The 114170-nt window shown below is 58.9% G+C and carries 108 protein-coding genes and 1 pseudogene (1 of these 109 running past the window's edge); 69 read left to right on the forward strand and 40 right to left on the reverse strand.

Going from position 1 to position 114170, the window contains the following annotated elements:
• Positions 1–17: 17 nt before the first annotated feature.
• From minE to minC, 3 genes are all read right to left on the reverse strand, one after another.
• Positions 18–272 (reverse strand): cell division topological specificity factor MinE, encoded by a 255-nt coding sequence (gene minE, locus RG836_RS20320; protein ID WP_150712658.1) that lies wholly within the window; start codon positions 270–272, stop codon positions 18–20.
• Complete coding sequence (gene minD / locus RG836_RS20325) at positions 272–1084, reverse strand: septum site-determining protein MinD (protein ID WP_310848891.1); 813 nt, start codon at positions 1082–1084, stop codon at positions 272–274. Before minD ends, minE begins: the two co-directional genes overlap by 1 nt.
• Before the next feature lie 200 nt (positions 1085–1284).
• Positions 1285–2022 carry a septum site-determining protein MinC gene (gene minC, locus RG836_RS20330; RefSeq protein WP_310848894.1) on the reverse strand — a complete coding sequence of 246 codons (738 nt, stop codon included), beginning with the start codon at positions 2020–2022 and terminating at the stop codon, positions 1285–1287.
• A gap of 118 nt (positions 2023–2140) precedes the next feature.
• On the opposite strand from minC, the gene RG836_RS20335 reads away from it, so the two are divergent.
• Both RG836_RS20335 and RG836_RS20340 read left to right on the forward strand, forming a co-directional pair.
• Positions 2141–3073, forward strand: coding sequence for a lipid A biosynthesis lauroyl acyltransferase (locus RG836_RS20335; RefSeq protein WP_310848897.1), 933 nt, complete (start codon positions 2141–2143; stop codon positions 3071–3073).
• A 48-nt stretch (positions 3074–3121) separates the two neighbouring features.
• A complete protein-coding gene (locus RG836_RS20340) occupies positions 3122–4294 on the forward strand; it encodes a patatin-like phospholipase family protein (RefSeq protein WP_310848900.1) in 1173 nt (390 codons plus the stop codon).
• A gap of 95 nt (positions 4295–4389) precedes the next feature.
• Here the strand turns inward: RG836_RS20340 and RG836_RS20345 are convergent, their stop codons facing one another.
• The 7 genes from RG836_RS20345 to puuE form a co-directional block, all read right to left on the reverse strand.
• The gene (locus tag RG836_RS20345; RefSeq protein WP_310848903.1) at positions 4390–5175 is read right to left on the reverse strand and encodes an outer membrane protein OmpK; all 786 of its coding nucleotides are present in this window, start codon (positions 5173–5175) and stop codon (positions 4390–4392) included.
• A 465-nt stretch (positions 5176–5640) separates the two neighbouring features.
• On the reverse strand, positions 5641–6999 hold the full coding sequence (locus tag RG836_RS20350) for a nucleobase:cation symporter-2 family protein (RefSeq protein ID WP_310848906.1): 1359 nt from the start codon (positions 6997–6999) through the stop codon (positions 5641–5643).
• Between the two features lie 168 nt (positions 7000–7167).
• Positions 7168–8469, reverse strand: a complete 1302-nt coding sequence (locus RG836_RS20355) for a urate hydroxylase PuuD (protein WP_310848910.1) — start codon at positions 8467–8469, stop codon at positions 7168–7170.
• 50 nt (positions 8470–8519) lie between these two features.
• Complete coding sequence (locus RG836_RS20360; protein WP_310849330.1) at positions 8520–9023, reverse strand: ureidoglycolate lyase; 504 nt, start codon at positions 9021–9023, stop codon at positions 8520–8522.
• A 122-nt stretch (positions 9024–9145) separates the two neighbouring features.
• Positions 9146–10141, reverse strand: a complete 996-nt coding sequence (gene alc / locus RG836_RS20365; protein WP_310848913.1) for an allantoicase — start codon at positions 10139–10141, stop codon at positions 9146–9148.
• A gap of 85 nt (positions 10142–10226) precedes the next feature.
• Positions 10227–10742, reverse strand: a complete 516-nt coding sequence (uraD, locus tag RG836_RS20370) for a 2-oxo-4-hydroxy-4-carboxy-5-ureidoimidazoline decarboxylase (protein WP_310848916.1) — start codon at positions 10740–10742, stop codon at positions 10227–10229.
• Positions 10739–11665, reverse strand: a complete 927-nt coding sequence (gene puuE, locus RG836_RS20375; RefSeq protein WP_310848918.1) for an allantoinase PuuE — start codon at positions 11663–11665, stop codon at positions 10739–10741. Before puuE ends, uraD begins: the two co-directional genes overlap by 4 nt.
• Before the next feature lie 421 nt (positions 11666–12086).
• Here puuE and uraH point away from each other — a divergent pair, with 421 nt between their 5' ends.
• Complete coding sequence (uraH, locus tag RG836_RS20380; protein ID WP_310848920.1) at positions 12087–12440, forward strand: hydroxyisourate hydrolase; 354 nt, start codon at positions 12087–12089, stop codon at positions 12438–12440.
• A gap of 113 nt (positions 12441–12553) precedes the next feature.
• On the opposite strand, the gene RG836_RS20385 is transcribed toward uraH, so the two are convergent.
• The 3 genes from RG836_RS20385 to RG836_RS20395 all read right to left on the reverse strand — a co-directional run bounded on the left by RG836_RS20385 (position 12554) and on the right by RG836_RS20395 (position 15359).
• A complete protein-coding gene (locus RG836_RS20385; protein ID WP_310848922.1) occupies positions 12554–13180 on the reverse strand; it encodes a LysE family translocator in 627 nt (208 codons plus the stop codon).
• Between the two features lie 67 nt (positions 13181–13247).
• Positions 13248–14597 (reverse strand): NCS2 family permease, encoded by a 1350-nt coding sequence (locus RG836_RS20390; protein WP_310848924.1) that lies wholly within the window; start codon positions 14595–14597, stop codon positions 13248–13250.
• A gap of 327 nt (positions 14598–14924) precedes the next feature.
• Positions 14925–15359, reverse strand: coding sequence for a MarR family winged helix-turn-helix transcriptional regulator (locus tag RG836_RS20395; RefSeq protein WP_310848926.1), 435 nt, complete (start codon positions 15357–15359; stop codon positions 14925–14927).
• Between the two features lie 82 nt (positions 15360–15441).
• Between RG836_RS20395 and RG836_RS20400 the strand changes: the two genes are divergently transcribed.
• Complete coding sequence (locus RG836_RS20400; RefSeq protein ID WP_310848929.1) at positions 15442–16608, forward strand: aminotransferase-like domain-containing protein; 1167 nt, start codon at positions 15442–15444, stop codon at positions 16606–16608.
• 21 nt (positions 16609–16629) lie between these two features.
• Here RG836_RS20400 and RG836_RS20405 read toward each other — a convergent pair whose 3' ends face one another.
• Positions 16630–17523, reverse strand: coding sequence for a LysR family transcriptional regulator (locus RG836_RS20405; RefSeq protein ID WP_310848932.1), 894 nt, complete (start codon positions 17521–17523; stop codon positions 16630–16632).
• Between the two features lie 150 nt (positions 17524–17673).
• Here RG836_RS20405 and RG836_RS20410 point away from each other — a divergent pair, with 150 nt between their 5' ends.
• The 3 genes from RG836_RS20410 to RG836_RS20420 are packed head-to-tail and all read left to right on the forward strand — an operon-like array spanning position 17674 to position 20628.
• On the forward strand, positions 17674–18966 hold the full coding sequence (locus RG836_RS20410; RefSeq protein ID WP_310848934.1) for a CitMHS family transporter: 1293 nt from the start codon (positions 17674–17676) through the stop codon (positions 18964–18966).
• A gap of 1 nt (position 18967) precedes the next feature.
• A complete protein-coding gene (locus RG836_RS20415) occupies positions 18968–20308 on the forward strand; it encodes an acyclic terpene utilization AtuA family protein (protein ID WP_310848935.1) in 1341 nt (446 codons plus the stop codon).
• 5 nt (positions 20309–20313) lie between these two features.
• Entirely contained in the window at positions 20314–20628 is a 315-nt protein-coding gene (locus RG836_RS20420; RefSeq protein WP_310849332.1) for an AtuA-related protein, read from the forward strand.
• Positions 20629–20640: 12 nt separating this feature from the next.
• On the opposite strand, the gene RG836_RS20425 is transcribed toward RG836_RS20420, so the two are convergent.
• From RG836_RS20425 to RG836_RS20445, 5 genes are all read right to left on the reverse strand, one after another.
• Complete coding sequence (locus tag RG836_RS20425) at positions 20641–21012, reverse strand: glutathione S-transferase N-terminal domain-containing protein (RefSeq protein WP_310848937.1); 372 nt, start codon at positions 21010–21012, stop codon at positions 20641–20643.
• A gap of 102 nt (positions 21013–21114) precedes the next feature.
• Positions 21115–21660 (reverse strand): GTP cyclohydrolase I FolE, encoded by a 546-nt coding sequence (folE, locus tag RG836_RS20430; RefSeq protein WP_123328321.1) that lies wholly within the window; start codon positions 21658–21660, stop codon positions 21115–21117.
• 78 nt (positions 21661–21738) lie between these two features.
• Positions 21739–22296, reverse strand: coding sequence for a Smr/MutS family protein (locus RG836_RS20435; RefSeq protein WP_310848940.1), 558 nt, complete (start codon positions 22294–22296; stop codon positions 21739–21741).
• Positions 22297–22383: 87 nt separating this feature from the next.
• On the reverse strand, positions 22384–22704 hold the full coding sequence (locus RG836_RS20440; RefSeq protein WP_310848942.1) for a hypothetical protein: 321 nt from the start codon (positions 22702–22704) through the stop codon (positions 22384–22386).
• A gap of 130 nt (positions 22705–22834) precedes the next feature.
• Positions 22835–23425, reverse strand: coding sequence for a cysteine hydrolase family protein (locus RG836_RS20445; protein ID WP_310848946.1), 591 nt, complete (start codon positions 23423–23425; stop codon positions 22835–22837).
• A 239-nt stretch (positions 23426–23664) separates the two neighbouring features.
• Here RG836_RS20445 and prmB point away from each other — a divergent pair, with 239 nt between their 5' ends.
• Complete coding sequence (prmB, locus tag RG836_RS20450) at positions 23665–24573, forward strand: 50S ribosomal protein L3 N(5)-glutamine methyltransferase (protein WP_310848949.1); 909 nt, start codon at positions 23665–23667, stop codon at positions 24571–24573.
• A 216-nt stretch (positions 24574–24789) separates the two neighbouring features.
• On the opposite strand, the gene RG836_RS20455 is transcribed toward prmB, so the two are convergent.
• Positions 24790–25581, reverse strand: coding sequence for a hypothetical protein (locus RG836_RS20455; protein WP_310848952.1), 792 nt, complete (start codon positions 25579–25581; stop codon positions 24790–24792).
• A gap of 99 nt (positions 25582–25680) precedes the next feature.
• A complete protein-coding gene (locus tag RG836_RS20460) occupies positions 25681–26679 on the reverse strand; it encodes an alpha/beta hydrolase (RefSeq protein ID WP_310848955.1) in 999 nt (332 codons plus the stop codon).
• A gap of 81 nt (positions 26680–26760) precedes the next feature.
• Between RG836_RS20460 and aroC the strand changes: the two genes are divergently transcribed.
• The 5 genes from aroC to mtnC all read left to right on the forward strand — a co-directional run bounded on the left by aroC (position 26761) and on the right by mtnC (position 31000).
• Positions 26761–27852, forward strand: a complete 1092-nt coding sequence (gene aroC / locus RG836_RS20465) for a chorismate synthase (protein WP_310848958.1) — start codon at positions 26761–26763, stop codon at positions 27850–27852.
• A 34-nt stretch (positions 27853–27886) separates the two neighbouring features.
• On the forward strand, positions 27887–29032 hold the full coding sequence (locus RG836_RS20470) for an MFS transporter (protein ID WP_310848960.1): 1146 nt from the start codon (positions 27887–27889) through the stop codon (positions 29030–29032).
• A complete protein-coding gene (locus RG836_RS20475) occupies positions 29029–29649 on the forward strand; it encodes a methylthioribulose 1-phosphate dehydratase (RefSeq protein ID WP_310848963.1) in 621 nt (206 codons plus the stop codon). Before RG836_RS20470 ends, RG836_RS20475 begins: the two co-directional genes overlap by 4 nt.
• A 117-nt stretch (positions 29650–29766) precedes the next feature.
• Positions 29767–30312 (forward strand): 1,2-dihydroxy-3-keto-5-methylthiopentene dioxygenase, encoded by a 546-nt coding sequence (locus tag RG836_RS20480; protein ID WP_310848964.1) that lies wholly within the window; start codon positions 29767–29769, stop codon positions 30310–30312.
• Positions 30313–30316: 4 nt separating this feature from the next.
• The gene (gene mtnC, locus RG836_RS20485) at positions 30317–31000 is read left to right on the forward strand and encodes an acireductone synthase (RefSeq protein WP_310848966.1); all 684 of its coding nucleotides are present in this window, start codon (positions 30317–30319) and stop codon (positions 30998–31000) included.
• Between the two features lie 80 nt (positions 31001–31080).
• On the opposite strand, the gene RG836_RS20490 is transcribed toward mtnC, so the two are convergent.
• Positions 31081–31359 carry a DUF3509 domain-containing protein gene (locus RG836_RS20490; RefSeq protein WP_310848969.1) on the reverse strand — a complete coding sequence of 93 codons (279 nt, stop codon included), beginning with the start codon at positions 31357–31359 and terminating at the stop codon, positions 31081–31083.
• Positions 31360–31745: 386 nt separating this feature from the next.
• On the opposite strand from RG836_RS20490, the gene RG836_RS20495 reads away from it, so the two are divergent.
• The 6 genes from RG836_RS20495 to RG836_RS20520 all read left to right on the forward strand — a co-directional run bounded on the left by RG836_RS20495 (position 31746) and on the right by RG836_RS20520 (position 38801).
• Positions 31746–33584, forward strand: a complete 1839-nt coding sequence (locus tag RG836_RS20495; protein ID WP_310848971.1) for a long-chain-acyl-CoA synthetase — start codon at positions 31746–31748, stop codon at positions 33582–33584.
• A 96-nt stretch (positions 33585–33680) separates the two neighbouring features.
• Entirely contained in the window at positions 33681–34199 is a 519-nt protein-coding gene (locus tag RG836_RS20500) for an ankyrin repeat domain-containing protein (RefSeq protein WP_310848973.1), read from the forward strand.
• Between the two features lie 327 nt (positions 34200–34526).
• Positions 34527–35057 (forward strand): hypothetical protein, encoded by a 531-nt coding sequence (locus RG836_RS20505; protein WP_310848975.1) that lies wholly within the window; start codon positions 34527–34529, stop codon positions 35055–35057.
• An 88-nt stretch (positions 35058–35145) separates the two neighbouring features.
• Positions 35146–35337: a PLDc N-terminal domain-containing protein gene (locus tag RG836_RS20510; protein ID WP_310848978.1), complete on the forward strand. Its 192-nt coding sequence runs from the start codon at positions 35146–35148 to the stop codon at positions 35335–35337.
• A gap of 247 nt (positions 35338–35584) precedes the next feature.
• A complete protein-coding gene (speE, locus tag RG836_RS20515; protein WP_310848980.1) occupies positions 35585–36460 on the forward strand; it encodes a polyamine aminopropyltransferase in 876 nt (291 codons plus the stop codon).
• Positions 36461–36707: 247 nt separating this feature from the next.
• Positions 36708–38801, forward strand: a complete 2094-nt coding sequence (locus tag RG836_RS20520) for an LTA synthase family protein (RefSeq protein ID WP_310848983.1) — start codon at positions 36708–36710, stop codon at positions 38799–38801.
• A gap of 64 nt (positions 38802–38865) precedes the next feature.
• On the opposite strand, the gene RG836_RS20525 is transcribed toward RG836_RS20520, so the two are convergent.
• Positions 38866–39024: a DUF3309 family protein gene (locus RG836_RS20525; protein ID WP_169432680.1), complete on the reverse strand. Its 159-nt coding sequence runs from the start codon at positions 39022–39024 to the stop codon at positions 38866–38868.
• A 312-nt stretch (positions 39025–39336) separates the two neighbouring features.
• Between RG836_RS20525 and RG836_RS20530 the strand changes: the two genes are divergently transcribed.
• The 3 genes from RG836_RS20530 (at position 39337) to csrA (ending at position 40916) form a co-directional block, all read left to right on the forward strand.
• Positions 39337–40152: an SDR family oxidoreductase gene (locus tag RG836_RS20530; protein WP_310848985.1), complete on the forward strand. Its 816-nt coding sequence runs from the start codon at positions 39337–39339 to the stop codon at positions 40150–40152.
• A gap of 66 nt (positions 40153–40218) precedes the next feature.
• On the forward strand, positions 40219–40551 hold the full coding sequence (locus RG836_RS20535) for a YnfA family protein (RefSeq protein WP_310848987.1): 333 nt from the start codon (positions 40219–40221) through the stop codon (positions 40549–40551).
• 149 nt (positions 40552–40700) lie between these two features.
• Positions 40701–40916, forward strand: coding sequence for a carbon storage regulator CsrA (gene csrA, locus RG836_RS20540; RefSeq protein ID WP_310848988.1), 216 nt, complete (start codon positions 40701–40703; stop codon positions 40914–40916).
• A gap of 6 nt (positions 40917–40922) precedes the next feature.
• Here the strand turns inward: csrA and RG836_RS20545 are convergent, their stop codons facing one another.
• From RG836_RS20545 to mnmC, 5 genes are all read right to left on the reverse strand, one after another.
• Positions 40923–41150: a YheU family protein gene (locus RG836_RS20545; protein ID WP_010461751.1), complete on the reverse strand. Its 228-nt coding sequence runs from the start codon at positions 41148–41150 to the stop codon at positions 40923–40925.
• Positions 41151–41333: 183 nt separating this feature from the next.
• Positions 41334–42524: an osmoprotectant NAGGN system M42 family peptidase gene (locus RG836_RS20550; RefSeq protein ID WP_310848993.1), complete on the reverse strand. Its 1191-nt coding sequence runs from the start codon at positions 42522–42524 to the stop codon at positions 41334–41336.
• A 111-nt stretch (positions 42525–42635) separates the two neighbouring features.
• A complete protein-coding gene (gene ngg, locus RG836_RS20555) occupies positions 42636–44381 on the reverse strand; it encodes an N-acetylglutaminylglutamine synthetase (protein WP_310848995.1) in 1746 nt (581 codons plus the stop codon).
• A gap of 3 nt (positions 44382–44384) precedes the next feature.
• The gene (locus tag RG836_RS20560) at positions 44385–46157 is read right to left on the reverse strand and encodes an N-acetylglutaminylglutamine amidotransferase (RefSeq protein ID WP_310848997.1); all 1773 of its coding nucleotides are present in this window, start codon (positions 46155–46157) and stop codon (positions 44385–44387) included.
• A gap of 184 nt (positions 46158–46341) precedes the next feature.
• Positions 46342–48324: a bifunctional tRNA (5-methylaminomethyl-2-thiouridine)(34)-methyltransferase MnmC2/FAD-dependent 5-carboxymethylaminomethyl-2-thiouridine(34) oxidoreductase MnmC1 gene (gene mnmC, locus RG836_RS20565; protein ID WP_310848999.1), complete on the reverse strand. Its 1983-nt coding sequence runs from the start codon at positions 48322–48324 to the stop codon at positions 46342–46344.
• Positions 48325–48507: 183 nt separating this feature from the next.
• Here mnmC and pap point away from each other — a divergent pair, with 183 nt between their 5' ends.
• Both pap and RG836_RS20575 read left to right on the forward strand, forming a co-directional pair.
• On the forward strand, positions 48508–50022 hold the full coding sequence (gene pap, locus RG836_RS20570; protein ID WP_310849001.1) for a polyphosphate:AMP phosphotransferase: 1515 nt from the start codon (positions 48508–48510) through the stop codon (positions 50020–50022).
• Positions 50023–50132: 110 nt separating this feature from the next.
• Entirely contained in the window at positions 50133–51317 is a 1185-nt protein-coding gene (locus tag RG836_RS20575) for a thiolase family protein (RefSeq protein ID WP_310849003.1), read from the forward strand.
• A 188-nt stretch (positions 51318–51505) separates the two neighbouring features.
• Here the strand turns inward: RG836_RS20575 and RG836_RS20580 are convergent, their stop codons facing one another.
• Positions 51506–51709: a DUF6316 family protein gene (locus RG836_RS20580; RefSeq protein WP_310849004.1), complete on the reverse strand. Its 204-nt coding sequence runs from the start codon at positions 51707–51709 to the stop codon at positions 51506–51508.
• A 199-nt stretch (positions 51710–51908) separates the two neighbouring features.
• Here RG836_RS20580 and RG836_RS20585 point away from each other — a divergent pair, with 199 nt between their 5' ends.
• The gene (locus RG836_RS20585) at positions 51909–52868 is read left to right on the forward strand and encodes a DMT family transporter (RefSeq protein WP_310849006.1); all 960 of its coding nucleotides are present in this window, start codon (positions 51909–51911) and stop codon (positions 52866–52868) included.
• Between the two features lie 115 nt (positions 52869–52983).
• Here RG836_RS20585 and RG836_RS20590 read toward each other — a convergent pair whose 3' ends face one another.
• Entirely contained in the window at positions 52984–54378 is a 1395-nt protein-coding gene (locus RG836_RS20590) for a class II fumarate hydratase (protein WP_310849008.1), read from the reverse strand.
• 202 nt (positions 54379–54580) lie between these two features.
• Between RG836_RS20590 and RG836_RS20595 the strand changes: the two genes are divergently transcribed.
• From RG836_RS20595 to RG836_RS20625, 7 genes are all read left to right on the forward strand, one after another.
• On the forward strand, positions 54581–55105 hold the full coding sequence (locus RG836_RS20595) for a DUF2059 domain-containing protein (protein WP_054593477.1): 525 nt from the start codon (positions 54581–54583) through the stop codon (positions 55103–55105).
• A gap of 12 nt (positions 55106–55117) precedes the next feature.
• Positions 55118–55417: a BolA family protein gene (locus RG836_RS20600; protein WP_310849012.1), complete on the forward strand. Its 300-nt coding sequence runs from the start codon at positions 55118–55120 to the stop codon at positions 55415–55417.
• A 103-nt stretch (positions 55418–55520) separates the two neighbouring features.
• A complete protein-coding gene (gene trhO / locus RG836_RS20605; RefSeq protein ID WP_310849014.1) occupies positions 55521–56462 on the forward strand; it encodes an oxygen-dependent tRNA uridine(34) hydroxylase TrhO in 942 nt (313 codons plus the stop codon).
• A gap of 3 nt (positions 56463–56465) precedes the next feature.
• Complete coding sequence (locus RG836_RS20610; protein WP_310849015.1) at positions 56466–57101, forward strand: DsbA family protein; 636 nt, start codon at positions 56466–56468, stop codon at positions 57099–57101.
• Positions 57085–58902, forward strand: a complete 1818-nt coding sequence (locus tag RG836_RS20615; RefSeq protein WP_310849017.1) for an ABC transporter ATP-binding protein — start codon at positions 57085–57087, stop codon at positions 58900–58902. The genes RG836_RS20610 and RG836_RS20615 overlap by 17 nt, the downstream gene beginning before the upstream one ends.
• Positions 58903–59095: 193 nt before the next feature.
• Complete coding sequence (locus tag RG836_RS20620) at positions 59096–61558, forward strand: EAL domain-containing protein (protein WP_310849018.1); 2463 nt, start codon at positions 59096–59098, stop codon at positions 61556–61558.
• Positions 61559–61634: 76 nt separating this feature from the next.
• A complete protein-coding gene (locus tag RG836_RS20625) occupies positions 61635–62396 on the forward strand; it encodes a TenA family transcriptional regulator (RefSeq protein ID WP_409078099.1) in 762 nt (253 codons plus the stop codon).
• Between the two features lie 140 nt (positions 62397–62536).
• Here the strand turns inward: RG836_RS20625 and RG836_RS20630 are convergent, their stop codons facing one another.
• From RG836_RS20630 to RG836_RS20650, 5 genes are all read right to left on the reverse strand, one after another.
• Positions 62537–63463, reverse strand: a complete 927-nt coding sequence (locus RG836_RS20630; RefSeq protein WP_310849022.1) for a GGDEF domain-containing protein — start codon at positions 63461–63463, stop codon at positions 62537–62539.
• A 344-nt stretch (positions 63464–63807) separates the two neighbouring features.
• Complete coding sequence (locus tag RG836_RS20635) at positions 63808–64548, reverse strand: YciK family oxidoreductase (RefSeq protein ID WP_310849024.1); 741 nt, start codon at positions 64546–64548, stop codon at positions 63808–63810.
• A gap of 177 nt (positions 64549–64725) precedes the next feature.
• Positions 64726–65397, reverse strand: coding sequence for an N-acetylmuramic acid 6-phosphate phosphatase MupP (gene mupP / locus RG836_RS20640; RefSeq protein WP_310849026.1), 672 nt, complete (start codon positions 65395–65397; stop codon positions 64726–64728).
• A 4-nt stretch (positions 65398–65401) separates the two neighbouring features.
• The gene (gene ubiG / locus RG836_RS20645) at positions 65402–66100 is read right to left on the reverse strand and encodes a bifunctional 2-polyprenyl-6-hydroxyphenol methylase/3-demethylubiquinol 3-O-methyltransferase UbiG (protein ID WP_310849028.1); all 699 of its coding nucleotides are present in this window, start codon (positions 66098–66100) and stop codon (positions 65402–65404) included.
• Positions 66101–66158: 58 nt separating this feature from the next.
• The gene (locus RG836_RS20650) at positions 66159–67493 is read right to left on the reverse strand and encodes a TRZ/ATZ family hydrolase (protein ID WP_310849031.1); all 1335 of its coding nucleotides are present in this window, start codon (positions 67491–67493) and stop codon (positions 66159–66161) included.
• Between the two features lie 107 nt (positions 67494–67600).
• On the opposite strand from RG836_RS20650, the gene mtnA reads away from it, so the two are divergent.
• The 27 genes from mtnA to RG836_RS20785 all read left to right on the forward strand — a co-directional run bounded on the left by mtnA (position 67601) and on the right by RG836_RS20785 (position 99093).
• Positions 67601–68677 (forward strand): S-methyl-5-thioribose-1-phosphate isomerase, encoded by a 1077-nt coding sequence (gene mtnA / locus RG836_RS20655; protein ID WP_310849033.1) that lies wholly within the window; start codon positions 67601–67603, stop codon positions 68675–68677.
• A 423-nt stretch (positions 68678–69100) separates the two neighbouring features.
• The gene (gene gyrA / locus RG836_RS20660) at positions 69101–71758 is read left to right on the forward strand and encodes a DNA gyrase subunit A (RefSeq protein ID WP_310849034.1); all 2658 of its coding nucleotides are present in this window, start codon (positions 69101–69103) and stop codon (positions 71756–71758) included.
• Between the two features lie 254 nt (positions 71759–72012).
• Positions 72013–73098 carry a 3-phosphoserine/phosphohydroxythreonine transaminase gene (gene serC / locus RG836_RS20665; RefSeq protein ID WP_310849036.1) on the forward strand — a complete coding sequence of 362 codons (1086 nt, stop codon included), beginning with the start codon at positions 72013–72015 and terminating at the stop codon, positions 73096–73098.
• Positions 73098–74192, forward strand: coding sequence for a prephenate dehydratase (gene pheA / locus RG836_RS20670; protein ID WP_310849039.1), 1095 nt, complete (start codon positions 73098–73100; stop codon positions 74190–74192). Before serC ends, pheA begins: the two co-directional genes overlap by 1 nt.
• 9 nt (positions 74193–74201) lie before the next feature.
• Positions 74202–75314, forward strand: coding sequence for a histidinol-phosphate transaminase (gene hisC, locus RG836_RS20675; protein WP_310849042.1), 1113 nt, complete (start codon positions 74202–74204; stop codon positions 75312–75314).
• Complete coding sequence (locus RG836_RS20680) at positions 75307–77550, forward strand: bifunctional prephenate dehydrogenase/3-phosphoshikimate 1-carboxyvinyltransferase (RefSeq protein ID WP_310849044.1); 2244 nt, start codon at positions 75307–75309, stop codon at positions 77548–77550. The genes hisC and RG836_RS20680 overlap by 8 nt, the downstream gene beginning before the upstream one ends.
• A complete protein-coding gene (cmk, locus tag RG836_RS20685) occupies positions 77547–78236 on the forward strand; it encodes a (d)CMP kinase (RefSeq protein ID WP_310849045.1) in 690 nt (229 codons plus the stop codon). The genes RG836_RS20680 and cmk overlap by 4 nt, the downstream gene beginning before the upstream one ends.
• 119 nt (positions 78237–78355) lie before the next feature.
• On the forward strand, positions 78356–80050 hold the full coding sequence (gene rpsA / locus RG836_RS20690) for a 30S ribosomal protein S1 (RefSeq protein ID WP_310849337.1): 1695 nt from the start codon (positions 78356–78358) through the stop codon (positions 80048–80050).
• A gap of 202 nt (positions 80051–80252) precedes the next feature.
• Positions 80253–80531 (forward strand): hypothetical protein, encoded by a 279-nt coding sequence (locus RG836_RS20695; RefSeq protein ID WP_310849048.1) that lies wholly within the window; start codon positions 80253–80255, stop codon positions 80529–80531.
• A 155-nt stretch (positions 80532–80686) separates the two neighbouring features.
• Entirely contained in the window at positions 80687–80983 is a 297-nt protein-coding gene (gene ihfB / locus RG836_RS20700; protein WP_310849050.1) for an integration host factor subunit beta, read from the forward strand.
• A 24-nt stretch (positions 80984–81007) separates the two neighbouring features.
• Positions 81008–81247, forward strand: a complete 240-nt coding sequence (locus tag RG836_RS20705; protein ID WP_310849052.1) for a LapA family protein — start codon at positions 81008–81010, stop codon at positions 81245–81247.
• Between the two features lie 229 nt (positions 81248–81476).
• Entirely contained in the window at positions 81477–82553 is a 1077-nt protein-coding gene (gene rfbB, locus RG836_RS20710; protein WP_310849054.1) for a dTDP-glucose 4,6-dehydratase, read from the forward strand.
• Positions 82550–83443, forward strand: a complete 894-nt coding sequence (gene rfbD, locus RG836_RS20715) for a dTDP-4-dehydrorhamnose reductase (RefSeq protein WP_310849055.1) — start codon at positions 82550–82552, stop codon at positions 83441–83443. The genes rfbB and rfbD overlap by 4 nt, the downstream gene beginning before the upstream one ends.
• Positions 83440–84333, forward strand: a complete 894-nt coding sequence (gene rfbA, locus RG836_RS20720) for a glucose-1-phosphate thymidylyltransferase RfbA (protein ID WP_310849057.1) — start codon at positions 83440–83442, stop codon at positions 84331–84333. The genes rfbD and rfbA overlap by 4 nt, the downstream gene beginning before the upstream one ends.
• Positions 84330–85310: a WxcM-like domain-containing protein gene (locus RG836_RS20725; protein ID WP_310849059.1), complete on the forward strand. Its 981-nt coding sequence runs from the start codon at positions 84330–84332 to the stop codon at positions 85308–85310. Before rfbA ends, RG836_RS20725 begins: the two co-directional genes overlap by 4 nt.
• Entirely contained in the window at positions 85297–85971 is a 675-nt protein-coding gene (locus RG836_RS20730) for an acetyltransferase (RefSeq protein WP_310849061.1), read from the forward strand. The genes RG836_RS20725 and RG836_RS20730 overlap by 14 nt, the downstream gene beginning before the upstream one ends.
• Positions 85972–85982: 11 nt before the next feature.
• A complete protein-coding gene (locus tag RG836_RS20735) occupies positions 85983–86900 on the forward strand; it encodes a glycoside hydrolase family protein (protein ID WP_310849063.1) in 918 nt (305 codons plus the stop codon).
• Positions 86894–87835 carry a GNAT family N-acetyltransferase gene (locus RG836_RS20740; protein WP_310849065.1) on the forward strand — a complete coding sequence of 314 codons (942 nt, stop codon included), beginning with the start codon at positions 86894–86896 and terminating at the stop codon, positions 87833–87835. Before RG836_RS20735 ends, RG836_RS20740 begins: the two co-directional genes overlap by 7 nt.
• Entirely contained in the window at positions 87828–88928 is a 1101-nt protein-coding gene (locus tag RG836_RS20745; RefSeq protein ID WP_310849066.1) for a DegT/DnrJ/EryC1/StrS family aminotransferase, read from the forward strand. Before RG836_RS20740 ends, RG836_RS20745 begins: the two co-directional genes overlap by 8 nt.
• 76 nt (positions 88929–89004) lie before the next feature.
• Positions 89005–90270 carry an O-antigen translocase gene (locus RG836_RS20750; protein ID WP_310849068.1) on the forward strand — a complete coding sequence of 422 codons (1266 nt, stop codon included), beginning with the start codon at positions 89005–89007 and terminating at the stop codon, positions 90268–90270.
• 194 nt (positions 90271–90464) lie between these two features.
• Positions 90465–91358 (forward strand): glycosyltransferase, encoded by an 894-nt coding sequence (locus RG836_RS20755; protein WP_310849070.1) that lies wholly within the window; start codon positions 90465–90467, stop codon positions 91356–91358.
• 208 nt (positions 91359–91566) lie between these two features.
• The gene (locus RG836_RS20760; protein WP_310849071.1) at positions 91567–92607 is read left to right on the forward strand and encodes an MraY family glycosyltransferase; all 1041 of its coding nucleotides are present in this window, start codon (positions 91567–91569) and stop codon (positions 92605–92607) included.
• 206 nt (positions 92608–92813) lie between these two features.
• Entirely contained in the window at positions 92814–93701 is an 888-nt protein-coding gene (locus RG836_RS20765; RefSeq protein ID WP_310849072.1) for a glycosyltransferase, read from the forward strand.
• 22 nt (positions 93702–93723) lie between these two features.
• Positions 93724–94845, forward strand: coding sequence for a hypothetical protein (locus RG836_RS20770; protein WP_310849074.1), 1122 nt, complete (start codon positions 93724–93726; stop codon positions 94843–94845).
• Between the two features lie 96 nt (positions 94846–94941).
• On the forward strand, positions 94942–95739 hold the full coding sequence (locus RG836_RS20775) for a Wzz/FepE/Etk N-terminal domain-containing protein (RefSeq protein ID WP_310849075.1): 798 nt from the start codon (positions 94942–94944) through the stop codon (positions 95737–95739).
• Between the two features lie 49 nt (positions 95740–95788).
• A complete protein-coding gene (locus RG836_RS20780) occupies positions 95789–96727 on the forward strand; it encodes an NAD-dependent epimerase/dehydratase family protein (RefSeq protein ID WP_310849077.1) in 939 nt (312 codons plus the stop codon).
• Positions 96728–97098: 371 nt separating this feature from the next.
• On the forward strand, positions 97099–99093 hold the full coding sequence (locus tag RG836_RS20785) for a polysaccharide biosynthesis protein (protein WP_310849339.1): 1995 nt from the start codon (positions 97099–97101) through the stop codon (positions 99091–99093).
• A gap of 136 nt (positions 99094–99229) precedes the next feature.
• Here RG836_RS20785 and RG836_RS20790 read toward each other — a convergent pair whose 3' ends face one another.
• The 3 genes from RG836_RS20790 to RG836_RS20800 are packed head-to-tail and all read right to left on the reverse strand — an operon-like array spanning position 99230 to position 101994.
• Positions 99230–99610, reverse strand: coding sequence for a GtrA family protein (locus RG836_RS20790; RefSeq protein WP_310849079.1), 381 nt, complete (start codon positions 99608–99610; stop codon positions 99230–99232).
• The gene (locus tag RG836_RS20795; protein ID WP_310849081.1) at positions 99582–100508 is read right to left on the reverse strand and encodes a glycosyltransferase family 2 protein; all 927 of its coding nucleotides are present in this window, start codon (positions 100506–100508) and stop codon (positions 99582–99584) included. The genes RG836_RS20790 and RG836_RS20795 overlap by 29 nt, the downstream gene beginning before the upstream one ends.
• Positions 100509–100512: 4 nt before the next feature.
• Positions 100513–101994, reverse strand: a complete 1482-nt coding sequence (locus RG836_RS20800) for a hypothetical protein (RefSeq protein ID WP_310849082.1) — start codon at positions 101992–101994, stop codon at positions 100513–100515.
• Between the two features lie 575 nt (positions 101995–102569).
• Here RG836_RS20800 and RG836_RS20805 point away from each other — a divergent pair.
• The 5 genes and pseudogenes from RG836_RS20805 (at position 102570) to RG836_RS20825 (ending at position 106786) form a co-directional block, all read left to right on the forward strand.
• Complete coding sequence (locus tag RG836_RS20805; RefSeq protein WP_310849084.1) at positions 102570–102905, forward strand: ComEA family DNA-binding protein; 336 nt, start codon at positions 102570–102572, stop codon at positions 102903–102905.
• A gap of 216 nt (positions 102906–103121) precedes the next feature.
• Complete coding sequence (locus tag RG836_RS20810) at positions 103122–103916, forward strand: SDR family NAD(P)-dependent oxidoreductase (RefSeq protein ID WP_310849085.1); 795 nt, start codon at positions 103122–103124, stop codon at positions 103914–103916.
• Between the two features lie 27 nt (positions 103917–103943).
• Positions 103944–105218: a beta-ketoacyl-ACP synthase II gene (gene fabF, locus RG836_RS20815; RefSeq protein ID WP_310849087.1), complete on the forward strand. Its 1275-nt coding sequence runs from the start codon at positions 103944–103946 to the stop codon at positions 105216–105218.
• Between the two features lie 48 nt (positions 105219–105266).
• A pseudogene (locus tag RG836_RS20820) lies at positions 105267–105919 on the forward strand (GntR family transcriptional regulator).
• A gap of 15 nt (positions 105920–105934) precedes the next feature.
• Positions 105935–106786, forward strand: coding sequence for an urea carboxylase-associated family protein (locus RG836_RS20825; RefSeq protein ID WP_310849088.1), 852 nt, complete (start codon positions 105935–105937; stop codon positions 106784–106786).
• 257 nt (positions 106787–107043) lie between these two features.
• Here RG836_RS20825 and RG836_RS20830 read toward each other — a convergent pair whose 3' ends face one another.
• Together RG836_RS20830 and eat are read right to left on the reverse strand one after the other, a co-directional pair.
• Complete coding sequence (locus RG836_RS20830; RefSeq protein ID WP_080963123.1) at positions 107044–107211, reverse strand: DUF2897 family protein; 168 nt, start codon at positions 107209–107211, stop codon at positions 107044–107046.
• A 126-nt stretch (positions 107212–107337) separates the two neighbouring features.
• Complete coding sequence (eat, locus tag RG836_RS20835; protein ID WP_310849090.1) at positions 107338–108702, reverse strand: ethanolamine permease; 1365 nt, start codon at positions 108700–108702, stop codon at positions 107338–107340.
• Between the two features lie 414 nt (positions 108703–109116).
• On the opposite strand from eat, the gene kdpF reads away from it, so the two are divergent.
• From kdpF to RG836_RS20860, 5 genes are all read left to right on the forward strand, one after another.
• Positions 109117–109206 (forward strand): K(+)-transporting ATPase subunit F, encoded by a 90-nt coding sequence (gene kdpF, locus RG836_RS20840; RefSeq protein WP_007899818.1) that lies wholly within the window; start codon positions 109117–109119, stop codon positions 109204–109206.
• 8 nt (positions 109207–109214) lie between these two features.
• Positions 109215–110909, forward strand: a complete 1695-nt coding sequence (gene kdpA, locus RG836_RS20845) for a potassium-transporting ATPase subunit KdpA (protein ID WP_310849112.1) — start codon at positions 109215–109217, stop codon at positions 110907–110909.
• 10 nt (positions 110910–110919) lie between these two features.
• Positions 110920–112977 (forward strand): potassium-transporting ATPase subunit KdpB, encoded by a 2058-nt coding sequence (kdpB, locus tag RG836_RS20850; RefSeq protein WP_310849114.1) that lies wholly within the window; start codon positions 110920–110922, stop codon positions 112975–112977.
• A gap of 219 nt (positions 112978–113196) precedes the next feature.
• The gene (gene kdpC, locus RG836_RS20855) at positions 113197–113742 is read left to right on the forward strand and encodes a potassium-transporting ATPase subunit KdpC (protein ID WP_310849116.1); all 546 of its coding nucleotides are present in this window, start codon (positions 113197–113199) and stop codon (positions 113740–113742) included.
• Positions 113743–113874: 132 nt separating this feature from the next.
• Positions 113875–114170 carry the 5' portion of a sensor histidine kinase KdpD gene (locus RG836_RS20860; protein ID WP_310849118.1) on the forward strand. 2356 nt of this gene lie beyond the right edge of the window, so 296 of the gene's 2652 nt are visible here — the first part of the coding sequence; its start codon is at positions 113875–113877; its stop codon lies off the right edge, out of view.

Raw genomic sequence — 114170 nt, forward strand, 5'->3', positions numbered from 1 at the left:
GCTCCCGCCGGATCGACTCAGCGATCTGGCAGGGTGATATTGAGTTCCAGAATCGAGCAACTGCCCTGGTTTTCCAGAGCCACATGCACGTCATCGGACCCGATATTGACGTATTTGCGAATCACCTCGACCAGTTCCTTCTGCAAGGCTGGCAGGTAGTCCGGCGTAGTGCGCTGGCCGCGTTCGTGCGCCACGATGATCTGTAGACGCTCTTTCGCAACCGAGGCAGTACTTGGCTTCTTGTTGGCACGAAAGAAGTCAAAAATATTCATTACCTACCTCCAAACAGGCGCTCGAAGAAGCCCTTCTTCGTGACATCGAGGAAACGATGCTCGACGGTTTTGCCCAGCAGGCGATCGACAGCATCGCTGTACGCCTGGCCGGCGTCGCTCTGGTCGTCGAGAATCACCGGCACGCCGGAGTTGGAAGCCTTGAGCACCGCTTGGGATTCCGGGATCACGCCCAGCAGGGTCACGGCGAGGATTTCCTTGACGTCTTCCACGCCCAGCATCTCGCCGTCGCTGACGCGCTGAGGGTTGTAACGGGTCAGCAGCAGGTGTTCCTTGATCGGGTCTTCGCCCAGTTCGGCGCGGCGCGATTTGCTGGCCAGCAGGCCGAGCATGCGGTCCGAGTCACGTACCGAGGAGACTTCCGGGTTGGTCACGACGATCGCTTCATCCGCGAAGTACATGGCCAGGTGGGCGCCTTTCTCAATGCCGGCCGGGGAGTCGCAGACCACGAACTCAAATTGTTCCTTGAGCTCCATCAGGACTTTTTCCACGCCTTCCTGAGTCAGTGCGTCTTTGTCGCGGGTCTGGCTGGCCGCCAGTACGTAGAGATTTTCCAGGCGCTTGTCTTTGATCAGCGCCTGTTGCAGGTTGGCTTCGCCGTTGACCACGTTGACGAAGTCATACACCACGCGACGCTCGCAGCCCATGATCAGGTCGAGGTTACGCAAACCGACGTCGAAGTCGACGATTACTGTTTTGTGGCCGCGCAGAGCGAGACCGGTACCGATAGCGGCGCTGGTGGTGGTCTTACCCACACCACCCTTGCCGGATGTAACCACGAGAATCTTGGCCAAGGTGTTTCACCCCTAAGGAAAAAGGACATTGAGCCCCTGAAAAACATCTCTTGAAAAACTACTGCAGTCGGACAGCCTTGGCTGGAATCGGACCTGGGCGGAGTTACCGGCGGTAAACACTGCCTGCGGTCTTTTTTCCTACTTCGTTTGAGCCGTTTTCGCTACGTTTTAGAGATGCTTGGAAAATGCGGCAGTATCCGTTAAAGCCGAATGATGTTCAACACGTCGCCTGACAGGCTGACCTGTACGCCGGAGCCCCACAGCGGGTCGCGGCGAAGGTCTTCGGAAACCTTGTAATGGCCTGCGATGGAGAGCAATTCAGCGCTCATTTGCTGGCAGAAAATCCGTGCCTTGCTGTCGCCCTTGACCCCGGCGAGCGCACGACCGCGCATCGGTCCGTATACATGGATGTTTCCATCGGCGAGAAGTTCCGCCCCCGGACTGACCGAGGAGACCACCACCAGATCGCCACCCTGGGCATAAATCTGCTGCCCGCCGCGTACCGGCGAAGTGATCACACGGGTCGGTTTGATGGTCGGTTCGGCGGGTTTTTCGACTTTCTTTTTGACCTCGCCTTCCTGCGGATCCAGGGGCCGTTCGCGGGCACCGGACGGCGGCAACACCGGAATGTCCACGGCAATCGCCGCGGCGATGTCTTCGATGCGGCTGGCGCGGATCGCCAGCGTGCGCAAACCATGCTGCCGGCATACGCGCATCAGCCCGGGCAAATCCACCGCGCCTTCGCCGGCCGGGAGCTTGTCCAGGGCCAGGACCAGTGGTGCATTACTGAAGAAGTTCGGTGCCTGGGCGACCTTGGCGGCCAATTGCCGGTCCAGGCCCTCGAGGTCATTGCGGGCCAGCTCCAGCACCGTAATGGCGAGCATGCTGCCCTTCAACTGGAACACGGGATCTTGGTCTAGCGGTTCGGTTCGGCTCATGGTCGGCATACAACGGCTTGTCACTAAAAGTGCCGAGACTTATAACGAGAACGCCCGCAGGCCGCAAGCCGGGTCGAACGATGTAGAATGCGCGGCCCTTGTCTTTCCGGAAGCTGTAATGGATCGCCCGCGTTTGAAAGCTGCCTTTTTTATGCCGCGTTTCTGGCCCCTGTGGTTGGGACTGGGCCTGCTGTGGCTGGTCGTTCAATTGCCATACCCGATGCTGCTGGCGATCGGCCGCGCCTTGGGTGCCCTGATGTATCGCCTGGCAGGCGACCGACGGCGCATCGCCAAGCGCAATCTGGAGCTGTGCTTCCCGGAAAAATCCGCCGCCGAGCGCAAACGCCTGCTCAAGGAAAACTTCGCCTCCACCGGCATCGCGTTCTTTGAAATGGCCATGAGCTGGTGGTGGTCGCGAGCGCGTCTGGCGAAACTGGCGCACGTCGTAGGCCTGGAGCATTTGCAGCAGGCGCAGCGTGATGGCAAGGGCGTGATCCTGATGGCGCTGCATTTCACCACCCTGGAAATCGGCGCGGCGCTGCTCGGTCAGCAGCACACCATCGACGGCATGTACCGCGAGCACAAGAACCCGCTGTTCGACTTCATTCAGCGTCGCGGCCGTGAGCGGCATAACCTCGATTCGCTGGCGGTGGAGCGCGACGACGTGCGCGGGATGCTCAAGCTGCTGCGCGCCGGTCGGGCGATCTGGTACGCACCGGATCAGGACTACGGCGCCAAGCAAAGCATCTTCGTGCCGCTGTTCGGCATCCAGGCGGCGACAGTGACCGCCACCAGTAAATTCGCGCGCTTGGGCAAGGCCTTGGTGGTGCCGTTCACTCAGGAGCGCCTGGCGGACGGCAGCGGCTATCGGCTGGTGATCCACGCGCCGTTGCCAGGCTTCCCCGGTGAAACCGAAGAACAAGACTGCATCCGCATCAACCAGTGGGTCGAAGCCTCACTGCGTGATTGCCCCGAACAATACCTGTGGGCTCACCGGCGCTTCAAAAGCCGTCCACCCGGCGAGCCGAAGCTGTACGCCAAACGTGGCTGAGGCCGTCAGCCACTTTCTTTTCCGCAGTCAGCACAACGGAGTGTTGCGATGAGCCCAGCGAAACCGGTCACAGGTCTGATTCTTTCCGGTGGCGGGGCTCGTGCGGCCTATCAAGTGGGTGTGCTGGCGGCAATCGCCGAGTTGCTGCCAGAAGGCGCGGACAATCCGTTCCCGGTGATCGTCGGCACCTCGGCGGGGGCGATCAATGCCGTGACCCTGGCCAGCGGCGCCATGGATTTCAGAGCCGCGATTCAGCGTCTGACTGCGTTTTGGCAAGGCTTTCGCAGTCACTTGGTGTTGCGTAGCGACTGGCCCGGCGTCATACGCCAGGCCAGTCGTTTTGTGATCCACAGCCTGCTGGGGATCGGCGCCAAAGTGCCGGTGGCACTGCTCAACAGTTCGCCGCTGCGTGAGTTGCTCAATGACAAACTCAACCTCGATGGCATCGACCACGCCATTGCCCAGCGGCAATTGCAGGCAGTGGCGGTGACGGCCTTCGGCTACGAATCCGGGCAAGCCGTAACGTTTTATCAGGGGGGCGGCACCATCGATGCCTGGCTGCGCCATCGGCGGATCGGCGTGCCAACCGAACTGAGCGTCGAGCACCTGTTGGCCAGTTCAGCGATCCCGCTGCTGTTCGCCCCGGTGAAAATTGGCGACGAGTATTTCGGCGACGGCGCGGTGCGCCAATCGGCACCGATCAGCCCGGCGTTGCACTTGGGCGCGAATCGAGTGCTGGTGGTGGGTGTCAGTGGCAACCCTCGTGGCGTCGAGGCCAATCAGCCGCTGCCGCGCGCCTTCACCGGTCAGCAGCCGAGCCTGGCGCAGATCGGCGGGCACCTGCTCAACAGCACCTTCATTGACAGCCTGGAAAGCGACATCGAATTGCTCCAGCGTTTGAACCAGTTCAGCCAGTGGCTGCCCGACGGCACGCCGGCCCGTGCCCTGGGGGTGGCGCCGGTGGAGGTGCTGGTGATTTCGCCGAGCCAGCCGATCGACGAAATCGCCGCGCGGCATCGTCAGGATTTACCGGCGGCCTTGCGCCTGTTTCTGCGCGGGCCGGGCGCGACCAAAACCAGTGGCGCAGGGGTGCTCAGTTACCTGCTGTTCGAGGCGGGGTATTGCAGCGAGTTGATTGAGCTGGGACGGCGCGATGCGTTGGCCCAGCGCCGGGAGTTGTGTCGGTTTTTGGGGTTGGAGGAACCAGTGGTCCCGGCTTGATTGCGGTGTTTCGGCGATTCGCGAGCAGGCTCGCTCCCACAAGGGACAGCATGTCAGAGTGAGAGCGAGCTTGCTTCGGGCGGATGCGGTGCCGATCAGAAGTGGAACTTCACCAGGAAGCTGGTGGTGCTCTGGTCGGTCTTGAAGTATTGGTTGTCCTTGATCCCGTATTTGTCCGACCAGTAGTCGTACTCGACACCGACGTACAACTGCTTCTCGCCCAGGCTCAGCGCCTTGCCCAAGTCATATTTGACCTGTGGGTTGAAGTGCAGGTTGGCGTGGTAGTCGCCTTTGGAATTGGAGTCGTTGTCGACCACCCAGTCCATGAAGCCGTCGATCAGGATGTTCGAGTTGCCGACTGGAATCGTGTAGGACCACACCGGCGTGATCTGCCAGACGTTGTCCCCGGCCCGCGCGCCATCGGTGTGGCGCTGGTAGAAGTTGATCTGGAAGTAGTCGAAGCCAGGGATCGCCAGGTCGAAGCCCGGACCGATCAGGTAAGACTCGGTATCGCCTTCACCGAACTCGTACGTCATCGCCAGCAGCACGTCCTTGACCGGACCGAACTCGAGCTTCTGGTCGAAGATCTTGCCGAACGACAGCCGTGGGCTGAACTCGCCGTAATAGGTGTTCGAACCGACGCCGCCATCGTCCTTGCCGTTATAGAAGATCTTGTCAAAGAAGAAAAAGTTGTCGCCGTACTTCCACGCATCGGCGTGCTCGAAAGTCACTGTCTGCTGAATGCGCGGGTTGACCTGGAAGTCCTTGCCGTAGAGGTAGGTCAGGCTGTTGTTCTGCCACTGCAGCAAGTCGCCCGCCATGGCTTGGCCGCCGGCCAATAAGGAACCTGCCAGCATCAGGCTGTTGCACGTACGTTTCATTCGGTTGCTCCCAAAAAGTAGGTGGTGCTGCGATATTTTTTTAAGGTGGGCGCTCTGGTGTGGCGCCTTGTTCTGTTGCTGTAATAAATCATCCGATCGGTCAGCTTCTGTGCTGATAGCAAGAGCTGGGCCAAGGCATTTAAAAAGCCAAAAAACGCCCAGTCGGCTGTTGTAAAACAGTCGATTGCGCGTGGTATTCGGGTGCCTTGAAACTGACCGGGGCCGGGATAAGTTGGCCTTTTGGTCAGGAAATAAGTTCGGGCTTTTTTTTACCCTGGACGCTGGCGGCCGCGGAGAATACTGAGTCCTTGGCCCGCTCTCAAGTGCCCTGCAACAGGGCGCCGACGACGGGTGTGGGGCACGGGTGTGAATCATCTATTGCTCCCTCTGTTGTTTTTGTTTGAGGCGCAGGCAACCGCTGACCGCAGGCGGTGATGCCGCCAGCAGTCGGGTGTATTCAGTGGATCAGTGCGGGTGGGCGTGGCAGTCGTTGATCGCCGCGCGCTCGCGACCGCCGAGGATGTTGAACAGCAGGTTCAGCGCCAGGGCACTGAGGGTGGCCATGGCGATGCCGCTGTGGGTAATCGGGCTCATCCACAATGGCAAGTGGGCGAAGAACTCCGGCCGCACCACCGGGATCAGCCCCATGCCGATGCTCACTGCCACCAGCAACTGGTTGCGGCGGTCACCGATGTCGGCTTCCTGGAGGATCTTGATCCCAGTGGCGGCGACCATGCCGAACATTGCAATCGCCGCGCCACCGAGTACCGCCGGCGGAATCGACGCCACCAGGAACGCGGCTTTGGGTAGCAGGCTCAACAGGATCAGCAAGCCGCCGGCAACGATGGTGACCGAGCGGCAGCGCACGCCGGTCATTTGCACCAGGCCGATGTTTTGCGCGAACGAGGAGTGGGTGAAGGTGTTGAAGAACCCGGCGAAAAACGACGCGCCGGCATCGCACAGCAAGCCACGCCGGAGCATCCGAGGGCAGACGTCCTGGCCGGTGATTTTGCCCAGTGCCAGGAACATCCCGGTGGACTCGACGAAGATGATGACGACCACCAGACACATCGACAGGATCGGCGCCAGTTCAAATGTGGGCATGCCGAAATGCAGCGGCGTGACCACTTGCAGCCATGGCGCCTGGGCCATGCCGCTGAGGTCGACCATGCCCAGTACACCGCATAGCGCATAGCCCAGGCACATGCCGATCAGCACGGAGATATTGACCCAGAAACCGCGCATGAAGCGGTGAATCAGCAGGATGGTTGCCAGCACCAGTGCGGCGATGGCCAGGTAGATCGGCGAGCCGAATTGCACTGCAGTGCTGCCGCCACCGGCCCAATTCACGGCGACGGGGAACAGCGACAGACCGATTGAGGTGATGACGGTGCCAGTCACCAGCGGCGGGAAGAAACGAACGACTTTCGACATGAACGGCGCGATCAGCATGCCGAAGAAGCCGGCGGCGATGGTCGCGCCAAAGATCCCTTGCAGGCCGATGCCGGGCATGCCGGCCATGGCCACCATGCTGCCGACCGCCGCGAAACTGGCGCCCATCATCACCGGCATGCGAATGCCCATCGGCCCGATGCCCAGCGATTGCACGATGGTGGCGATGCCGGCGACCAGCAGGTCGGCGTTGATCAGGAAGGCGATTTCTTCACGACTCAGGCCGGCGGCCTGTCCGATGATCAAGGGCACCGCGATGGCACCACCGTACATCAGCAGAACATGTTGCAGACCGACCAGGATCAGTTGCAAAAGGGGCAAACGCTGAATAGCGGGTGCGTCGGGGATGCGTGCTTCGGACAGCTCGGACATGCAACACCTCGGATCTTTTTTATTCTTGTGATTAACAGCTGTTGGGTTGCTCACAGCTGTTTCTTTGCATCAGGTAAACCGCGTTGCGGCTAATCGCTGGCAAGCCAGCTCCCACACAGGCAGTGCAAAACCCTGTGGGAGCTGGCTTGCCAGCGATGCTTTTAACGATTAGTTGGTCTGGGCTCCCTGCGCGATCCACGCCCCAATCAGATCACGTTCCTGCTGAGTCATCTGGGTGATGTTGCCCAGTGGCATGATCTGGCTGGCGACGGCTTGCGCCTGGATGCGCGGGGCGTTTTGGCGGATCTGTTCCGGGGTGTCGAACATCACGCCGCCGGGTGCGGCGCTGAACAATGGGCTGGTGGGCTTGGCCGAGTGGCAGACCGAGCAGCGCTCCTGAATCACACTGTGCACCTTGTCGAACGCCGGGCCGGCATTCGACGCCTGGGCCGGTGCGGCAGCCGGCGCGGCGGCGGCTGCTTCAGCGGGTTTGGCACCGCCCCCCAGGGCCGTTTCCGGCAAGGGCTGATACTCGATGGTGCCCGGTGCCTTGGCCACGTCAGGGGTGGTGGGCATCGGTTTCGGACCGGACACGTACGCCAGGCAAATCATGCCAACCGCTGCCACCGGCAGGGTCCAGGCATATTTGTGGCTGTCGTGCCGAGTGTTGAAGTAATGCCGCACCAACACCGCCAGCACCGCGATCCCGGCCAGGATCAGCCAGTTGTATTGGCTGCCGTAAGTGCTCGGGAAGTGGTTGCTGATCATGATGAACAGCACCGGCAGGGTGAAGTAGTTGTTGTGCCGCGAACGCAGCAGACCTTTGGCCGGCAGGGCCGGGTCCGGCGTGCGGTTCTCGGCGATCGCCGCCACCAGCGCCCGCTGTGCCGGCATGATGATGCGGAACACGTTACCGACCATGATGGTGCCGATGATCGCGCCAACGTGCAGGTACGCACCGCGGCCGCTGAACACTTTGCTGAAGCCATAGGCCGCGCCAATGATCAGCACAAACAGAATGAAACCGAGCAGGGCAGGGCGTTTGCCCAGGGCCGAGTCACAGAGGAAGGAGTAGACGAACCAGCCGATGAACAGCGAGCCGATACCGATGGCCACGCCTTCGGGGCCGCTCAGGGTACTGCCGGGTGCCAGCAGGTAGAGCGTAGGGTTGGAGTAGAACACCACGCACAGCAGCGCGATGCCGGACAGCCAGGTGAAATAGGCTTCCCATTTGAACCAGTGCAGGTTGTCCGGCATGGTCGGGGGAGCCAGTTTGTATTTTTCCAGGTGGTAGATGCCGCCGCCGTGGATCGCCCACAGGTCACCGGCCAGACCGTTTTTCGGGTTGACCCGATTGAGGTTGTTCTCCAGCCAGACGAAATAGAACGACGCGCCGATCCAGGCCACGCCAGTGATCATGTGAACCCAGCGCACGCTGAGGTTCAGCCATTCCAACAGATGTGCTTCCACAGTCTTTACCTCTCGCCTGTCACTCTGTCGTCGAGTGATCAGACCTTCTCTTATTGGTGGGGGGCGAGGATCAACCGCTCATCCTCTTTGAAAAAATGCTCATCGCAGTTATTGCCTGTGCCACTGCGATCAACCACCAGGAAGTCATCCCGCTTTTCGATCGTCAGCACCGGGTGGTGCCAAACGCCGCGATGGTAATTAATGCCCTGCCTGCCGTTGGTGACGAAGGCGCGGACCAAGCCTGATACAGGTTCATCGCCAAGTGGCGCGACCACGATCAGAAAGGGGTTGCCGAGCAGCGGAATAAAAGCCTGGCTGCCCAGCGGGTGACGCTCCAGCATGCATACGGTCAGCGGCATGTCCTGCGCGTCGGCGCGGAAAATGCTGATGATCGCGTTGTCCTCTGGCGTGGCGGTCTCTACCGTCGCCAGTTTGTGAAAGCGCATGGTCGAACCGTTGTTGATCATGAAGTGATCGCTGCCGTCGGTTTCAATCACGTCACCGAAAGGGGCGAAGTCTTCTTTGGTCAGCGGTTCAATCGTCAGTGTGCGCATGCTGTTTTTATCCGAATTCTGTGTTGTTAGAACTATCGCCATCGCTGGCAAGCCAGCTCCCACAGTGGAATGTGGCGTTCACAAAACTTGTGGGAGCTGGCTTGCCAGCGATGGGTTCAACCTTATTTAGCGACCTTGCCCAAAACGCGCAGGCGGCTCACGCCACCATCCGGGAACACATTGAGGCGGATGTGGGTGATCGGACCCAGTGCCTTGATCTGCTCGGCAAAGGTGTGTTCGGCGTGCATTTCCAGTTTTTGCGCCGGCAGCAGTTCGCGCCAGAACAGCGATTGGGTTTCGATCTGGCTGTCGGTGCCGCCCTTGACGAACGCGCCCTGGATCGAGCAAGTGTCCGGGTAGTTGCCCTTGAAGTGCAGGGTGTCGACGATGATTTTCTCGATCTCGCCTGGATGTCCCAGGGCGACGATCACCCAGTCATTGCCCGGCGTGCGGCGGCGGGCGGTTTCCCAGCCGTCGCCCATGTTGATGCCACGGCCCGGGTTGAGGATGTTGCTCATGCGCCCGAAGTGTTCATCGGAGCAGGCGAGGGCGCGGCCACCATTGAGGGCTGCGGCCAGATCGACTTGTTCGTTGTCGCCAACGGCGGACCAGTCGCGGAACGGGATACCGTAGACGCGCAGACGCGCCACGCCACCATCCGGGTAAATGTTGAAGCGCAAGTGGCTGAAGGCCTGGTCGTTGCTGATTTCGTGATAGTGGTGGCTATTGCCTTGCAGCTCGACGGCGGACAGCACTTCCGTCCACTGGGTGTTGGCGTCCGGTTCGCCCGAGGCCAGGAAGCAGGCCTCCAGGGAAGCCGACGGCGGGTAGTTGCCGGTGAAGAATGAAGTGTCGATGTCCACGCCTTTGATCGAACCCGGCACGCCGAGGCGGATCACTGCGCTGTCGTAGCCTTCAAAGCGCTTGCGGCGCGACTCCCAGCCGTCCATCCACTTGCCGTTGTCATCGAACACGCCCTCCTTCCACACGGCCGGGGTCGGCTGGAACAGACGATTGGCGTCGGCGAACCAGTCATCGGTGACCGAGATAATTTTGGTGCCCAGACGGGCGTCGGCCAGGTTGACGAACTTCTCGAAGGGTACGGCGTAAGCTTTCATTCTTCTTGTCTGCCTTTAATAAGTTGGCTTGGGATGCTTGCAGTGCCCTGGGTGTATTGGCGTTCAAACACTCGGGCAAAGCTTGCTAGAGAGTCAGTAATCGGAACAGGGCGATCTTGTTGATCTCGGCCAGCGCACATTTGAATTCGGTGTCCACCGAGTTATGAATGCGCGTTTCGAACGCCGCGAGGATCTGATGCCGGTTGCTGCCTTTTACCGCCATGATGAAGGGAAACTTGAACTTGGCTTTATAGGCGTCGTTCAGCTCGGTGAAGCGCTGGAACTCTTCGGCCGTGCATTGGTGAATCCCGGCGCCAGCCTGTTCATTTGTGCTGGCTTCGGTGAGTTGTCCCTGGACGGCGGCTTTGCCGGCCAGGTCCGGGTGAGCGTTGATCAGCGCCAGTTGCCTGGCGTGATCGGCGCTCAACAGGATGTCGCTCATGCGCTGGTGCAGGGTTTCGATCTCGTCGATCGACGGGTCCTGGCCCAGGTCGAAGGCCTTCTCGGCCACCCATGGCGAATGTTCGTAGATGTCGGCGAAGGCTGTGACGAAAGCATCACGGCGCAGGTTCGACGGTTGCAGGGTTTGAAAGCGGCTCATTCGGCGGCCTCCTGGTACGGGTGGGTCGCGTGCCAGTGACGCGCGATGTCGACGCGACGGCTGAACCACACCTGTTCATGACTTTTAGCGTATTCGAGAAAACGCTTGAGCGAAGCCAGGCGCGCCGGGCGGCCGATCAAGCGGCAGTGCAAGCCGATCGACAGCATCTTCGGCGCTTCGGCGCCCTCGGCGTACAGCACGTCGAACGCATCCTTGAGGTATTCGAAGAAATCGTCGCCCTTGTTGAAACCCTGGACCTGGGTGAAGCGCATGTCGTTGGTGTCCAGGGTGTAGGGGATCACCAAGTGCGGCTTGCCGGTCGGGTTGTTTGGCTCCCAATAGGGCAAATCGTCGTCGTAAGTGTCGCAGTCGTAGAGGAAACCGCCTTCCTCCATCACCAGCCTCCGGGTGTTTGGCCCGGTGCGGCCGGTGTACCAACCCAGCGGGCGCTCACCGGTGAGCTCGGTGAGGATGCGGATCGCTTCAAGCATGTGCTCGCGTTCCTGGGCTTCGTCCATGTATTGGTAGTCGATCCAGCGGTAGCCGTGGCTGCAGATCTCATGGCCAGCCGCGACCATCGCGCGGATCACATCCGGATGACGCTGGGCAGCCATGGCCACGGCGAAGATGGTCAGCGGAATGTCGAATGCCTTGAACAGTTTCAGAATCCGCCACACGCCGGCACGGCTGCCATACTCATAGAGAGATTCCATGCTCATGTTGCGCACGCCTTGCAGCGGCTGAGCCGAGACCATTTCCGACAGGAAGGCTTCGGACTCCTTATCGCCATGCAGGATATTGCGCTCGCCGCCCTCTTCGTAATTGAGCACGAAGGACAGAGCAATGCGGGCATTGCCCGGCCAGTGGGGGTGAGGAGGGTTACTGCCGTAACCGATCAGGTCGCGTGGGTAGTCAGCGCTCACTGCAGTCTTCCTTCTTGTTCGTGTGGGCAATGTGTGTGGCGGCCTAGCGATGGTGGGCGGGCTGGCGTCACAGCGATGAGCTGATTGTATACAACTTTATATTCACTTTGTAAGCCTGAATTTTCGCATTTTTTACCGATGGCCCCCTTGCGGGAGTCTTGCAAGAAACCTGCCTGACTGGTCAGCTCCTGAATATAGGGCCTTTGCTGGCTATGCCTGTCAGGGCAATGGGTAGTAAACGCGGGGGATACCAGGTGAATCGGAAAAATGTGATTTTTATTGTGTACAATTTTTTTTAAAAGTGTCTTAATCAGTCGCTCGCCGTGCTGTTTGGTGCTCCGAAACGGTGCGGCCTCCTTTTCATCTGACTCCGGGAGGCGCGAAGTCTGGCTGCTGTACAGCGGGCAGGCGCGCAGAATCAATGGGACGTTTGACTACTCACGTTTTGGACGCAGCACACGGTTGCCCGGGCAGCTCGATCAAGGTCGAGCTGTATCGCGTTGAAGGTTCACAACTGGAATTGGTTGCCACGGCTGTCACCAACAGCGATGGCCGGGTCGATGCACCTCTGCTGCAAGGGGATGACTACCGTTCCGGGGTCTATCAAGTGCAATTCCATGCCGGCGATTACTACCGTGCTCGCGGCGTGCAGCTGCCGGATCCGGCGTTCCTCGATGTGGTGGTGCTGCGTTTTGGCATCTGCGCCGAGCAGGACCATTACCACGTCCCGCTGCTGATTTCGCCCTACAGCTATTCGACGTATCGAGGCAGCTGATCCCCCAAGTAGCTGCCTCCACCGGGAAGCGACTGCGCATATAGCTTCTTTGGTCTTTCGCCCGCTCACACTGCGGGCTTTTTTTCGCCCGTACACATGTGCCAGCGATGCTGTTAACGGCTCAGCAGGGAAGCCGCCCCCGCGCCACTGAACAACCCGGCGCTGATACGGTTGAACCAGCTCTGCCCCTTGCCGGTGCGCAGGTACCGCGCCGCGCCATGCGCGCCGAGCCCATACGCCAACTTGCAGAGCAGATCGAGCACGGTCCAGGTCGCGATCATCACCAGCAATTGCGGGAGGAACGGCAACTCGGCGCTGAGGAACTGCGGCAGGAATGCGGCGAAGAACAGAATGTCTTTCGGGTTGCTCGCACCCAGCACAAACGCGCGACCGAACAGCGCGCGGAACCGTGGGACCGGCGCGGCCTGCGGCACGTCAGCGGCTACAGACGGCAACCGCGACTGTTGCCAGCTCTGCCAGGCGAGGTAGAACAGGTACAACGCACCGACGATTTTCAACGCACTGAACAGCTGTTCCGACGCCAGCAACAATGCACCCAGGCCCAACGCCGAAGCACTTAGCAAGCAGATCGACGCCATCACGCCGCCGAGAAACGCCGGGTACGAGCGGCGCAAACCGTAATTGAGGCTGTTGCTGATCATCAGCAGCGACAACGGCCCCGGGATCAGGATCACCACCAGCGCAGCGCCGCTGAACAGCAGCCAGGTTTCCAGACTCATCACTTTCCTCCATGTACAAAAGCCCCACCCGATCGGGTGAGGCTGATTCAAACGCGTGCCGCCTCGGTTACAGGAAGATGAACTTGGCGATGAAAATCGCGCAGAGCACCCAGAGGCTGACCGAAATTTCCTTGTACTTACCGGTGCCGGCCTTCAACGCCACGTAAGTGATAAAGCCCAGCGCGATGCCGTCAGCGACCGAGAAGGTCAGCGGCATCATGATCGCGGTAACGATCGCCGGAATGCTGTCGGTGGCTTCGTCCCACTCGATATGGGCCATGCCGCCCATCATCAGCATCGCCACATAAATCAGCGCGCCGGCCGTGGCGTAGGCGGGGATCATGCCGGCCAACGGAGCAAAAAACATGGCGGCTATAAATAGCATGCCAACGGTCACGGCGGTGAGACCCGTCCGGCCACCTGCGGCGACACCCGCGGCACTTTCCACGTAGCTGGTCACCGGCGGCACACCGACCATGGCGCCGAAGACGCTGGAGGCGCTGTCGGCTTTTAACGCACGGGAAAGGTTTTCGATCTTGCCGTCCGGGTTCACCAGACCGGCGCGCTGGGCAACACCCATCAAGGTACCGGCAGTGTCGAACATGTGCACAAAGAGGAACGCCAGCACCACGCTGATCATGCTGACGTTGAACACACCGGCGATGTCCATGGCCATCCAGGTCGGGGCCAGGCTCGGCGGGGCGGACATGATGCCTTCGTAATGGACGAGGCCCAGGCCCCAACCGGCCAGGGTCACGGTAATGATGCTGATCAGAATCGCGCCAAACACGCGGTGGTAGCTGAGGATCGCGATCATCAGGAAGCAAATGGCCGCGAGCAACGGGCCGGGCTCACGCAAGGAGCCGAGCTTGATCAGGGTGGCCGGGCTGTCTACCACAATGCCAGCGGTTTTCAGGCCGATCAGCCCGAGGAACAAGCCGACGCCGGCGCCCATGGCGAAGCGCAAACTGACTGGAATGCTGTTGAGCAGCCATTCGCGAATGCGCGAAAAGGTCAGGAACATGAACAGCACACCCGAGACAAACACCGCACCGAGGGCGGTTTCCCAGTTGTAGCCCATGGTGCCGACCACTGTGTAAGTGAAGAACGCGTTGAGGCCCATGCCTGGCGCCAGGCCCACCGGCCAGTTGGCGTACAGGCCCATCAACAGGCAGCCCAGGGCGGCGGCGATGCAGGTGGCGACGAACGCCGCGCCGTGATCGATCCCGGCGTCAGCCATGATGTTAGGGTTGACGAAGATGATGTAGGCCATGGTGATGAAGGTGGTCAGGCCGGCAATAAGCTCGGTCTTCACCGTGGTGCCGTGCAAGCTGAGTTTGAACAGGCGTTCCAGCAAGCCCTTGCGAAGGGGCGGCGAGAGATCCAGCGTCGGGGCTTCGGATTTGCGGCTTTCCACAGCGAGTACTCCTCAAGAGTTTTATTGTTATTTCCAGGGCTGGACCGATGAGGGTGGCAGCAGCCCTTTGAGGTATTTGCGATTTTGTTGACCGCTTGGTCAGAAAGTCGCACGAAGCGAATTATGCTTTTGTATACAAATAAAGCAAATAATGTTTTTGGTTTTGTCGACGAAATATCGGGCGATATGGCTATATCGCACTTTACGGTGCCTTCGCGGGCAAGCCCGCTCCCACAGTTTTTGTCTGGTCCATACGCTCAGCGAACGACGCAAAACGTTTGGGAGCGTGGCTTGCCCGCGATGACTGACTTCAGGAAAAGCAGATATTTACTGGGATTGCCCCAACGCCACATTCACCGCCAACCACCCATCCACCGCACTTTCGCCGGCCTCGGCAAACACCCGCTCCAGCAATTTCACCTGCTCGCGGCGCAGGGATTGTTCGAAGCGCGCACCCTCGGCGGTCAGTTCCAGCAGGCGTTTGCGCTTATCGGTCTCGGACGCGACGCTGTCCACCAGGCTCATTTCCACCAATTGGCGCAGCGGCATGTTCAGCGCTTGCTTGGTCACGCCAAGCAGCGCAAGCAATTCCTTCACGCTGAGGTTCGGGTAGCGGGCAATGAAAAACACGATGCGTTGATGCACCCGGCTCAAGCCGCGACGCTCAAGCATTTCATCGGCTTTAGCGGTGAACGCCTGGTAGCCGAAAAAAAAAGCTTCCATGGCTGCTTGCTGGGTAGCAGGGTTTTTAAGGTCAAGCATATTGACGTATGTATCCGTGTTGTCGTAATTTCGGTCAACCAGTTTGACTCATATTTCGCCCCTCAGGCTAGCGGTGACCTCCATGGCATTTTCCGAACGTGTTTCACGCCTCAAAAGTTCTTTGATCCGAGAAATCCTCGCCGCCGCCCAGCGTCCGGAAGTGATGTCGTTCGCCGGCGGGCTGCCCGCTGAAGCCATGCTGCCGAAAGTCGACTGGGCGGACATGCCCGTCAGCCTCGGCCAATACGGTATGAGCGAAGGCGAACCGGCCCTTCGCGAAGCCCTAGCCGCCGAAGCGCGGGCCTTGGGCGTACCGTGCGACGCGAGCCAGGTGTTGGTGGTCAGCGGTTCCCAGCAAACCCTCGATCTGGCGGCCAAGCTCTATATCGACAAAGGCACGCAAATCCTGCTTGAGGCGCCGACCTACCTGGCGGCCCTGCAGATCTTCCAGTTGTTCGGCGCCGACTGCATCACCGTCCCGCAAGAAGCCGACGGCCCCAATCTAGTGGAGCTGCGCGCGCGCCTGGAGCAACACCGCCCGGCCTTCATTTATCTGATCCCGACGTTCCAGAACCCGTCGGCGGTGCGCTACAGCGAAGCCAAGCGCGAAGCGGTCGCGGCGTTGCTCGATGAATTCGGCGTGACTCTGGTCGAAGACGAACCCTACCGCGAACTGACCTTCGACGGCGCCAGCGCCACGCCGATCGTCAGTCGCTTGCAGAAAGCCAGTTGGATCTACACCGGCACCGTGTCCAAAACCTTGCTGCCGGGGCTGCGCGTCGGTTACCTGATCGCCAGCCCCGACCTGTTCCCGCATCTGCTGAAACTCAAGCAGTCGGCGGACTTGCACACCAACCGCATCGGTCAATGGCAAGCCTTGCAGTGGATTGGCAGCGAACGATTCCAGGCGCACCTGGGCGAGCTGCGGGATTTTTACCGCACACGCCGTGACGCCTTCCAAACTTCGCTCGAAACCCACTTCGCCGAGCTGGCGGACTGGAACGTGCCGCAGGGCGGGCTGTTTTTCTGGCTGACCTTGAAACAGCCGCTGGACACGCGGACCTTGCTCGACGCAGCGCTGGCCAATGACGTGGCGTTTATGCCCGGCGAACCGTTCTTCCCCGAGCCGGACCGGCACCACGGCCATCTGCGCCTGAACTTCAGCCACATCGACCCGGCACGCCTGGACGAAGGGCTCAAGCGTCTGGCCGCCGTCGTGCGCCAGGCGCAGTTGGCCAGAGCCGCCTGAATCAACCCCGGCGCAACGCAGTCAGCGTGCGCCGGGGCCCATCACTTGCGTCAGCAGTTCAAAGCAGCGCTGCGCCGCCGGGCTCAATTGCAGGCCGGTGCGGCTGATCAGGCCAATCTCGCGGTTGACTCCGGGGTGGTCGATGCTGATTCGCTTCAAGCCCTCCAGGCTGTCCGCCGCCGATTCCGGCAATACGCTGATGCCCAGTCCCTGGCGCACCAGCGCCAGCACGGTCGACATGTAATTGGCCTCCATCCCGGCCAGCATCGTCAGCCGTTGTTCGTCGAACAACGTGTCCACTTGCTCGCGCACGCTACTGTCGCGGCCGGTGAGGATCATCGGTTGCTCGGCCAATTGCGCCAGGGTCACGCGGCGTTGTCGCGCCAGCGGGTGACCGAGCGGCACGAAGGCGCACAAACGATCGTTGAGCACCGGGACGAACGCCAGGCCATGGCTCAACCGCGCCCGCACCCCGATGCCGAAATCCACCTCGCCGGCGCGCACTTGGGCATGAATCCGATGCGCCACTACGTCGTGCAGGCGCACGTCGATCCCGGCATAGCGCTCGCGAAACATTCGCAGGGCCGGCGGCAAGGTGCCGGCACACACCGAAGGCAATGCGGCGATGGTCACCACGCCCCGGCGTAGGGCGGCCAGATCCCGCGAGCCACTGACGATGTCGTCCAGGTCCAGCAACAATTTTTCCATCGGCCCACGGGCCTCGATCCCGGCCACGGTCAAACTGACGTGGCGCGGGCTACGGTCGAGCAGGGCGACGCCGAGCCAGTCTTCGAGTTGCTGAATCTGCACGGTCAACGCTGAGGGCGACAGATGCAGTTCGCTGGCGGCTTTGGTGAAGTTGCCGGTGCGCGCCACAGCGAGAAATGCCTGTATGTGCTGGATTGAATTCTTCATGGTGGTTGTCCCGATCATTCGGTTTTTTCGAACGTGAACCGCCGAATATTCCAATTTACAAAGAGTAGCGTGGTTCCAATACTCCGGGGAAAACAATAACCGGCCGTTCCCGTGCGTCAGCACCGCGAAACGCCACCTCTGGAGTTCCCCATGCTCGCTACTTTGGGTGTCATCACCATCCTGTGCCTGCTCGCCGCTGTCATGAGCAAACGCCTCTCGCCGTTGGTGGCCCTGATCGCTCTGCCGATCATCGCCGCGCTGCTCGGCGGCTTCGGCCTGCAAACCAGTGCCTTCATCATTACCGGGATCAAGAACGTCGCCCCTGTGGTCGGCATGTTCGTGTTTGCCATTCTGTTTTTCGGGATCATGACCGACGCTGGCATGCTCGACCCGATCATCGACCGCATCCTGCGCACCGTCGGCACACGCCCGACACGGATTGTGGTCGGTACCGCGACCCTGGCGTTGCTGGTGCACCTCGACGGTTCCGGTGCGGTGACCTTCCTGGTGACGGTGCCGGCGATGCTGCCGCTGTATACGCGGCTGGGCATCGACAAACGCATCCTCGCCTGTGTCGCGGCGATGGCCGCCGGGGTTAATTTCCTGCCGTGGACCGGGCCGGTGTTGCGCTCGTCGGCGGCCTTGCATGTGCCGGTCGCCGAGCTGTTCCAGCCGCTGATTCCGGTACAGATCGTCGGTTTGCTGTTCGTCTTCGCCTGCGCCTGGTGGTTGGGCCATCGCGAAGAGAAACGCCTGGGGCTGGGCGCCGGCTCGTCGGTGGACGCCGTGCCGCAACGGGTGCTGAGCGCGGACGATGAAGCCCTGCGCCGGCCGCGACTGTTCTGGGTCAACCTGATCCTCACCGTGCTGGTGATGGTGGTGATGATTGCCGGTTGGGTCGATCCGGTGGTGATGTTCATGCTCGGCACCGTGCTGGCGCTGTGCATTAACTATCCGAATGTCGATGCGCAACGGGCGCGGATCGACGCTCATGCGAAAACCGCGCTGACCATGGCCAGCATCCTGCTCGCCGCTGGCGTGTTCACCGGGATCATGCAAGGTACTGGCATGCTCAAGGCTATCGCCGAAGTGGCGGTGGCGCAGATTCCCGCCGGCCACGGCAAATTGATTCCGGCGGTGGTGGGGTTCTTGTCGATGCCGCTGAGCATGCTGTTCGACCCCGATTCCTATTATTTCGGCGTGATGCCGGTGATTGCCGAAGTCGGCAAGGCCCTCGGCGTCGACCCGCTGCAAGTGGCCCAGGCCTCGTTGCTCGGGGTGCACACCACCGGTTTCCCGGTGAGCCCGCTGACCCCGGCGACCTTCCTGCTGGTGGGCCTGTGCAAGATCGAACTGGCGGATCACCAGCGCTTCACCATCCCTTTTCTGTTTGCTGCGTCGGTGTTGATGACCCTGACCGCTTTGCTCCTGGGAGTGTTTTGAGATGAAAACCTTACGCATCGGCTCCGGCGCCGGTTACTCCGGCGACCGCATCGAGCCGGCGGTGGAACTGGCCGAGCAGGGCGACCTGGATTATCTGGTCTTCGAATGCCTGGCCGAACGCACCATCGCCCTGGCCCAACAGGCGCGAATCAACGATCCGGCGGCCGGTTACGACCCATTGCTGAACGAACGCATGCGCCGTGTCTTGCCCTTCGTCGGCCAGCACGCAGGGAAGCGGCGCCTGCGCGTGATCACCAACATGGGCGCCGCCAACCCCCTGGCGGCGGCCGAGCAAGTGCGGCGAATTGCCGGTGACCTGGGCCTGTCGCTTAAAGTGGTGGCGGTGGTCGGCGACGATGTACTTGAGCAACTGCGCGGGCAGCCCGAACAACTGCTGGATAACGGCCAGACTCTCGGCTCGCTGGGTGAGCGCTTGATCTCCGCCAACGCCTACCTCGGCGCTGGCGGCATCGTCCAGGCGTTGCACGCCGATGCCGACGTGGTAATTACCGGGCGCGTTGCCGATCCTTCGCTATTCCTGGCGCCGCAGATGTTCGAGTTCGGCTGGGCCGAGGACGATTGGCTGCGGCTGGGGCGCGGGACTGTGATCGGGCATTTGCTCGAGTGCGCCGGGCAAGTCAGCGGCGGTTATTTCGCCGATCCGGGCTTCAAGGATGTGGACGACCTGGCGCGACTGGGTTTTCCCTTGGCAGAAGTCGACGGCGAGGGCCAGGCATTGATCACCAAAGTCGCGGGCTCTGGCGGTCGCGTCAGCCGCGCCACCTGCGCCGAACAATTGATTTACGAAGTGCACGACCCGGCGGCCTACCTGACGCCGGACGTGTGCGCCGACTTTTCCCAAGTGTCTTTCATCGAGGAATCCCCCAACCGTGTGCGCGCTCAAGGCGCCGCCGGCCGGGCGCGGCCGGAGCAATTGAAAGTCAGCGTCGGTTACCTGGACGGCTGGATCGGCGAAGGGCAAATGTCTTACGGTGGCCCCGGCGCGCTGGCCCGCGCGCAACTGGCGCGGGACGTGGTGCTGAAACGCTTGGAGCTGACCGGTGTGGCGATGCAGGAGGTGCGCGCCGACCTGATTGGCGTCGACTCGCTGCACGCCGGCGTCGCCGCGCCCAGTGCCGCCGAGCCGTGGGAGGTACGCCTGCGAGTGGTCGCCCGGTGCTTGGCGAAGGCCGATGCGGTGGCGATCGGTAATGAGGTCGAAACGCTTTACACCAACGGTCCGGCGGGTGGCGGCGGGGCCAGTAAACAGGTGCGTCAGGTGGTGGCGGTGGCGTCGCTGCTGATGCCACGCCACGCGGTCAACCCGAGGATTCAAGCATGAGCAGCGTGACGTTACAGACCCTGGCCCATTCGCGCACGGGCGACAAGGGCGACACCTCGAACATCTCGATCATTGCCTACCGCGCCGAGGATTACCCATTGCTCTGTGCGCAACTGACCGCCGAGCGGGTCGCGGCGTACTTCGCACCTTTGCTGGAGCCAGATGCGGCGCCAGTGCGGCGCTACGAATTGGCAAACGTACAGGCGTTGAATTTCGTTTTGCCGGGGGTTCTGCGCGGCGGCGTCACCCGTTCGCTGGCGCTGGACGCCCATGGCAAATGCCTGGGCGCGGCGTTGCTGGCGTTGACGATCGAGCGCTAAGGGAGGGCTGACTCAGGCGGCGGCGAACCGCTGATCCAGATACGCGATGATCGCTTTGGATTCGTACAGCCATTGGGTCTGGCCATTCTCTTCGATGCGCAGGCACGGCACTTTGATTTTGCCGCCCTGTTCCAGCAGGGTCTGGCGATCCTGCTCGTTGTTCTTCGCGTCGCGCAGCGCCACCGGGACATTCAGGCGGCGCAAGGCGCGGCGGGTTTTCACGCAGAACGGGCAGGCGTGGAACTGATACAGGGTCAGGTCCTTGGCCGCGCTGTCGACCAAGGCCTGGGCGGCGGCGGGGCGCTGTTTTTTGCCCGGACGGGTCAGAAAGTCGCCGAAGATAATGATTTGGCCGAGACCGACGCGAAGCGCTTTGACGAACACGATGGAAGCCTCACAGGCAATGGGAAAGGGCGCGCAGCTTACCTGATTTTTCACAGACGAAAAAAAACCGGCGATGAATGCCGGTTTTCTTCGTGCCGCGAGTTACTTGATCAGGCTGAGGAATTCGCTGCGAGTCGCTGCGTTTTCGCGGAATTCACCGAGCATCACCGAGGTGATCATCGACGAGTTCTGCTTTTCCACGCCGCGCATCATCATGCACATGTGCTTGGCCTCGATCACCACCGCCACGCCCAGGGCGCCGGTGACTTGCTGCACCGCGTCGGCGATCTGGCGGCTGAGGTTTTCCTGGATCTGCAGACGCCGCGCGTACATGTCGACGATCCGCGCGACCTTCGACAGGCCCAGCACTTTGCCGCTCGGGATGTAGGCGACGTGCGCCTTGCCGATGAAGGGCAGCAAATGGTGTTCGCACAGCGAGTAGAGCTCGATGTCCTTGACCAGCACCATTTCGCTGTTATCGGAGCTGAACAAGGCACCGTTGGTGACTTCTTCGAGGGTTTGCTCATAGCCGCGGCAAAGGTACTGCATGGCTTTGGCGGCACGCTTGGGCGTATCGAGCAGGCCCTCGCGGGTAACGTCCTCGCCCAATTGGCCGAGAATCGCGGTGTAATTCTGTTCCAGGGACATGAAACTACCTGTGGGGTTTTACGCAAAGCGCAAGGGTACGGTGGCGGACACGGCGCTGCAAGTTTGGTTTCACGAGTGTTACTCGTCGCGACCTTCCATCATGGTGCGTTTGAGCATCACGTAGACCGCCCCGGCACCGCCATGCCTGGCCTGGCACGAGGTGAAACCCAGCACTTGCGAATGCTGACGCAGCCAGGTGTTGACGTGGCTTTTGATCATCGGCCGCTTGCCGTCCAGGCGCACGGCCTTGCCATGGGTGACGCGCACGCAGCGGATCTCGAATTTGGTCGCTTCGGCAAGGAAGGCCCAGAGGGTTTCCCGGGCTTTTTCCACGGTCATGCCGTGCAGGTCGAGACTGCCTTCGAATGGAATCTGGCCGGCTTTCAGCTTGCGCATCTGGCTTTCTTGAACCCCGTCGCGGGCCCACATCAGCTCGTCTTCGGGGCCGACGTCGATCACGAACTGATCCGACAACCCATCCACGGTGGTGGCATCGACGCGCACGGTGGCGGCCTGACGCAGCTTGGCGATCTGGGCGCGGTCAGCCTTGGGTTTGCCGGTGTCGGCGCGGTCGTGCTTGATCGGCTTGACGCCTTGGATCGCACTTTTGAACAGGGAAAAATCGTCGTCTTGCATGTCAGCCTCCGCGAAGGGCGGCCAGTTTACCCAAGTCGAGGCGTCATCCCTAACACTTGCGGCCCAGCGCAGCGCCAGGCCGTTCGATCAATCGTGTTTTTTCATCAGGTGCGGGGCCATGTTCAGCTCGCGGGACTGGCGCGCGCGGCGGCGGCAGCGGCGCCACAACCAGATGCCCACGTACAGCACCAGCAAGCCAATCACCAGCATGATCGCCGAGCCGAGCGGGCTGGCGTTCAAGTCGCCGAGCGCCGGGGGGCGGCCCAACAGGCTGGCGGCACCGGCCATCGCCAGCAGCACACCGAAGGTTGCCAACAGGGCCGCAATCGCCGCGCCGAATCTGAATCGCCAGTTACTTTGGCCCTTGGGCCGCAGTCGGCGTGCGTCAAAACCATCGGATAACTTCATTCCGACCTTCCTCAATGGGTATCGGCCCTTCGACCGGGAGATGACGGGGATGTTCCTGAGGCTAGGGCAATTGCGGCCAATCGAAGACTTTTGCGGATGAGCGGCGAAGGGGGCCGCCCATCGTGGTCGATCAAATCAGCGTTTGAGTCTGGGCCAGGGTGGCAAAGTTATCCGACATGATCGCCATTTCGGTCTGCTGCACTTGCTCGGCCGACAGCACGCCATCCTTGAACGGCAGGTCGCGGGTGGCGCAGGCATCTTCGACCAGGGTGCAACGAAAGCCCAGGTTCTTCGCCGCACGCACCGTGGTGCTGACACTGGAATGGCTCATGAACCCGCAGACAATCAGGTCGAGTGCGCCGAGGTCTTGCAGCTTGCTTTGTAATTCAGTGCCGTGAAACGCGCTCGGCAACAGCTTGCTGATGATGGTTTCATCGGCCAGCGGCTCCAGGCCCTTGATGAATTCGCCGCGTTCGCCCTGGGGGTCGAACAGCCCGCCGACGGTGCCCAGGTGACGCACATGCACAATCGGCCGACCGGCCTTGCGTGCCGCGTCCAGCAAGCGAGTGATGTTCGCGACGGCAGCGTCCATGCCACTGAGCGCCAACGGCCCGCTGAGGTATTCCTTCTGGGCATCGATGATGATCAGGGTCGCGTGGCTCAGATTGGCCGCTGCGTAACCGCGACCGCTGAGTTGAAACATCGTTTTTGGAACGGACATTCTGGGGCTCCTTGGAGTGGGGCTTTTGCGACATTCTCCTCTGGCTGAGCGCTTCTGTGAATCGCTACCATCGCAGGCACCGCCGTTGTTGGGCTGCAGCCTGTCAAGACAGGCGCGGATGTTCAATCAAAACCTGCAAATCAAGAATGCTCCTACACTGGGCAGGGCGGTTTTCATGCGTCGTCGTGGGGACTTTTCGCTGTTAGAATCGCCCGTCGTTTTTTCTGGAGCTTGCCGTCGTGATCACTTCCCGCCTTCGCACCCTGCGTGACCATATCCGTTGGGCCGTCAGCCGTTTCCATGGCGAGGATCTGTTTTTCGGTCACGGCACCGACAATGCCTGGGACGAAGCCCGGCAATTGGTGCTCGGCGCATTGCACCTGCCGTGGGAAATCGCCGACAGCTATCTGGACTGCCGCCTCGAAGACGACGAACTGGTGAAACTGCAACGCCTGCTGCGCAAACGCATCGATCAGCGCATTCCCACCGCCTACCTGCTGGGCGAAGCGTGGTTTTGCGGCATGTCGTTCATCGTCGACGAGCGCGTGCTGATCCCGCGTTCACCAATTGGCGAGTTGATCGAAAAACGCTTCGAGCCGTGGCTGGGCGCGGAGCCGGCGCGGATTCTCGACCTGTGCACCGGTTCCGGCTGCATCGGTATCGCTTGTGCCTATGAATTCCAGAACGCTGAAGTGGTGCTCGCCGACTTATCGTTCGAAGCCCTCGAAGTGGCCAACCAGAACATCGAGCGCCATGGCGTTGATGAACGTGTTTATACGGTACAGGGGGACGGTTTCGACGGATTGCCGGGGCAGCGCTTTGACTTGATCGTGTCCAACCCGCCTTATGTCGACGCAGAAGACTTCGCCGACATGCCGCAGGAATACCAGCACGAACCGGAACTAGGCCTGGCCTGCGGTGAAGACGGCTTGAACCTGGTGCGCCGGATGCTCGCCGAAGCGGCGGACCATCTGACCGAGAAGGGTTTGTTGATTGTCGAAGTGGGCAACAGTCAGGTGCACGTCGAGGCGCTGTACCCGGAAGTCGACTTCGCCTGGCTGGACTTCGAACGCGGCGGCCACGGCGTGTTCATGCTCAGCGCCGAACAGTGCCGCGCGCATCAGGCGCTGTTTGCTTCACGGGTGTAACCCGAGACCCGCACTCGTGGCCTGCTTTTGAAGCTTGCTCTTGGTGTTTGCTTTTGCTGTTTGCTTTGGTGGCGAGGGAGCTTGCTCCCGCTCGGGTGCGCAGCAGCCGCAATGATTGTGCCTACGGTGGATCAGGCATTCCGCGCTGGCAGGTTTTAGGGTTGGTTCCCAGCCCAGCGGGAGCAAGCTCCCTCGCCACGGAATGCGCTCGGCCTTTCAGCGATGCGTCGCAATCCAGATCAGTAACCCGGCCTGGAACACCGCAAACGCCACCAGGCAGGTAATGGTGAAGCGCAGTCCGGCGTCTTCGCGCTTGAACTTGCCGACCCGTTCTTCCTGCTGCTTGAGTTTGACTTCCTGCTCGGCCAGATTCTGCTCCGCGGATTGCAGCATCTGCGCTGCTTCGAGAATTTCGACGAATTGCAGTTTCTCGGTGTTCCAGTCGCCCACCAGGTCACCCACGCGCACGTCCTTGACGCTGCCCTTGAGGTGCTGGGCGTCGGCGTAAGCCACTTCAAAGCCGTGCTGCTTCAAGAAATGATCACGGCGCAGGCGCGTGTCTTCGTTCAACGCGTCCTTGTTGTTCAAGTCCGTGCCGTCGACCGTGTAACCCGACCAGTGCTTCTTCGCCCAACTGATGCCCTGGGCCGCGAGGAAGCGGCCGATCCCGCGATTCAGCGGTTCCACCTGCAAGCCGCTGTCCGGCCCGACATGCACGCGTTTACTGACGTGGTCGACCCACACGTCCAGGTGATTCTGTTCCTTGCGCACCCGCTGGCCGGGCAGGCTGATGCTCATGCGCAGCAGGCTTTGCTGCTTGTTGTGGCGCTCGGCGTAGCCGAACTCGACAAAGCGCAACGGCCGGCCGCCGGTGGCGCGGTCGGTCTGCAAGGGGGCCAGTCGGAGCATTTTGTGGTGCTCGGCATGCACGTCCGACCACAGCGACTCGGCCGCCTCTGGCGCGGTCTTCTCAGCGGTAGCGTCGGGTGAAGTCTGGGTATCAGTCATAACGGCGAGATCCTGTCCAAGCCAAGCTTGCCGACAGCCATTGCGCTGTCGACTAAGGCTTATCGGCCGCTTTCGTCAGGACTGGAGTACCAAAAGCGCTTAACTGGCGCGAAGTCCGGCAATAAATCCGAGAATCCGCGAACCCAGTTCTGCCGCCAGTGGCAGTTGCGGGTCTTTGTAAGAAGCCAACTGGCGTTTGACGTCGTTGGGCACGATGCGCAGCACGTGGTTCATGCCTTCGATCAAGGCCAGTTCGGCCTGTGGATTGGCAGCTTTGAGCAACTTGGCGTCGGCTACGCCGACCTGGATATCGTTGCTGCCCTGAACGATCAGCGCCGGCATTTTCAAATGCGCGAAAGCGCCGGCCGGGTCCTGGCGGAACAGTGAGATCAGATAGGGCTGCACGCTCGGACGGAAAATCACCTGCAACGGCTCAGGCACATTGTCGTCAACCTTACCGGCCTTGAGGCTGTCGAGCAGCTCATTGCTGCGCAGCAGCAGTGGTGGCGGCAAGCGGTTGCTCAACTGTTGGCGCAGCACTTCGTCAATCGGCCGCGCACTGCCGGACACGGAAATCACCGCCGCGGCATCGAGCTTGGGCGCGGCGAGGCTGGCTATTAATGCGCCTTCACTGTGGCCGAGCAGGATCAACGGGCCGAGGCGCGCATCGGTCTTGAGTTTCTGGCCCCACGCGACCGCGTCATCGACATAACCCTCGACGCTGAGCGTGCGCTCGTCGGGGCCCGCTGCACGGCTGGCCGCCACGCCGCGCTTGTCGTAGCGCACACTCGCAATGTTGTGCTTGGCCAGCACCCAGGCCAGGCGCTTGAGGCTGTCGTTCTGACCGCCGTCCGGGTTATTGCCGTCGCGATCTGTAGGACCTGACCCGGAAATGATCAGGACAACCGGCACCGGCGTGTCGGATTTCGGCAGCAGCAGCGAGCCAAACAGCTCGCCATGACCGCTGTCGAGGGTCATCGGACGTTGTAGAACCGCGGCCTGGACGAAGCCAGTAAAGAGGGTAAGGCTCAAGGCAAGTACTCGCAGCATCATCACGCCATCATGAACAAGGTGCCGTTTTGACTCACCGACACCCATAAGGTTCGAGGATGAACTCGTTGGGTACCCTGCGTATACTGGCGCGCATTACGTATTCAGCGATTTCACGGAGCGCCCTGCATGTCCGGCAATACTTACGGCAAGCTGTTCACTGTCACCACCGCGGGCGAAAGCCATGGCCCGGCGTTGGTCGCCATTGTCGACGGCTGCCCGCCGGGCCTGGAAATCTCCAGCGAAGACCTGCAACGCGACCTCGACCGGCGCAAGCCCGGCACCAGCCGCCACACCACCCAGCGCCAGGAAGCCGACGAAGTCGAAATTCTCTCCGGCGTGTTCGAGGGCCGCACCACCGGTTGCGCGATTGGCCTGTTGATCCGCAACACCGACCAGAAGTCCAAGGACTACTCGGCGATCAAGGATCTGTTTCGCCCGGCCCATGCCGACTACACCTACCACCACAAGTATGGCGAGCGCGACTACCGCGGCGGCGGTCGCAGCTCGGCGCGGGAAACCGCGATGCGCGTGGCGGCCGGGGCGATTGCCAAGAAATACCTGGCGACCCAGGGCATTGTCATCCGTGGCTACATGAGCCAGCTCGGGCCGATCGAGATCCCGTTCAAGACCTGGGATTCGGTGGAGCAAAACGCTTTCTTCAGCCCCGACCCGGACAAAGTGCCGGAGCTGGAGGCCTACATGGATCAACTGCGCCGCGACCAGGATTCGGTCGGCGCGAAGATCACCGTAGTCGCCGAAGGTGTAATGCCGGGCCTGGGCGAGCCGATTTTTGATCGTCTCGACGCTGAACTGGCCCACGCGCTGATGAGCATCAACGCGGTGAAAGGCGTGGAAATCGGCGCCGGCTTCGCCAGCATTGCCCAGCGTGGCACCGAGCACCGCGACGAACTCACCCCTGAAGGTTTCCTCAGCAACAACGCGGGCGGCATTCTCGGCGGCATCTCTTCGGGGCAGCCGATTGTCGCGCACCTGGCGTTGAAGCCAACCTCGAGCATCACCACACCGGGTCGTTCGATCGACATTCACGGCAACCCGGTGGACGTCATCACCAAGGGCCGTCACGACCCGTGCGTCGGCATCCGCGCCACGCCGATTGCCGAAGCGATGATGGCCATCGTGCTGATGGACCACTTGCTGCGCCACCGCGGGCAGAACGCCGGCGTCCAGGTCAGCACGCCGGTGCTGGGCCAACTGTGACGGTGCGCGCCACGGGCGTTGCGGTCTGACCGCCGTGGCGCCACTTCCGTACTGGCGGTTATCCAGCTTCTACCTGTTTTATTTCGCCTTGCTCGGGTCGACCGCGCCGTTCCTGGCCCTGTACTTCCACCATTTGGGCTTCAGCGCCGCGCGGATTGGCGAGCTGGTGGCGATCCCGATGCTGATGCGCTGCGTGGCGCCGAACATCTGGGGCTGGCTCGGCGATTACACTGGCCGGCGCCTAGCCATCGTGCGCTTTGGCGCGGTGTGCACGCTGCTGACCTTTTCGCTGATCTTCGTCAGCCAGACTTACGCCTGGCTGGCGATGGTCATGGCCTTGCACGCGTTTTTCTGGCACGCGGTGCTGCCGCAATTCGAAGCCATCACCCTCGCGCACTTGCAGGGCCAGACCTCGCGCTACAGCCAGGTTCGGCTATGGGGTTCGATTGGTTTCATCATCACGGTGGTGGCGCTGGGGCGTTTGTTCGAATGGCTGAGCCTGGACATTTATCCGGTGGCGCTGGTGCTGATCATGGCCGGGATCGTGCTCAGCAGCCTGTGGGTGCCGAATGCGCAACCGGTGACCGGCGAACGCCTGGCGGCCAATGGCTTCTTCCGTCAATTGCGCAGCCCCGGGGTGTTGGCGTTTTATGGCTGTGTCGCGCTGATGCAGATGAGCCACGGCCCGTACTACACCTTTTTGACTCTGCATTTGGAACAGCTCGGTTACAGTCGCGGCCTGATCGGCATGCTTTGGGCATTGGGCGTGGTGGCTGAAGTCTTGATGTTTTTGGCCATGAGCCGGATTCTGGCGCGGTTTTCCGTGCGCCGGGTGCTGATGGCGAGTTTCCTGCTGGCGGCGTTGCGCTGGCTGTTGCTGGGTTCGTTCGCCGAGCACCTGTGGCTGCTGTTGTTCGCCCAGGTCCTGCATGCGGCGACCTTCGGCAGCTTTCACGCGGCTGCCATCCAGTTCGTGCAACTTAGCTTCGGCGCGCGCCAGCAAGGGCAAGGGCAAGCGTTGTATGCCGCATTGGCCGGCACCGGCGGCGCGCTCGGCGCCTTGTATTCCGGTTATAGCTGGAACGCGCTGGGCGCGACCCTGACATTTAGTATTGCCAGCATCGCGGCCTTGGCGGCCGCCGTTATCATTGCCACACGTATGCAAGAGGACAGGCCATGAGCCTCAACCGTGAACACCTCGCCCAGCAGATCATCGACGCCGGGCGCTTCCTTTATGGTCGCGGCTGGTCGCCGGCCACCAGTAGCAATTATTCGGCGCGGCTGTCGGCCACCGAGGCGCTGCTGACCGTGTCCGGCAAACACAAAGGCCAGCTCGGCCTCGACGATGTGCTGGCCACCGACCTGGCCGGCAACAGCCTGGAGCCGGGCAAGAAACCTTCCGCCGAAACCCTGCTGCACACTCAGCTCTATCGCTGGCGCGCGGAAATCGGCGCCGTGCTGCACACCCACTCGGTCAACGCCACGGTGTTGTCGCGCCTGACCCCCAGCGAGTTCATCGAGTTCGAGGATTACGAGCTGCAAAAGGCGTTCAGTGGTGTATCGACCCATGAATCCCGGGTGCGCGTGCCGATTTTCGACAACGATCAGGATATTGCGCGGCTGGCCGCCAAGGTGCAGCCTTGGCTCGACGCGCATCCCGATTGCGTCGGTTATCTGATCCGTGGCCATGGTCTCTATACCTGGGGGCCGGCGATGAACGATGCGCTGCGGCAAATCGAAGCCTTTGAATTTCTGTTCGAGTGCGAACTAAAAACCCGTGCGCTGTCGAACCGCTAAACCGATTTTTGGAGCCTGCGGCGTTCATTCGATGCCGCCGAAAAACCTGATGATGAGTGCGATGCCTAACCGGGCGGTCAAAACCGGACGGCAACGCCGACTACGAGGAGTGTCCACATGAGTAGCTTGTCCGTTTATCACGTCTCCACCCCCGATGTACCGAATAAGGTCCTGACCCATTTCGAAGACATCGCCTCGACCCTCGCAGAGCAGGGTGTGCGCTTTGACCGCTGGGAAGCCGCAACGAAAATCCAGCCCGGCGCCAGCCAGGAAGAAGTGATTTCGGCCTATCAGGTGCAGATCGACAAATTGATGACCGAGCGCGGCTACGTCACCGTCGACGTGATCAGCCTCAATAGCGATCACCCGCAGAAAGCCGAACTGCGCGCCAAGTTTCTCGACGAGCATCGTCACGCTGAGGATGAAGTGCGGTTTTTCGTGGCTGGCCGTGGGCTGTTTACCTTGCACATCGAGGATTACGTCTATGCCGTGCTCTGCGAGAAAAACGACCTGATCTCGGTGCCGGCCGGTACGCCGCACTGGTTCGACATGGGCGAGCACCCGCATTTCGTGGCAATTCGTCTGTTCAACAACCCGGAAGGCTGGGTGGCGAACTTTACCGGCGAAGACATCGCCAGCCGCTTCCCGCGCCTGGAGGACTGAGGGCATGTCGATCAAGGCGATTCTCACCGACATTGAAGGCACCACCAGCGCGGTGAGTTTTGTGTTCGACGTGCTCTTCCCCTACGCCGCCAAGCACCTGCCGGATTTCGTCCGGCAGCACGCCGAGCGCGCGGACGTGGTCGAGCAACTGGCAGCCGTGCGCGCTGACAGTGGCGAAACCGGCGCCGACGTTGAACGGGTGATCGAGATTCTGCTGGAGTGGATCGCTGCCGATCGCAAGGCCACGCCGCTCAAGGCACTGCAAGGCATGGTCTGGGAGCAGGGGTATCAGGCCGGGCAGTTGAAGGGCCATGTCTACCCGGATGCCGTCGAAGCACTGCAACGCTGGCACGCCGAGGGTTATCAACTGTTCGTGTATTCGTCGGGCTCGATTCAGGCGCAGAAACTTATTTTCGGCTGCTCCGATGCCGGCGACCTGTCGCCGCTGTTCAGCGGCTATTTCGATACCACTTCCGGGCCCAAGCGCGAAGCGGCGTCCTACCAGCGCATCACCCAGGCGATCGGTGTGCAGGCATCAGAAATTGTCTTTCTCTCGGATATTGTCGAAGAGCTCGACGCCGCCCGGCAGGCCGGCATGGCCACCTGCGGTCTGGCGCGCGAGGGCGGGGAACTGGCGGGGCATGTGACCGTCAATAGCTTCGCGCTTTTCGATCCGGGGACGTTCTAACGCGCAAAAAAAAGCCGCGTTGGCCATCAGGCAAACGCGGCGAGAGAGGATGCGCGTGAGGTGGAGCAAAGAACAGCAAATTACATCGTGTGGTAAGTCGGCAGTGCAAAACGCTGCTGGCTCTGCAGCATGGAAATCTGTGGCAACTCGCTGGCCTGCTCAGCCAAATCGCGACGAATGGCGCTGATCACCCAGGACAATTGATCGCCGGCGTGCAGTTGCTGATACGAAATAGAGCGCTTGAACACACGACCTTCGGTGCTGCGCAACGTCAGCAGAATGCCACCGTCCGGACGAGGTTGGGTGGACACATCGAAGTTGGTGAACAAGGAAGAGAATTTTTCTTGGATCAGGTTCATGTTTATCAGCTCCGTAGGCTCAAATGGGCAAGCATGCAGAGGTAGTTGCAGCGTTTGTGCCAGCATTGGGCTTATAAAAAATTCCTTAAAAAACAAAAGCTTACAAAAATTGAATTTTTTTGGATTCGTGCAAACTGCATGAATGGCCATCGTGCATCCTGCATTTTGCGAGGTTGGCCGATGCCTGATCCGTGCTCATCGCAGTCAACGTAGTGGTCATTGAGCGGATACAAAACATTGCAAAAACCGCGTGTACAGCCAAATGAGCGGTGGCGTATTTTCGGCCTCAATCGCTGCCTTCCTTGAGCACGTCACCAACGCCCGACAGCAAGACCCCGACAATAAGAACAACGGCCTGCAAGAAAACCGGCCGAGAGGGAGCAACCATGGGCCACACCCCAAGCGATACCATTACCTGGGGCATGATGCTGCGAAAGCTGCCTTCCGTGGCCAAGGCGCTGCCGCGAATGCTCAGGGGTATGAAGGCCGCCAATGTCACCGATCCAACGCAACCCTGCGGCCTGGCCTGGACCTTCGAGCGAGCCACGGCGCGCAATCCAGAGGGCGTGGCGCTGTTATATGGCGAGGTGCGGCTCAGTTATGCACAGGTCAACCAGTGGGCCAATCGCATCGCCCATCACCTGATCGGGCAGGGCATCGGCAAGGGCGACGTGATCGGCGTGTTTATCGACAATCGCCCGGAAATGCTCGTGACCCTGCTGGGCATCGCCAAGGTCGGCGCAGTCAGTGCGCTGCTCAACACCTCACAAACCCGCGAGACCCTGGCCCACAGCCTCAACCTGGTGGCGCCAGTGGCGGTGGTGATCGGCGAGGAACTGGCGCCGGCCTTCATGGCCATCCGCGAGCGGGTAGCCCTGGCGTCGAGTCGGGTCTGGTTCGTGGCGGATCGCGATACCTCCAGCGATTGCGGGATCGCCCCGGCGGGCTTCGTCAACCTGATGAGCGCCTGCGCCGACGCCGATAGCGACAACCTCCCCAGCAGCCGGCAGGTGTTTTTCAACGACCGCTGTTTTTACATCTACACCTCGGGCACCACCGGGTTGCCGAAGGCGGGTGTGTTCAAGCATGGCCGCTGGATGCGCACCTCGGTCAGCTTCGGCGTGATTGCCCTGGATATGCGCCCGGAAGATGTCGTCTATTGCACTTTGCCGCTGTACCACGGCACGGGCCTGTGCGTCTGCTGGGGCGCGGCCATCACCGGCGCCAGCGGTTTCGCCATTCGCCGCAAGTTCAGCGCCAGCCAGTTCTGGAGCGACGTGCGCAAGTACCGCGTGACCACCATCGGCTACGTCGGCGAGTTGTGCCGCTACCTGGTGGATCAGCCGCCCAGCCCGGACGATCGCGACAACCCCGTGCGCAAGATGGTCGGCAACGGCCTGCGGCCCGGCGCCTGGCGCGAGTTCAAGCGGCGCTTCGGGGTCGAGCATGTTTGCGAGTTGTATGCCGCCAGCGATGGCAATATCGGTTTCACCAACGTACTGAATTTCGACAACACCATTGGTTTCTCCCTCGGCAGTTGGGCGTTGGTGGCCTATGACCACGACAGCGGTTTGCCACTGCGCCAGGACAACGGTTTCATGCGCCAGGTCGATAAGGGCAGTAACGGCCTGCTGCTGGCCAAGATCGACGACAAGGCGCCGCTCGACGGTTACACCGATCCGGCGAAGACTGACTCGGTGGTGCTGCATGACGTTTTCGAAAGCGGCGATCGTTATTTCAACACCGGCGATCTGTTGCGCAAGATCGGTTTCGGCCATGCACAGTTTGTCGATCGCCTGGGCGACACCTATCGCTGGAAGGGCGAGAACGTCTCCACTACGGAAGTCGAAAACCTGCTGCTGCAGTATCCGCACATTGCCGAGGCCGTGGCCTATGGCGTTGAGGTGCACAACACCAACGGCCGCGCCGGGATGGCGGCGATCACCCCGGCGGAATCCCTGGCGACCCTGGATTTCGCCGAGTTGCTCGCGTTCGCCCGTCAGCATCTGCCTGGCTATGCGGTGCCGTTGTTCCTGCGGGTCAAGGTGAAAATGGACACCACCGGCACTTTCAAGTATCAGAAAACCCGCCTCAAGGACGAAGCATTCGACCCGAGCCGCAGTGGTGATGATCCGATCTACGCCTGGCTGCCGGGGTCGAGCACTTACGTGCCGGTGACTGCGCAGGTGCTGGCGGAAATTCAGACCGGGCAACATCGCTATTGATTGTGCCTATGCCATGGAATCGAGAAAAAAGAAGTGACAGGGCAGCGGCCGCTCAGGAAACTAGCGCCATTCCAAGACCGCCGTATGGAGCCCTGCATGACTGACCAATCCCGCCAGATGACCCCTGAAGAAGCCGCTGAGTTCGCCGAGCAAGTGTTCAACAAGGCCCGCGAAGGCGATGCCGCGATGATGGCTGCCTTGCTCAGCAAAGGCCTGCCGCCGAACCTGCGCAACCACAAGGGTGACACCTTGCTGATGCTCGCCGCTTACCACGGCCACGTCGAAACCGTGAAAGTGCTGCTGGAGCACAAGGCCGACCCGGAAATCCGCAACGACAACGGCCAGAGCCCGATTGCCGGCGCCGCGTTCAAGGGCGACCTGGCCGTGGTCAAGGCATTGGTCGACGGTGGCGCGCAAGTGGAAGGTTCCTCCTTCGACGGCCGCACCGCGCTGATGATGGCCGCGATGTTCAATCGCGTGGAAATCGTCGACTACCTGATCGCCAAAGGCGCCGACCCCAAAGCGAAGGACGCCAACGGCGTCTCCGCCCTCGACGCCGCGAAAACCCTCGGCGCCGTCGACACCACGGCGCAGCTTGAAAAATTGCTCGCCTGATAGCCCCAACCCCTCCGCTGCACAGCTTCGCTTTCGCTCTTGGCTGTTGTGGCGAGGGGGCTTGCCCCCGTTGGGCTGCGCAGCGGCCCCCAAAGCCTGAGCACTCAAACCGCCTGACACAGCGCATGCACCGCGATGGCGGCCGCTGCGCGCACGAGCGGGGGCAAGCCCCCTCACCACAGGGTTGGTCTCAAGCCCTGCATCGGTGGTAGTCGCTTTAGCTTTCAGCGTTTCACTTTGCCTTCCCCATCGCCTCCCGATTCGGAAGCCGCGACGGAATACGCTATTCTTCGGGCCCTGAAATTCCTCCTCGCACAGGATCGCCCCATGACCGCTGCTCTCGTCGAACTCATCAGCAAAATCAGCTCCGGTTGCATGAGCGCCGACGAAGTCCAGAAAGTCGCCGACGAAGCCGCCCAGGCCTACGCCGATCCGGCGGCTTTTCTGACCGCCAATCCCGACATCAACTACGACGACAGCTTCCCGATTCCGCTGGGTGAATGGGTGGTGGTCGGCAGCTTGCCGGACACCGTGCTGTTCCAGGCCGACAGCTACGCGGACCTGTTCGCGCAAATCGTCGCTTCGTTTGGTCCCGGCGTGGACTTCAACCTCAAGCCCAAGCAACTGAACAAAACCGAAGCGCTCACCGCCCTCAACCGCATCCAGGTGCAGATGAGCAGCCTGAACAAGGAAAACGGCGGCTACACGCTGATGAACTTCAGCCAGTTGCTCGACGATGACCTGCAAATGGTGCTGGTGTATGGCAACGATGTGGAGCGTGTGCAGCAACTCGCCGCCGAGGTCGGGATTGCCGCGGCACCGGCCCTGGAAGCCCTGAAAGTCGCGCTCCACGTCTGAGCCTGTGGATAACAGTCAGTGAATAAAACGGAACCCTGACGTGCGCCGTCTATCCTAAGAGTGCACACCATTCTTAGGGAGCAACACCATGGGTTCCACTTTCAACGGCCTGATCGGCCTGATCATCCTCGCGCTGGACATCTGGGCCATTATCAACGTGCTCAAGAGCGGCACCAGCACCGGGATGAAGATCGTCTGGGTCCTGCTGATCCTGCTCCTGCCAGTCCTGGGGCTGATCATTTGGGCCATCGCCGGGCCAAGGGGCAATGTGCGGATCTGATCACCGATCCTCGAACACCCAGCACCCTGTGGGAGCGGGCTTGCCCGCGATAGCGGTCTGTCAGCCAACGAAGATGTTCAAGCTGACGACGCTTTCGCGAGCAGGCTCACTCCCACATTGATGTCCAGTGTCAGAAGGTTCGACCTGTCATCCTCCGCGACGTAGAATGCGCGCCTTTCCCGGCCAATCGAGCAGCTCGATTGCCATCATGGGCGGGTAACCGTCCGCAGTCATCGGAGCGCTTCCCATGAGCACCACCCCCACCGGCGAATACCTGGAAACCCTGTACGAAGGCTACGGCCAACGGTTTCGCATGGCCAAATTGCTGCACGAAGTGCGCACTGACCACCAACACCTGGTGATTTTCGAGAACCCGGTCATGGGCCGCGTCATGGCACTGGACGGCGTGATTCAGACCACCGAAGCCGACGAATACATCTACCACGAGATGCTGACCCACGTGCCGATCCTCGCCCACGGCAGCGCCAAGCGCGTGCTGATCATCGGCGGCGGTGACGGCGGCATGCTGCGTGAAGTGGCCAAGCACGGCGGTGTCGAGCACATCACCATGGTCGAGATCGACGGCACCGTGGTCGACATGTGCAAGGAATTCCTGCCAAACCACTCCAAAGGCGCGTTCGATGACCCGCGTTTGAACCTGGTGATTGACGACGGCATGCGTTTCGTCGCCACCACCACGGAAAAATTCGACGTGATCATCTCCGACTCCACCGACCCGATCGGCCCCGGGGAAGTGCTGTTCTCCGAGAACTTCTACCAAGCGTGCCGTCGCTGTCTGAACGAAGGCGGCATCCTGGTCACGCAGAACGGCACGCCGTTCATGCAACTGGGCGAAGTGCAAACCACCGCCGGACGCCTGCGCAGCCTGTTCCCTGACTGGCATTTCTACCAGGCCGCCGTGCCAACCTACATCGGCGGCGCCATGACGTTCGCCTGGGGCGCCACCAACCCGGCCTACCGCAACTTGTCCCGTGAAGTGCTGCGACAGCGCTTCATCGGCAGCGGCATCGTCACCCGCTACTACAATCCGGAAATTCATATCGGCGCGTTCGCCCTGCCGCAGTACGTGCTGCAAGCGATCAACAAACCGAGCAACGATTGATTCAATGCATTGCAAAAAGGGCCGCCAGGCCCTTTTTTGTGTTTCGGGATATACGTTGAACGAAATTTTCACAATGCGTCCAAGACAATTCGCCGGCTTGAACGGCCTCGCCAGTAATCAATGGCAATGCCGTGACTGATCGTGCAACATTTGCGCACCGCGCAAGCCCCGGGCCGGGATCGGCCAATAGAGGGTAAGGCGCCGCTGTCTTCTTGCAACTTCAACTTCCAATGGGTCCTAAAACGACATGGCAATTCCGGACGCCCTGAGTCAGCAGCGAGCTTCGAATCGCTTGCTGCAACCGACCGTCAAATCGCACCTGGCTTACACATTGTTGTGCGCCCTGGTCATGATGGTGATGTTCAGCCTGTTGCGCGTGGCGCTGCTGGTCTACAACCGCGAGATGATCCTCGACACCCCGGCCTCGACTTTCTTCGAAGCGTTCGCCAACGGTTTGCGCTTTGACCTGCGGCTGGTGGTGTACCTGAGCATTCCGCTGATCCTGGCACTGTTCAGCGTTCGCGCCATGGCGGCGCGGGGCTTCTTCCGTTTCTGGCTGACCATCGCCTCCAGCATCGCGCTGTTCCTTGGCCTGATGGAAATGGACTTCTACCGCGAGTTCCACCAGCGCCTCAACGGCCTGGTGTTCCAGTACGTGAAGGAAGACCCGAAAACCGTCATGAGCATGCTCTGGTACGGGTTCCCGGTGGTGCGCTACCTGCTGGCCTGGGCCTTCGGCACGCTGATTCTGACCCTGGCTTTCAAGGGCGCCGACCGCGCCACCCGGCCACGCGGACCGTTCAGTGGCGGCAGCATCGGCACTCGGCAAATCGCCCCGTGGTATGCGCGCATCGGCGTGTTCGTGGTCTGCCTGCTGATCTGCGTGGTCGCCGCCCGCGGCACTCTGCGCCAGGGCCCGCCGTTGCGTTGGGGTGACGTCTACACCACCGACTCGAACTTCGCCAACCAGTTGGGCCTCAACGGCACCTTGTCGCTGATCGCCGCCGCCAAAAGCCGTATGTCCGAACACCGCGACAACGTCTGGAAAGCCACGATTGAACAGCCAGTGGCCCAGCAGACTGTACGTGAAATGCTGCTGACCCCGAGCGACAAACTGGTCGACGCCGAAACCGCCGCCGTTCGCCGCACCTACACGCCGAACGCCGACAAGACCCTGCCGATCAAGAACGTCGTGGTGATCCTGATGGAAAGCTTCGCCGGTCACTCGGTGGGTGCGCTGGGTCGTCCGGGCAACATCACGCCGTACTTCGACAAGTTGTCGAAAGAAGGCCTGTTGTTCGACCGCTTCTTCTCCAACGGCACGCACACCCACCAGGGCATGTTCGCCACCATGGCCTGCTTCCCCAACCTGCCAGGCTTCGAATACCTGATGCAGACCCCGGAAGGCAGCCACAAATTGTCCGGTCTGCCGCAGTTGCTCAGCGCCCGTGACTACGACGATGTGTACGTCTACAACGGCGACTTCGCCTGGGATAACCAGTCCGGTTTCTTCAGCAACCAGGGCATGACCAACTTCATCGGGCGCAATGACTTCGTCAACCCGGTGTTCTCCGACCCGACCTGGGGCGTGTCCGACCAGGACATGTTCAACCGTGGCCTGGAAGAGTTGAAGGCCCGTGACGGCAAGGACAAAAAACCGTTCTATGCGTTGCTGCAAACCCTCTCCAACCACACGCCTTACGCCTTGCCGACACCCTTGCCGGTCGAGCGCGTGACCGACCGTGGCAGCCTGAACGAACATTTGACCGCCATGCGCTACTCCGACTGGGCGCTGGGGCAGTTCTTCGAGAAAGCACGTAAAGAGCCGTACTTCAATGAAACCCTGTTCGTCGTCGTCGGCGACCACGGCTTCGGCAACGAACAGCAGATCACCGAGATGGACCTGGGCCGCTTCAACGTGCCGATGCTGCTGATCGGTCCGGGCGTGCAGGACAAGTTTGGCCAGATCGACCACACCGTGGGTACACAGATCGACATCGTGCCGACCATCATGGGCCGCATCGGTGGCGACGTGCTGCACCAGTGCTGGGGCCGTGACCTGTTGAACCTGCCGGACGGCGACAAAGGCTTCGGCGTGATCAAGCCATCGGGCAGTGATCAGACCGTGGCGTTGCTGACTGCCGACCGCGTGCTGGTTCTGCCCAAGGAAATGCCGCCCAAGTTGTGGCACTACCAACTGGGGGCCAACGCCAAAGGTGAAGTGATTCCAGCCTCGTCGGATGAAGCTGAATTGAGGCAGAAACTTGAGTCGTTCCTGCAAACCGCGACTAAAAGCCTGATCGATAACACCGCTGGTGTAGTGGACGGCAAGCCGGACTAACTACATTTCGCGGACAAAAAAAGAGGCCCTGTGAAGGGCCTCTTTTTTATTGCCTGTTACACCGTCATATACGGCCGAGGAGCAGCAATACCAACAGCACTACCAGAACGACACCGATGATACCCGACGGGCCATAACCCCAACTTCTGGAGTGCGGGAATACCGGCAGGCCGCCGATCAAGAGGAGGATCAGGATAATGATTAAAATTGTGCCCATGTCGATTTCCTTATTGAAACGTTCAAAAGTGACGGGTGTTTTAGTTGTCAGCCCCATTGCACTAAATACCGGCTGCTTAAAACTTCCGACCTGTGCCGTATCAAAATAATTCAAAGTTTTTTTAAAGCGTTTCGAAGGCAGGCTTATTTCGTTTGTCGTGCGCCAGGGTTTTTGCCTTGAAAGAATTAACTGCGCGTAAGACTGTAGGACGATGCGGCGGTTTGCTTGGGCCATTCAGCAATCTGATGGAGCGTGGGTCGCGCAGGCTCCTTGGTTACACTGGGCGGCATCTTCCCCAGAACAACAAGGCTGTCTGCTATGCAAAATCGCATGATGATCACTGGCGCCGGCTCCGGCCTGGGTCGCGAAATCGCGCTGCGCTGGGCCCGCGAAGGCTGGCAGCTGGCTTTGTCGGACGTCAGCGAACCGGGCCTGCAGGACACCCTGAAAATGGTTCGCGAAGCCGGCGGCGACGGCTTCACCCAGCGCTGCGACGTGCGCGATTACAGCCAGCTCACCGCGTTCGCCCAGGCCTGCGAAGTGAAACTGGGCGGCATCGATATCATCGTCAACAACGCCGGCGTGGCGTCGGGTGGTTTCTTCAGCGAACTGTCCCTGGAAGATTGGGACTGGCAGATCGCGATCAACCTCATGGGCGTGGTCAAGGGTTGCAAGGCGTTCCTGCCGCTGCTGGAACAGAGCAAAGGCAAGATCATCAACATCGCCTCAATGGCAGCGTTGATGCAGGGCCCGGCAATGAGCAATTACAACGTGGCCAAGGCCGGCGTGGTGGCGTTGTCGGAAAGCCTGCTGATCGAACTGGCGCAACAGGAAGTGGCGGTGCATGTGGTCTGTCCGTCATTCTTCCAGACCAATCTGCTCGATTCATTCCGTGGCCCGACGCCGGCAATGAAGGCACAGGTGGGCAAGCTGCTGGAAAGTTCGCCGATCACCGCCGCTGACATTGCCGACTACATCTACCAGCAGGTGGCGGCCGGTGAATTCATGATCCTGCCCCACGAACAGGGACGCATGGCTTGGGCCATCAAGCAGAAGAATCCGCAGTTGCTCTACGACGAAATGACCAGCATGGCCGACAAAATGCGCGCCAAGGCCAAACAAACCGCCGGTTAAGGTTGAACGGGCGGGGACTGGCCGATAGGGTGAGCGCCATCGGCCCATCTGACGGAACACCCCCGCATGCTCAATTACCTGTGGTTTTTCCTCGCCGCGCTGTTTGAAATCGCCGGTTGCTACGGCTTCTGGATGTGGCTGCGGCAAGGTAAAAGTGCCTGGTGGATCGTCCCAGCGTTGCTCAGCCTGACCCTGTTCGCCTTGCTGCTGACCCGCGTCGAAGCGGCCTACGCCGGGCGCGCTTACGCAGCCTACGGCGGCATCTACATCATTGCCTCGATTGGCTGGCTGGCGGTGATCGAGCGGGTGCGCCCCCTCAATTCCGACTGGCTGGGTGTGGCGCTGTGCGTGATCGGCGCCAGCGTGATTCTGTTGGGACCACGCTTTTCCGCATCTTGAGCGCATGTGTTGCGTTGGTGGTTGAGAGACGTGTCTGTAAGGCGTTTCGTCCGGCGCTGTAAGGCATGACTGAATTGCCTTGGGTGCATTGAAGCGCAAGGCTGCGGCGGGCATCTTCAAGGGCCGGTAACCCCTGAAGGACAAATGCCATGCTTGTACTCAGCCGCGTTGTGGGCGAGATGATTTCCATCGGTGACGATATTTCCGTGCGCGTACTGGCCGTCAATGGCAACAGTGTGCGCTTCGGCGTCGAGGCGCCTCAGGACGTGAGCGTCAACCGTGCCGAAGTCCATCGGCGCATCCAGGCCCAGCGTGCCCAGGCCGCACTCAATCAAGCCAAGCTGGCCGAGGCCAAGACCAGTTGAACGGCGTCAGTCGAACAGATGCTTGGGCACGTCGTGCTTGAGCATCAATTGGCATTGCTCGCTGTCCGGGTCGAAGACGATCAGCGCCTGGCCCTTGGTCAGCGCCTGGCGAACCCGCAATACGCGGGTTTCCAGCGGCGTGTCATCGCCGTTGTCAGTGCCGTCACGGGTCACGAAATCCTCGATCAGGCGGGTCAGGGTGTCGACTTCGAGTTGGTCGTAGGGGATCAGCATAAGCACCTCGGCTAAACAATTGGGCGCGATGCTACGGTGAATGCGCATTGGGAGCCAGCCTGCAAGCGTGGGGTCGGCCCCTATTAGTGCCTTCGCGAGCAGGCTCGCCCCCACATGGAAAGGTGGCAGCGAGCCTGCTCGCGAAAGCGCCTGTTCAGGCGCTGTCGACCTCAGGCTTGACACTCAACTGTCCGAACGCTGCCCCACCAGGCTGTCTACCGACGGCACTCGGGTATCGCTTTCCATCTGCGCGTCGTGTTCGATCTGATGACTGAAGCGATCCAGCGAACCCTGAGCCGGTTGCGCATCGCTGGCGAACACTGGCGGGCTGAGGATGTAGGCACCCAGCAGGCGACTGAGTGCTGCAAGACTGTCGATGTGCGTGCGCTCATAACCGTGGGTCGCATCGCAGCCAAAGGCGAGCAGGGCGGTACGGATGTCGTGGCCGGCGGTGACCGCCGAGTGCGCGTCGCTGAAGTAATAGCGGAACAGGTCACGGCGCACCGGCAGTTCGTTTTCGCTGGCCAGGCGCAGCAAATGCCGCGACAAGTGATAGTCATACGGCCCACCGGAATCCTGCATCGCCACGCTCACCGCGTGTTCGCTTGAATGTTGGCCGGGGGCGACCGGGGCGATGTCGATGCCGACGAATTCGCTGACATCCCACGGCAACGCTGCCGCCGCGCCACTGCCGGTTTCTTCGGTGATGGTGAACAGCGGATGGCAGTCGATCATCAATTCTTCGCCGCTGTCGATGATGGCTTTCATCGCTGCCAGCAACGCCGCCACGCCGGCCTTGTCGTCGAGATGGCGGGCGCTGATGTGGCCGCTCTCGGTGAACTCCGGCAGCGGATCGAACGCGACGAAATCACCAACGCTGATGCCCAGCGAATCGCAATCGGCGCGGGTCGCGCAGTAGGCGTCCAGGCGCAGTTCGACGTGATCCCAACTGATCGGCATCTCATCGACCGCGGTATTGAACGCATGCCCGGACGCCATCAGTGGCAACACGCTGCCGCGAATCACCCCGTTGTCGGTAAACAGGCTGACCCGGCTGCCTTCGGCGAAACGGCTCGACCAGCAACCCACCGGCGCCAGGGTCAGGCGGCCGTTGTCCTTGACCGCGCGCACGGCGGCGCCAATGGTGTCCAAGTGCGCTGAGACGGCGCGGTCGGGGCTGTTTTTCTTGCCTTTAAGCGTCGCGCGGATGGTGCCGCGGCGGGTCATTTCAAAGGGCACGCCGAGTTCTTCCAGGCGTTCGGCGACATAGCGCACGATGGTGTCGGTGAAGCCGGTCGGGCTGGGAATGGCGAGCATTTCCAGCAAGACTTTTTGCAGGTAGTTCAGGTCTGGTTCGGGAATTCTGCTGGTCATGGAAACTCCTGATGGGTTGAAGACACCGATGGTTTCGATGAGAAGGGTGGACGTGCAGCGCTTGGCAAATTGATCGCGAGCCGGCTGGCGAAGAGCCGGCTCGGTGACCTGTCAGACCGCCGGCTGACTGTGCGGAAACAACAAATCCACAAAGCGTTCGGCCGTCGGTTGCGGTTCGTGGTTGGCCAGCCCGGCGCGCTCGTTGGCCTCGATAAACACGTACTCCGGTTGATCGGCAGCCGGTACCATCAGGTCAAGACCGACCATGGGAATGTCCAGCGCCCGCGCCGCGCGCACGGCGGCATCGACCAGGGTCGGGTGCAGGATCGCCGTGACATCTTCCAGAATTCCGCCGGTGTGCAGGTTCGCCGTGCGCCGCACAAACAAGTGCTCGCCGGCTGGCAGAATGCTGTTGTAGTCGTAACCCGCTGCGTGCAACGTGCGTTGGGTCTCGTGGTCCAGCGGGATCTTGCTCTCGCCATCGGTGGCCGACTGGCGTCGCCGACTTTGCGCCTCGATCAACGCGCCAATCGAATGCTGGCCATCGCCAACCACTTCCGCTGGCCGGCGAATCGCCGCCGCGACCACTTCAAAACCAATCACCACAATCCGCAAATCGAGGCCTTCGTGAAAGCTTTCCAGCAACACGCGGCTGTCGAACTGACGCGCGGCTTCGATCGCTTGCTGCACCTCGTCGATGTCACGCAGATCCACCGCCACGCCGTGGCCCTGTTCGCCATCCAGTGGCTTGACGACAATCCGCTGGTGCTCGTCGAGAAAACCGAGGTTGTCGTCGGCATTGCCCGCCAGTTGCTGCGCCGGCAGATTCAGGCCGGCGGCTTTCAGGACCTTATGGGTCAGGCTTTTGTCCTGGCACAGGCTCATGCTGATCGCGCTGGTCAAATCGCTCAAGGACTCGCGGCAACGCACCCGGCGCCCGCCATGGCTGAGGGTAAACATCCCGGCCTTGGCATCGTCGACTTGCACGTCGATACCCCGGCGATGGGCTTCCTCGACAATGATCCGTGCGTAAGGGTTGAAATCCGCTTGCGGCCCGGGACCGAGGAACAACTGCTGGTTGATGCCGTTTTTGCGCTTGATGGCAAAGGTCGGCAGGTTGCGAAAACCCAACTTGCCGTAGAGGTTTTTAGCCTGTTGGTTGTTGTGCAGCACCGACAGGTCGAGGTAGCTCAAGCCACGGCTCATGAAATGCTCGATCAAGTGCCGCACCAACACTTCGCCCACGCCGGGGCGCGAGCACTGCGGATCAACCGCCAGGCACCACAGGCTGCTGCCGTTTTCCGGATCGTTGAACGCCTTGTGGTGATTAAGGCCCATGACACTGCCGATCACCGCGCCGCTGTCCTCGTCCTCCGCCAGCCAGTACACCGGCCCGCCCAGGTGACGAGGGGTCAGTAGACTCGAATCGATCGGCAACATCCCGCGCGCCTGGTACAGATGGTTGATCGCCTGCCAGTCGCTGTCGCTTTGCGCCCGGCGGATGCGGAAGCCGCGAAACACCCGGGTAGCCTGGCGATAGTCGCTGAACCACAAACGCAAGGTGTCCGACGGATCGAGGAACAACTGGGCCGGTTCCAGGCCGAGAATCTGCTGTGGCGCGGCGACGTATAACGCGATATCGCGTTCGCCGGGCTGCTCGTTGAGCAACTCGGCGGCCAGGCTGGCCGGGTCGGGGAAGGTGTGACCGATCAATAATCGGCCCCAGCCGCAATGCACGGCGATGGGCGTGGCGCCCGGTTCACTGCCGTCTTCGGCGAAACGTGCTTGCAGGCGTTCGTACGTCGGCGCCTGGCCGCGTAACAAGCGTTGGCTGAAAGCCGTAGCATGGGGTTTCATCAATCAAATTCCTTGTTCGCTGAGCCACAGGTTCAGCGCCGCCAGTTGCCACAGTTTCGAACCGCGCAACGGTGTCAGTTGGCCTTGCGGGTCAGTCAGCAAGCGATCGAGCATGGCTGGGTTGAACAGGCCGCGATCCTGGCTCGGATCCAGCAGCAATTCGCGCACCCAATTCAAGGTATTGCCCTCCAGGTGTTTGAGACCCGGCACCGGGAAATAGCCTTTTTTACGGTCGATCACTTCGCTCGGAATCACCAGACGCGCGGCTTCCTTGAGCACTTGCTTGCCGCCGTCCGGCAGTTTGAATTTGCCTGGCACCCGCGCCGACAGTTCCACCAGGCGGTAGTCCAGGAACGGCGTCCGCGCTTCCAGGCCCCAGGCCATGGTCATGTTGTCGACTCGCTTGACCGGGTCGTCGACCAGCATCACGGTGCTGTCGAGGCGCAGGGCTTTATCCACCGCGGCATCGGCGCCCGGCTGTGCGAAATGTTCCTTCACGAAGTCGCCGGCGGCGTCATTGGCGGTCAGCCATTTTGGCTGCACGGTGGCGGCATAGTCGTCGTAGCTACGGTCGAAAAAGGCTTCGCGGTACGCCGCATACGGGTCGCTCGCGCCATCCACTTGCGGGTACCAGTGGTAACCGGCGAACAGTTCATCGGCGCCCTGGCCGCTCTGCACCACTTTGCAGTGCTTGGCCACTTCGCGGGACAACAGATAGAAGGCAATACAGTCATGGCTGACCATCGGCTCGCTCATCGCGCGGAACGCCGCTGGCAGTTGCTCGATGATTTCTTTTTCATCGATGCGCAATTGGTGGTGCTGGGTGCCGTAATGCTTGGCGATCAAATCCGAATACTGGAATTCATCCCCGCGCTCGCCGCCGGCATCCTGGAAACCGATGGAGAAAGTCGACAGGTTCTCTACGCCGACTTCGCGCAACAGACCCACCAACAGGCTCGAATCGACGCCGCCCGAGAGCAGCACGCCGACATCCACCGCTGCACGCTGACGAATGGCTACCGCGTCGCGGGTGCTGTCGAGCACCCGGTCGCGCCAGTCTTCGAGGGTCAGGTTCAGCTCGTCTTCACGCGGGCCATAAGGTAGGGTCCACCAGGTTTTCTGCTCAGTGGTGCCGTCCGCTTCAACGCGCATCCAAGTGGCCGGCGGCAGCTTTTCAATGCCCGCCAGCAAGGTGCGCGGGGCCGGGACCACGGCGTGGAAATTCAAATAATGATTGAGCGCGACCGGATCAAGGATCGGATTGATGTCGCCGCCCTTGAGCAACGCCGGCAATGCCGAGGCAAAGCGCAGACGTTGGCCGGTCCGCGACAGGTACAGCGGTTTCACGCCGAGGCGGTCACGGGCGATGAACAGACGCTTGGCGTCGCGCTCCCAGATTGCGAAGGCGAACATGCCGTTGAGTTTGGGCAGCAGTGCTTCGCCCCAGGCGTGGTAACCCTTGAGCAGCACCTCGGTGTCGCCGCCGGAATAAAATGCATAACCGAGCGCTTCGAGTTCGGCACGCAATTCCGGAAAGTTATAAATCGCGCCGTTGAAAGCCAGGGACAAGCCCAGTTGATTGTCGACCATCGGCTGCGCCGAACCGTCCGACAAGTCCATGATTTTCAGGCGACGATGGCCCAGGGCAATCGGCCCTTGAGCATGGAAGCCCCAGGCATCCGGGCCCCGTGGCGCCAGATGGTGGGTGATTCGTTCAACCGCCGCGAGGTCGGCAGGTTGAAAGTCAAAACGTAATTCGCCAGCTAATCCGCACATAAAATCCTTACCGGTTTTTCCGTTGGGGAGGGTCAATCGTGGCCGCGCGAGGCGGCGGGTACTCAGAAACTGACCCACTGCGTAGCGGGTAGTTTTAGAACGATCGGTTATAAGTCGGCGGGCGTTCAGCGTCGGCATTGGCCATGACGCTGAGAGGGAAGGGGGTACAGAGGGAACGCGGACGTTATGGCTTACCGCGAATCAGACGCCGCAGGGCGAAACGGTTCGGGTGGCAGGCTTCGGCGACGCTGCGGGGCAGGGGTAGCGGTTCGTGGTTGAGCCAGGCCGCCAGCAGTTCGCCGGACAGCGGTGCGGTGATCAAACCCCGTGAGCCGTGGCCGCTGTTGACGTACAACCCGTCCAGCCAAGGGCAGGAGGTGTCCGGCACTTGCCGTGCATCTTTGGCGAGGGTGGCATACGCCAGGTTGAATGCCGCGCCGTCGGCCAGCGGCCCGACGATCGGCAGGTAGTCAGGGCTGGTGCAGCGGAATGCTGCGCGGCCCTGCAAGTGTTCGGGTTCCAGATGATCGGCACCAAGGCGCGACACCAGATCGGCGGATATTTCTTCGAGCAGCGCCAGGTTGCCCTGGTGTTCGGCGGTGGTCGGTGTGAGGTCATCACTGTGGAAATCGAAACTGGCGCCGAGGGTGTGTTCACCCATGCGTGCGGGCGCCACGTAGCCTTCGGCGCACACCACGGTGGCGAGTGCCTGGCTACCGGCGGTCTGCGGTAAACGGGTGATTTGCCCGCGAATGCGCTTGAGCGGCAACTCGGCACTGTGGGGGAAACGCTGGATCTCGGCGGCCCCGGCGAGGATCACCACCGGGGCGCTGGCCAGCAGGCTGTCGCCGTCCCACGCCTGCCACTGACCGTCGACCTGGCGCAGGTCCAGCACATCGCGATGGGTCAGCAGTTGCACATTGGCTTGCGACGCCTGCCATTGGCACAGCGCGGGAGGATGCACCCAGCCGCCCTCGGGATATAACAGGCCGCCGTGGGCCAGACCGACGCCGGCCTGATGCTGCGCCTGGGGTCGATCCAGCAGGTGCAACAAATCAGCGGGGAACGCCGCCGCCAACTGCGCCTGGCGCTCGGCTTCCTTGCCATTGAATGCCAACTGCAAGACACCGCAGGCATCCCAATCGACGCCGCGCTGCAATCGTTCGAGCAGGCGCCGGGTGTGCCCGAAACCGCTGACGATCAATTGCGATAACGCCGTGCCGTGGGCCGAAAGTTTCAGGTACAGCACCCCTTGCGGGTTGCCCGAGGCTTCCTGCGCCACAGCACCGTGGCGTTCCAGCAGGCTGACCTGCCAGCCGCGCACTGCCAGGGTATGGGCACTGGCACAGCCCGCGAGGCCTGCGCCAATCACCAGCGCGCGCCGCTCGCCACGCGGCCGCGGCGGGCGGGCAAACCAGGGTTTGACGACAGGCGGTGGCGGCGCGTCGACGGGCCAGCCGAGGAACGTGCCACGCAGGATTTCCCACTTGTGGCCAATGCCCGGGGTGCGCTTCATCTTGAAACCGGCGGCGTTGAGCAAGCGCCGGACCCAACCTGTGCTGGTGAAGGTGCTGATGGTCGAGCCGGGCGCCGCCAGCCGCGCCAGTTCGGCGAACAATTCGGCGGTCCACATCTCGGGGTTTTTCGCCGGGGCGAAACCGTCGAGAAACCAGGCGTCGATGTGCGCGTCGAGTTGCGGCAATTGCTCCAGTGCGTCGCCGATCAACAGCGTCAGGGTCACGCGGCCGTTGTCCAGCATCAGCCGCTGAAAACCCGGATGAATCGCCACGTACTGCGCCAGCAATTGATCGGCGAAGGGCTTGAGTTCCGGCCACAATGCCAGGGCTCGTCGCAGGTCAGGGGCGCTGAGCGGGTATTTTTCCACGCTGACAAAGTGCAGCCGCGCCCCGGCAACCGCGTGGGCGGCGAACAACTGCCAGGCGCAGAGAAAATTCAACCCCGTGCCGAAACCGGTTTCGCCAATCACCAGACACCCGTCGGCAGGCAGCGCGGCAAAACGCTCCTGCAGCTGGTTCTGTTCGATGAACACGTAGCGGGTTTCCTCCAGACCGGACTGATCGGAGAAATACACATCGTCGAACACCCGCGAATACGGGCGACCTTGGTCGTCCCAGTCGAGTTGGGCGTGGGGCAGTTCAGGGTTCATGGCAGGCTCGAAAACAACAAGGCGGCCATTCTAGCTGATCGAAGCGCTGGTGCTTGTCGTGAAGCGTGGCAGGTGAGGGGCTGCCCGCGTGCGACACAGTGCGCGAGCAACCGCGAACGGAATTTCTGCGCTGCGGCCCTGCCCAATCCGCTAGGCTTGGTCCATCCACCCAGGGAGTTGTTCATGTTCGAATCCGCCGAAATCGGTCACGCCATCGACAAAGAAACCTTTGAAGCCGCCGTTCCGGCGTTACGCGAGGCCTTGCTCGACGCGCAGTTCGAGCTGCAACAACAAGGGCGTTTCCCGGTGATCATCCTGATCAATGGCATCGAAGGCGCCGGTAAGGGCGAGACGGTCAAGCTGCTCAATGAGTGGATGGACCCGCGCCTGATCGAGGTGCGTACCTTCGACCAGCAGACCGATGAAGAACTGGCCCGGCCGCCGGCCTGGCGCTACTGGCGGATGCTGCCGGCCAAGGGGCGCATGGGCATCTTTTTCGGCAACTGGTACAGCCAGATGCTGCAAGGCCGGGTTCACGGCTTGTTCAAGGACCCGGTGCTGGACCAGGCGATTAACCAGTCCGAGCGTCTGGAGCAGATGCTGTGCGATGAAGGCGCGTTGATCTTTAAGTTCTGGTTCCACCTGTCCAAGAAACAGATGAAGGCTCGGCTCAAGGCCCTGGCCGATGATCCGCTGCACAGTTGGCGCATCAGCCCGCTGGATTGGCAGCAGTCGCACACCTACGACAAATTCGTCAAATACGGCGAGCGGGTATTGCGCCGCACCAGCCGTGACTATGCGCCGTGGCACGTGATTGAAGGCGTCGATCCGCATTACCGCAGCCTCACCGTGGGCAAGATTTTGCTCGAAGGCCTGCAAGCAGCGCTGAAGCGGCCCAAGGTCAACCCGGACAAAGTCAGCGCCGCGCCGTTGCCGGTCGATGTCGACCAGATCAGCCTGCTCGGCAATCTGGACATGACCCAGCGCCTGGACAAGGACGATTACGAGGAGCAGCTGATTACCGAGCAGGCGCGGTTTTCCGGTTTGATGCGCGACAAGCGCATGCGCCAGCACGCCTTGATTGCGGTGTTCGAAGGCAATGACGCGGCGGGCAAGGGTGGGGCGATTCGCCGGGTGGCGGCGGCGCTCGATCCGCGCCAGTACAGCATCGTGCCGATTGCCGCGCCCACCGAAGAAGAGCGCGCGCAACCTTATCTGTGGCGGTTCTGGCGGCACATTCCGGCCAAGGGCAAGTTCACCGTGTTCGACCGTTCCTGGTACGGCCGGGTGTTGGTCGAGCGGGTGGAGGGCTTCTGCCCACCGGCGGACTGGCTGCGCGCGTACGGGGAAATCAATGATTTCGAGGAGCAGCTTTCCGACGCCGGGGTGATCGTGGTCAAGTTCTGGCTGGCGATCGACAAGCAGACGCAACTGGAACGCTTTCAGTCGCGAGAAGAAATCCCTTTCAAGCGGTTCAAGATCACCGAAGACGACTGGCGCAACCGCGACAAGTGGGACGCTTACCGGCTCGCCGTCTGCGACATGGTCGATCGCACCAGCACCGAGATTTCCCCGTGGACCCTGGTGGAAGCCAACGACAAACGCTGGGCGCGGATCAAGGTCCTGCGCACTATCAACCGGGCGTTGGAAGAGGCATTTGCCAAGCACAAGAAGAAAGGCAAGAAGGGTAAGTCGTGATCGGTCGGCATGTTGGCGCATACGCGGGGTGAATGATTGTCGCGAGCGATCAGCCGGCGGATTTATCCTCGGTCGCACTTTCAGTCGATAACAACAATGAGGTGCCTGTCATGCGTGAAGTGGTGATCGTCGATAGCGTGCGGACCGGCCTGGCCAAGTCCTTTCGCGGCAAGTTCAACCAGACCCGTCCGGACGACATGACGGCCCACTGCGTCAATGCGTTGCTGGCGCGCAATGGCATCGACCCCAGCAGCGTCGAAGACTGCATTGTCGGCGCCGGCTCCAACGAAGGCGCCCAGGGTTACAACATTGGGCGCAACGTCGCAGTGCTCTCGCAACTGGGCACCGGGACCGCCGGCATGACCCTCAACCGCTTCTGCTCGTCGGGCCTGCAGGCCATCGCGATCGCCGCCAACCAGATCGCCTCCGGCTGCAGCGACATCATCGTCGCCGGTGGCGTCGAGTCGATCAGCCTGACCATGAAAAGCGTCAACACCGATAACCTGATCAACCCGCTGCTCAAGGAGCAGGTGCCGGGCATTTATTTCCCGATGGGCCAGACCGCCGAGGTGGTGGCGCGTCGCTACAACGTCAGCCGTGAAGACCAGGATCGTTACGCTCTGCAGAGCCAGCAGCGCACGGCGCAAGCGCAAGCTGCCGGATTGTTCGACGACGAAATCGTGCCGATGACGGTCAAGTACCGGGTCGAGGACAAGGCCACCGGCCAGGTGCAGATCCTCGATGGCGTGGTGGATCGCGACGACTGCAATCGCCCGGACACCACCTACGAAAGCCTGGCCGGGTTGAAGCCGGTGTTTGCCGAGGACGGTTCCGTGACCGCTGGCAACTCCTCGCAACTGTCGGACGGTGCATCGATGACGCTGGTGATGAGCCTGGACAAAGCCTTGGAACTGGGGCTCAAGCCCAAGGCGTTCTTCCGGGGCTTCACCGTGGCCGGGTGCGAACCCGATGAGATGGGCATCGGCCCGGTGTTCTCGGTGCCCAAGCTGCTCAAGGCCCGTGGCCTGCAGGTGGCGGATATCGACTTGTGGGAACTCAACGAAGCGTTCGCCTCACAGTGCCTGTACGCGCGCAATCGCCTGGAAATCGATAACAACAAATACAACGTCAACGGTGGTTCGATCTCCATCGGCCACCCGTTCGGCATGACCGGTTCACGTCAGGTCGGCCATCTGGTGCGCGAACTGCAACGGCGCAACCTGCGCTATGGCATCGTGACCATGTGCGTTGGCGGCGGGATGGGCGCTACGGGGTTGTTTGAGGCGGTGAAGTAAAGGCCTTATCTGAGCTGGCTTGTGCTCGGCGTTAGCTTTGCTTCTGCTTTTGCTTTTGTGGCGAGGGAGCTTGCTCCCGCTGGGCTGCGCAGCAGACCCAAAAATCTCGCTGCCAATGCTATCAGGAGTGCTTCGCCCTCCAGCGAGAGCAAGCTCCCTCGCCACAGGCACTGTGGGTGTGAGGAAACTCAGCGCGCCGAGTTATCGGCGCTGAGCTTCTGCATCCGCTCGATATAAGCCTGAATCTGCCGTTCGGCCACCGCCAGGTTGTCGAACGGGCCCTCCAGGGTATTTTCCCGGGTACTGAAATACAGTTCGCCGTTGATGCGAGTCAGCCGGTCACTGCGAAAGTGCGTGCTGGGGGCGGTGTCGTGGGCGCGCATGCCGTACATGATGCTCTCCTGATTCATCAATCAAGGCAGATTAGGCGCCAATGCGCTGCTTTGCTCGCTGACCTGATCGACGGTTGATACCTTCACCCTGGTGCGACCTGCACAGTGTTAATCGCGGCTGAGTGCCAACTGTCACTGTGTCGCGTGGTCAACCGTGCCTAGAATGGTCACTTCCGCCAATCGGGCTTCTGGGGTTTTCATGCATATTTCATCGGGTCGCTGGGTGTACGGGATGTTCCTGGCGTTGCTCACCGCGGTGCTGTGGGGAATCCTGCCGATCAAGCTCAAACAAGTGCTGCAGGTGATGGACCCGGTGACCGTGACCTGGTGTCGCCTGATGGTGTCCGGCGGTTTGCTGTTCCTGTATCTGGCGGCCACTAAACGCCTGCCGAGCCGCAAAGTGCTCGGCCCCAAGGGGGGATGGCTGGTGGTAATGGCGGTGCTCGGGCTGGTGGGCAACTACGTGCTCTACCTGATGGGCCTCAACCGGCTGAGCCCCGGCACCGCACAACTGGTGGTGCAGATGGGGCCGATCATGTTGCTGATCGCCAGCCTGTTTGTGTTCAAGGAGCGCTTCAGCATCGGTCAGGGCATTGGCCTGGCGGTGCTGTTGATCGGTTTCGTGCTGTTTTTCAATCAACGCCTGAGCGAGCTGTTGACCTCACTGAGCCAATACACCGCCGGCGTGCTGATGGTGCTGCTGGCGTCCACGGTCTGGACCTTCTACGCCCTCGGCCAGAAGCAATTGCTGACGGTGTGGAACTCGTTGCAGGTGATGATGGTGATCTACCTGTTCTGCGGCCTGTTGCTGACGCCGTTCGTGCATCCGCTGGAGGTGCTGCAACTGAGCCCGTTGCAAGGCTGGCTGCTGTTGGCCTGTTGCCTCAACACCCTGATTGCCTATGGCGCGTTCGCCGAGGCGCTGGCGCATTGGGAAGCGTCACGGGTCAGCGCGACGCTGGCGATCACACCGTTGGTGACGTTCGGTGCCGTAGCACTGGCTGCCAGTTGGTGGCCGGAGTATGTGCACGCCGAACTGATCAATGCGCTGGGTTATGGCGGGGCGGTGCTGGTGGTGGTCGGCTCGGCGCTGGTGGCGTTGGGGCCGTCGCTGGTGGCCGGGTACAAGGCTCGCCGGGCGAGGGCGCTCCTTGGCTGAGGATCTTCAGCGTGGCCATTCGCGAGCAGGCTCGCTCTCACCTGGAATCCGAGTGTTCGGAAACCCTGTGGGAGCGAGCCTGCTCGCGAAATAGTCCGTTCAGGCGCTGAACCACTCAGCCCTTGGCCCCAGCCTCCAACATATTCTCCGGCCGCACCCAGGCATCGAACTCTTCATCGGTGAGATAACCCAATTGCAGCGCCGCTTCGCGCAAAGTCAGGCCTTCGGCGTAGGCCTTCTTGGCGATTTCCGCAGATTTGTCGTAACCGATGTGCGGGTTCAGTGCAGTCACCAGCATCAAGCCGCGTTCCAGGTGCGCGGCCATTTGCGCAGGGTCTGGCTCCAGGCCGGCGATGCAGTGCTGGTGGAAGTTGCTGCACCCATCCCCCAGCAAGCGGATCGACTGCAGCAGGTTGTGGATGATCACCGGTTTGAACACGTTCAACTGCAAGTGGCCCTGGCTCGCGGCGAAGCCGATCGCCACGTCGTTGCCCAGCACCTGGCAGGCGAGCATCGACAGCGCTTCGCACTGCGTCGGGTTGACCTTGCCCGGCATGATCGAACTGCCCGGCTCGTTGGCCGGCAGCTTCACTTCGGCGAAACCGGCGCGCGGACCCGAGCCCAGCAGGCGCAAGTCGTTGGCGATTTTCATCAGGGTCACCGCCAGGGTTTTCAGCGCGCCGGACAGCGTGGTCAGCGGCTCATGCCCGGCCAGCGCGGCGAATTTGTTCGGCGCGGTGACAAACGGCAGCCCGGAAAGCGCCGCCAGCTCGGCGGCGATCGCCTCGCCGAAACCGTGCGGCGAATTGAGCCCGGTGCCCACCGCGGTGCCGCCCTGGGCCAGTTCACAGACCGCCGGCAACGCGCTGCGAAGCGCCCGTTCGGCGTAATCCAGTTGCGCTATAAAAGCCGAAAGCTCCTGGCCGAAGGTGATCGGCGTGGCGTCCATCATGTGAGTGCGGCCAGTCTTGACCAGCTTCATATGCCGCGCCGACAGTTCGGCCAGGCCACCGGACAATTCGCTGATCGCCGGCAACAAATGCTGCTGCACTGCTTGCACCGCGGCGATGTGCATCGCTGTGGGGAAGCAGTCGTTGGAGCTTTGCGAGCGATTGACGTGGTCGTTGGGGTGCACCGGCGACTTGCCGCCACGGTCGTTGCCGGCCAGTTCATTGGCGCGACCGGCGATCACCTCGTTGACGTTCATGTTGCTCTGGGTGCCGCTGCCGGTTTGCCACACCACCAGCGGGAATTGGTCGTCATGCTGGCCGGCGAGCACTTCGTCGGCAGCTTGTTCGATCAGCCGGGCGATGTCGGCGGGCAGGTCGCCGTTGCGGTCATTGACCCGCGCGGCGGCTTTCTTGATCAGCGCCAGGCCGTGCAGCACCGCCAGGGGCATGCGTTCCTGACCGATGGCGAAGTTGATCAACGAACGTTGAGTCTGGGCGCCCCAGTAGGCTTCATCCGGGACTTCAACCTCGCCCAGGCTGTCGGTTTCGATACGGCTCATCGGTCATACTCCTTCTGGTCTGATTGCGCAGTCTAGGCCGATTAGGCCTTGATCGGCCACTGGGGTTCACTCTGTCTGTTTTTTGACCGTTCACCCCCTGGAAATCAAGCCGGGCAAGGGTCAGGGGTTGAGCCGCAAGGATTTTTAGGCGCAGAATGGCCCCCCTTGAGGTTTTACCTCGCCTGCTAGAAAAGGAAACTCGATGACTCGTCTTCGTGCCATCTGTACCGCGGTTGCTCTGGTCTGCGCCAGCGGCCAGGTTTTTGCCGATACCGCCAGCCACAACGCCAGTGCCGAAGCTTTCCTGACCCTGGCGCACGCTGACAAACTGGGCACTCCGGTGTACATGCAAGTGCAGCAAATGTTTGCCCAGCGCTTTGAGCAAACCAAAGCCCCTGAGTCCAAGAAAGCCTTGCTGGAAACCTACCAGGCCAAGGCCAACGCCGCGCTTGACCAAGCCATCGGCTGGAACAAGCTGAAGCCGGACATGGTCAAGCTCTACACCACCAATTTCAGCGAATCCGAGCTCAAGGACCTGGTTGCGTTCTACCAGTCGCCGCTGGGCAAGAAAGTCCTGGAAAAAATGCCGCAACTGACTCAGCAATCGGCCCAGATGACCCAGGCCAAGCTGGAAAGCGCGGTGCCTGTCGTCAACAAATTGCTGGCTGACATGACCGCCGAGCTGACGCCGAAAGACGCCGCCGCGCCGGCCAAGAAAAAGCCTTAAGCGGAGTCGGTCATGAGCATGCAACAACGCATTGAATCGACGCTCGGGCTGTTGCAGCCGCAGCACCTGCAAGTGCTGGACGAAAGCCACATGCACAGCCGTGGGTTGCAGACCCACTACAAGGCTGTGGTGGTCAGCGAGCAGTTTGCCGGCCTCAACCGGGTCAAGCGTCACCAGAAAGTCTATGGCACCCTCGGCGAGCTGATGGGTGAGTTCCATGCGTTGGCGCTGCACACCTACACGCCCGAGGAGTGGGCGCAGATCGACGCGGCCCCCGTGTCGCCGACCTGCGCTGGCGGGAGCAAGCACTGAACTGAGGTTTCTTGCTAGAATCCCCGACGCGCCGCTCACCCCGGCGCGTTTTTTTTCGCATCCGGTTCACCCCTTACGAGGGTAGCCACCTGGAGAATCACCCATGACTCAACCGATTGTCGTGGCGGCGCTGTATAAGTTCGTCACCCTGGAAGATTACGTCGCCCTTCGCGAGCCCCTGCTGCAAGCGATGGTCGACAACGGCATCAAAGGCACCCTGCTGATTGCCGAAGAAGGCATCAACGGCACGGTGTCCGGCAGCCGCGAGGGCATCGACGGCCTGATGGCCTGGCTCAAGAACGACCCGCGCATGGACGACATCGACCACAAAGAGTCGTACTGCGACGATCAGCCGTTCTACCGCACCAAGGTCAAGCTCAAGAAAGAGATCGTGACCCTGGGCGTCGAAGGCGTCGACCCGAACAAAAAGGTCGGGACTTACGTCGATCCGCAAAACTGGAACGCGCTGATCAGCGACCCGGAAGTGCTGTTGATCGACACCCGCAACGATTACGAAGTGGCGATCGGCACCTTTGAAGGCGCCATCGATCCGAAAACCACCAGTTTTCGCGAATTCCCCGACTACATCAAAGAACACTTCGACCCGGCCGTGCACAAGAAGGTCGCGATGTTCTGCACCGGCGGCATTCGCTGCGAAAAGGCCTCCAGCTACATGCTCAGCCAGGGTTTCGATGAGGTTTATCACCTCAAGGGCGGCATTCTCAAATACCTCGAGCAAGTGCCCCAGGAAGAAACCAAATGGCAAGGCGACTGCTTTGTGTTCGATAACCGCGTGACGGTGCGTCATGACTTGAGCGAAGGCGACTACGATCAGTGTCATGCCTGCCGCACACCGGTCAGCGTCGAAGACCGCGCCTCCGAGCATTACGTGGCCGGCATCAGTTGCCCGCACTGCTGGGATACCCTCAGCGAGAAGACCCGGCGCAGTGCGATCGACCGGCAGAAGCAGATCGAACTGGCCAAGGCTCGCAACCTGCCGCACCCGATCGGCTACAACTATAAGCAAACATCCACCGAGGCCTGAACCATGTCTGCGCGCCTGCTCTATGTGATGGACCCGATGTGCTCGTGGTGCTGGGGCTTCGCGCCAGTGGCGCAGGCGTTGGTCGCGCAGGCGCAGGCGGCGGGGGTGGAGCTGCATCTGGTGGTGGGTGGGCTGCGTACCGGAAGCGGTTCGGCGCTGGAACCGACCACCCGGCGCTACATTCTCGAACACTGGGCGGCGGTCACTGAAGCCACCGGTCAGCCGTTCAAGCTTGACGGCGCGTTGCCCGAGGGCTTCGTCTACGACACCGAGCCGGCCTGCCGCGCGGTGGTCACTGCGCGCAGCCTGGCGCCGGACTGCGCCTGGACCTTGCTCGGGCTGATCCAGCGGGCGTTCTATGTCGAAGGCCGGGACGTGACCCACGCCAGCGTGCTGGTGGAACTGGCCGAACAGGCGGGCGTGCCGCGTATCGAATTCGCCGCCGCGTTCGATCGTGCCGACCAGCACGCGGCCACCGCCGCTGACTTTACCTGGGTGCAGGACCTCGGCATTGCCGGGTTCCCGACCTTGCTGGCCGAGCGCGACGGGCAACTCGCCTTGCTTACGAATGGCTATCAACCCTTGACCGAGTTATCCCCGCTGCTCAGCCGTTGGCTGGAGCGTGCTGCCTGTGCCTGACGACGCGCAACCATCACGGATTGTCGATCGACTGAGCTGGGCAGAGATCCGCCGGCTCGCCACCCATCATAAAAAAGCCTTGTGGATCGCTAACGCCGTCGCCGTTTTGGCGACCCTGTGCAGCGTGCCTATCCCTTTGCTGTTGCCGCTGCTGGTGGACGAAGTATTGCTGGGCCGTGGCGACGCGGCGCTGCTGGTGATGAATCACTTTTTGCCCGGCCCTTGGCAGAAAGCCGCCGGTTACATCGGCCTGATGCTGTTGTTCACCTTCACTCTGCGTTGCGGCGCATTGCTGTTTAACGTGATTCAGGCGCGACTGTTCGCCGGGCTGGCGAAAGACATCGTCTACCGCATCCGCATGCGCCTGATCGAACGGCTCAAGCGCATTTCCCTCAGCGAATACGAGAGCCTGGGCAGCGGTACGGTGACCACGCACCTGGTCACCGATCTCGACACCCTGGACAAGTTTGTCGGCGAAACCCTCAGTCGCTTCCTCGTGGCGATCCTTACGCTGGTCGGCACCTCGGCGATCCTGATGTGGATGCACTGGCAACTGGCGATGCTGATTCTGTTGTTCAACCCGCTGGTGATTTACGCCACGGTGCAGTTGGGCAAACGGGTCAAGCACCTGAAGAAGCTGGAGAACGACAGCACCTCGCGGTTCACCCAGGCACTGGCAGAAACCCTCGACGCCATTCAGGAGGTGCGCGCCGGCAACCGCCAGGGCTTCTTCCTCGGGCGTCTCGGCCAGCGCGCCAAGGAAGTGCGCAACTACGCGGTGAACTCGCAGTGGAAAAGCGATGCGTCGAGTCGCGCCAGTGGCTTGCTGTTCCAGTTCGGTATCGACATCTTTCGCGCGGCGGCGATGCTCACGGTGCTGTTCTCCGATTTGTCGATCGGCCAGATGCTCGCGGTGTTCAGCTACCTGTGGTTCATGATCGGGCCGGTGGAACAACTGCTCAATCTGCAATATGCCTACTACGCGGCGGGCGGGGCGCTGACCCGGATCAACCAGTTGCTGGCCCGCGCCGATGAGCCGCAGTACCCCGGCGGCGTCGACCCGTTCAACCATCGCGAGACGGTCGGCATTGAGGTCCAAGGTCTGACGTTTGGCTATGGCGATGAACCGGTGCTGGACCAGTTGAACCTGTCGATTGCCCCCGGCGAAAAGGTCGCCATCGTCGGTGCCAGTGGCGGCGGCAAGAGTACCCTGGTGCAACTGCTGCTGGGTTTGTACACGCCGCAAGCCGGGACCATCCGGTTCGGCGGTGCGACGCAGCAGGAGATTGGCCTGGACACGGTACGCGAGAACGTTGCCGTGGTCCTGCAGCATCCGGCGCTGTTCAACGATACGGTGCGCGCCAACCTGACCCTGGGCCGCGAGCGCAGCGACGAAGCCTGCTGGCAGGCGCTGGAAATCGCCCAGCTCGACAGCATTGTCCGTGGTTTGCCGCAGGGGCTGGACAGCGTGGTCGGGCGTTCCGGCGTGCGCTTGTCCGGTGGTCAACGCCAACGGCTGGCCATCGCGCGCATGGTGCTGGCCGAGCCAAAAGTGGTGATCCTCGACGAAGCCACCTCGGCCCTCGATGCTGCCACCGAATACAACCTGCACCTGGCGCTGGCGCGCTTCCTGCGCGGGCGCACCACGCTGATCATTGCCCATCGCCTGTCGGCAGTGAAGCAGGCGGACCGGGTGCTGGTGTTTGACGGCGGGCGGGTTGCCGAGGATGGCGATCATCAGCAACTGATCGCCGACGGCGGCTTGTACGCCAAGCTGTATGGGCATTTGCAGCAGTTGTAAGACGCTTTTTGCGCCAGTCGACGGGGCCGCCAGTTCTCTGGCGGCTGTGATCTGTCACTCATGTTGAACGAAACGGGCAGGATTGGCGTCTGCGTAGTACGTGATCGCGCTTGCGAGGACACGTAACCCCTCCTAGTCTTGGTGGGATGGTCAGATCGGGAAGATGATCAGCAGTGCACAATCAAGGGACCCCATGAATCACACGCGGACACTCGGAACGCCACGGTTGTTGGGCATCGTCTGGCCGTTTATCGCGGTCGTGCTATTTCAAGCGCTATTGGGCGGCGTCAGCCTGTATGTGCTGTCGGCGGTGCGCGGCTATGTCGCCGGTGAAAGTCTCTGGTCCAAAGGCCAGAAGGATGCCATCTACTATCTCAATCTGTACGCCGATAGTCGCGACGAGAGCATCTTTGTCAAATTTCAAAATGCGATCGCCGTGCCTCAGGGCGGGCATGAATTGCGCGTGGCGCTTGATAGCGAGCCGCCGGACCTGCAAGGCGCGCGGACGGCGATTCTCAAGGGCGGCAACCATCCGGAAGATGTCTCCAGCCTGATCTGGCTCTACCTCAATTTCCGCCACTTCAGTTACCTGGAACAAGCCATTGATCGCTGGACCGTCGGCGATGCTTATTTGGTGCAGCTGGACACTGTCGCGCAGGACATGCACCGGAAAATCACCGCCAACCAGGCGGACGCGGCCGACATCCTGCGCTGGAAAGCGCAGATCTTCGCCATCAACGACGGCGTGACGCCGGCAGCCAAGGCCTTCAGCGATGCTCTGGGCGAGGGCTCGCGGCTGATCCTGCGGCTGCTGCTGATCACCAACCTGGCCACCGCGCTCGGGCTGATCGTGCTGGCGCTGTTGCGCACGCACAAGCTGCTGAAGCAGCGCCATGCGTTTGCTGCTGCGCTGCAATTGGAGAAGGATCGGGCGCAGATCACCCTGCAATCGATCGGTGACGGAGTGATCACCACGGATGTGGACGGCGCCATCGCGTACATGAACCCGGCCGCGGAAGCCTTGACTCACTGGAAAGCCGAGCAGGCCAATGGCTTGCCGCTGGCGGCGTTGTTCAATCTGCTGGATGAAAACGCCCAGGCCGAGGGCTTCACCCTGATCGAGCACATTCTCAGTGGCCAGCTCAGTGGCGGCAGCGAACATTCCAAACTGATCCAGCGCCTGGACGGCAGCACGGTGTCGGTGACCCTGGTGGGCGCGCCGATCCGCAGCAATGCCGGCAAGGTCAGCGGCACCGTGCTGGTACTGCACGACATGACCCAGGAGCGGCAATACATCGCCAATCTGTCCTGGCAAGCGACCCACGACGCGCTGACCGGCCTGGCCAATCGCCGCGAGTTCGAATATCGGCTGGAGCAAGCGCTGCACAACCTGACCCGCATGCCCGGGCGCCATGCGTTGATGTTTCTCGATCTCGATCAATTCAAACTGGTCAACGACACTTGCGGCCATGCGGCGGGCGATGAGTTGCTGCGGCACATCTGTGCGTTGCTGCAGTCGGGCCTGCGCGAGGGCGATACCCTGGCGCGGCTGGGCGGTGACGAATTCGGCATTTTGCTGGAAAACTGCTCGCCGGAAGCCTCGGAGAAAATCGCCGAGGGCCTGCGCCAGACCGTGCAAAACCTGCATTTCGTGTGGAAGGGTCGGCCGTTCGTGACCACCGTGAGCGTCGGCCTGGTGAACATTTCCCAAACCCCGACCACTCTTGAAGCGTCGCTGCGCGCCGCCGACATGGCCTGCTACATGGCCAAGGAAAAGGGCCGCAACCGGGTCCAGGTGTATCACGCCGACGATTCGGAACTGTCCCTGCGTTTCGGCGAGATGGCGTGGGTCCAGCGTTTGCACATGGCCCTGGAAGAAGACCGCTTCTGCCTGTATTCACAGGAAATCGCTGCGCTGGGGCATTCCGATCGGGGCAGTGGGCACATCGAGATCCTGTTGCGGCTGCACGATGAAGCAGGGCGGATGATCTTGCCGGACAGTTTCATTCCGGCCGCTGAGCGCTATGGGTTGATGACGCAGTTGGATCGTTGGGTAGTTATTAATGTATTCAAGATAATTGCCCAAGCGTTATCCGAGAAACATAAGGGCCCTTTGGCTATGTGTGCGATTAATCTGTCAGGCATTACTATAGGAGATGAAGCATTCCTGGACTTCTTGCGTGAACAGTTCGTTACTTATGCTATTCCGCCTGAAATGATTTGTTTTGAAATTACAGAAACCAGTGCCATATCAAATTTAGGCAGCGCAATTAGATTTATCAATGAACTCAAAGGCTTAGGCTGCTACTTTTCATTAGATGATTTTTGTGCCGGAATGTCCTCATTCGCGTACTTGAAACATTTACCTGTAGACTTCCTGAAGATCGACGGGAGTTTCGTTAAGGATATGCTGGACGATCCGATTAACCGGGCCATGGTCGAAGTGATTAATCACATTGGTCATGTCATGGGTAAGCAAACTATTGCCGAGTTCGTTGAAACACCGCAGATCGAGCAGGCGCTGCTCGAAATCGGCGTGGATTATGCTCAAGGGTATGTTATAGAACGCCCTCAGTTGTTTACGCGTGACAGCTTGCACAGTCGGCCAGCCAGACCACAGCCTCTGTTATTCAAGGCGCCTGGCACGTTCCGATGAAACACTCGCCGATCCGTAAATCACACTCAAAAGGAGTCCGACAGTGATCGACACATTCCTCAGAACCGGCCCGCTCATGGAAGCTGGCAGTTACCCTGCATGGGCCCAACAGCTCATCAAGGACTGCAGCGAGAGCAAGCGCCGCGTGGTCGAACACGAACTTTACCAGCGCATGCGTGACAACAAGCTCAGCGCCAGAACCATGCGCCAGTACCTGATCGGTGGCTGGCCTGTGGTCGAACAGTTCGCGTTATACATGGCACAAAACCTCACCAAGACCCGTTTTGCCCGCCATCCCGGCGAAGATATGGCGCGGCGCTGGTTGATGCGCAATATCCGGGTGGAGCTCAACCACGCCGATTATTGGCTGCACTGGAGCAACGCACACGGCGTCAGCCTGGAAGATCTGCAAGCGCAGCATGTGCCCCCGGAGCTCCACGCGTTGAGCCATTGGTGCTGGCACACCAGCTCCTCGGATTCGTTGATCGTCGCAATCGCGGCCACCAACTACGCCATCGAAGGCGCCACCGGCGAATGGTCGGCAGTGGTCTGCTCAAACGGCGTCTACGCGGCGGCATTTCCGGAAGACCAGCGCAAGCGCGCGATGAAGTGGCTGAAGATGCACGCCCAGTACGACGATGCCCACCCGTGGGAAGCGCTGGAGATCATCTGCACCCTGGCGGGCATGAATCCGACCAAGGCCTTGCAGGCCGAACTGCGCCAGGCAGTCTGCAAGAGCTATGACTACATGTTCCTGTTCCTGGAACGCTGCATGCAGATCGAGCATGCAGAACGGCCGGCGGTTGCGCGGGAACGCGCGGCGCTTGTGGGGAGTTGATTAATTTCAGCTAGTGCAAAACTACTGTGGGAGCGGGCTTGCTCGCGAAGACGGAGTGTCAGTCGGCAATTTTATCGCTGATACACCGCTTTCGCGAGCAAGCCCGCTCCCACATTTGTTGACGAGTGAAATTCGAAAGGCTACCCCGCCATCGCCAGCCGATTACGCCCCTCGCGCTTGGCCACATACAGCGCACTGTCAGCTCGACGTACCAAGGCTTCGGCGGTCTCGCCCGGTAGCAACGTCGAACAGCCCAGGCTGACTGTCAGGTCGATGTCCGTGCCATTGACGCTGTAGTCCTCGGCCTGCGTGGCGAAGCGCAGGCGTTCGCCAACCATCGCCGCCGCTTCTTTTGGGGTATTGGAAAGCAGAATCAGAAATTCCTCGCCGCCATAACGAAACACCATGTCCACGTTGCGCAACTGACTCTTGATCGACGCTGCCACGGTTTTCAACACTTTGTCGCCAACGCTGTGGCCATAACTGTCGTTGACCTGTTTGAAGTGGTCGATGTCGAGCATCAGCACCGACAACGGCTGCAGATGACGCCGGGACATCTCGATCTCGCGCTGCAGGGTCTGGTCCATGGCGATCCGATTGCCAGTGTCGGTCAGCGGATCGCGCAGTGCGCTCTGGGTGGCCACGCGATACAGCAAGGCGTTACGCAGCGGAAAGACCAGCGCCGACAGCAGCGACTCAAGATGCCCTTGCTCCACATCGTTAAAACGCTGGTTGCGCCGGAACACCAGTTCGCCAAGGTGTTCGCCTTGGTGGCTGAGGCTGTACGTCAATGAATGATGGCCGCGAGCGCCGAATTCCAGGCGCAGGTCGCTGGAGGTGTGCACGTAACTCAGAGCGTCGAGCGGCACCAAGCGCCGGGCTTCACGGAAGAACAGCTCCAACACTTGCTGCGCTTCGAGACTGGTTTGCAACTGCTGACCGAGTTGCTGGCGCATTTGCGCCACACTGACCGGCCGTTCCAGGAGGAGGGGCTGTTGGCCGAAACCCAGGCGTTGCAATCTGGCGCTATCGAAGTCAATTGCGTTGGTCTGGATTGGCGCTTTCATATGGCATGAGCCTCTCAACAGAATGCTGTCTTACAAGCTGGGTGAGAGCGGCTCGTCGCGGCACATCTTACTGGTCCATCAGTCCCGTAGAACAGTGTGATGTCAGTTTAGTCTGGTTTTACCGGCCGCGTCTGCGCTCGCTCGTCCGCGCTGACTGAGAAAAATTAGAGCGAACATCGGGTCATTCGGTTCACCTGGATAAAACCTGAGCCTTATCAGTCGGTTGCTGGAGAGCTTGGCTGAAAGGGGGGCGAAGCGGTGACATTTGTTTGACTGGATCCAATGCGACTTACGCGCGTCAATGGTGCCGTGACGTAAAAGTGTCACGGCACCGTCACTGATTTTTATTGAGCGTTGAACGCTTGCCCGTTAATACCGGTACTGTCCGGGCCCATCAAATACAGGTACACCGGCATGATCTCTTCCGGCGTCGGATTGTTGCTCGGGTTTTCTCCCGGATAGGCTTGGGCGCGCATGCTGGTGCGGGTCGCACCGGGGTTGATGCTGTTGGCACGCATCGGTGCGACGGTGTCGATTTCGTCGGCCAGCGTTTGCATCAGCCCTTCGGTGGCGAACTTCGATACGCCGTAGGCGCCCCAGTACGCGCGGCCCTTGCGCCCGACACTGCTGGAGGTGAACACCACCGAAGCGTCTTTCGACAATTTGAGCAGCGGCAGCAGGGTGCTGGTGAGCATGAACATCGCGTTGACGTTGACCTGCATCACGCGCATGAAATTGTCCCCGGACAACTGCTCGATCGGCGTGCGCGGGCCGATGATCGAGGCGTTGTGCAGCAGGCCGTCGAGGTGGCCGAATTCGGTCTCGATCATCGCCGCCAACTCATCGTATTGATGGGGCAGAGCGGTTTCCAGGTTGAACGGGATCACCGCGGGCTGAGGGTGGCCAGCGGCTTCGATGTCGTCATATACCTGGCTTAGATTGGCTTCAGTCTTGCCCAACAGGAGCACGGTGGCACCGTGGGCGGCGTAGGTCTTCGCGGCGGCGGCGCCAATGCCACGGCCAGCGCCGGTGACCAGGATCACCCGGTCTTTGAGCAATTCAGGGCGAGCGGTGTAATCAAACATAAAAAAACCTCTACACAATTGGGTCACACCAGACCTGTGGCGAGGGAGCTTGCTCCCGTTCGGCTGCGAAGCAGTCGTCAAATCAGTCGATGTGGTGTGTCTCGATAGAATGCGGTGGTAGATGAAATGGGGGCGCTGCGCACCCCAGCGGGAGCAAGTTCCCTCGCCACCGAAGCGTCAGCAGCTGCAGAGCGCGCTGTCCAGCACCTTGCGCAATTCCAGCGGATGATCCACTACCACGTCCGCGCCCCAGTGGCGGGGATTGTCGTCGGGGTGGATGTAGCCGTAGGTCACTGCAGCAGTCTTGGTGCCGGCGTCACGGCCGGATTCGATGTCGCGCAGGTCATCACCGACAAACAGCACGGTGGACGGGTCGAGGTCGAGCATTTTGCAGGCGAGGATCAAAGGCTCCGGATCCGGCTTGCTGTTCTTCACGTGGTCCGGGCAGATCAGCAGCGCCGAGCGCTCGGCCAGGCCCAGTTGCTGCATGATCGGTTCGGCGAAGCGCAGCGGTTTGTTGGTGACCACGCCCCAGATCAGGTTGGCTTTTTCGATGTCCGCCAGCAATTCGGGCATGCCGTCGAACAGCTTGCTGTGCACCGCGCACCCGACCAGGTAACGCTCGAGAAATTCCAGGCGAAGTTCCTCGAAGCCCGGCGATTCCGGGTCCATCGAAAAGGTCACAGCGACCATCGCGCGGGCGCCGCCGGAGATTTCGTCGCGAATGTGCTTGTCATTGATCGGCGGCAAACCGCGATCGGCGCGCATGGCCTGGCAGATGGCGATAAAGTCCGGCGCGGTGTCGAGCAGCGTGCCGTCCATGTCGAAAAGAACCGCTCTGATGCCCATCGGCTTATTCCTCCCGCAGGGTCTGGATCATGTAATTGACGTCCACGTCCGCCGCCAGTTTGTAGTGCTTGGTCAGCGGGTTGTAGGTCAGGCCGATGATGTCCTTGACGGTCAGCCCGGCCTGACGGCTCCAGGCGCCGAGCTCGGACGGGCGGATGAATTTCTTGAAGTCGTGGGTGCCGCGCGGCAGCAGCTTCATGATGTATTCAGCGCCGACGATGGCGAACAGGTACGCCTTCGGGTTGCGGTTGATGGTGGAGAAGAACACCTGGCCGCCGGGCTTGACCATGCGGAAGCAGGCGCGGATCACTGACGAGGGGTCTGGCACGTGTTCGAGCATTTCCAGGCACGTGACCACATCGAACTGCTCGGGCATTTCTTCAGCCAAGGCTTCGGCGGTGATCTGCCGGTATTCGACGCTGACCCCGGATTCCAGTTGATGCAGTTGCGCGACCGCCAGCGGCGCTTCGCCCATGTCGATGCCCATTACCGTCGCGCCGCGCTGGGCCATGGCTTCGCTGAGGATGCCGCCGCCGCAACCGACGTCGAGCACTTTTTTGCCTGCCAGGTTGACTCGCTCGTCAATCCAGTTGACCCGCAACGGGTTGATGTCGTGCAGGGGTTTGAACTCGCTTTCGCGGTCCCACCAGCGGTGAGCCAGGGCTTCGAATTTGGCGATCTCGGCGTGGTCGACGTTGCTCATGGTTAAGTCCTCTGAAACTTGAAAAGGGCTGTCGCCCCGGGGATTGAGCCCGAGGCGTTTACGATTCGGTGTGACCGCTGATGCGCTGGCCCCAGGCCTTGGCCGTGGCCGTCAGTTGCGCTTCGTCGAGGCGGGTCAGTTGGCGGTCATCGAGCAACTGTTTGCCAGCGACCCACAGGTGTTTCACACAGTCGCGCCCGGTGGCGTAGATCAATTGCGAGACCGGGTCGTAGATCGGTTGTTGGGCCAGGCCGGACAGGTCGAAGGCGACGATGTCCGCCGCTTTGCCGATTTCCAGCGAGCCGACTTCCGTTTCGATGCCCAGGGCGCGAGCGCCGTTCAATGTGGCCATGCGCAAGGCGCGATGGGCATCGAGCGCGGTGGCCGAGCCGGCGACGGCTTTGGCCAGCAACGCGGCGGTACGGGTTTCGCCGAGCAAATCCAGGTCATTGTTGCTGGCGGCGCCGTCGGTGCCGATGGCCACATTCACCCCGGCCTGCCACAGACGCTCCACCGGGCAGAATCCACTGGCCAGTTTCAGGTTGGACTCCGGGCAGTGGATAACGCTGGTGTTGCTTTCTACCAGCAATGCCAGGTCGTCCTCGCTGATCTGCGTCATATGCACGGCCTGGAAGCGCGGCCCAAGCAAGCCGAGCCGGCCGAGACGGGCCAGCGGCCGTTCGCCCGCGTTATCCACAGCCTGCTGCACTTCGAACGCGGTTTCGTGCACGTGCATGTGAATCGCCGCGTCGAGCTCCTCGGCGATCACCCGGATTTTTTCCAGGTTTTCATCGTTGACGGTGTAGGGTGCATGAGGACCGAAGGTGATTTTGATGCGGTCGTGGTGCTTCAAATCGCCGAATAATTCGACGCCCTGACGAATGGCCTCATCCGCCGAAGCAGCGCCGGGAATCGGGAAATCCAGGATCGGAATGGCGATTTGCGCGCGCATGCCGCTGTTGTGCACGCGCTCGCTGGCACCCTTCGGGAAGAAATACATGTCCGAGAAACAACTGATGCCACCTTTGATCTGCTCGGCGATCGCCAGGTCCGTGCCATCGCGGACGAAGTCTTCGTCGACCCATTTGGCTTCGGCCGGCCAGATGTGGTTTTCCAGCCAGGTCATCAGCGGCAGGTCGTCGGCCAGGCCACGGAACAGGGTCATCGCGGCGTGGCCGTGGGCGTTGATCAGCCCAGGGCTGAGCAGCATGTCCGGCAGTTCGCGCACTTCAGTTGCGTTGCATTTCAACGCTTCGGCGCGCGGGCCGATGAACACGATGCGCCCGTCGCGGATGCCGATGCCGTGCTCTTTGAGCACCACGCCTGCGGGTTCGACCGGTACCAGCCAGGTCGGCAGTAAGAGTAAGTCGAGCGCAACGGCAGGTTTCGGCATCGAGGTCGGTTCCAGTGCTTTTGTAAAGGATGGCGAAGTATACCCGAGCGTCTTCGCGGGGGGATCGCTATAATCGGCGGCTTTTGTTCATGAGTGCGGGGTGAAGGATGCGCGATCGACTGTTGGCTGCGGAGAAGGTGAAGGCCATCGATTGGCGTGAGGGCGCTCTGCACCTGCTGGATCAGCGCGTGTTGCCGTTCGAAGAAACGTGGATCGCCTACACCAGCGCAGCCGGTGTGGCCGAGGCCATTCGCTTGATGGTGGTGCGCGGTGCACCGGCAATCGGCATCAGTGCCGCCTATGGCGTGGTGCTCGCAGCGCGTGCGCGGTTTGCCGAGGGTGGCGACTGGCATGCCGCGCTGGAAGAAGATTTCGCGCTGCTCGCTGCGTCGCGTCCTACCGCGGTCAACCTGTTCTGGGCGCTGGGGCGGATGCGCGATCGCTTGCAGCGCCTCAAGCACCACGCCGATCCGCTGGCGGTGCTGGAAGCCGAAGCCATCGCCATCCACGAGAGTGATCGCGAGGCGAACCTGACCATGGCGCAACTGGGTGTCGATCTGATCCGCAAGCATCAGGGCAATGCCCAGGCAATCCTCACTCACTGCAACACCGGCGCGCTGGCCACCGGCGGTTTCGGCACGGCGCTGGGGGTGATTCGCGGCGCGTTTATCGAAGGCATGGTCGAGCGGGTCTACGCCGACGAAACCCGGCCCTGGCTGCAAGGCTCGCGTTTGACTGCTTGGGAGTTAGCCAATGAAGGCATCCCGGTGACCCTGAATGCCGACTCCGCCGCCGCGCACATCATGAAGACCAAGGGCGTAACCTGGGTGATCGTCGGCGCTGACCGCATCACCGCCAATGGCGACGTGGCAAACAAGATCGGCACTTATCAACTGGCGGTCAACGCCATGCACCACGGCGTGCGTTTCATGGTGGTGGCGCCCAGTTCGACCATCGACATGAACCTGGCCAGCGGCGATGAAATTCCGATCGAGGAGCGCGACGGTGCTGAATTGCTGGAAGTCGGCGGCAAGCGGGTGGGGGCGGATGTCGAGGCGTTCAACCCGGTGTTCGACGTGACGCCGGCGGACCTGATCGACGCGATCGTCACCGAAAAGGGCATTGTCGAGCGGCCGGACACGGCGAAGATGGCGCAGTTGATGTGCCGTAAGCGCTTGCACTGATGATTGTCGTCGTCGGCTGAAAAGCTTCGCGAGCAAGCTCGCTTCCACAGGGTTTGGCGGCGCTCGCGAAATCTGTGGAGCGAGCCCGCTCGCGAAAAAGCCCTGAAAGTCAATAAACATCCCGCATTTGCGATCAAATTCTGCATTCACCTCCCCTCAGAGCTTCTCTCGTCCCCTTTCAGCCTGTCATCGGTCAACTAACTATGCTCCATGCGCATCTGGGGGATAGGTGCGTGGCGGCTCTTGTGATAACATCCGGCGTTTTCCGAGGCAGCCCCACGGGGTTGTCTTTACTGCGCAAATCCAGGGTCATCTTGTTGATTTGTCGTAAGTCGGCGCATGGCACTCAGCCTGCATTGACGAGCTTCGTTGGTCTTATATGGATGTAACGAAGTTTCACCAGAAAAAGGAATCAGGCTTCTCATGGGCGAACTGGCCAAAGAAATCCTCCCGGTCAATATCGAAGACGAGCTGAAACAGTCCTACCTCGATTATGCGATGAGCGTGATCGTCGGCCGTGCACTGCCGGATGCGCGCGATGGCTTGAAGCCCGTGCACCGTCGCGTGCTGTTCGCGATGAGCGAGCTGGGCAACGACTACAACAAGCCGTACAAGAAATCTGCCCGTGTTGTCGGTGACGTGATCGGTAAATATCACCCGCACGGTGATACCGCGGTGTACGACACCATCGTCCGCATGGCCCAGCCCTTTTCCCTGCGCTACCTGCTGGTAGACGGCCAGGGCAACTTTGGTTCGGTGGACGGCGACAACGCCGCGGCCATGCGATACACCGAAGTGCGCATGACCAAGCTGGCGCACGAGCTGCTGGCCGACCTGCATAAAGAAACCGTGGACTGGGTGCCGAACTACGACGGCACCGAAATGATCCCGGCGGTCATGCCGACCCGGATTCCCAACCTGCTGGTCAACGGCTCCAGCGGTATCGCCGTGGGCATGGCGACCAACATCCCGCCGCACAACCTCGGTGAAGTCATCGACGGTTGCCTGGCGCTCATCGACAACCCCGAGCTGACCGTCGACGAGCTGATGCAATACATCCCCGGTCCGGACTTCCCGACCGCCGCGATCATCAACGGTCGCGCCGGCATCATCGAAGCCTACCGAACCGGTCGCGGGCGCATTTACATGCGTGCCCGCTCGATCATCGAAGACATCGACAAAGTCGGTGGCCGTCAGCAGATCGTCATCACCGAATTGCCTTACCAGTTGAACAAGGCACGTCTGATCGAGAAGATCGCCGAGCTGGTCAAAGAGAAGAAACTCGAAGGCATCACCGAACTGCGCGACGAGTCCGACAAGGACGGTATGCGCGTCGTGATCGAACTGCGTCGCGGCGAAGTGCCTGAGGTGATCCTCAACAACCTCTACGCCCAGACCCAGTTGCAAGCGGTGTTCGGTATCAACATCGTCGCGCTGATCGATGGCCGCCCACGGATCCTCAACCTCAAGGACCTGCTGGAAGCTTTCGTCCGTCACCGTCGCGAAGTCGTTACCCGCCGCACCGTGTTCGAACTGCGCAAGGCCCGCGAGCGGGGTCACATCCTCGAAGGCCAGGCCGTTGCCCTGTCGAACATCGACCCGGTCATCGCCTTGATCAAGGCTTCGCCAACCCCGTCGGAAGCCAAGGAAGCGCTGATCAGCACCCCTTGGGAATCCACCGCCGTGGTGGCGATGGTTGAACGGGCCGGCGCCGATTCGTGCCGTCCGGAAAATCTCGATCCGCAATACGGTCTGCGCGAAGGCAAGTACTTCCTCTCGCCAGAACAGGCGCAAGCCATTCTGGAACTGCGTCTGCACCGCCTGACCGGTCTCGAGCACGAAAAACTGCTGGCCGAGTATCAAGAGATCCTCAACCAGATTGGCGAGCTGATCCGCATCCTCAATAGCGCCACGCGCCTGATGGAAGTGATCCGCGAAGAGCTGGAAGTGATCCGCGCCGAATACGGCGACGTGCGTCGCACCGAAATCCTCGATGCCCGTCTCGACTTGACCCTGGGCGACATGATCCCGGAAGAAGATCGCGTCGTGACCATCTCCCACGGTGGCTATGCCAAGACCCAGCCGCTGGCGGCGTACCAGGCCCAGCGTCGTGGCGGTAAAGGTAAGTCGGCGACCGGCGTCAAGGACGAGGACTATATCGCTCACCTGCTGGTGGCCAACAGTCACACCACGCTGCTGCTGTTCTCCAGCAAAGGCAAAGTGTACTGGCTGAAAACCTACGAAATCCCGGAAGCTTCCCGCGCCGCCCGTGGCCGTCCATTGGTCAACCTGCTGCCGCTGGATGACGGTGAATACATCACCACCATGTTGCCGGTCGAGGAATACACCGAAGGTCACTACATCTTTATGGCCACCGCCCTCGGTACCGTGAAGAAAACCCCGCTGGAATCTTTCAGTCGTCAGCGCAGCGTTGGTTTGATCGCGCTGGAACTGGACGAAGGCGATGTGTTGATCAGCGCGGCCATCACCGATGGCGAACGTGAAGTCATGCTGTTCTCCGACGGTGGCAAGGTCACGCGCTTCAAAGAGTCCGACGTGCGTGCCATGGGTCGTACCGCTCGCGGTGTGCGCGGCATGCGTCTGCCGGAAGGGCAGAAGCTGATTTCCATGTTGATTCCGGAAGAAGGCAGCGAGATCCTCACCGCGTCGGCTCGCGGCTACGGCAAGCGCACTGCGATCAGCGAGTTCCCTGAGTACAAGCGTGGCGGCCAGGGCGTGATCGCCATGGTCAGCAACGACCGTAACGGTCGTCTGGTCGGCGCCGTGCAGGTGCTCGATGGCGAGGAGATCATGCTGATTTCCGACCAGGGCACCCTGGTCCGTACCCGTGTCGACGAAGTGTCGAGCCTGGGCCGTAACACTCAGGGCGTGACCCTGATCAAACTGGCCAGCGATGAAACACTGGTCGGCCTGGAGCGGGTTCAGGAACCTTCCGAAGTCGAAGGCGAGGAGTTGGAAGCGGGTGAAGCAGATGCGGTATTTGACGGTGACGTCGTGATCGATGACGCCGCCGAAGACCAGCAACTCGACGCCGCAGCCGACGAAGAACCGCAGGAATAAGCGGACACACAGGGGGCGGATGAAAATTCGCCCCCTTGTTGTTTGCCCGTATTGAAATATCGACGCCCACAAAGATGCCTTGTGGGAGCGAGCCTGCTCGCGAAGACGGACTGACATTCAGCAACGATGTCGCCAGATATAAAGCCTTCGCGAGCAGGCTCGCTCCCACAAATGATTTGCCTTGGCCCGGGGCGTGCGACGACCGAAAAATGCAATTTGTTGCGTGATACCACCAAATCAGAGCGAGATTGGATGTGAGCAAGAGAGCCTATAACTTCTGTGCCGGTCCTGCGGCGCTGCCTGAAGCTGTTCTGACGCGCGCTCAGGGTGAACTCCTCGATTGGCACGGCAAAGGCCTGTCGGTCATGGAAATGAGCCATCGCAGCGACGAGTTCGTGTCCATTGCGACCAAGGCCGAGCAGGATTTTCGTGACCTGCTGGATATCCCTTCGAATTACAAAGTGCTGTTTCTGCAAGGTGGCGCCAGCCAGCAATTCGCGCAGATTCCTCTGAACCTGCTGCCGGAGAATGGCTCGGCCGACTATATCGATACCGGTATCTGGTCGCAGAAAGCCATTGAAGAAGCGTCGCGCTACGGCCAGGTCAAAGTGGCGGCCACCTCCAAGCCCTACGACTATTTCGCGATCCCTGGCCAGAACGAATGGAACCTGTCGAAAGACGCGGCCTACGTTCATTACGCGCCGAACGAAACCATCGGCGGCCTGGAATTCCAGTGGATTCCCGAGACCGGTGACGTGCCGCTGGTGGCTGACATGTCTTCCGACATCCTGTCGCGCCCTGTGGATATCTCCCGCTTCGGCATGATCTACGCCGGTGCACAGAAAAACATCGGCCCGAGTGGCATCGTGGTCAACATCATCCGCGAAGACCTGCTCGGCCATGCCCGTTCCCTGTGCCCGACCATGCTCAACTACAAAGTCGCGGCCGATAACGGCTCGATGTACAACACTCCGCCGACCCTGGCCTGGTACTTGTCCGGCCTGGTGTTCGAATGGCTGAAAGAGCAGGGCGGTGTGGCCGCGATCGGCAAGCTCAATGACGTCAAGCAGCGCACGCTGTACGACTTCATCGACGCCAGCGGCTTGTACAGCAACCCGATCAACAAGTCCGACCGCTCGTGGATGAACGTGCCGTTCCGCCTCGCGGACGACCGTCTCGATAAGCCGTTCCTGGCCGGTGCCGACGAACGTGGCCTGCTCAACCTCAAGGGTCACCGTTCGGTGGGTGGCATGCGCGCCTCCATCTATAACGCCGTCGACATCAACGCCGTCAACGCGCTGGTTTCGTACATGGCAGAGTTCGAGAAGGAACACGGCTAATGTCTGAGCAAGAACTCAAGGCCCTGCGCGTTCGCATCGACGCTCTGGATACCAAGGTCCTGGAGTTGATCAGCGAACGGGCACGCTGCGCCCAGGAAGTCGCGCGGGTCAAAATGGCATCGCTGGCCGAAGGCGAAGCGCCGGTGTTCTACCGCCCCGAGCGTGAGGCCCAGGTACTCAAGCGGGTGATGGAGCGCAACCAGGGGCCGCTGGGCAACGAAGAGATGGCGCGGCTGTTCCGCGAAATCATGTCCTCGTGCCTGGCCTTGGAACAACCGCTGAAAGTCGCTTACCTCGGCCCTGAAGGCACCTTCACTCAAGCGGCGGCCATGAAGCATTTCGGCCACGCGGTCATCAGCAAACCGATGGCAGCGATCGACGAAGTGTTCCGTGAAGTGGCGGCCGGCGCGGTGAACTTTGGCGTGGTGCCGGTGGAAAACTCCACCGAAGGCGCGGTCAACCACACCCTCGACAGCTTCCTCGAGCACGACATGGTGATCTGTGGCGAAGTCGAGTTGCGTATCCACCACCATCTGCTGGTGGGCGAGAACACCAAGACCGACAGCATCAGTCGCATCTATTCCCATGCCCAGTCCCTGGCCCAGTGCCGCAAGTGGCTGGACGCGCACTACCCGAATGTCGAGCGCGTGGCGGTGTCGAGCAACGCCGAAGCGGCCAAGCGGGTCAAGGGCGAATGGAACTCGGCGGCAATTGCCGGCGACATGGCGGCCAGTCTGTACGGCTTGACTCGTCTGGCCGAGAAGATCGAGGACCGTCCGGATAACTCCACGCGGTTCCTGATGATCGGCAGCCAGGAAGTGCCGCCGACTGGCGACGACAAGACCTCGATCATTGTCTCCATGAGCAACAAGCCCGGCGCCCTGCATGAGCTGCTGGTGCCGTTCCACGATAACGGGATTGACCTGACGCGAATCGAGACTCGTCCGTCGCGCAGCGGTAAATGGACTTATGTGTTCTTTATCGACTTTGTCGGCCACCACCGCGATCCATTGGTTAAAGGTGTGCTGGAGAAAATCAGTCAGGAAGCCGTGGCCCTCAAGGTGCTCGGCTCTTACCCGAAAGCGGTTTTGTGAGGCTTTAACATGAGTGGCGACTTCCTCGCCCTGGCGCAGCCGGGCGTGCAACAACTTTCGCCTTACGTTCCGGGCAAGCCCGTGGACGAACTGGCCCGCGAGCTGGACATCGATCCGGCCAGCATCGTCAAACTGGCCAGCAACGAAAACCCGTTGGGCGCCAGTCCCAAGGCGCTGGCGGCGATCCGTGAAGAACTGGCCGAACTGACCCGTTATCCCGATGGCAACGGGTTTGCGCTCAAGACCCTGCTGGCCGAGCGCTGCGGCGTCGAGCTGAATCAGGTGACGTTGGGCAACGGTTCCAACGACATTCTTGAATTGGTGGCTCGCGCCTACTTGTCGCCGGGTTTGAATGCGGTGTTCAGCGAACACGCCTTCGCCGTGTACCCAATCGTCACCCAAGCGGTCGGCGCGCAAGCCAAGGTGATCCCGGCCAAAGATTTTGGCCATGATCTGTCGGGCATGCTCGCGGCCATTGATGCCAATACCCGCGTGGTGTTTATCGCGAACCCGAACAACCCGACCGGCACCTGGTTCAGCGCCGAAGCCCTGGACGACTTCCTTCAGGATGTCCCGGCCCACGTGTTGGTGGTGCTGGACGAGGCCTACATCGAATACGCCGAAGGCAGCGACTTGCCGGATGGTCTCGATTACCTGGCGGCCTATCCGAACCTGCTGGTTTCGCGCACCTTCTCCAAGGCCTACGGCTTGGCGGCGCTGCGGGTCGGCTACGGGTTATCCACAGCCGTGGTCGCCGATGTGCTTAACCGCGTGCGCCAGCCGTTCAACGTCAACAGCCTGGCCTTGGCCGCTGCTTGCGCCGCCGTGCAGGATGCCGATTACCTGGCCGAAAGCCGTCGCCTCAACGAAGCCGGCATGCAGCAACTGGAAGCCGGTTGCCGCGAGTTGGGCCTGGGCTGGATTCCGTCCAAGGGCAACTTCCTCTGTATCGACCTCGGTCGAGTGGCCGCGCCGGTATTCGACGGCTTGCTGCGCGAAGGCGTGATCGTGCGTCCGGTGGCCAACTACGGCTTGCCGAACCACTTGCGCGTGACCATTGGCCTGCCAGCCGAAAACAGTCGCTTCCTCGAGGCGCTGTCCAAGGTCCTGGCTCGTGGTTGATGTCATTGCGCTGCAACCTGTTGTACCTAAGATCGGGCGCCTGGTGGTGGTCGGTCTTGGGTTGATCGGCGGTTCGTTTGCCAAGGGCTTGCGTGAAAGCGGCCTGTGTTCGGAAGTGGTCGGCGTTGACCTGGACCCGCAGTCGCGCAAGCTGGCGGTGGAGCTGGGCGTGGTCGATCGCTGCGAAGAAGACTTGGCGCTGGCCTGTGAAGGCGCTGACGTGATTCAACTGGCGGTGCCGATCCTGGCAATGGAAAAAATGCTCGGTCGGCTGGCCGGCATGAACCTCGGCCAAGCCATCCTCACCGATGTCGGCAGCGCCAAGGGCAACGTGGTGCGCGCGGCCACCGAGGCTTTCGGCGGCATGCCGGCGCGCTTCGTTCCGGGCCATCCGATTGCCGGTTCCGAGCAGAGTGGGGTGGAAGCCTCCAACGCTGACCTGTTCCGTCGTCATAAAGTGATTCTGACACCGCTTGAGCAAACCGATCCGCAAGCACTGGCCATGGTTGACCGTTTGTGGCGCGAGTTGGGCGCCGATGTCGAGCACATGCAGGTAGAGCGGCACGACGAAGTGCTGGCCGCGACCAGCCATTTGCCGCATCTGCTGGCGTTCGGCCTGGTCGATTCGTTGGCCAAGCGCAATGAAAATCTGGAGATCTTCCGTTACGCTGCGGGCGGCTTCCGCGATTTCACAAGAATCGCTGGCAGCGACCCGGTGATGTGGCACGACATCTTTCTCGCCAACCGCGAGGCTGTCCTGCGCACACTCGATACATTTCGCAGCGACCTCGACGCCTTGCGCGACGCGGTCGATGCAGGGGATGGGCACCAATTGTTGGGCGTCTTCACGCGCGCCCGGGTTGCCCGCGAGCATTTCAGTAAAATCCTGGCCCGTCGGGCCTATGTGGACGCTATGAACTCCAACGATCTGATTTTCCTGGCACAACCTGGTGGCCGCCTGAGTGGGCGGATTCGTGTACCGGGCGACAAATCGATTTCCCACCGCTCGATCATGCTCGGTTCCCTCGCTGAAGGCGTCACCGAAGTCGAAGGCTTCCTCGAGGGCGAAGACGCCCTGGCGACCTTGCAGGCGTTCCGTGACATGGGCGTGGTGATTGAAGGTCCGCACCATGGTCGCGTGACCATTCACGGCGTCGGCCTGCATGGCTTGAAGCCAGCGCCGGGCCCGATCTATCTGGGCAACTCCGGCACCTCGATGCGTCTGCTGTCTGGCCTGTTGGCTGCGCAGAGCTTCGACAGCACCCTGACCGGCGACGCATCGCTGTCCAAACGCCCGATGAACCGCGTGGCTAATCCGCTGCGGGAAATGGGCGCGGTGATCGAAACCGCCGCTGAAGGTCGTCCGCCGATGACCATTCGCGGTGGTCATGCACTCAAAGGCCTGACCTACACCATGCCGATGGCCAGCGCCCAGGTGAAATCCTGCCTGCTGCTCGCCGGCCTGTACGCTGAAGGCAAGACCACCGTCACCGAGCCGGCGCCAACCCGTGACCACACCGAGCGCATGCTGCGTGGCTTCGGCTACCCGGTGAGCGTTGACGGCGCGACCGCTTCGGTCCAATCCGGCAGCAAATTGACCGCCACTCACATTGAAGTGCCGGGCGATATCTCGTCCTCGGCGTTCTTCCTGGTGGCGGCGTCGATTGCTGAAGGTTCGGAACTGGTGCTGGAACACGTCGGCATCAACCCGACCCGCACCGGCGTGATCGACATCCTGCGCCTGATGGGTGCCGACATCACCCTGGAAAACCAGCGTGAAGTGGGCGGCGAGCCGGTGGCTGACTTGCGCGTAAGAGCCGCTAAGCTCAAGGGTATCGAGATTCCCGAAGCGCTGGTTCCGCTGGCGATCGACGAATTCCCGGTGTTGTTCGTCGCCGCGGCCTGCGCCGAAGGGCGTACCGTGTTGCGTGGCGCCGAGGAGCTGCGGGTCAAGGAATCCGACCGGATCCAGGTCATGGCCGACGGCTTGCTGGCCCTGGGTGTGAAGTGCGAACCGACCCCGGACGGCATCATTATCGATGGCGGCCAGATCGGCGGCGGCGAAGTGCACGGTCACGGCGATCATCGTATCGCCATGGCATTCAGCGTTGCCTCGCTGCGGGCGACGGCGCCGATTCGCATCCATGATTGCGCCAACGTCGCGACCTCGTTCCCCAATTTCCTCGCGCTGTGCGCGCAGGTCGGCATCCGCGTTGCCCAAGAGGCTCAGTCGTGAATATCAAACCACCGGTTATCACCATTGATGGGCCAAGCGGCTCGGGCAAGGGCACGGTAGCCGGGATTCTGGCCAAGCGTCTGGGCTGGAACCTGCTGGATTCCGGTGCGTTGTATCGCTTGCTGGCGTTCGCCGCACATAACCATGGCGTCGACCTGACCAACGAAGAGTTGCTCAAGGCACTGGCGGCGCATCTGGACGTGCAGTTCATTGCGGCGACCGACGGTCAGTTGCAACGCATCATTCTGGAAGGCGATGAAGTCAGCGATGTCATTCGCACCGAGAGCGTCGGTTCTGGCGCTTCTCAGGTGGCGGCGTTGCCGGCGGTGCGCGAAGCACTGCTGCAGCGTCAGCGGGCATTTCAGGAACTGCCGGGCCTGGTGGCTGATGGCCGCGACATGGGCACGGTGGTTTTTCCGGATGCGCCGCTGAAGATTTTCCTGACCGCCAGCGCCGAGGAGAGGGCGCGCCGCCGATATTTGCAGTTGAAGGGCAAAGTCGAGGGTGTTAGTCTGTCGAGTCTGCTAGATGAGATACGTGCGCGCGATGAGCGTGACACCCAGCGAGCGGTAGCCCCGCTCAAGCCGGCGGCTGACGCCATCCAGCTGGATTCCACGGAATTATCCATCGACCAGGTGCTGCAACGCATCATGAGTGAGATCGCACTCCGCGATATCGCCGGGTGACCAAGAAGCTGTGCAGGGGACCAGTCATAGTCCTGCGCGGTTTCTTTAAATGAACGTAACCCACGTCGTCTGGGATGTGGAGATGGGCGTATTCTTCGCCCTTATCATCAGGAATTAAAATGAGCGAAAGCTTTGCGGAACTCTTTGAAGAAAGCCTAAAAACCCTGAACCTTCAGGCTGGCTCCATCATCACCGGTGTTATTGTTGATATCGATTACCAAGCTCGCTGGGTAACCGTTCACGCTGGTCTGAAGTCTGAAGCACTCATCCCGCTTGAGCAGTTCTACAACGATGCTGGCGACCTGACTATCAACGTCGGTGACGAAGTTCACGTTGCTCTGGACTCGGTTGAAGACGGCTTTGGTGAAACCAAGCTGTCCCGTGAAAAAGCCAAGCGCGCTGAATGCTGGATTGTTCTGGAAGCAGCCTTCGCAGCCGAAGAAGTGGTCAAGGGCGTTATCAACGGTAAGGTTAAAGGCGGCTTCACTGTCGACGTTAACGGCATCCGTGCGTTCCTGCCAGGTTCTCTGGTTGACGTCCGTCCTGTGCGCGATACCACGCACCTTGAAGGCAAAGAGCTGGAATTCAAGGTCATCAAACTCGACCAGAAACGCAACAACGTTGTCGTTTCCCGTCGCAGCGTCCTCGAAGCCGAGAACTCCGCCGAGCGTGAAGCTCTGCTGGAATCCCTGCAGGAAGGCCAGCAAGTCAAAGGTATCGTCAAAAACCTCACCGACTACGGCGCATTCGTCGACCTGGGTGGTGTGGATGGCCTGCTGCACATTACCGACATGGCTTGGAAACGCATCAAGCATCCATCGGAAATCGTCAACGTTGGCGACGAGATCGATGTCAAGGTTCTGAAATACGATCGCGAACGCAACCGTGTTTCCCTGGGCCTGAAGCAACTGGGCGAAGATCCATGGGTTGCTATCAAAGCCCGTTACCCAGAAAGCACCCGCGTTACCGCTCGTGTTACCAACCTGACCGATTACGGCTGCTTCGCTGAGCTGGAAGAAGGCGTTGAAGGCCTGGTACACGTTTCGGAAATGGACTGGACCAACAAGAACATCCACCCTTCGAAAGTCGTACAAGTCGGCGACGAAGTGGAAGTTATGGTTCTGGACATCGACGAAGAGCGTCGTCGTATCTCCCTCGGCATCAAGCAGTGCAAATCTAACCCATGGGAAGATTTCTCTGGCCAGTTCAACAAGGGCGATAAAATCTCCGGCACCATCAAGTCGATCACCGATTTCGGTATCTTCATTGGTCTGGACGGCGGCATCGACGGTCTGGTTCACCTGTCCGACATCTCCTGGAACGAAGTGGGCGAAGAAGCCGTACGCCGTTTCAAGAAGGGCGACGAGCTGGACACCGTTATCCTGTCGGTTGACCCAGAGCGCGAGCGCATCTCCCTGGGTATCAAGCAACTGGAAAGCGATCCGTTCTCCGAGTACGTTCAAGAGAACGACAAAGGCGCCATCGTTAAAGGCATCGTGAAAGAAGTTGACGCTAAAGGCGCCATCATCACTCTGGCCGACGATATCGAAGCGACTCTGAAAGCCTCCGAAATCAGCCGTGACCGCGTTGAAGACGCGCGCAACGTTCTGAAAGAAGGCCAGGAAGTAGAAGCCAAGATCATCAGCGTTGACCGCAAGAGCCGCGTAATCCAGCTCTCCATCAAGTCGAAAGACGATGCTGAAGAGAAAGAAGCAATCCAGAGCCTGCGCGACAAGCCAGCGACTTCGGAAATTGCTGCTGGTCCTACCACTCTCGGTGACCTGTTGCGTGCACAAATGGAAAAGCAGAACTAAGTTCTGTCAGACCATAGAAAAAGGGCGACTTCGGTCGCCCTTTTTTGTGCCTGCGATTTGGTGTTTTTGGCGAGGTGTCACGTCGCTGAAACAAACAGGCTTTAAAGGTTGTCTGTTTCTTTAACCGGATCAACTGCTTATTTGCGGCTAGGCTGATTACAGGCACCGACAGCCGGGCAGCGTGCTTGGCATAAGGAAGTGAATGAACAAGCTCATCATCATGGCAGCGATTCTATTGTTAGCCGGCTGTACGACTGGTGCCAAGACGCACGCCGTGCGCGGTGTCAGCGGCATCGAGGTCGATTGCTCTGGATTGGGCTCGGGCTGGGAGAAATGCCAGAAGCGTGCTGCCAAGGAGTGTAAAGGTGCAGGCTATAAAACCATCGTGCGCTCCGACGATGCCAAGGACGAGGATATGTATCCGTTTGGCTTCAATCCCGCCGGCATGCTGACACGCACCATGTTGGTGATCTGCCGGTGATGGCGTGGCCAATTGCCTGGTCCCGCGGTCGCACTGAAAGCGGGCATCGACAGGGTCGTAAAGATATGTCAACCCCTGGGCTGTTCAAATGCCTTCGGGCATGCTAAAACCCTTTGAAGCGATTTTCCTAGCTGCTTGAAAAAGAAGGGAAAAATATGACGAAGTCGGAGTTGATCGAACGAATTGTCACCCATCAAGGGCTGCTCTCATCCAAGGATGTGGAGCTGGCCATCAAGACCATGCTTGAGCAAATGTCCCAATGCCTGGCTACCGGTGATCGCATCGAGATTCGGGGTTTCGGTAGTTTCTCTTTGCACTACCGCGCTCCGCGAGTAGGTCGCAATCCGAAAACCGGCCAATCGGTCAGCCTCGATGGCAAATTTGTCCCGCATTTCAAGCCGGGCAAAGAGCTGCGGGATCGTGTGAACGAAGAAGAGGAGGCCGGTCTGTGACCAAGGCTGCGAAAGGCATCGCTGATGCGTAATCTCAAACGCGTACTGCTTGCGGTGGTGTTGCTGCTGTTGGTGCTGGTCGTCTTGGCGTTTGTTCTGGAGAACCAGCAATCCGTTTCCTTGCTGTTCCTTGGCTGGGCGGGACCACAGTTGCCAGTTTCTCTGATCGCGGTTGTTGCGTTGCTGATCGGCATGATCATCGGTCCCATCGTGGGCTGGTTTCTGGGACGGACGTCCCGAGCGTCGCGCCGACGTCTTACTTGAGAGCGACAAACGTTTGAGTGGCGTCGGGTTTACGACACAGCTTGTCTATCTCCATTAGTAAAACCTTCATTTAGCTGTAAAATGGCTCGCCTGTTTGGTAGTGGCACATTCCCACAACTGAACAGACTGACTCTGTCAGAAGCCTCTGATTGAACGATGGCTTTTGCATTCATGGATTAGACAGTGCTCGGTTGACGGCCCTGTCAGCAACTCAAGGGTATGGTTTCGCGTGAAAATTCTAGTAACCGGCGGCGCCGGATTTATCGGCTCGGCAGTCATTCGTCACATCATCTCCAACACCTCCGACTCCGTCGTTAACGTCGATAAGCTTACCTACGCTGGTAATCTCGAGTCCTTGGCGCAAGTCAGCCAGAATGCCCGTTACGCTTTTGAGCGCGTCGACATCTGCGACCGCGAGCAAATCGACCGTGTCCTGCGTGAACACCAACCAGACGCCATCATGCACCTGGCCGCCGAATCCCACGTCGATCGCTCGATCTCCGGTCCGTCTGAATTCATCCAGACCAACATCATCGGCACCTACACCTTGCTCGAAGCCGCGCGCCACTACTGGGCAGCGCTGGACGATGCGCGCAAAGCCAGCTTCCGCTTTCACCATATCTCCACCGACGAAGTCTACGGCGACCTCGAAGGCCCGGAAGACCTGTTCACCGAAACCACGCCTTACCAGCCAAGCTCGCCATACTCCGCCAGCAAGGCCAGTTCCGATCACCTGGTTCGCGCCTGGGCCCGCACCTACGGCCTGCCGACCTTGGTCACCAACTGCTCGAACAACTATGGCCCGTGCCATTTCCCTGAGAAGCTGATCCCGCTGATCATCCTCAATGCGCTGGAAGGCAAGCCACTGCCGGTTTACGGCAAAGGCAACCAGGTACGCGACTGGCTGTACGTCGAAGACCACGCCCGCGCGCTGTACAAAGTCGTGACTGAAGGCGTCATTGGCGAGACCTACAACATCGGCGGTCATAACGAGAAGCAAAACATCGAAGTGGTGCACACCCTGTGCGCATTGCTTGATGAATTGCGTCCCGATTCCGCGCATCGTCCCCATGCAGACCTGATCACCTACGTGCAGGATCGCCCGGGCCACGACCAGCGTTATGCCATCGACGCCAGCAAAATTCAGCGTGAACTGGGCTGGAGCCCGGAAGAAACTTTCGAGACTGGCATTCGCAAGACCGTCGAGTGGTATTTGAACAACACTGAATGGGTTGCCCACGTTAAGAGCGGCAGCTACCAGCAGTGGATTGATCAGAATTACGCGGATCGTTCGAGTAAAGCATGAAGATTCTGCTGCTCGGTAAAAACGGCCAGGTCGGCTGGGAGCTGCAACGCTCACTGGCGCCGTTGGGTGAGCTGGTTGCTCTTGATCGTCATCCAGTCGATGGATTATGCGGCGACTTGTCCGATCTGGATGCGCTGCGAAAGACTATCCGGCACATCAAACCAGGGATCATCGTCAATGCAGCTGCGTACACGGCCGTAGACAAGGCTGAATCGGAAGCGGAGCTGGCTGATCGAGTGAACGCCAGAGCGATCCAGCTCATGGCCGAAGAAGCAGCAGCCCTAGGTGCGTGGTTGATTCATTATTCAACTGATTACGTGTTCAGCGGCCAAGGCACGACGCCTTGGCAGGAAACAGACGGCGTTGCGCCGGTAAATCAGTATGGCGCAAGCAAGCTCGCAGGTGAGCAGGCCATCATCGCTTCTGGCTGCAAGCACCTGATTTTTCGCACGAGTTGGATTTATAGCGCTCGAGGTAATAACTTCGCCAAGACCATGCTGCGTCTGGCGAGGGATCGCGACACATTGAATGTAATTGCCGATCAGGTAGGAGCGCCCACGGGGGCAGAATTGGTTGGTGATGTGACCGCTTTGGCTATACGCAAGGTTTTGCAGGAGCCTGAGTTGTCCGGCTTGTATCATCTGGCCGCTAGTGGGGAAATTTCGTGGCACGGTTATGCCAGCTATGTGATCAAATTTGCTCAAGACAATGGCGAGCAGCTCGCCGTCCAGGCAGTCAATCCGATCGAGACAACAGCTTATCCAACGCCTGCGTGTCGCCCTCTGAATTCTAGATTGAATACACAGAAGCTGCGGCACAATTTTTCTCTACACTTGCCGGATTGGCAAAGTGGTGTAACCCGAATGCTTAGGGAAGTTTTGAACAAATGACCACGACAAATCGTAAAGGCATCATCCTAGCCGGCGGCTCGGGCACACGCTTGCACCCGCTGACCCTGGGCGTGTCTAAGCAGATGCTGCCCATCTACGACAAGCCGATGATCTTCTATCCACTGTCAGTGTTGATGCTCGCAGGTATGCGAGACATTTTAATCATTTCGACTCCCGAAGATCTGCCTTGTTTCCAAAAGTTGCTAGGTGATGGTAGTCAATACGGTATCAGTTTGACCTATGCAGAACAGCCCAGTCCGGACGGCTTGGCTCAGGCTTTTCTGATCGCTGAAGAGTTTATTGGCAAGGATCCTTGCTGTTTAATCCTTGGCGATAACATTTTCTACGGTCAGCACTTCTCCGACAACTTGCGCTCTGCAATGTCGCAAGAGCAAGGTGCAACAGTATTTGGTTACCATGTTTCAGATCCGGAGCGATTTGGTGTCGTTGAATTCGACGGCTCGGGACGGGCGTTGAGTATCGAGGAAAAACCGACAAAACCGAAGTCGAATTATGCGGTTACGGGGTTGTACTTTTACGACAACACTGTTGTAGAAATCGCCAAGAATATCAAACCTTCTGAACGCGGCGAGCTCGAAATAACTGATGTCAATCGAGCGTATCTGGAGCGCAAGTCGCTCAGTGTGGAAATGCTTGGGCGAGGGTTCGCCTGGCTTGACACCGGCACACATGACTCGCTGTTGGAAGCCAGTCACTTTGTGCACACTATTGAAAAGCGCCAAGGCCTCAAAGTCGCTTGCCTAGAAGAAATTGCGTTTAACAGCGGTTGGATATCTGTAGGTGAACTGGAGGTACAAGCCGAAAAATTGAAAAAGACTGGTTACGGGCAATATTTGCAGAAGATTCTTGATGAAGGCCGGCGCTCGTGAGGCTGCTTCGAACTTCGATAGCGGGTGTCGCTATTGTGGAACCGGCAGTTCATGAGGGGTCGAACCGTTCATCTGGTTATAGTTTTGATCAGCGTGCATTTCACGATGCTTTCAAAACGGCGGGTCTTTCATTACAGCAGCCACTGGTACAGGACATTCACCTGCGGTTAAAGAAAGGTGAACTCCGCGGCCTGCGTTATCAGCTGCCACCCCATGCTCAAGGTACTCTTATCAGCGTGATACAGGGGGCGGCCTACGTGGTGGCTCTGGACGTGCGTCGCGATTCCTCCACATGTGGGGAATCAGTGAGCGTTGAACTGAATGCAAACGCTGAGCGCTCGCTGTGGGTCCCTGAAGGATTCGCACACGGCTATCTTGCGCTGGAGGATGAAACGCAACTTTTTTGCAAGACTACTCACGAAAGAAATGTTGAGTCTGAGCGGCTCATCAGATGGAACGATCCGGAAACGGGAGCGAAGTGGCCCGATTTGTCGCAAATGATTGTGAGCAGTGAAGACGCCGCTGCACCGCTTTTGAGAGATAGCGAACTCTATTCCGGGTATCTCCAGGGAACCACCGAATGGATAGACTTGAAAGTAATAGGCGATCAGCGCGGCAGTTTGATCGCGCTGGAACCGGGTTTGAACATTCCTTTCGCAATTAAACGGGTTTATTACATTTACGGTACGCTGCCAGATGTGGGTCGTGGTTACCATGCGCATCGTCGTCTGGAACAAATGGCTGTTTGCGTTTCCGGCAGTTGCAAGATGATCATCGATGATGGCATTACCAGGCGAGAAATGCGTTTGAATTCAGCCAATAAAGCATTGGTAATTCGCAACATGATTTGGCGCGAGATGCATGAATTCAGTAGTGACTGCGTTCTTCTCGTGTTGGCAAGCGATTATTATGATGAATCTGACTATATCCGTGATTATGATAAATTTATCAAGGAAGTGAACGATGGAAAAGAGTAAGAAAGTAGTTATTGCAGGTGCCGGTGAGCTGGCAATGATCGCCTATGAATACTTTACATATGACTCCAATTACGAAGTGTGCGGCTTCGCAGTTGAGCGAGAGTACATCGAAAGTCCTGAGTTATATGATTTGCCCATCGTTCCTTTCGAAGAAATGCAAGAGCGCTTTCCGCCCGCCGAATACGAAGCGTTCGTGGCGATTCCAGCCTCTCAGCTTAACCGCTTGAGAACGCGCCTGTATCACGCTGTTAAAGACAAAGGCTATAAATGTGCGACATATATAAGCTCGCGTGCCTTTGTATGGCGAAATGCAAAGATAGGTGAAAATTGCTTCATTTTTGAGAATAACACGGTTCAACCTTTTGTCGAGATTGGTGATAATGTGATTTTGTGGAGTGGCAATCACATTGGACACCGATCGGTAATCGAGGATAACTGCTTTATTTCTTCGCACGTTGTCGTTTCAGGGTACTGCCGAATTGGCGAATCCTGTTTTTTAGGCGTCAATTCGACGCTTAATGATCATGTGACTGTCGCGCGGGACTGTATCGTAGCTTCTGGTTCATTAGTATCGAAAGATCTGAAAGAGCCAGAGCGTATTTACTACGGCTCCCCAGCAAAAGAGCTCGCCAAGAAAAGTTCACTAAGTGTTAAATTGTAAGGGAAGGCGTCATGAAGTGGAGCAAGCTAGGTCATGTTTTTTCTCCAGCAGGGACGAATGATTGGAAAAAAAGTTCTGCGCTGACGCCTACACCGATTCTGCTGAACGAAAACGTAATTCGCGTCTATGCAGGTTTCAGAGATGCGGAGGGCGTTAGTCGAATCGGCTATGTTGATGTCGATTCCCAAGACCCTACGCGAGTGTTAAAGATATCTGATGCACCAGTCCTTGACCGTGGCCGGGACGGCTGTTTCGACGATAACGGCGTTATATTGGGTGATGTGTTTAAATGCGGCAACGTTCTACGGATGTACTATGTCGGCTTCCAGATAGTCAAGCGGGCGAAGTTTTTAGCCTTCACAGGACTCGCAGAAAGCAGCGACGGCGGTGAAACATTTCATCGAGTTTCCGAAGTGCCAGTAATGGACCGAGCCGAAGGTGGGACGACAATTCGGGCAATTCATTCGGTTATGTTTGAAGACAATATCTGGAAAGTCTGGTTCGCCGTTGGAGACTCGTGGACGTTAATCAATGGTCAGCATTATCCTGATTATAATATTTGGTATACCGAATCTATTGATGGCCGTGTATTCGACCAAAACGAACAATTATGTATTGACGTCGAAGGGGATGAGTACCGGATTGGCCGGCCGTCCGTGTACAAGTTTGAAGATAAATACTACATGTTTTACACAAAAGGTGGGAGATCCGGTCAAGACTATTTTCCAGGTGTTGCTGTTTCAAGCGACGGTAAAGTATGGCAGCGTCAGGACGAGCAATTTGGTATGGAGCTTTCGAAAGACGGGTTTGATTCACTGCACCTTTGTTATCCAAGACTCGTTGTCGCGGGTGATAAGACTTTCTGCTTCTATAATGGAAATAATATGGGGGCTGAAGGTTTTGGCGTGGCGGAGTTGTTGGCATGGTAGAGTGCGAGTTTTATACGCCTGCTAAAAAAGACGAGTGGGATAGGTTCGTTTCAGACTCAAAAACTCCGTTATTTATTTTTCAAAGAAGTTTCATGGAATATCACGCTGACCGTTTCGTCGACGCGTCATTGATGATTTATGAAGACAAAGTTTTGGTTGCGGTGCTGCCAGCGAGCCGTAGTGAAAAGGTGTTGGTGAGTCATGGAGGCCTGACCTATGGCGGATTGGTGCTATCTCAGAAAGTCAAGGCTGAAACAGTACTGGAATGCGTTCAATCTTTAAAGCTTTTCGCTAAAGACAATGGCTTTAATAAGATTGTATATAAGGCCATACCTTACATTTTTTCGCTTCATGGGGCTCAGGAGGATCTTTATTCTCTATTTCGCGTTGGAGCAGAAATAGTTCGTAGGGATCTTTCCAGTATTATTTATCTCGATCACCGCTTGAAGCTTTCCAAGGGGAGAAAATGGCTGATTGCGCGTGCAAAAAAGAATAATCTAATCGTTACAGATTCGCAGGACTGGGATGGATTTATTGGGTTACTCCATGACGTGCTCGCAAAGCATGGCGCTGCGCCTGTGCATACTTCGCGGGAACTCGAACTATTAGCATCTCTTTTTCCTGATAATATTTCTCTCAGAGTTGTAGTGTCAGAGGAGAAAATCTTGGCTGCGACTTTGCTATTCAAATTCGGCGAGGTTGTTCACACCCAGTATCTGGCGACCAGCGCCGAGGGTAAAGAAGTAGGAGCGCTGGATCACCTCATAGAGAAATGTATTCAGGAGAGTGCAGACGAGGGGTTCAAATATTTTAGCTTCGGCGTATCGACTGAAGATGGCGGCAAATATATCAACTCTGGTTTACTCGCTCAAAAAGAAAGCTTTGGCGCGCGCGCCATGATAATTGATTTTTATGAGATTTTGCTTAATGATTAATTTTCTGGATTTGAAAAAAGTAAACCAGGCGTATGGTAGAGAGTTAAAGGAAGCTTGTTCAAGGGTTATTGACTCAGGTTGGTATATCGGCGGCCAAGAACTCGCAAAGTTTGAGCAGGAATTCGCCGACTTCTGCGGTGCTACATACTGTGTCGGCGTTGCTAACGGCTTGGACGCTTTGAATCTGACGCTCAGGGCGTGGAGAGAAATGGGCAAGCTGCAGGACGGCGATGAGGTTATTGTTCCTGCTAACACCTACATTGCCAGTATTCTGGCGATCACTGAGAATCGATTGGTTCCGGTGCTTGTGGAGCCTGACGAACACAGCTTCAACTTGTCGCCTCGAATGGCCGAGCTCGCGATTACCAGCAAAACAAAAGTCATATTGGCGGTTCATCTTTATGGGCAGTTAGCAGATATGCCATTGCTATGTGCATTAGCCAAGAAACATGACCTGTTGGTGCTGGAAGATTCTGCTCAAGCTCACGGTGCAAGTATTGACGGCCGTCGTGCGGGGACTTGGGGCGATGCGTCAGGGTTCAGCTTCTACCCAGGCAAAAATCTGGGCGCTCTTGGTGACGCGGGGGCCATCACGACAAACGATCAAGAGTTAGCTTCTGTCGTTCGTGCTCTCGGGAACTATGGAAGCTACAAAAAATATGAAAACCACTATAAAGGCGTCAACAGCCGTCTCGATGAGATCCAGGCGGCGATGTTGCGAGTAAAATTAAATTATCTAAACCATGAGATCAGTGTAAGAAGGTCCTTGGCGAACCAGTACATCGACCATCTCGATAACCCTCTAATCAAGGTTCCGTACCCGGCTCTCCAAGAGCAGCATGTATGGCATTTATTTGTGGTGCGCACTGAGAAACGTGATGAGCTGAAAAGTTATTTGCACAGCCATGGAATTGAAACACTTATTCATTACCCCGTTCCACCGCATAAGCAAAATGCTTATAAAGAGTTCAGTTCTCAGCATCACCCGATCACTGACTCCCTGCACGCTACAGTGCTGAGCTTGCCATTAAGTCCGGTTACATCAGCAGATGAGGTGCGGCAGGTTGTCGAGTGCTTGAATTCCTTCTCTTGATATTGTGTTCTTTTTGGTTGTAGGTGGTCATCAGCTTCAGAAGGAGCTGATGCGTGCAATTTAAATGCTGCGTTGAATGGTTGTGATTTTGAATATTCTGAGAACCGGCCTGCTGACCTCTGTCGCCACAGTCGCTCGCTTATTATCGGGCTTCTTGGTTATGAAGTTTGTGGCTGTCTTGGCGGGCCCTGAAGGAGTCGCACAGTTGGGCCAGTTTATGAGCCTGACAGCGCTGCTGGTCGTGTTTTCAGGTGGGGGAGTAGGAGCCGGAGTAGTTAAATACGTAGCTGAATACCGCGAGCAAAATCTTCCCCTTCAAAATCTACTCAATTCAGCATTTAGCTTTTCTCTTGTATCATCTTTTGTCATGTGTATTGCGGTTCTCGCTTTTAGCGACCGCATCACACTATGGCTGCTTGGTGATCCTCGCTATGAAAGTTTAATCGTTGTCTTGGCTTTCGCTCAGATCTTTGTAGCCTTACACAATCTTATCATTGCCATTATCAATGGAATGATGGATGTTAAACGTCTCGCGGCCATACATGTCGGGGGGGCAGCGCTTGGAGTATTGACCCCTCTGCTAATGGGTTATTACTTCCAGTTGTACGGTGTGCTGTTGGCTTTTCTACTCGCGCAGGCAAGTTTGTTACTGGTGAGTTTCGCATTCTATAAGAAAAGTAACTATTTCGACTGGAGTTTTTTTCGTCTGAAATGGGATGTTGAGACGGTCAAGAACTTATCGCGCTACGCACTAATGACTCTCACGTCGGCGCTTCTCGCTCCTGTGGTTCAAATTGCCACGAGGAATATACTGGCGAATAAGTTTTCTTGGGAGCAGGTTGGTTATTGGCAAGCGGTGAGTAAAGTATCGGAAGCTTATCTTCTGTTCATTACTATGGCGATAACTGTTTACTATTTGCCGAAGCTGTCGTCGATTGCTGATCGCAAATTGTTCGTGGCCGAAATAAAATCTGCCTACCAATACTTGTTTCCAGCGGTTGTGGTTTCAGCCTTAGGTATATACATTTTTCGTGATATTATAACTCATTTGCTTTTCTCGGACGCTTTCTCGGGTGCGCTCTATCTATACGCCCCGCAGTTGCTTGGTGATGTTATAAAGATTATGGCATTCCTACTCTCGTTTATCATGCTCGCCAAGGCTATGACGAAGTTGTTCGTGTTTTCAGAGATATTTTTTAGTCTGACCTATATCGGTTGGACTTATTTTCTGACTGATTATTTCGGTCTTGTAGGGGCTATGTATGCATTTGTCGTGAATTACGCGATCTATTTTATCTTTTGTTTTATGGTAACTCGCCGGTTCATCTCGACCATGAAATGATGCGTTAGTGTCGTGTGCAGCATAATTTGGGGTGAGCGCACTCTCCTTGAAAGGCGAGCAATGTAAACGGTCGGTAGGTAATTGCGCTATCCTGTTAACATGCGACGGTGATCTGTAAAGTTTAAGCTGATTGTAAGTGCGATATAGTTCATGTTGCCGATGATCGGTGAGAACTAAAGGAGATTTTGCAGTATATGGTTGAGATCGCTGTCTTATTAGCTGCCTATAACGGCGTGCAGTGGCTACCGGCCCAGGTGGAGTCGATCCTGAAGCAGAAAGACGTCCGGGTAACGATTTTCGTCAGTGTTGATAGCTCCTCTGATGGAACTGAAGCGTTGATTAGCCAATTAGCGTTGGACAATTCGCAAATCAAGGTTCTTCCCTGCGGAGAGCGGTTTGGTGGTGCTGCGCGGAATTTTTTTAGGCTGATTCGGGATGTGGATTTCTCCGATTTCGATTACGTGGCGCTTTCTGACCAGGACGATATTTGGCTAGAAAATAAGCTCGCCGCCGCCCATGAGAAAATTTCTTCATCAGGCGCCTGCGCTTATTCCGGCAACGTTATGGCCTTCTGGCCTGATGGTCGCAAAGCTCTTCTGAACAAGGTACAGCCGCAGCGAACATATGATTTTCTTTTCGAGGCTGCCGGACCAGGCTGCACCTACGTACTGAAAACCGCTGATGCGCTCGATTTCAAACGATTCATCGTTGCTAATTGGTCTCGTGTCGGTGAGGTGTCATTGCATGACTGGCTTTTGTATGCCTGGTTTAGGGCGAATGGTCGGTCTTGGTATATGGATGCCGTCCCACATATGCTCTATCGTCAACATGCCAGTAACCAATTTGGGGCGAACTCCGGATTCAAGGCGCTCGTCAGCCGTTTGTCTTTATTGAAAAGTGGCTGGTATCGCGCTGAAGTCAATAAGATCTCAAATTTGTTATCTGATAAAATTCAAGGCTTGCCAAATGATCTTTCAAATGAAACCGATATTTCCCGCGCCTTTCTGATCCGGAATTGGTCTAAATTGCGACGCCGACCTCGCGATCGAATTTACTTGTTGGCCATGGTGGTCCTCGGCGTTTATTAATTTTAGCCCGTGCAAAAGTTGATGGTTAATGTGATCACCGAATTTGGGCTTTGAGCGGAATTTCCAGCTATGTATAATTCCGTCAGCGCCTTGAGAAGTATCTGACAATTTTTTGTAAATCTCGGTTTCAATGGCGTTCATTCATCGTGTGAGCCGTGGAGACGGTTAAGCCGGAGCCGCTCAGAAAGAATTTATGGAGCGTAAGCTAATGGTTCAGTGGTTATTCCTTCCCTTCATTTGTGTTCTGTCGTTAGCGTTGACGGCGTGGATAAGACGATACGCACTCGCTCGCGAAATAATCGATGTCCCGAACTCCCGGAGTTCGCATACGACACCTACTCCGCGCGGAGGGGGCGTTGCGATCGTTTTGGTTTTTCTGTTGAGTCTGCCAATCACGGCATGGCTGCAGTTGGCGCCGGTAGTCTTTCTGGTCGCTGTGGGTGGGGCGGGAGCGCTGATCGCAGTCATTGGTTTTATTGACGATCATGGTCACGTAGCTGCCAGATGGCGCTTATTGGGACATTTCGCTGCAGCCGCCTGGGCATTGGTCTGGATGGGTGGTTTGCCGGAAATTGAGGTGTTTGGCGCCACGATCGATTTGGGCTGGGCCGGTTACATGTTCTCCGCAATCTTTCTGGTGTGGATGCTGAATCTTTACAACTTCATGGACGGTATTGATGGTATAGCGGGTGTTGAGACCATCTGCGTGTGCGTCGGGCTCGCATTGCTTTATTGGATCAGCGGTTTTGAAGGAATGATTTGGCTTCCTCTGTGTCTCGCATGCGCGACGGCAGGATTCTTGTTCTGGAATTTTCCGCCAGCGCGCATTTTCATGGGCGATGCGGGCAGTGGTTTTCTGGGAATGGTTCTGGGTATTTTCGCGATAAACGCGTCCTTAACGTCACCCAGGCTATTCTGGGCAATGTTGATTCTCCTAGGTGTGTTCATCGTAGACGCAACGTTTACCCTGGCGCGTCGCTGTCTGCGCGGTGATAAGGTTTACGAAGCTCATCGCAGCCACGGTTATCAATTCGCCTCCAGATATTTTGGTAAACATCTACCGGTCACACTTGGGGTTGCGGCATTAAATACGTTCTGGCTTTTCCCAATCGCGATGTGCGTAGTTTCGTTCGGTCTGGATGGTTCGCTCGGCTTGGTTTTGGCTTATTTACCCTTGCTCGTTTTGGCTATCAAGTTTCACGCAGGTGGGCTTGAGCGCGCCGCCAGCACTTCCAGTGTTGAGAAATGATGCCGGCACGCTTCCACGCAGCTATCGCTTTAGAGTCCTTCAGGGCCCGGTGGTCTTGACGCTTTCACTGCTGCGACAAGCGATCCTGAGTGAGCGCACCCTGACTTCTGGGGTGAGAGCGGTTGACTCATCCCCAGTTGATAGTATATAAATTGCAACTATTTTAATGCGCCTTATATCGGTCGCAATAATGCCCGGAGGCGGTATTGGTTCCCTTAGTTTCTTACATCGTACCTGCTTATAATCACGATCAATACGTCAAGTGTTGTCTTGATAGTATCTTGGCCGATGTTTATGACAACAAAGAAATTGTTATTATTGACGACGGTTCCAGCGATAATACTGCGAAGGTCATTGAGCAATGGATTGCGGCTCACGGCAATAGCATTAAGGTCCAATATAGAAGTCGTGCTAATAAGGGCGTGACTGCGACTATAAATGAACTTACGAATATGGCTACCGGTGAGTTTATTCGACTGGGGGCCAGTGACGACTATTTTTTATCTGGCGGTAGTAAGAAGCTTGTTGATTATTTGTTGGGCTCCCCGAATAAAGTCGCTGTTATCGGCGATTCTATTGTAGTCGACGAGAATGGCAGAGTTGTGCACAAGAGCGGTATGACAGATCTGCATCGAGCAGACAAACAGAAATACCTCTCCGAAACAGGCATTATCGCCTCTGTAATTTCAGATTGGGCAGTAGCGGGTCCGGTTCCGTTGGTACGCAAAGCGTATGTCACTGCTGGCGAAAGCTGGGATGAGGGCTTGCGCATTGACGATTGGGATTTCTTCCTGCGCATTGCAGCGCTGGGCGCGTTAGGTTTCATTGATGAGCCTGTTTGCGCCTACAGGGTGCATAGCACCAATACTTGTCGAACTCCGCATGTTTTGTCGAGGATAAAAAATCTTCAAGAGTCACGACAAGTTGCCCAGAAACATGTTGAAAAGTTCAAAGGTGCTTACAGGAGCATGCTTCAAGCGCAGTATTATTTTATAGGCGCGAAGATTGCATTTCTGCAACGCCGATGGCTAAATGCGTGCTTTTGCATGACCACTTACATAGTACTCAAGGCTGTTGGGAAATTCAAAGCATGATCCATTTTGAAAAGGGCGGCATGTGAAAGATCTCCAGCGCTCCCCTGCAGTGTTTTTTTCTGTGCCCTTGTTTGGTAGCTGCCTTATCGCATTGCTCACGTTTGAGTTGCCGAGTGGTTATGGCGTAGGTATTTCCATATTGATGGTTGTCGCGGCCCTGGCGTTGGTGTTGGATACAATCCTTGGGATTCGCCTGCCTTCGCGTGTAGATCTGCGACTAATACCTTTTGAGCGGTCACCGGAGTGTTATTGGGTAAAATTTTTGGCGTGGATCATTCTGGGAGCGTGCGTTGTCGATTTGACATTATTTCCTCTGCCCCTGCGCAATCCAGAGATTTACGCGAATTTTGAAGGTGGTCGATCGCATGTTCGGCATATTTCAAATATGTGCTGGGTGCTACCGATAGTAGGGTTGCTGTGCTATCCAGATAAGCGCATGAAAGCTATTTTTATCGCCGTCGGACTGGCGTTTCCAGTACTCGTTCTGGATCGAAATCGTCTTTTTACATCAGTGTATGGTTTGGCGATAACCTTGATCTTCTTCTCTAAACGTCAGATTCCTTGGAAAACGCTGATCGTAAGCTTGTCTGGAGCCTTATTACTGTTTGCCAAGCTGGGTCAATTTCGTTCCGGGCGTCTTGATTGGGTAGCGTTGCCTTTTAGCGACTTTTATAGCGCGGCTTCCCCCGGGGTGAAATGGATCTTGCTATATATCGGTGCTGGTATCTACAACTTCAGCTCGATCATGGCAAAAGGTTATATCGACTCGGATTTTCTGATCAACCAGTTGGTTCCAGGGGTCGGTGGCGTAGAAACATTGGGCTCCACTATTCCCTTCGATGAGCCGGTAATCAACGTCGGGACGGAGTACTTTCCATTTTTGATGGCGTGGGGCTCTTTGGGGGCGGTGGGGGCTGCGCTGTTTCTATACCTGTCTTTGGTCGCATCCGTTTATTTTTTCAGAAAGAATCCGAACATCATTTCTTTTTTGATTTTTCTACGCATCAGCTACTCCTGCGTAATGGCTGGTTTTGCGCCCCAGGCGTACACCTGGACAAATCTGGGGTTTATCGCTCTTTGCGTACTTATCCAAATATTTACCTATCGGGTAGCCCTGAAGCCAATTCTGAAAATAAGCCGGTAAGGCTCATTGTCCAACGATCTACGAATAGTGGTTGGCAAAGTCGAGTTTTTATCGTGAAGGGCATAGCCTAACTTAAACTTACGCGAGTAACCTTGTATGTATGACCCCGCAGAAAAAAATAACGTAGAAGCTTTTACATTTCTTTCATTAATAAAATTTTTGGCGCAAGGCTGGAAGTTCATCACTGCAGGCATCGTGCTGGGTCTGCTGGGCGCGGCTGCTTATCTTGCACTCACACCGGTTGAGTATGACGCTTCAGCAATCGTAAAGATGGCGGAAAACCGCGGACTGGATAGAGATGGCATACCTATTCCAAACCAGGTGGAGTCTGCAGTGCTGGTGATTGCGCGACTGAATACGCCTGCTGCATATTCCAGCGAAGTGTTGGGCGCTTGTGGACTTCAGGACTCACCTGAGTCGAAGCTAAAGATGATGAAGGAAGCTCGCTACACAGCTGAGGGGCAACCTGCCTTTCTGACCGTCAATGTTCGCGGGCGTAGTGCAGAGCTTGCGTCGAAGTGCGCTGAGAGCATTTTCGAAATGATTCGACAGCAACAGGATGTCCTAAGTCTGCCTGGTCGTGAGCAACTTTCGCAGATGGTGGCTGATCTCAAAAAGGCAAGACGCACTCACTTGGATGCGCTGCAAAGCGAAAGCGGCATCGCGGAACAAGTGGCTGTGTATGTCGCTCACCGCGAAGCCATCAACCAAATCGAGTCTGCACTGCGTCGATACGAATACGCATTGGGTTACATACCAACGCAGCTGGTTTCGGTCTACCCATCTTCCAGTCCTGTATTTCCGAGACAGGTCCCCGTGATAGTTCTGGGCTTAATCACGGGACTGCTTGTCGGTTTGCTGGCTGCGTGCCTGCGCAGAATAGGCAAAGGCTGATTAACGATGTGCCGGCGGCGGCGCATCGTAACTTGGCTAAGGAGCGGGTGTGAAAATTTTTGTGACAGGGGCCTCCGGCTTCGTTGGAAAAAATCTATGCATGATGCTGCTGGGTGATGGGCATGAGGTGATGACGCTGCATCGCAAGCCGCCAGAGTTCGCTTCCGGTGATGTCGTACTGGGAGATCTGGACGATATCGAGGCGTGGTCGGATCGTATCGCGGGAATGGATTGTGTTATCCATCTGGCAGGCCGAGCTCATGTTTTAAACTCGCACGAGCAGGATCCGTTGGAAGTTTTTCGCAAAGTGAATCGTGATGCCTCTGTCCGCTTGGCTGAGGCCTGCGTTTCGCGAGGTGTTCAGCGCTTTGTATTCATCAGCTCTATCGGTGTTAACGGAAACGAAACCCAAGGTCACGCTTTCTCGGAGCTGTCACCGGCGGCACCTCAAGCTCCTTACGCAATCGCGAAATACGAGGCTGAGCTTGGATTAACCACGCTGCTTGAACATGCGCCTACCGATTTGGTGGTGATTCGCCCGCCACTCGTTTTTGGCGCGCACGCGCCCGGCAATTTTCGTCGTCTAATGAAGCTGGTCGCCACAGGCATTCCCATGCCGTTTGGTCTCGTTACTAACAGACGCAGTATTATCAGTGTAACGAGCCTGTGTAAGTTCATTGCGCTTGCGGCAGGACATCCTAAAGCGGCAGGACAGCTTTTTCTCGTAGCTGATGAGCCGGTGTTGTCAACGAGCGATATGGTTCGTGCGCTCGCGGATGGCATGGGCAAGAAATGCGTGCAGTTGCCTGTTCCACCAGTATTGATGAAAGTCATGAGTTCACTTGTGGGGAAGAAGGCGCTTTATCAGCAACTTTGTGGATCGCTGGAAGTGGACAGCTCGCATGCTCAGCGCGTGTTAGGGTGGGAGCCCGCACGTAATGCCAGGTCAGAACTTAGCAGGGAAGGCGCAAGTTTCCGCGCGTTGTAGAGGGGCCGGGTCGTGGTGTGAAGGGCATGTTTGCCCATTGCTTTGCGCGTGAAATCGCAATCGACCGTGTTCCAGCTGCGTCATGGCGCACTGCCAGGCGTCCAAAAAGGCCTCTGATCATTGGCTCTTGGCCGAACTCCTGATTCTCGGGCACTAGGCGCGGAGCCGCCTACGGTTCATCGCTGCATTAACAACTCACCTATGTATGCGGCATGGTGCAGTCGCTGTCGCACACACGGGTGCAGTGTGCCGGCATGCCTGTTCGCAGATATTACTTATATCGTTTTTTCCTGTTAGGACGAAGCCTACCTACGTACAATGGGCTCAAATGAGTTCAAAAAAGGGAGTAGGGCGCTTTGGAGCAAGGCTATGTGGTCAGACTGAGGAAATTTTTGCTAGGGCTCCCGCGTCGGCAGAAGCGGTCGATCCAAGTATTTACGGACGTGATTCTTGTTTGGGTAGCCTTATGGATGGCGTTCATGGTGCGTTTAGGGATTGATGAAATGATCAATCCCCTGAAGGTCCACATTTGGCTGTTTATCTGTGCGCCTTTGGTTGCGATTCCCCTTTTCATACGATTTGGCATGTACCGAGCGGTCATGCGTTACTTCGGCAATGACGCACTGATCGCGATCATTAAGGCGGTCAGCCTTTCCTCGCTTATCTTGGCGTTGATCGTTTACTGGTACAGCAATCATGAGTCAGTAGTTCCAAGGTCGGTGATTTTTAACTACTGGTGGCTAAGCCTGGTCATAATTGGTGGTCTACGTTTGTTTATGCGCCAGTATTTTATGGGTGACTGGTTCACCGCTGCTCAACACGTTCCGTTTACGAATCGTGATGACGGTTTGACCAAGGTTGCCATTTACGGCGCTGGAGTTGCAGGCAATCAGCTGGTCGCTGCATTGCGTATGGGGCGAGTCATGCGACCGGTTGCATTTATCGATGATGACCCCAGCATTTCTGATCGTTCGATTTCCGGTTTGCAGGTCTATAAGCCGAAACGTATTCAGCAGATGATTGATGTTACCGGTGCTCAGGAGATACTTCTTGCCTTGCCGTCCTCCACCCGCGCGCGACGACGGGAAATTCTCAATCTGCTCGAAGGTTTTCCCCTGCATGTTCGCAGCGTTCCCAACTTTACTGATTTGGCGAGCGGTCGGGTAAAAGTCGAGGACATCCGCGAAGTGGACATCGCTGACTTATTGGGCCGCGATTCTGTGCCGGCTCAACCGGAACTGCTGGAGCGTTGTATTCGTGGCAAGACTGTCATGGTTACAGGGGCTGGCGGTTCGATAGGGTCCGAATTGTGCCGACAGATCTTCGCGCTTGGTCCTACTACGCTGCTGCTATTCGAACACAGTGAATTCAATCTCTACAGCATCCTGTCTGAACTCGAGCATCGCAGTAATCGGGAGTCATCTCCGGTGCAGTTACTGCCGATCCTTGGATCCATTCGTCATAAAGAAAAACTGCTTGACGTAATGAGTACTTGGTCGGTCGACACGGTCTACCACGCCGCAGCCTACAAGCATGTGCCAATGGTCGAGCACAATATAGCTGAAGGCGTGTTGAATAATGTGATAGGAACTCTAAATACTGCACAAGCGGCGTTGCAGTCAGGGGTTGCCAACTTCGTCTTGATATCTACCGACAAAGCTGTGCGGCCGACGAATGTAATGGGGAGCACCAAGCGACTCGCCGAGTTGATACTTCAGGCGCTGAGCCGCGAGATAGCGCCTGTTTTATTTGGCGATGAGATCAATGTTTCTCGTGTTAATAAAACACGCTTCACTATGGTTCGTTTCGGTAATGTCCTGGGCTCATCCGGTTCTGTCATTCCGCTCTTCCATAGTCAGATCAAGTCGGGGGGGCCGCTCACGGTCACTCATCCTAGGATCACCCGCTACTTCATGACCATTCCCGAAGCGGCTCAGTTGGTGATTCAGGCCGGGTCAATGGGACAGGGAGGCGACGTATTTGTTTTGGATATGGGCGAGCCGGTGAGGATTGTCGAGCTTGCGGAGAAGATGATCCATCTGTCAGGGCTAAGCATCCGCTCGGACAAAAACCCGCACGGTGATATCTCCATTCAGTTCACCGGATTGCGTCCAGGTGAGAAGCTCTACGAAGAGTTGCTGATCGGAGAAAATGTTTCGGCAACTCCACACCCAATGATCATGACCGCCGATGAGGATCACCTTGCTTGGGATGTGCTGAAGGGCCGCTTGGTGAAGCTACTGACAGCAGTTGAAGAAGATGACTATTCGCGTGTTCGCCAACTGCTGCGCGAGACTGTGAGTGGCTATACCCCGGATGGTGAAATAGTCGACTGGATTTACCAGCAGCGTCGCCTTGAACCTTGATCGTATCCATAATTGTCGGGCTCGGGTACTCCACGGCAGTGATTGCCAAAAACGTTTTGAAGTCAGCTACAAACTTTCGCACTAGGGGCCGGTGATTACCGGCCCCTTTTGCTTTCGCGGAAAACAGAATTTGCGACTATTTTACAATCAGCCGTGCGAGCAGGAAGGTTACGGGAAGAGTCACGATAATAATGAGGAGCGGTGCCAACACTGGGGGGATGGAGAGCTTTTCCACAGCGATGTAGACCAGGCACAGTCCAGTTATGTACTGGACGATATACACGAGTGGGAACGCGAGCAATTTTTTCAATGACAGCGGTTCGTTGAAAACGAAGCGAGCATTCAACACGTATGAGACGACTACGCTCAATGCATAGGAAAGAGAATATGCGTAGGTATAGGCCATGACCTGAATGAAAGCCAGATAGAAGATATACCCGGCGCCAGTATTGATCGAGCCCACGATCAGAAATTTAATAAACTCTACGTTAAAGAATTTCTTCTTCAATAACTGCATGAGGGTGTCTGTTGACCTCATCGAAAATTCTCCAGATGTATTCGCTCATCACGCCGAGCATTACGATGATCAAACCCAGCAGGAATGATACGAGCGTAGCGAGGGTTGCGAAGCCCGGTACGTCGACCTTGCCGAACAAGGCGCTGAGCACGACTACCGTGCCGTATGCGAAGCTACCAAGCGACACAATCAAGCCTATTGCGGAAATCAGCCTCACGGGAGCAAAGGAGAAAGAGAAAATGGAGTCAATGAGAAGCTTCCATTTTTTACCGAACGTCCATCTGGACTTTCCGTGTTCGCGAGCGACCCGTACGTAAGGTATCTTTTCCGGAGTGAATCCCAGCCAATACGGAAATAGCGGAAAGTTAATATGCTTGCCGCTATCTTTGAGGTAAGGCAATAGTTGCGCATCCATGAGTGCCAAATCAAAGCCGTTTTTCGGATAGCTGGCCATGACAAATTTGCGCAAGAGCTTGTAGTAAATAGCCGAAAAAATCTTGGAACCGAGCGGGTCTTGTCGGTCGGTACGTTCGCAAATGATGTACTTAGTGCCGTTCTTCCAGCGGCTAATCATCTCTGGAATCAATTCAGGAGGATCTTGAAGGTCCGCAGCCAAAAACAGAAAACAATCCCCAGTTATGTAGTTGAGGCCAGTTTTAACTGCGCTGATGGCACCAAAGTTTCGGCTTAGTTTGATAACTTTCGTACCGGGGCGCGCAATAGCTAACTGTTTAAGCAAAATCAGGGAGTTATCTTGAGAGCCATCATCGATGAATATTAATTCAAGTAACATGTCTTGTTGCTTTAGCAAGTCCTCAATATATAGGAGCTTGTTGAATAGATCTGGCAACGAGCCTTCATTAAAATAGACGGGTACTACGATAGACAGGGTTTTCATCGGTTCATGCGTCCTGTTTCGGTGTGCGCAGGGCTGAGCCCGTTGTTTGGCGTAGTAATGTCAGCAAGGTCATGAAGCAAAGGAGCGTTACTGCTAGAAAAACGCCGTACATCTGGTGAGAGATCCAAGGGCCTGAGTACATGTAGAGCATTTGATCAGGAAATGCCTGGAAGTTACCCGTCCATGGGCCGACATTAATACTCAGCCAGAACCTGGAAAGAATGAGTCCCATACCGGCGATAGTATAGGTAAACCACCAGTCGATCTTATGTTCGTCGCCCAACTTGTTCAGCGTCTGACATGTCAGCATCGCTAGCGCGGGCCAAGCGTTTAAGAACTGGCGTGATTCGGAGCCTATCGATAGAAATGCGAACAACCCGAGGAACACACAGAGACCCAGGCCTTCCTCTTTTGCCTGCGCAGCAATCCGTGGCCAGAGCAATATGGCGATCATGTAAAAAGGGCCATAGTGCATAGCGTGTGCGACAACATTTATCAGCGGGTTGGATAAGGACGCCTGAGTAAACAGCCCAAGGTAACTGGTAATCGTGAGTGGGCCGGGTGTCTGGTCGGAAAAGTGCGTGACGATCACTTTGACAACCACGTATATCAGGATGCCCACAATGACGGGAATTACCTTGATGTGCCTGCATGCTTGCAAATACGATGGCACGTCAACCATCGGCTTCAAGGCCAGATAGATGTAGGTGAGAAACAGAATCAAGCTTAGTGGAAGGATCTCAGCTTTGAATGTGGTAGTGCCGCCTGATTGCCGCAGGCCGTTAGCATAGAGGTAGGCTGCGAGTCCAAGTAGAGAAACGCCAACCAGTAAAGCCAGTATATGGCTGTGCAGGGAGGGAGGGCGCTGGGGGATACGAGCCCGCCCCAGCATAATCATCGGTAAGGCTCCATAAAGCATGGTGGGCCATACAAAACAGCAGAGAAAGCTGAGTGCAACTAAAAGCGCGAAGCGGTTTTTGATGTAAGCATAAAAAATTCCCAAGCCTAGAACATATCCGGAAATGTCCGTCAAAGTTGGATTGTAGGACAGGTTGGTTAAAACTGGATAATTGAAAAATAATGCGATGAAACCCAGAAAATAGATGGGTGAGCGCCATTGATAGTGTCGGCCAATCAAAATAAGTAGTCCCGCTGCAACGATAAGCAGGCTGACATTAAGTAAGTAAAAGGCATGTATCACTCGAGGGGTGGAACTGATGTCGTAGCCTAATAAATTTGAAGCGTTATGGACAATAATGGAGGGCAGTAAGCGTCCGATATAATATTCAGACACCTTGCGGCTGTTGAGCACCTCCATTGAATCGCGCTGCGCCCAGTCGGCATAGGCGGCACCATCCCAGCCCAATCCATCGTTGTGCTGAATTCTTTCCCCATGATTGAAATTAAAAGAGAACCATAGCACCATGAAAACCACGCCCACACAGCCCATCAGTGTGTGGCGGTTAATATCTAGTAGCTTATTCATTTCTATGTTTTTCTTGTGTTGCACAGCCTTGAGGCTGCGATGACGAAGTTTATCCACCCACGATGGGGGAGTGTGCTCATTAGGTAGCTCGCGACTGACCGAGTAGCTCGAGCTATAGGTCTGCCCACGAGTTTATTAGCAGCTCTAAGTATTTTCCTTAACTGGCGACATTATCAGATAGCACGCAGGCTAATCAAGCGAGGGTGCTTTAACGCTACTTTCAGATCGCCTGATAAATACGAGCCTACCTGGTGAACTTGCTCACAGCGTCGCCGGAACCCTCCGCCTGACTCGAAAGTTCGGACCAACCCGGCGCATTGACGTAGTTCATTTGCGATGCACAAAGTTCGCTGGGGACCAGTCAAGATTTCTAAATCCCCCGAGCGGCGGGTGGCGGAATGACTTTTTTTAAGTTTCTCCAAGCTTTCCCTCAATTTTCCATCCGACAGATCAGCTCTGACTGAAAGATTCACATCCTGCAACAGACACATTTTTGACAGTCGCTTCACATCGCCTAGCGTTGAGGGGGCAGCTCAGGAAAGCTGCTTTCTGACTTATTTCAAGGAGCGTCACATATGCGTACAGGTTATTTCTACTCTCTGATTTTTGCTCTGCTGACCAGTGCTTCGATCGCCGTGGTGGCCGCACCTGGGGTCAAGTCCGAGGCGGTAATGGCGCCTGCGGCTGTGTCGGCGGCTAGTGCGGTTCAGGTGGCTAAAGTGGACCTGAACGGCGCAGATGCGGCAACGTTGCAGCGGGAACTGGCGGGAGTAGGGGAGGCCAAGGCGAAGGCGATTGTTGCGTATCGTGACAGTAATGGTCCGTTTTCGTCGGTAGACGAATTGCTGGAGGTGAAAGGGATTGGCAAGGCGATTCTCGACCGCAACCGTGAAAAGCTTGAGGTGAACTAAGCTGTTGATTCAGCGCCAGGGGCCGGTCATCTGATCGGCCCTTCATCGTTTTGGGGGAGGCGATGGTGCTGTGGCGCTGCAAATTTCATCGCCGGCTAAATTAAATTACGGTTGTCATATTGCTTTTACATTATGGCTGTAATAATTTCTTCAGCCAGCAGGGCGCTTGAAAACCTCGCGCTCATTTCCCCCTCAGGGATTCCCAGGAGTTCTGTCATGTCTTCGATCAAGTCCCAAGGTACCGCCCTCGTCACAGGTGCTTCTTCCGGAATCGGAGCGGTTTACGCGGAGCGGCTGGCTGCTCGCGGTTACGACTTGCTCCTGGTTGCACGCGACCTGGAACGTCTGGAAGCGGCGGCGAGCAAGTTGCGTGTTGCCCACGGCGTCCAAGTCGAGGTGCTGAAGGCCGACCTCACCAAACCTGATGATGTATTGAAACTTGAGCAGCGCCTGCGAAGTGACTCCAGCATCAGCCTTTTGCTCAACAACGCGGGCGTGGCCGCTGATGGTTTGCTGGCCAATGCCGACGGTGATGCGCTGGAGCGCATGATTCAGTTGAACGTAATCACCGTCACGCGCCTGGCTTCAGCGGCGGCAGCCAGCTTTTCCAAGGCTGGGCGTGGGGCGATTATCAACATTGCGTCGGTAGTGGCGCTGTTCCCTGAACGTTTCAACGCGACCTACAGCGCCAGCAAGGCTTACGTCCTGAGCCTGACGCAATCCCTGAACGCTGAACTGGATGGCTCCGGAGTCAAAGTGCAAGCGGTGTTGCCAGGGGTAACGCGCACTGAAATTTGGGAGCGCTCGGGTGTTGAGCTCAACGGCATTCCGGCGGAGATGGTCATGGAAGTCGGCGAAATGGTGGATGCGGCACTGGCCGGTTTCGATCAGGGCGAGTTGATCACCATTCCGTCGTTGCCGAGTGCGGCTGACTGGGATGCTTACGTCAAGGCGCGTCATGTGTTGGTGCCGAATTTGTCCAAGGACAAAGCGGCGGCGCGTTACAAGTAAGTCCTATTAAATGGAGGTATGCGGCATATGAGTGATCGTCGAGTCGTCGTGACGGGCATGGGCCTGGTGTCTCCCCTGGGAACGGGCGTTGAAACTGTCTGGGCGCGGTTGTTGGCTGGACGCTCCGGTTTGCGGCAATTGCCTGATGACGTGGTGGCCGATCTGGCAGCCAAGGTCGGCGGTGTAGTGCCGACTCTCGAGGAGGACGCCGAGGCCGGGTTCGACCCGGACGTGGCCACGCCGCCGAAAGAACAGAAGAAGATGGACCGTTTCATCATGTTCGCCATGGAAGCGGCCCGCCAGGCGGTGATGCAAGCCGGATGGAAGCCTGAGGACGCCCATGCTCGGGAGCGTACGGCGACGATCATTGGTTCGGGCGTCGGTGGTTTTGGCGCGATTGCCGATGCGGTGCGCACCACTGACACTCGTGGGCCGCGTCGGCTGTCGCCATTTACCATTCCTTCGTTTCTGGTCAACCTGGCCGCCGGGCATGTATCGATTCAGCACGGTTTCCAAGGGCCGTTGGGTGCGCCGGTAACAGCGTGCGCCGCCGGGGTTCAGGCGATTGGCGATGCGGCGCGGCTGATTCGCAGCGGCGAAGCGGATATCGCGGTGTGCGGTGGCGCCGAGGCGTCGATCGACCGGGTCAGCCTCGCCGGTTTCGCGGCGGCGCGTGCCTTATCCAGCGGTTACAACGACACGCCGGAGCGCGCCTCGCGGCCGTTTGATAGCGGCCGTGATGGCTTTGTCATGGGCGAGGGCGCCGGTTTGTTGGTGATTGAGTCCTTGGAACATGCTTTGGCCCGTGGCGCTCAGCCATTGGCGGAGCTTGTGGGTTACGGCACCAGCGCCGATGCCTATCACCTGACCGCCGGTCCTGAAGATGGCAGCGGTGCGCGGCGGGCCATGGCGCTGGCTCTGGCTCAGGCCGGTATCAGTGCCGATCAGGTGCAGCACCTCAATGCCCACGCCACGTCGACGCCGGTAGGCGATCTTGGAGAAATGGCCGCGATCAAATCGTTGTTCGGTGACCACAATGAAATCGCCGTGACCTCGACTAAATCGGCCACCGGGCATTTGCTTGGCGCCGCAGGTGGCATCGAGGCGATCTTTACCTTGTTAGCCATTCGCGACCAGATCGTGCCGGCCACTCTCAACTTCGATCAGCCGGACCCCGCCGCCGAGGGCCTGGATATCGTCCACGGCGAAGCTCGGAAGATGCCGATCGAATATGCGCTGTCCAACGGCTTCGGCTTCGGCGGCGTGAATGCGAGTGTGTTGTTCAAGCGCTGGCACGATTAGTGATTACACCTTGCTCAACGATTGTTGAACAATCTTTGAGGCAAGGCGATGAGCGACGGACTGGCGCTGGCGGACCACATCACAATGGAGTTGCGCGCCAATATCATCGGCGGGCGATTGCTGCCCGCATGGCGCTGGTCGAGGCTGATCTGGTGAAGGCCTACAACGCCTCGCGTAACACCATTCGCGAGGCGTTGCACCGACTCGGTCAAGAAGGGCTCGCCCGTTACGTTCGGCATCGAGGCGTGATGGTCCGGCGCCTGGAAGCCTGCGATGTGCGCGACCTGTTCCAAATTCGCCGCACCCTGGAGCTGCATGCCATTGCTTCCAGCGGTCCGCTCAGCGATCCACACTCCCACGCTATGCAACTCGCGCTGGAAGCGGCCGAACTGGCTCGTGATCGCGAGGATTGGCGCGCCGTCGGCACTCACAGTCTGGCCTTTCATCAGCGCATCGTTGCGCTGCTCGGCAGCCCGCGTTTCGATGAGTTCTTCACCAATATGGTGGCGCAATTGCGCCTGGCGTTCTGCGCGGCGCCGGACGAGTCGGACTTTCAGGCGCCCTGGCTGGCCCGCGACCGAGAGCTGTATGACTTGCTCGCGGCGGGCAATACCGCGGCGGCGCTTGAAGCGATGGGCCTGTACCTCAACGATTCGGAACGCCTGCTGTTGCAACTTTTTAGTTCCACTTCTCACCCTTGAGCGAGGATCTGCGCCATGTACAAAGACTATCCAGCGGCTTATCAGGTCAGCAAAGGCTCGGCACTGCAGGTGGACAAGGCGTTTTATGAGCGGATTCGTGATGCCGTGGGCCAGCGCACGTTGATTGAGCAGTTCGAGGTGCCGATCCGCACGGGCCGCGCCTGGCATGTGCCGGCGGGGCATGTATTTCGGGTGACCACGCCGGTCGGTCCGCAAGTGGGGGATTTTAACGTCTGGAACGCAAACGATCCCCGCGAACGGCTCTGGGCCGCGCGCACTCGGCAGTTGCAGGGCGCGCACGTCAGCACCCACGACCGGCTCTGGTCGAACCTGCCATTTTTGCGGCCGCTGGTGACCATCACCGACGACAGCCTGGCCAGCTACGGCATCGACGAACATGGTGGCCGCTTGCACGATTTGCTCGGCACCCGCTGTGATCCCTACGTGAACAAAATGCTCACCGGCGAGGACTTTCATCATCACTGTCATTCCAATCTGACCCGCGCGGTGCTGCCCCACGGCTTGACCGAATTCGATGTGCATGATGTGTTGAACATCTTCCAGTGCACCGGCCTCAATCACGACGACATGTATTTCATGAAGGCCTGTCCGGCGCAGAAGGGCGATTACCTGGAGTTCTTTGCCGAGATCGATCTGTTGTGTGCGTTGTCGACCTGCCCGGGCGGCGATTTGTCGTTGGCGATGTGGGGGCCGGATGCGCAGGATCCGCTCAGCGTCTGCCGCCCGCTGGGCGTGGAAATTTATCGTTTGGAGGATGGATTGCTCGAAGGCTGGAGCCAGCCAGAGCGCGCGGCGTACAAAGGGCAGCATGGGCTGCACATCGCTAAAGCCGATTGGGAGAAATGAGTTCAAACATTTGTGGCGAGGGACTTACTTGTGGCGAGGGAGCTTGCTCCCGCTGGGCTGCGCAGCAGCCCCAAAAAGCTTAGGGCCGCTGCGCGCCCCAGCGGGAGCAAGCTCCCTCGCCACAAAAGCTCGACAGCCACAAACGCTCAACAACCATAAAAGCTAATCAGCCAGAAAAGCTCACAGGCCACAAAAGCTAATAAGCCACAGCGCTCCACATTACCGGGGCAGGTTACTCACAACAGAAAGCGCGCATTTCAGCGGTCCCGCGCCTCCTTGGCGTCCATCTCCGCATTGCGTTCGGCGACGCGTTTACGTTGCTCTTCGGTCAACTCCACTTTGTTCGCGGTGTCACGCAACATCATCAAACCGCCAACGATCGAGCCGATTGCAACGACCAGAATTAACCAGGCATACCAGGGCATAGGGTTCTCCTTGAAAGCAGGTCGGCGGGCGAGGGTTTCGCCAACCGACCGTGCATACCACTTTGAGCAAAATGCTTTCGCAGTGGTTCAATTCTAGGCCTGATCCGCCGGTAATACTTTCAGCCGTTACAAACCGGTCAACATCGCATCCGCCGGCGCATCCGCACGCAGTTGCGCGGTAAGGGTGAAGTACAAAAATCCGATCGCCATAAAGCCGAGGAAGATCAGGCCGATCAAGGTATTGAACCAGGCCATCGCCACCAGGCACACCAGCGCCAGCACCAGCGCGATCATCGGCACCAATGGGTAGCACGGCGCGCGGAAGGTGCGTTCGAGGTTCGGCTCGGTTTTGCGCAGTTTGAACAGGCTGAGCATGCTCATGATGTACATCACAATCGCGCCGAACACCGCCATGGTAATCATCGCGGCGGTAAGGGTCATGCCGCCGAGGTTGATCAAGCCGTCGCTATAAATAGCGGCAATGCCGATCACGCCGCCGGCGAGGATCGCCCGGTGCGGCGTCTGGAAGCGCGACAGCTTGGCCAGGCCCCGTGGCAAGTAACCGGCGCGGGCGAGAGCGAAGAACTGTCGCGAGTAGCCGAGGATAATCCCGTGGAAACTCGCCACCAGGCCGAACAGGCCGATCCATACCAGCATATGCAACCAGCCGGAATTTTCCCCGACCACGGTTTTCATGGCTTGCGGCAGCGGATCGTTGATGTTTGACAGGGTGCGCCAGTCACCCACGCCACCGGCGAAGAACATCACGCCCATGGCCAGGATCACCAGGGTCAGAATGCCGCTGATATAGGCTTTGGGAATGGTGCGTTTCGGGTCTTTGGCTTCTTCGGCGGCCATGGCCGCGCCTTCGATGGCGAGGAAGAACCAGATTGCGAACGGGATCGCCGCGAACATCCCGGCAATCGCCGGGGCGCCGAACACATCGGAACCGGCCCAGCCGTTCAGTGCGAAGTTGCTGAAGCTGAACGCCGGGGCGACCACGCCCATGAACACCAGCAATTCGGCCACGGCCAGGATGCACACCACCAATTCGAAAGTCGCGGCGAGCTTCACGCCGAGGATGTTCAGGCCCATGAACACGATGTAGGCCCCGACCGCTGCGTGTTTCGGGTCGAGCGCCGGGAATTGCACATTCAGGTAGGCGCCGATGGCCAGGGCGATGGCGGGCGGTGCGAAGACGAATTCAATCAGCGTCGCCAGCCCGGCGATCAGTCCGCCTTTCTCGCCGAACGCCCGGCGGCTGTAGGCAAATGGCCCGCCCGCGTGGGGAATCGCGGTGGTCAGTTCGGTGAAACTGAAGATGAAACAGGTGTACATGGTGGCGACCATGAATGAGGTCACCAGAAAGCCCAATGTCCCGGCCACGCCCCAGCCGTAACTCCAGCCGAAATACTCGCCGGAAATCACCAGCCCGACCGCAATGCCCCACAGATGCAAAGTGCCCAGCGTGGGTTTGAGTTGTGTGTTCATGCGTTTGCTCCCTGAACGGTTTGGACAGCTCAGGGTGAAACGTTGCAGTGGGCGTGCCATTGCGCCAGTTGCCGTCGTAATACGTTGAAACCAGTCGTATCGGGAATATTTGTTGCTGGATGTTTACATATTGTGCGCCAGTACAGAGCGTTGTTGCCTTTTATGCCGCCTTCGCGAGCAGGCTCACTCCCACAGTTGGCACTCGCCAAACGCTACACCACCGCACCCTGTGGGAGCGGGCTTGCCCGCGATGAGGCCCGCACAGCCCCTGCAAATCCCAGCTGTAACGCCACCATAAACCCACTCTTTACGCATTCTTTATGCCCCGCCACACCCCTCGCCCTCGTTCCTTTACAGCCTCCCTGCCGACAATGGCCGTACACGCGGCAATACGCCGTAACACGGAGAACTTCCATGAGCGTTCTGGACGGGGTGTCACTGCTGCTGGCAGTGGGGCTGTTCATTTATCTATTGGTTGCGCTGTTGCGCGCGGACCGGAACTAGGAGCGGCTATGCACAGTTATGACTATTGGCTGATCCTCGCCTTCCTTGCGGTGGTCCTGGTCCCGGCGCCGTACCTCGGGCGCTTTTACTACAAGGTCATGGAAGGCCAGCGCACTTGGCTGTCGCCGATCCTCGGGGCGGTGGAGCGGGTGTGTTATCGGGTCTCGGGTGTCGATCCGCAGCAAGAGCAGACTTGGCAGAAGTACACCCTGGCGTTGCTGGCCTTTAACCTCGCCGGTTTTCTGCTGCTGTTCCTGATCCTGTTGTTCCAGGAATACCTGCCGCTCAACCCGCAAAAGCTGCCAGGCCAAGAGTGGACGCTGGCGTTTAACACCGCGATCAGCTTCATGACCAACACCAACTGGCAGGCCTACAGCGGCGAAGCCTCGCTCAGCTATCTGAGCCAGATGGTCGGCCTCACCGTGCAGAATTTCGTCAGCGCCGCGACCGGTCTGGCCGTACTGGTTGCGCTGTGCCGTGGCATCGGTCGCAAATCGGCCACGACCCTGGGTAACTTCTGGGCCGACATGACCCGCGCCACCCTCTACGGTCTGCTGCCGCTGTGCCTGCTGTTGGCGCTGTACCTGGTGTGGCAGGGCGTTCCGCAGACGTTCGCGCAGTACATCAACGCCGTGACCATGCAAGGGGTCGATCAGGTCATCCCGCTGGGCCCGGCCGCCAGCCAGATTGCGATCAAGCAATTGGGCACCAACGGTGGTGGCTTCTTCGGTGTCAACTCGGCGCACCCGTTCGAGAACCCGACCGCGTGGAGCAACCTGTTTGAAGTGGCCTCGATCATCCTGATCCCGGTGGCGCTGGTGTTTACCTTCGGCCATTACGTGAAAGACCTGCGTCAGAGCCGCGCGATCATTGCGTGCATGTTCGCGCTGTTCCTGATCGGCGGCGCCACCTCGCTGTGGTCGGAATACCAGCCGAACCCGACCCTGAACAACGCCGCCGTCGAACAGACCGCGCCGCTGGAAGGCAAGGAAGCGCGCTTCGGCACCACCGCCACGGTGCTCTGGTCGGTGACCACCACGGCCGCGTCGAACGGCTCGGTCAACGCCATGCACGACAGCCTCAACCCGCTGACCGGCATGGTCGCGCTGGTCAACATGATGGTCGGCGAAGTGATCTTCGGCGGCGTCGGCGCCGGCATGTACGGCATGTTGCTCAACGTGTTGATCGCGGTGTTCCTTGCCGGCCTGATGATCGGCCGCACACCGGAATACCTCGGCAAGAAGCTGCAAGCCAAGGAAGTGCAATTGCTGGTGGTCACCCTGCTGGTGATGCCGGTCGGCGTGCTGGTGCTGGGCGCGATTGCCTCGGTATTGCCAGGGCCGATCGCCTCGGTCAGCAACCCCGGGCCGCACGGTTTCAGCCAGTTGCTGTACGCCTACACCTCGGCCAGTGCCAACAACGGTTCGGCGTTCGGCGGCTTCAGTGCCAACACCGGGTTCCACAACCTGATGCTGGGCCTGGGCATGTTGATCGGTCGCTTCGGTTACATCCTCCCGGTTCTGGCCCTGGCCGGCAGCCTGGCGCTGAAGAAAAGCGCACCGATCGGCCAGAACAGCTTCCCGACCCATGGCCCGCTGTTCGTGACCCTGTTGACCGTGACCATTTTGCTGGTGGGCGGCCTGACCTTTCTGCCGACCCTGGCGCTGGGCCCAATTGCTGAACATTTGAGCTTGGGCTTCTAAGGAGTCAATGATGAATATGCCCGCAACCAAACCGGTCGCCGCCAAGGCGCCGGAGCAACCGAAAACCGCGATCTCGGCCCTGTGGCGCCCGGCGCTGGTGCAAGCCTTCGTCAAGCTCGACCCGCGTCAACTGCAACGGGCGCCGGTGATGTTGGTGGTCGAACTGACCGCCGTGCTCACCACAATCCTGTGCTTTGTGCCGGACACCACCGTGCCGACCTTCGTCGCCGCGCAGATCGCCCTGTGGCTGTGGTTCACCGTGCTGTTCGCCAACTTCGCCGAAGCCTTGGCCGAAGGTCGCGGTAAGGCTCGCGCCGACAGCCTCAAGGCTGGCAGCGAAGGCTTGAGTGCGCGCCGCAGGAAAGCCGACGGCACCTTTCAGGTAGTGCCGGCCACGGCCCTGCGCAAGAACGACATCGTGCGCGTCGAAGCGGGGGAGATGATCCCCGGTGACGGCGAGGTGATTGAAGGGATCGCGGCGGTCAACGAAGCGGCGATCACCGGTGAATCCGCGCCGGTGATCCGCGAGTCCGGCGGCGACCGTTCGGCCGTCACCGGCAACACTCGATTGGTGTCTGACTGGCTGCTGGTGCGCATCACCGCCAACCCCGGTGAGTCGACCCTCGACCGCATGATCGCGCTGGTGGAAGGCGCCAAACGCCAGAAAACCCCGAACGAAGTGGCGCTCGACATCCTGCTGATCGGCCTGACCCTGATCTTCCTGCTGGTGGTCGTAACCTTGCAGCCGTTCGCCCACTTCGCCAATGGCAGCCTGCCGCTGGTGTTCCTGGTGGCGTTATTGGTCACGCTGATTCCGACCACCATCGGTGGCCTGTTGTCCGCCATCGGCATCGCCGGCATGGATCGCCTGGTGCGCCTGAACGTGATCGCCAAGTCCGGCCGTGCGGTGGAAGCGGCGGGGGACGTGCACGTCCTGCTGCTGGACAAGACCGGCACCATCACTTTCGGTAACCGTCGTTGCACCGCTGTGTATGCCGCCCCCGGCGTGACGGGCAAGGAGCTGGCGGAAGGCGCGTTGTTCGCTTCGCTGGCGGACGACACGGCGGAAGGCAAATCCATCGTCGAGTACCTGCGTGCTCTTTATCCACAGGCTGAGCCGAGCGCCGAGCAACTCACTGCAGTGCCGTTCAGCGCGGAAACCCGTCTGTCCGGCGTTGACTACCAGGGCCGGGTGTTCCGCAAAGGCGCGGTGGATTCGCTGCTGAGCTTCGTCGGCCTGAAACGCGCTGACCTGGCGGCACCGCTGTCGCGGGAAATCGACAAGATCGCCCAAAGTGGCGGCACCCCGTTGCTGGTCTGCGTCGACGGCAAATTGCTCGGCGCGATTCACCTCAAGGACGTGGTCAAGCCTGGCATCCGCGAGCGGTTCGCCGAGTTGCGCAAACTGGGGATCCGCACCGTGATGGTCACCGGCGACAACCCGCTGACCGCTGCCGCGATTGCTGCTGAGGCGGGCGTCGATGACGTACTGGCCGAAGCCACCCCGGAGAAAAAACTGGCGCGCATCCGTCACGAGCAGAACGACGGACGCCTGGTGGCAATGTGTGGCGACGGCGCCAACGACGCCCCGGCGCTGGCCCAGGCTGACGTCGGCATGGCGATGAACGATGGCACCCAGGCGGCGCGCGAAGCGGCGAACATGGTCGACCTCGACAGCGACCCGACCAAATTGCTGGACGTGGTGCAGATCGGCAAGGAGTTGCTGGTGACTCGCGGGGCGTTGACCACGTTCTCGATCGCCAACGACGTGGCCAAATACTTTGCCATCCTGCCGGCGCTGTTCGCCTCGATTTATCCACAGCTTGGCGTACTCAACGTGATGCACCTGGCCAGCCCGCAGAGCGCCATCCTCTCGGCGATCGTGTTCAACGCGCTGATCATTGTGGTGCTGATTCCCCTGGCCCTGCGCGGTGTGCGCGTCCAGGCCGCCAGTGCCGCCGCGCTGCTGCGCCGCAACCTGCTGATCTATGGCCTGGGCGGGATTCTGGTGCCGTTCGTGGGCATCAAGGCCATCGACATGCTGCTGACGGCGTTGCATTTGGTTTAAGTCGAGAACTGGCGGGGAGCGCTGCTTAGGTGGTGAAGACCACTTTTGTGGCGAGGGAGCTTGCTCCCGCTGGGCTGCGCAGCAGCCCCCGCATCCCGTCAGTCACCTTGCATCGACTGGTTTACGACTGCTGCGCAGCCGAGCGGGAGCAAGCTCCCTCGCCACACAGGATCGAGTGGCTCCCAGATTTTGCGTACCCATGAATTCGAGGATTTTCAGATGTCCACCGTATTACGTCCGGCCTTGAGCCTGCTTGTTTTGATGACGCTGATCACCGGCGTCGCTTATCCACTGGTAGTCACCGGCGTTGCACAGGTCGCGTTTCCCGACCAGGCCAACGGCAGCCTAGTGCGCGACGCCGACGGCAAGGTCCGTGGTTCTTCGCTGATCGCCCAGGATTTCACCGGCGACGCCTGGTTCCACCCGCGTCCATCGGCCGGTGCCTTCGCCACGGTGTCGAGCGGCGCGAGCAACTTGTCGCCGAGCAACCCGGCGCTGGCCACCCGCGTCATCGACGACGCCAACAAACTGCAAGTCCCCGGCCAGGGCCCGGTGCCGCTGGCGCAGCTGACCACCTCCGGCAGCGGTCTCGACCCGCACTTGCCACCGGCGGCAATTGCCTATCAACTGGCGCGTGTCGCCAAGGCGCGCAACCTGCCCGTGGCCACCGTAGAAGAACTGATGAACGCCAACATCGAAAGCCCGCTGATCGGCCCTCCGGTGGTCAACGTGCTGGCGCTGAACCGGGCGCTGGAAAAACTGTAAATCGATGATGGATTCATCGCGAGCAGGCTCGCTCCAACAAGAGCATCGCTTTCCCCTGTGGGAGCGAGCCTGCTCGCGAAGCGGCCCTGACAGTCAACGCATCAACCTCTGAACAGAAAGAGATCCCCAAGCATGAGCGACTCCGGCCGCGCCGACGCCCTGTTAGCTGATTTACCCCGTGATGGCCGTGGCCGGTTGAAGGTGTTTCTCGGTGCCGCGCCCGGCGTCGGCAAGACCTACGCCATGCTCCTGGCCGCGCACACGCAACTGCGCCAGGGCGTCAAAGTCATCGCCGGGGTGGTGGAAACCCATGGCCGCGCCGAGACCGAAGCTTTGCTCGGCGGCCTGCCGCAGCAACCCATGCTGCGCTCCGAATACCGTGGCGTGCTGCTCGAAGAAATGGACCTCGACGGCTTGCTCAAGGCCCG

It is taken from the genome of Pseudomonas rhizozeae (assembly GCF_031583775.1).
GTDB lineage: Bacteria > Pseudomonadota > Gammaproteobacteria > Pseudomonadales > Pseudomonadaceae > Aquipseudomonas.

What these genes read in the sequence shown, in the direction of transcription:
- RG836_RS20530 (WP_310848985.1), top strand. Translation starts at nt 39,337, where the DNA reads ATGCAAAATCGCATGATGATCACTGGCGCCGGCTCCGGCCTGGGTCGC.
- rfbD (WP_310849055.1), top strand. Translation starts at nt 82,550, where the DNA reads ATGAAGATTCTGCTGCTCGGTAAAAACGGCCAGGTCGGCTGGGAGCTG.
- RG836_RS20560 (WP_310848997.1), bottom strand. Translation starts at nt 46,157, where the DNA reads ATGTGCGGATTAGCTGGCGAATTACGTTTTGACTTTCAACCTGCCGAC.
- pap (WP_310849001.1), top strand. Translation starts at nt 48,508, where the DNA reads ATGTTCGAATCCGCCGAAATCGGTCACGCCATCGACAAAGAAACCTTT.
- RG836_RS20475 (WP_310848963.1), top strand. Translation starts at nt 29,029, where the DNA reads ATGAGCCTCAACCGTGAACACCTCGCCCAGCAGATCATCGACGCCGGG.
- alc (WP_310848913.1), bottom strand. Translation starts at nt 10,141, where the DNA reads ATGAAAGCTTACGCCGTACCCTTCGAGAAGTTCGTCAACCTGGCCGAC.
- RG836_RS20750 (WP_310849068.1), top strand. Translation starts at nt 89,005, where the DNA reads ATGGTTGTGATTTTGAATATTCTGAGAACCGGCCTGCTGACCTCTGTC.
- RG836_RS20510 (WP_310848978.1), top strand. Translation starts at nt 35,146, where the DNA reads ATGGGTTCCACTTTCAACGGCCTGATCGGCCTGATCATCCTCGCGCTG.
- RG836_RS20595 (WP_054593477.1), top strand. Translation starts at nt 54,581, where the DNA reads ATGACTCGTCTTCGTGCCATCTGTACCGCGGTTGCTCTGGTCTGCGCC.
- minC (WP_310848894.1), bottom strand. Translation starts at nt 2,022, where the DNA reads ATGAGCCGAACCGAACCGCTAGACCAAGATCCCGTGTTCCAGTTGAAG.
- aroC (WP_310848958.1), top strand. Translation starts at nt 26,761, where the DNA reads ATGTCCGGCAATACTTACGGCAAGCTGTTCACTGTCACCACCGCGGGC.
- RG836_RS20435 (WP_310848940.1), bottom strand. Translation starts at nt 22,296, where the DNA reads ATGCAAGACGACGATTTTTCCCTGTTCAAAAGTGCGATCCAAGGCGTC.
- RG836_RS20385 (WP_310848922.1), bottom strand. Translation starts at nt 13,180, where the DNA reads ATGAGTCTGGAAACCTGGCTGCTGTTCAGCGGCGCTGCGCTGGTGGTG.
- RG836_RS20825 (WP_310849088.1), top strand. Translation starts at nt 105,935, where the DNA reads ATGTACAAAGACTATCCAGCGGCTTATCAGGTCAGCAAAGGCTCGGCA.
- RG836_RS20535 (WP_310848987.1), top strand. Translation starts at nt 40,219, where the DNA reads ATGCTCAATTACCTGTGGTTTTTCCTCGCCGCGCTGTTTGAAATCGCC.
- RG836_RS20810 (WP_310849085.1), top strand. Translation starts at nt 103,122, where the DNA reads ATGTCTTCGATCAAGTCCCAAGGTACCGCCCTCGTCACAGGTGCTTCT.
- RG836_RS20550 (WP_310848993.1), bottom strand. Translation starts at nt 42,524, where the DNA reads ATGACCAGCAGAATTCCCGAACCAGACCTGAACTACCTGCAAAAAGTC.
- mupP (WP_310849026.1), bottom strand. Translation starts at nt 65,397, where the DNA reads ATGGGCATCAGAGCGGTTCTTTTCGACATGGACGGCACGCTGCTCGAC.
- kdpC (WP_310849116.1), top strand. Translation starts at nt 113,197, where the DNA reads ATGTCCACCGTATTACGTCCGGCCTTGAGCCTGCTTGTTTTGATGACG.
- RG836_RS20360 (WP_310849330.1), bottom strand. Translation starts at nt 9,023, where the DNA reads ATGCGCACACTGACGATTGAACCGCTGACCAAAGAAGACTTCGCCCCT.
- fabF (WP_310849087.1), top strand. Translation starts at nt 103,944, where the DNA reads ATGAGTGATCGTCGAGTCGTCGTGACGGGCATGGGCCTGGTGTCTCCC.
- RG836_RS20585 (WP_310849006.1), top strand. Translation starts at nt 51,909, where the DNA reads ATGCATATTTCATCGGGTCGCTGGGTGTACGGGATGTTCCTGGCGTTG.
- RG836_RS20805 (WP_310849084.1), top strand. Translation starts at nt 102,570, where the DNA reads ATGCGTACAGGTTATTTCTACTCTCTGATTTTTGCTCTGCTGACCAGT.
- RG836_RS20455 (WP_310848952.1), bottom strand. Translation starts at nt 25,581, where the DNA reads ATGACTGATACCCAGACTTCACCCGACGCTACCGCTGAGAAGACCGCG.
- RG836_RS20415 (WP_310848935.1), top strand. Translation starts at nt 18,968, where the DNA reads ATGAAAACCTTACGCATCGGCTCCGGCGCCGGTTACTCCGGCGACCGC.
- RG836_RS20350 (WP_310848906.1), bottom strand. Translation starts at nt 6,999, where the DNA reads ATGTCCGAGCTGTCCGAAGCACGCATCCCCGACGCACCCGCTATTCAG.
- hisC (WP_310849042.1), top strand. Translation starts at nt 74,202, where the DNA reads ATGAGTGGCGACTTCCTCGCCCTGGCGCAGCCGGGCGTGCAACAACTT.
- RG836_RS20635 (WP_310849024.1), bottom strand. Translation starts at nt 64,548, where the DNA reads ATGTTTGATTACACCGCTCGCCCTGAATTGCTCAAAGACCGGGTGATC.
- uraD (WP_310848916.1), bottom strand. Translation starts at nt 10,742, where the DNA reads ATGAGCCGCTTTCAAACCCTGCAACCGTCGAACCTGCGCCGTGATGCT.
- RG836_RS20545 (WP_010461751.1), bottom strand. Translation starts at nt 41,150, where the DNA reads ATGCTGATCCCCTACGACCAACTCGAAGTCGACACCCTGACCCGCCTG.
- RG836_RS20395 (WP_310848926.1), bottom strand. Translation starts at nt 15,359, where the DNA reads ATGCTTGACCTTAAAAACCCTGCTACCCAGCAAGCAGCCATGGAAGCT.
- RG836_RS20795 (WP_310849081.1), bottom strand. Translation starts at nt 100,508, where the DNA reads ATGAAAACCCTGTCTATCGTAGTACCCGTCTATTTTAATGAAGGCTCG.
- ngg (WP_310848995.1), bottom strand. Translation starts at nt 44,381, where the DNA reads ATGAAACCCCATGCTACGGCTTTCAGCCAACGCTTGTTACGCGGCCAG.
- RG836_RS20630 (WP_310849022.1), bottom strand. Translation starts at nt 63,463, where the DNA reads ATGAAAGCGCCAATCCAGACCAACGCAATTGACTTCGATAGCGCCAGA.
- RG836_RS20410 (WP_310848934.1), top strand. Translation starts at nt 17,674, where the DNA reads ATGCTCGCTACTTTGGGTGTCATCACCATCCTGTGCCTGCTCGCCGCT.
- rfbA (WP_310849057.1), top strand. Translation starts at nt 83,440, where the DNA reads ATGACCACGACAAATCGTAAAGGCATCATCCTAGCCGGCGGCTCGGGC.
- RG836_RS20755 (WP_310849070.1), top strand. Translation starts at nt 90,465, where the DNA reads ATGGTTGAGATCGCTGTCTTATTAGCTGCCTATAACGGCGTGCAGTGG.
- RG836_RS20590 (WP_310849008.1), bottom strand. Translation starts at nt 54,378, where the DNA reads ATGAGCCGTATCGAAACCGACAGCCTGGGCGAGGTTGAAGTCCCGGAT.
- eat (WP_310849090.1), bottom strand. Translation starts at nt 108,702, where the DNA reads ATGAACACACAACTCAAACCCACGCTGGGCACTTTGCATCTGTGGGGC.
- RG836_RS20745 (WP_310849066.1), top strand. Translation starts at nt 87,828, where the DNA reads ATGATTAATTTTCTGGATTTGAAAAAAGTAAACCAGGCGTATGGTAGA.
- RG836_RS20495 (WP_310848971.1), top strand. Translation starts at nt 31,746, where the DNA reads ATGGGCCACACCCCAAGCGATACCATTACCTGGGGCATGATGCTGCGA.
- gyrA (WP_310849034.1), top strand. Translation starts at nt 69,101, where the DNA reads ATGGGCGAACTGGCCAAAGAAATCCTCCCGGTCAATATCGAAGACGAG.
- RG836_RS20340 (WP_310848900.1), top strand. Translation starts at nt 3,122, where the DNA reads ATGAGCCCAGCGAAACCGGTCACAGGTCTGATTCTTTCCGGTGGCGGG.
- RG836_RS20775 (WP_310849075.1), top strand. Translation starts at nt 94,942, where the DNA reads ATGTATGACCCCGCAGAAAAAAATAACGTAGAAGCTTTTACATTTCTT.
- RG836_RS20345 (WP_310848903.1), bottom strand. Translation starts at nt 5,175, where the DNA reads ATGAAACGTACGTGCAACAGCCTGATGCTGGCAGGTTCCTTATTGGCC.
- trhO (WP_310849014.1), top strand. Translation starts at nt 55,521, where the DNA reads ATGACTCAACCGATTGTCGTGGCGGCGCTGTATAAGTTCGTCACCCTG.
- RG836_RS20480 (WP_310848964.1), top strand. Translation starts at nt 29,767, where the DNA reads ATGAGTAGCTTGTCCGTTTATCACGTCTCCACCCCCGATGTACCGAAT.
- RG836_RS20830 (WP_080963123.1), bottom strand. Translation starts at nt 107,211, where the DNA reads ATGCCCTGGTATGCCTGGTTAATTCTGGTCGTTGCAATCGGCTCGATC.
- RG836_RS20405 (WP_310848932.1), bottom strand. Translation starts at nt 17,523, where the DNA reads ATGAAGAATTCAATCCAGCACATACAGGCATTTCTCGCTGTGGCGCGC.
- uraH (WP_310848920.1), top strand. Translation starts at nt 12,087, where the DNA reads ATGGGACGTTTGACTACTCACGTTTTGGACGCAGCACACGGTTGCCCG.
- pheA (WP_310849039.1), top strand. Translation starts at nt 73,098, where the DNA reads ATGTCTGAGCAAGAACTCAAGGCCCTGCGCGTTCGCATCGACGCTCTG.
- RG836_RS20500 (WP_310848973.1), top strand. Translation starts at nt 33,681, where the DNA reads ATGACTGACCAATCCCGCCAGATGACCCCTGAAGAAGCCGCTGAGTTC.
- minE (WP_150712658.1), bottom strand. Translation starts at nt 272, where the DNA reads ATGAATATTTTTGACTTCTTTCGTGCCAACAAGAAGCCAAGTACTGCC.
- csrA (WP_310848988.1), top strand. Translation starts at nt 40,701, where the DNA reads ATGCTTGTACTCAGCCGCGTTGTGGGCGAGATGATTTCCATCGGTGAC.
- RG836_RS20575 (WP_310849003.1), top strand. Translation starts at nt 50,133, where the DNA reads ATGCGTGAAGTGGTGATCGTCGATAGCGTGCGGACCGGCCTGGCCAAG.
- RG836_RS20490 (WP_310848969.1), bottom strand. Translation starts at nt 31,359, where the DNA reads ATGAACCTGATCCAAGAAAAATTCTCTTCCTTGTTCACCAACTTCGAT.
- folE (WP_123328321.1), bottom strand. Translation starts at nt 21,660, where the DNA reads ATGTCCCTGGAACAGAATTACACCGCGATTCTCGGCCAATTGGGCGAG.
- RG836_RS20650 (WP_310849031.1), bottom strand. Translation starts at nt 67,493, where the DNA reads ATGCCGAAACCTGCCGTTGCGCTCGACTTACTCTTACTGCCGACCTGG.
- kdpB (WP_310849114.1), top strand. Translation starts at nt 110,920, where the DNA reads ATGAATATGCCCGCAACCAAACCGGTCGCCGCCAAGGCGCCGGAGCAA.
- RG836_RS20580 (WP_310849004.1), bottom strand. Translation starts at nt 51,709, where the DNA reads ATGTACGGCATGCGCGCCCACGACACCGCCCCCAGCACGCACTTTCGC.
- ubiG (WP_310849028.1), bottom strand. Translation starts at nt 66,100, where the DNA reads ATGAGCAACGTCGACCACGCCGAGATCGCCAAATTCGAAGCCCTGGCT.
- RG836_RS20600 (WP_310849012.1), top strand. Translation starts at nt 55,118, where the DNA reads ATGAGCATGCAACAACGCATTGAATCGACGCTCGGGCTGTTGCAGCCG.
- ihfB (WP_310849050.1), top strand. Translation starts at nt 80,687, where the DNA reads ATGACGAAGTCGGAGTTGATCGAACGAATTGTCACCCATCAAGGGCTG.
- mnmC (WP_310848999.1), bottom strand. Translation starts at nt 48,324, where the DNA reads ATGAACCCTGAACTGCCCCACGCCCAACTCGACTGGGACGACCAAGGT.
- RG836_RS20740 (WP_310849065.1), top strand. Translation starts at nt 86,894, where the DNA reads ATGGTAGAGTGCGAGTTTTATACGCCTGCTAAAAAAGACGAGTGGGAT.
- RG836_RS20695 (WP_310849048.1), top strand. Translation starts at nt 80,253, where the DNA reads ATGAACAAGCTCATCATCATGGCAGCGATTCTATTGTTAGCCGGCTGT.
- mtnC (WP_310848966.1), top strand. Translation starts at nt 30,317, where the DNA reads ATGTCGATCAAGGCGATTCTCACCGACATTGAAGGCACCACCAGCGCG.
- RG836_RS20705 (WP_310849052.1), top strand. Translation starts at nt 81,008, where the DNA reads ATGCGTAATCTCAAACGCGTACTGCTTGCGGTGGTGTTGCTGCTGTTG.
- RG836_RS20460 (WP_310848955.1), bottom strand. Translation starts at nt 26,679, where the DNA reads ATGGGTGTCGGTGAGTCAAAACGGCACCTTGTTCATGATGGCGTGATG.
- kdpF (WP_007899818.1), top strand. Translation starts at nt 109,117, where the DNA reads ATGAGCGTTCTGGACGGGGTGTCACTGCTGCTGGCAGTGGGGCTGTTC.
- speE (WP_310848980.1), top strand. Translation starts at nt 35,585, where the DNA reads ATGAGCACCACCCCCACCGGCGAATACCTGGAAACCCTGTACGAAGGC.
- RG836_RS20520 (WP_310848983.1), top strand. Translation starts at nt 36,708, where the DNA reads ATGGCAATTCCGGACGCCCTGAGTCAGCAGCGAGCTTCGAATCGCTTG.
- RG836_RS20335 (WP_310848897.1), top strand. Translation starts at nt 2,141, where the DNA reads ATGGATCGCCCGCGTTTGAAAGCTGCCTTTTTTATGCCGCGTTTCTGG.
- kdpA (WP_310849112.1), top strand. Translation starts at nt 109,215, where the DNA reads ATGCACAGTTATGACTATTGGCTGATCCTCGCCTTCCTTGCGGTGGTC.
- RG836_RS20625 (WP_409078099.1), top strand. Translation starts at nt 61,635, where the DNA reads ATGGAAGCTGGCAGTTACCCTGCATGGGCCCAACAGCTCATCAAGGAC.
- RG836_RS20730 (WP_310849061.1), top strand. Translation starts at nt 85,297, where the DNA reads ATGGAAAAGAGTAAGAAAGTAGTTATTGCAGGTGCCGGTGAGCTGGCA.
- RG836_RS20800 (WP_310849082.1), bottom strand. Translation starts at nt 101,994, where the DNA reads ATGAATAAGCTACTAGATATTAACCGCCACACACTGATGGGCTGTGTG.
- RG836_RS20440 (WP_310848942.1), bottom strand. Translation starts at nt 22,704, where the DNA reads ATGAAGTTATCCGATGGTTTTGACGCACGCCGACTGCGGCCCAAGGGC.
- RG836_RS20610 (WP_310849015.1), top strand. Translation starts at nt 56,466, where the DNA reads ATGTCTGCGCGCCTGCTCTATGTGATGGACCCGATGTGCTCGTGGTGC.
- RG836_RS20620 (WP_310849018.1), top strand. Translation starts at nt 59,096, where the DNA reads ATGAATCACACGCGGACACTCGGAACGCCACGGTTGTTGGGCATCGTC.
- RG836_RS20790 (WP_310849079.1), bottom strand. Translation starts at nt 99,610, where the DNA reads ATGCAGTTATTGAAGAAGAAATTCTTTAACGTAGAGTTTATTAAATTT.
- RG836_RS20505 (WP_310848975.1), top strand. Translation starts at nt 34,527, where the DNA reads ATGACCGCTGCTCTCGTCGAACTCATCAGCAAAATCAGCTCCGGTTGC.
- RG836_RS20760 (WP_310849071.1), top strand. Translation starts at nt 91,567, where the DNA reads ATGGTTCAGTGGTTATTCCTTCCCTTCATTTGTGTTCTGTCGTTAGCG.
- mtnA (WP_310849033.1), top strand. Translation starts at nt 67,601, where the DNA reads ATGCGCGATCGACTGTTGGCTGCGGAGAAGGTGAAGGCCATCGATTGG.
- RG836_RS20735 (WP_310849063.1), top strand. Translation starts at nt 85,983, where the DNA reads ATGAAGTGGAGCAAGCTAGGTCATGTTTTTTCTCCAGCAGGGACGAAT.
- RG836_RS20400 (WP_310848929.1), top strand. Translation starts at nt 15,442, where the DNA reads ATGGCATTTTCCGAACGTGTTTCACGCCTCAAAAGTTCTTTGATCCGA.
- RG836_RS20445 (WP_310848946.1), bottom strand. Translation starts at nt 23,425, where the DNA reads ATGTCCGTTCCAAAAACGATGTTTCAACTCAGCGGTCGCGGTTACGCA.
- rpsA (WP_310849337.1), top strand. Translation starts at nt 78,356, where the DNA reads ATGAGCGAAAGCTTTGCGGAACTCTTTGAAGAAAGCCTAAAAACCCTG.